The organism is Marinobacter sp. 2_MG-2023 (assembly GCF_030546935.1).
In the GTDB taxonomy this organism is placed as follows: Bacteria; Pseudomonadota; Gammaproteobacteria; order Pseudomonadales; family Oleiphilaceae; genus Marinobacter.
The window spans coordinates 171,100-285,856 of record NZ_JAUOPH010000002.1 but is presented as its reverse complement, the minus strand read 5'-3'; the positions used below and the strand labels follow the sequence as shown (position 1 = coordinate 285,856).

The following is a 114,757-nucleotide window of genomic DNA, read 5'->3' as shown; positions in this document are numbered from 1 at the left end:
CGCTCCAGGCTGTCCCTGATAGCGGTGATCATCTCCTCAGTGAGTGCATTCAATGTGGCGGGGGAAGCCAGAGTCAACAAGCCAATATGGCCTTCGTGACAGGGGAGTTCCTGAACCTCTACAGACATTAATGAAGTCTCCGGGCGGTAAAAATAAGCTCTTAAGCGTGCTTTGTTCGTACAGTCTCTGTAACCGGATAGAAATTAAAGAAGACCAACGTCGAAGCAGGCGCATTGATTTATGGCATTTGCGCAATTGTATGTCTGTGCTATAAGTTTCAGCCAGTTGCTGTCCGGTTCAGAATACCGGTTTGAAAACTTGAAACGATGACGAGAGGTTACCCATAATGAAACTTAAACACTATGCTGTTGCAGGGCTTTTTGCACTGAGCGCCGCTGTTCCTGCGGTCTCTTCTGCTGCCGGCGATGTTGCTGCGGGCAAGGCAAAATCAGCGGTTTGTGCCGCTTGTCACGGCCAGAACGGGATCGCGCAGATTCCGACCTACGCTAATCTGGCGGGCCAACACGAACAATATCTGGTTAACGCACTCAAGGCATACAGAAGCAAGGAGCGCAACGGTGGTATGGCCGCCATCATGCAAGGTCAGGCCGCGGCTCTGAGTGATGAAGATATCGCTAATCTGGCAGCCTACTACTCAAGCCTGCCAGCAGGCGGAAAGTAAGCGCCAGGTATCAGTACAGCAGCTCAGGTTGCTGTACTGACGATCCGGTAGCTCGGGCGATAAGCCGAAGAGCCGGGTAACTTCATCCGGTCCTGGGCGACGAATTGCTCCAGCATGGCCTCCAGAGGCCTGATCAGGGTAGGATCCCCCGAGATTTCAAAAGGTCCCTTCTCCTGCACCTTTCGAATACCCCCTTCCTTTACGTTTCCGGCCACAATACCACTGAAGGCTTTCCTCAGGTTCGCTGCAATCAGGTGCACTGGTTGGTCGCGATGCAACTCCAGAGCAAGCATGTTTTCATGATCAGGCTCGAAGGGTAGCTGGAATACCGGATCAATCTTCAGCATCCAGTTGAAATAATAGGCATCCTGCAAGGCACGACGGAAGGTCTCGACTTCCTTCATACCTTTTTTCATGGCCCGTGCCACCCGTACTGGATCATTGATAATGATTTCGTATTTGCTGGCAGCGTGGTCCCCTAGAGCATTGCGGATGAACTTGTCGATCATCTCGAAGTACTCGGCGTTTTCCGGCAGGCCGGTAAATACCACGGGGAAGGGCAGGTCTGCGTTATCCGGGTGCAGAAGTATGCCGAGCAGGTAGAGGATTTCCTCCGCAGTTCCCACGCCACCCGGGAAGACGATGACGCCATGGCCGCAACGCACAAAGGCTTCCAGGCGCTTTTCGATATCCGGCATGATAACCAGTTCGTTAACGATAGGGTTAGGTGCTTCTGCGCCGATGATTCCTGGCTCGGTAATGCCAATGTAGCGGCCGTTTTTAATCCGCTGCTTGGCGTGAGCAATGGTGGCACCTTTCATCGGGCCCTTCATGGCGCCCGGTCCGCAACCGGTGCAGATGCTCAGCTCCCTTAGCCCAAGCTGATGGCCAACTTCTTTACTGTACTGGTACTCTTCATGGCTGATGGAATGCCCACCCCAACATACAATCAGGTCGGGCTGGCGACCGGGCTGCAACACCCGGGCATTGCGCAGAATATGAAACACCATGTTGGTCAGATCATCTGGCCCGTTGCTCTCCATAATCCGGGCAAACTGCGGCGTGGAGTGGGTGTAAACAATATCCCGCAGAACGGAGAACAGGTGTTCACGAATGGCCCGGAGCATTTCATCATCTACAAACGCGTGCGCCGGCGCGTTGACCAGCTCCAGCTTCAGGCCTCTGGGCTGTGGTATCAGGCGTATATCGAAATCCGCATGGGCTTCCATCAAGTCTTGGCAATCATCGGTCACGACACCGGTATTCAGCACCGCCAGTGCGCATTGGCGGAATAGCCGGTACAAGCCGCCTTCGCTTCTGTCTTTGAGCAGATTGACTTCGTGATTGGACAGTATTTCCAGGCTGCCCTCAGGTGATACAAGAGCATTGATGGTGGGCTCGATCATGAACAGAAAAACTCCAGAGTGTTGCGGTAAAACCCGATTTTGAGGCACAGCGCCGAAACGCTACACTAAGCGCCTTTCAAATCATACACCATCCGACCAAACGCCGATTTATGAAACTGCTTATTCGTCCTGCACCGGAAGTTGTCATCAAGAGCAAACCTGTTCGCCGCCGTCAGATGCGGCATTTGCGCCAGAATATCCGTAAACTTCTGGCGCGCCTTGATCACGACATTATTGTGGAGGGCAGCTGGGACAGAGTAGACGTTGACGTGCCCGATGACAGGGGGCTGGCAGGCCCGGTGGTTGATGCGCTCCTGCGTATTCCCGGTATCTCGACCATCCAGGAGATTGCTGAGTTTCCGTTCGTCAGCCTTGATGATATTACCCAGAAAGCGGTTGCAGCCTTTGCTGGCCGTCTGGACAGTAGAAGCTTTGCGGTTCGGGTTCGGCGCCATGGTAAGCACGATTTCCGCTCCATTGATCTGGAACGGCTGACAGGCAGTGCGCTTATGCAAGCTGCTAACGATGCCCGCGTTGATCTCAGATCACCGGAGGTGGAAGTGCGCATTGAGGTGCGGGACGGTCAGTTTCATATTGCCCACCGCAGACATCGGGGGCTGGGCGGTTATCCGCTGGGCAGTGTCGAAAACGTAATGACGCTGATGTCTGGCGGGTATGACTCATCGGTAGCTGCTTATCTGATGCTGCGCCGGGGCCTGCGCAGCCATTTTCTGTTCTTCAACCTGGGTGGTGTGGCTCACGAAGTAGGTGTGCGGCAGGTTGTTCACTACCTGTGGGATCGCTATGGAGCATCTCACGGCGCCAAGTTTATTTCTGTGCCCTTCGATGGGGTGGTGGAAGAAATCATGCGGTCGGTCGGCCACCGCCACTGGGGTGTGGTGCTCAAGAGGCAGATGCTGAAGGCCGCCAGTGAGATTGCGCGTAATAACAACGCCGTTGCTCTGGTGACCGGCGATGCGGCGGGCCAGGTGTCGAGCCAGACCTTGACTAACCTGAACGTGGTGGACCGAGCCAGCGACGAAGTGGTTCTGCGACCTCTGATTGCCATGGACAAGGAAACCATTATTGGCCTTGCTCGGGACATTGGTACAGAGCCCTATGCCCGTAGTATGCCCGAGTATTGTGGTGTTATATCCCAGAAGCCGTCCACCCGAGCCCAGCTGGGCCGTGTGGAAGCCGACGAAGCCGCAATGGATCCGGAGGTCCTTGCGCGCGCCATAGAAGCTCGTGAAGATACACCGGTCAGCGAACTGCTGGACACCATCACCACGCCGGAAGAGGTCGATCTGGTAAAAACACCGGCCATCAGCGATGTTGTTATTGACGTGCGCCACCCGGCCGAAGGCGAGCAGTCTCCGCTGAAGCTAACCGGAAACCAGGTCCTGACGATCCCGTTCTACGAATTGAATCGCCATATTGCAGAGCTTCCTGCCAACCGCCAGTATCTGTTGTACTGTGATCGCGGGACCATGAGCCGAATGCACGCCGTTCACCTGAAAGCGGAAGGGCACGAAAATATCAAGGTTTACGCGCCCACTGTTTAGTTAGTACCTCAGCCGGCCAGGCCTCTGAAGAACTGCTGAACGTTCTCGCTCAGAGCGTCGAGATCGTAGCCGCCCTCCTGCACGACCAGTGTCGGCAGGCCAAGCTGGCGTATGTGTGTGCTGAGACGGCAGAAGCCTTCAGAGGTTACTGAAACTTTGGCTTGGGGGTCGTTTTTGTAAATATCGAAACCCAGAGTCAGGATCAGCGCATCTGGCTGGAAAAGCCGGATGGCGGCCAAAGCCTCATCAACCTTCCCGAAGAAATCTTCCTCAGAGGAACCGTGGGGCATAGGCATGTTGATGTTGTAGCCAAAACCCTCGCCTTCGCCGCGTTCATTTTCATAGCCCGTCACCACGGGATAGAAGTTGGTCGGGTCGCCGTGGATGGAGATATAAAGCACGTCGCTGCGATCATAGAAAATTTCCTGGATACCCTGACCGTGGTGCATGTCTGTATCCAGAATGACCAGCCTGGGGAATCGGGATTTCATATGCTCGGCTGCAATAGCTGCGTTGTTGAGGTAACAGAACCCCCCTGCAGCGTCCTTGCGAGCATGGTGCCCAGGTGGCCTGCAGACAGCATAGGCTGTGCGATCGCCGGCCATCACTGCATCTGCAGCACCGAGTGCGGTTTGTGCGGACCAGTAAGCTGCGTGCCACGTGTGTTCACCGATGGGGCTGCTGCCGTCGGCCTGATATCGGGCGGCTTCCGCAAGAATACCCGTCAGGTGATTGGGCGAGCGGACAAAAATATTGGAAATAACTTCCTCGCCCCAATCGTCCATTTTCATCCAGCGACGGTGGGCTGACTCAAGAAATCGTAGATATCCCAGGTCGTGCACTCTGGAAATCGGTCCCGCACCATGATCGGAAGGTTGTAGCACTGGTATGCCCATTTCTTTCAGGCCTTCCAGCATCTCGTTGGTGCGATCTGGTACCTCTTGGGGCTGACGCATCTGGCCCCTGGTGAAATAGGTTCGAGGCGCGTGCTTGTCTTGCGCGGGATGGAAAAACGCTTTCATTATCCGATCTCCTGAATTTCTGGTTCTCCGAGTATAGGCAAAGACGGAGGATGGACAAAAGCCGGACTATCGACTTTACAGCTAGAGGTTCAGCATCCACTATGGAAGACATATTCAATCGACGCAACCGTGCACTGCAACTGGTGCCGTTACTGACATAACAGGAGCCGAAATGATCGAGTCACCACTGCTGGAAAAGCTGACTGGCTACATCGGCGGTCGCTGGACTGACAATGAACAGGGCAGCACCTTTGACGTATATAACCCGGCTACGGGTGAGGTTATCGCCCAGGTTGCTTCCATGCCTGAAAGCGAAGTACAAGCGGCTGTTGAAGCGGGCAAATCTGCCCTTCGTCTGACAAGCCCTTTCTCTATCGAGACCCGCAGAAAATGGCTGGAAGATATCCGTGATGCCCTCAGGGCAAACAAGGAAGAAGTGGGTCGAATTCTGTGTATGGAGCATGGCAAGCCCCTGAACGAAGCCCAGGGCGAAGTGGATTACGCCGCCGGCTTTTTTGACTACTGCTCCAAACACATCCAGGCGCTGGATGCTCACACGCTTCCGGAAACGCCGAAAGATTGCAACTGGACCGTGCATTATCGGCCAGTTGGCGTCACAGCGCTGATCACACCCTGGAATTTTCCCATTGGCATGATTGCCAAAAAGCTTTCTGCCGCCCTTGCAGCGGGTTGCCCGTCCGTCATCAAACCGGCCAGCGAAACGCCGCTGACCATGATTGCTCTGTTCAAGCTGATGGACAAGCACGTGAATCTGCCTGGTGGCATGGTGAATCTGGTCATGGGCAAAGCCAGTGTTATTGGTAAGGTACTGTGCGAAAGCCCGGATGTACCCATGCTGAGCTTTACGGGCTCAACGGAAGTGGGCCGCAAGCTGATTGTGGATACAGCTGAGCAGGTCAAGAAACTGGCGTTGGAGCTGGGTGGCAATGCGCCGTTTATAGTGTTTGACGATGCGGATCTGGACGCGGCAGCCGACAATCTGATTGCCAATAAATTTCGTGGCGGCGGGCAGACTTGTGTCTGTGCAAACCGGATTTTTGTGCACGAGACGGTGATCGATGCGTTTGGTGAGAAGCTTGCGGAACGCGTGAACAAAATGACCGTGGGTGATGGAATTTCAGGTGATGTTGACCTTGGCCCGTTGATCAATAAAGCAGGTTTCGACAAGGTTAAGCGTCACCTGGAAGATGCCCTTGAGAAGGGCGCGTCACTGGTGGCGGGTAAAGCGCCGGGTGATCTGGGTGACGGCCACCTGTTCTTCCCACCGACGGTTGTCTCGGGTGTCACGCGGGACATGTGTTGCTTCCGGGAAGAAACCTTCGGGCCGCTGGTTCCGATGGCAAGCTTCCGCACAGAAGACGAAGTTATTGATGCCGGCAATGATACTGAATTCGGTCTGGCGTCCTATGTATTCACCGCGGATGCAGAGCGCGCCCAGCGAGTGGCTGCGGGCCTGAGGTTTGGCCATGTAGGCTGGAATACAGGCACAGGGCCTACACCTGAAGCGCCGTTTGGCGGTATGAAGGCTTCTGGCACTGGTCGTGAAGGCGGGCATGAGGGCTTGTTCGAGTTTGTTGAAGCGCAAACGGTACCAAGAGGTTTCTGACTTCAATCCTGTCCTTTTAAATAAAGAAGGCGAGCCATTGGCTCGCCTTCTTTATTTTTACCGACCGTTTTACGGCTTCAGAATAACCTTCACAGAACTGTCCACGTCAGCCTCATCGATATAGCCAATGCTGCCGGGCGTTGATGAGACCCGTGCTTTCATGGCAGCTGCGCTGCTTAATTCAGCGGGTGGCTGGCCACGGCCGGTAAACACCTGCTTGGACCAGAATGCCTTGAGCTGGGCGGCGTTGCGCCCCGTGACCTTGTCGTGGAACTGGGCACGAACTGGGTCGCCTCCGGACATTTCGAAGGGTATTGCTTTCTGCCCGTCGGGCAATTGCTTGCTGCGATTAAGGTACAGGTCGCGCACTTGATTGTCGGTGATGCTGTCTGGGCCAGCACTGTGGCCTATAACAACGACATCGGCCAGTGCAAGGGGGCTGACCAGCAAGCTGGCCGCAAAGATCAGGCTTAGCTTTTTCATGGAGGCCTCCGTTAAAACGCCGAGTCGATTTTCAGGGTGTAGACGTTGGTGCTTGTGGTGTTATCTGAAAGCATATAAACGGTATTCAGGTTGCCATAGCCTTTATCTAAACCGCGAGCATGGGTCACGTCCGCCTTGATAGCCACTCCCGGGGTAATATCCCAGCGAGTACCTACGCTGTATTCTTGGCGTTGATAGTTAAGGATTGATTCTGGGACCAAGCCTGAAATAAAAGCACCTTTGCGCTCGCCTTCATCTTTGCTTTCTATCCACCCGGCTACAACGTATGGCGTCCAGCTTCCAAAACGGTGGCCTATGGACAGGTAGGCAGAGTCAGTGTCCGGGAACTTGCCGCCCACCTCTACTCGGGTTACTTCACTGATTATCTGCCACTTGCCGTCATCGTAGCTTGCACCGATGCCGTAGAAATTACCCCGGCTACCATCTGCCAGGACACTATTCACAGGTACGGGAGCAAGTTCTCCAAGCTTGGTTGCGTCAATGCTGGCTTCGGCTGTGGCAGCAACACCACGCACTGTCCACACATAATCTGTCCAGGTCAGGTTCAGCCCGCCGATGTTGCGTAGTTCTACATCCCCAGAGTTTCCGTCTTCATCGGTAAAACCAGTGAAAGCGGTAGCCGTGAGTGAAGAACTGTCGAAGTTGAAGTTATAGCTCGCATCGGCACCCACATAACTGGTGATTGCAATTGGGCCATACACGCTTTGGGGCGGGCGAGCCCAGGGCTGAGCGTAACCGACTTCCAGTGAATCAGAGTACATGAAGATTGGAACGCGCATTTTACCGGCGCGCAGTTGCAGGTCGTTGGTGGGGCGGTGGCTCAGGTAGGCCCACTCGATTTCCGGGTCCCAATCATCGGCGCCACGACCGACCAGCTGCAGAACCGCCTGGGTTTTTTCAGTCACGTCAAACGTGCCCTGTAATGCCATCAGGCTCAGATCTGCCACATTGGTCTCTTCTGTGATGCCAGCGTACCCCGCGTCGTTGCTGGCGCGCGCTATACCAGTACTAAAAAAGCCGTTGAAGCGAACACGGTCATCCTTAGCGGCATTCAGCTGTTGTTGCATGGAGTTAAGCTGCTCCTGCATGCGGGCCAATGTGTCGTCAGTGCTTTGTGCGGATGCGGAGTTCGCAGCAATGGCCAAGGCGAGGGGAGCAAGGTGTAGCAGTTGTTTCATAGGTTTTCGATCCGTAAGGTTTTCAGGTTTTCGTAATTCGTTTAGACGCGGAATTGGCTGGCAACAGTCTGAAGGCCATTGCTGACGCCCTGAATATCCCGGCTGACGGTATCCAGTTCATCGGTACTTTCCATCACGGCTTCAGCATTTCTGTGCATATCCGTCATGTAATTGGTGACTTCGTTAAACGTTGTGCTTTGTTCATAGGTGGCGGCAGCGATTTGCTCATTGAGCTCACTGATCTGTTGCACGTTCTGCAGAATACGGGAAAGTATTTCCCCGGATTCGGTGGTTGCTTCCACGCCTTCATGGGCCTTGGCCACACTGGACTTCATGGAGGTGACGGCAGAGGATGAGAGTTTGGAAAGCTCTGAAATCACGCCCTGAATTTCTTCCGTAGCCTTGTGGGTGCGGACCGCCAGCCCTCTCACCTCATCAGCGACCACTGCGAAGCCACGGCCATGCTCGCCCGCTCGGGCGGCTTCAATCGCAGCGTTCAAAGCCAGCAGGTTTGTCTGTTCGGCTACGGTCTGGATGGTGTCGAGCAAGCCGCCTACCCGTGCGGAAAATTCGTCAAACTGGTTGACCAGGCCCGCGGTATTCTCGATCTCGTTGACCAGTTCCCGGATGGTTGCCACATTGTTCTGTACTTTCTCCTGACCCGACTGGGCAAAACGGGCCGCATCCTGAGTCTGGTCCGAGGCGCTGGAAGCAAAGCCCGCCACCTCCTCGACACTTTTTACCAGCTCGTCAACAGAGTTGCGGGTAGAGGATATAGCCTGAGCCTGGCTGCTGATGCGCTTCAGGTTTGCCTTGCTGGCTTCAGTCAGGTGGCCTGTAGCCGTGTTGAGTCCGTTCACATCGTCACTGATGGTGGCAAAAGAGTTATGTAGCTTCGCAACGAATAGATTGAACTGGTTAACCAGTTCCCGGAGCTCGTCCCGGCCTTCGTAGTTCAGACGGCGAGTCAGGTCGCCTTCACCAGAAGCCATGTTTTTCAGAGAGTCGATAATCTGGGTAAGGCTGGATGAGATCGAGCGCCCAATCACCAGGCTGATTGCGATCAATACGATGACGGTAACCGCCAGAATAATCAGAGCCAGAGCCTGAGCTTTGCTTGAAGCATCAACGGTTTCCGATATAGCACCCTGGAACTTGGCGCGGTTGCTTTCCAGCATTGCCTTCAGGCCTGCTTGCAGTTCCTCAAGGCGTTCGGCATTGCGCGCGGCATCGTCGCCGATACGACTGAAGTCGGCTGAGCCATCAATGATTGTAGTCGCGATACGGGTGGCGTTTTCGTAGTAGGTGTCCAAGTCACGGCTGAGTTTGTGGATGGTGCCGGCCTGGGAGGGATTCAGTTCCGCGATTTCTTCCAGGTTGGTTGTAATGGTGTCGCGATACGCCTGTGTTGCCTCCAGTTGCTGGTCGTCCCCCGTAGTAACCGAACCACTGATCTGCTGTTCCATCAATTTCAGCTGACCCTCATTGATGGTGGTGAGCTCCAGAGTTGGATAGAGGCGGTCTTTTACTTCGCTCAGGCGATCAGAATTGGAACGCTCGGTTATAAACGCGAAACCCTGACTGATCAGGAAGGCGAGAATGGCGATGCCCACAAGCAGGCCAAGCTTTTGTGATATTTTCAGTGATGACAACATAGTCTTTTCCTGACTGGCTAACCCGGATCCGCGGCGCGAGTCTATAGGGGGCTATTGGTAGACGAAATGGTTGTTGTGTTTCGTACTGTTATGTTCTGTTGTCGGCTGGTTTGTCAGCCACTTTATAGTGGGATTTACGCATCGTGAGCGGTGATCGTAAGGGATCAGGGCAGGCTCGCCCCCGAGTTGTTATAATCTCCATCCTGAATTCCCAATCCACCGGACTACAGTGAACTCCCCCATGGATGTCTCCCACATAATCGACTCCCTGAACGATGCCCAGCGTGAAGCGGTTACCGCACAGAACGACCATTTGTTGGTTCTGGCCGGTGCCGGGAGCGGTAAAACCCGGGTGTTGGTGCACCGGATTGCCTGGCTGATGCAGGTGGATCGCGTTCCGCCTACGGGAATTCTGGCGGTGACCTTCACCAATAAGGCTGCCAAAGAGATGCGTTACCGCATCGAGCAGATGATGAACATCCCGGCGCGAGGTTTGTGGTTTGGTACCTTTCACGGTATCGCCCATCGATTACTGAGAGCGCACTGGAAAGATGCGGGGCTGCCAGAGAACTTCCAGGTGCTGGATAGTGATGATCAGCTCAGAATGGTCAAACGGGTGATGCGAGAGGCGCAGATTGATGAGAGCCAGTTCCCGCCAAGGCAAGCCCAGTGGTTTATCAGTAGCCAGAAAGATGAAGGCTTGCGGGCAGACCACATTCAGGAAAACCCGGGAGACCATTTCACCTCTACCATGGTGAAGGTTTACCGCCGCTATGAGCAGCTCTGCCAGCAGAGCGGCCTGGTGGATTTTGGTGAGCTACTGCTGCGATCCCATGAGCTGTGGCTGCATCGGCCAGAAATACTGGCTCACTATCAGCAGCGTTTTCAGCACATTCTGGTGGACGAGTTTCAGGACACCAACACAATTCAGTATGCCTGGCTGCAAGTACTGGCCAGCAACCGGGTTCCGCTGACGATTGTGGGCGACGACGATCAGTCCATTTACGGCTGGCGGGGCGCCAAAATCGAGAACATTCAGCAGTATCAGCGGGACTTTCCCAATGCCCGGCTGGTGCGCCTCGAGCAGAACTATCGTTCCACGCAGCTGATACTGAAGGCCGCCAATTCGGTGATTGCCAACAACCAGGGCCGACTGGGGAAAGAGCTCTGGACCGATGGCGTGGAAGGCGAGCCCATCAGCCTGTATGCCGCATTCAATGAGCAGGATGAAGCCAACTACATCGCTGACAGCATCTCCAGCTGGGTTGATGAGGGCAACCTGCGCAGCGAATCTGCCATCCTGTATCGCTCCAACGCCCAGTCTCGGGTGCTGGAAGAGTCGCTCATGCGCCAGGGTATTCCTTATCGGGTATACGGCGGCCTGCGTTTTTACGATCGTCAGGAAATTCGTAATGCCTTGGCTTATCTGCGACTGGTGCACTACCGCCGTGATGATGCAGCTTTCGAGCGGGTGGTGAATGTGCCGACCCGGGGTATAGGAGCCAAAAGCCTGGCGGAGCTGCGTGAATATGCAAGCAGCCTGAGTATATCTCTGTGGGAGTCGGCAGAGCGATTGCTGGAAGCGGGTCAGGTGAAAGGCCGGGCGAAAACTGGTTTGCAAAAATTCATAGATATCATTGAAGAGCTGTCTGCCAAGGCGGAAGAGGCGTCGCTTCACGGCCTCATGAAGGAGACCATCGAAGCCAGCGGCCTGAAGGACTACCACGCCAGTGAAAAAGGCGAGAAGGCCCAGGCCAAGGTTGAGAACCTGGAAGAGCTGGTTAACGCTCTTGCAGATTTTCAGGTGGAGGAAGGCGTGGATCCGCTCTCCGAGTTTATTGCCCAGGCAGCACTGGACGCCGGCGAATCCCAGGCCGGAGACCACGAAGACAGTGTGCAGCTGATGACCCTGCACTCAGCCAAGGGCCTGGAGTTCCCATTGGTGTTTCTTGCCGGTGTTGAGGAGGGGCTTTTCCCTCACAGCATGTCTCTGGAAGAGCCGGGGCGCATGGAGGAAGAACGGCGGCTGGCCTATGTGGGCATCACCCGGGCTATGAAAAAGTTGGTGATTACTTACGCTGAATCCCGACGGCTTTACGGGCAGGAGAAGTTCCACGCTCTTTCCCGGTTCGTACGGGAGATTCCCAGCGATTGCCTGCAGGAAGTGCGGTTACGCAATACGGTAACCCGGCCTGCAATGCTAGAGCGTCCGAACGAAGGTCTGTTCAGCCAGGATTCGGCAAAGGAATCCGGCTTCAGCCTGGGCCAGCGGGTGCGGCACCCGAAGTTCGGAGAAGGTGTTGTTCTGAATGCAGAGGGCAGTGGGCACCATACGCGGGTGCAGGTAAATTTCGACGAAGGAGCTAAATGGCTGGTGCTGGCCTATGCACCTTTAGAGGCCTGCTAGAAATCTTCGGGAGCGCAGGCCGGGGTGGGGCTTTTCAAAACTGTGCGGAGCCATGGATGGCGGAGCCCAAGCGTCACATGGATGTGCCGTAAGGAGCGTGTTTTGAAAAGCCCCACCCCGGCCTGTGCTTCTGACGCGGAGCTTGATAGCGGTTACATCAGCACCGCGTAAATCACCCCAGCCAGAAGAATCCTGTAGATAACATAAGGCCACATGCCAACGGTGTTCAACCATTTCAGGAAGAAATGGATCGCGGTAATGGCCATCAGGAAAGACGTTACCCCGCCAATCAGAAAACCACTCCAGTCTACGATGACATCCGACGTCGCTACTTCCAGTAATTTCACGGCAGATGCCAGCACGATAATGGGAATGGCCAGCAGAAATGAAAATCGTGAAGCGGTTTCGCGGCTCATGCCCAGAAACAGGCCCGCGGTGATGGTGACGCCGGAACGGGAGGTGCCAGGTACCAGCGCAATGGCTTGAGCGATTCCCACCAGCAGGGCGTCTTTCCAGTTCAGAGAATCCATCTTGCGCTGGCGCTTCGGCAGCCAGTCGGCAAGGCCCAGAAGCAGGCCGAAAATCAGGGTGGTGAAGAAAATGACTTCCACTGCCCGCAGCTCATTATCGATCATGTCCAGCAATGCCAAACCAGCAAGACCTGCGGGGATGGTGCCGATCACCAGGTACCAGGCCAGGGCGCCCTGGCCAGTTATTTTACGCTGCGCGACCGAGAGCAGGCCGTCTCTGGCAATACCGAAAACGTCGCGGCGGAAGTACAGCACCACTGCCAGCAGGGTGCCAATGTGAACGGAAAGATCAAAACCTACCCCCTGATCGTCCCAACCAAAAAACGCCGGAGTCAGGATCAGGTGGGCAGAGCTGGAGATAGGCAGGAATTCGGTCAGTCCCTGGAGGAGGCCAAGGAAAAGAGCCTGATAAAAATCCATTCTTTTGATTCCGTTCGGGTCAGAGGTTCAGGGTGCAAGCTGATAAAAGGATGGGCGGGATATTAGCAGGGTGGTCGTTGGCTTTACAGTTCTCCGACCCGCGAAAGCAGCGCGCGCCGGAGAACAGTTGATTACGCGGGGAACTTATCCCGGGTGTTGTTTGCAATTTTTACCAGCATCAGCATCAGGGGTACTTCCACCAGTACGCCAACAACCGTTGCCAGAGCCGCCCCGGATTGCAGGCCAAACAGTGCAATGGCGGCGGCAACGGCCAGTTCGAAAAAGTTACTGGCGCCAATCATCGCGCCTGGCGCGGCGATGCAGTGACGAACCTTCCACAGTCTGGCCCAGGTATAAGCGATGAAGAAAATCAGTACGGTCTGGATAATCAGCGGTACGGCAATCAGCGCAATATGCAGCGGGTTGTCCAGGATGACTTCACCCTGAAAAGCGAACAGCAACACCAGGGTGACAATCAGCGCCGCAGGCGTAATCGGCCCCAGCCGCTTCATGAACACCTCGTCGTACCACTGTTCGCCACGGCGGGCGATCAGGGTGCGGCGGGTGAGGTAGCCGGCGGCCAGCGGGATGACGATGTACAGCACCACCGACAGAATCACCGTATCCCAGGGCACCTGAATGTCGGAGATGCCCAGCAGGAAAACTACGATGGGTGCGAAGGCAAACAGCATGATGATGTCGTTCAGGGAAACCTGCACCAGTGTGTAGGCGGCGTCGCCTTTGGTGAGATAGCTCCACACGAATACCATGGCGGTGCAGGGAGCAGCACCCAAAAGAATGGCGCCAGCCAGGTATTCGCTGGCCAGTTGCGGTGCAATAAAGGGTTCAAATACGACCATCAGGAAAAACCAGGCGATGGCAAACATGGTAAAGGGTTTGATCAGCCAGTTCACGATGGTGGTAATAGCCAGCCCTTTCGGTTCTTTGCGCACGTCCACGATGGCGCTGAAGTCAATCTGCGCCATCATCGGGAAAATCATTGCCCAGATCAGGATGGCGACCGGGATAGACACCTGGGCGTATTCGAATCGGGATAGAGTTTCGGGCACCGCAGGGGCAAACTGTCCCAGGGCCACGCCGGCGATAATAGCCAGGGCGACCCAGACCGACAGAAATCGCCCGAACAGGTCCATGCCACCTGAGTCGTGTTTCAGGTCTGAAGCTTCGATGTTATCGCTCATATCTTTTCCTTAGATCGACCGCTGGTTTACGCGCTTCGACAGTTCTTCCGCGCTTTCCTTGCGTTCGGAATAGCGGTCGGTCAGGTAGTCACTGCGATCTCGAATCAGCAGGGTGAACTTCATCAACTCTTCCATCACATCCATGATGCGGTCGTAGTAGGGTGAGGGTTTCATACGGTCATCGTCATCGAACTCCATGTAAGCCTTGGGTACTGACGACTGGTTGGGGATGGTCACCATGCGCATCCAGCGGCCCAGAACCCTTAGTTGATTAACCGCATTGAAGGATTGGGACCCTCCGCATACCTGCATAACCGCCAGGGTCTTGCCCTGGGTGGGGCGAACGGCCCCCATAGATAGCGGAATCCAGTCGATCTGGGTTTTCATGATGCCGGTCATGGCCCCGTGGCGCTCGGGGGAGCACCACACCATGCCTTCTGCCCACTGCGCCAGATCCCGTAGTTCCTGGACTTTGGGATGCGAGGCATCTTCGGCATCGGCCAGCGGCAGGCCGCGCGGATTGAAGGTGCGGGTTTCTGCTCCCATGGCATTCAGTAAACGGGCAGCCTCCTCAACCGCCAGGCGGCTGAATGAGCGCTCGCGGAGCGAGCCATACATCAGCAGAATGCGAGGCGCGTGGTCTGAGGGCGCCGTTGCTAAGACCTTTTCTGCTGTTGGTGTCTGGAATAGGTCGGGGTTGATGTTGGGTGTTTCTGTCAGCTTCATAATGCGATTCAGACTTCCTGAAAATGTGTTTAGCTCAGATATTTCTTGATGTCGGCCGGGCTCGCCACTTTCCCTTCCGCCACGATCTCGTCGTTCAGGGCCAGGGCCGGTGTGCGCATGATGCCGGCATCGATGATGGCATTTACGTCAGTGACTTTTTCCACTTCGTAGCTGAGGCCCAGTTCGTTGGCGGCTTCTTCGGCATTGACGGTAAGTTGTTTGCACTTGGAGCAGCCACTTCCGTAGATTGTAATTTTCATCGTGATCTCCTTCGGGATATCAGTAAGGGTATCAGGCGGACACCCACCAGTTACCATAAGCAAAGCCGGTGATGGTGGCCATGACCACAACCAGGGCACAGTAAACCAGTGTTTTCTGTGTGCCCAGGATGGTGCGGATGACCAGCATGTTGGGTAGTGAAAGAGCGGGGCCAGCCAACAATAGTGCCAGGGCTGGCCCTTTGCCCATACCGGAGCCCATCAGCGCTTCGACGATGGGAACCTCGGTCAGGGTGGAAAAATACATCAGGGCGCCCAGTACTGAGGCCAGTATGGTGGATAACAGTGAGTTGTCGCCAACTGCGAGCGCCACCCATTCAGACGGAATCATGCCCTCATGGCCAGGCCTGCCCAGCGCAAAGCCCGCAACGAATACGCCAGCCAGCAGTAATGGCAGGATCTGTTTGGCAAAATCCCAGGTCTGCACGGGCCACTCCTGGTCATCTTCCCGCAGGGTGGCAATCAGCATCAGCCCGCCCATACCAATCACGAACGGCAACTCTGGTATGCCGGGGGCCAATGCTGCGAAGGCAGCAACAACAACGGCCAGGATGAGTAGTTGGCTTGCGGGCCAGTTCCAGCGCCAGATCAGCAAACCACCCAGGGCTGCCGCCAGTGCGGCGGTGATTGGCCATTTCAGTGCGTGAATGGCCATCCAGGTGTCGCTGTCAGCCGCTGCCCAGTTGGCGAATACCAGAATGCCGACCATCAGGGCAAAGAACAGCGCAATGATGCCGGCGGGTTTTTCCGCGCTGTCACCACCAAAACCCCTTGCATTGCTAACGGACCTTTGGGCTTCTTCCTTGCGATAAATCAGATGCATGATGGCGCCGATCACCACCGCGAAGGCAATGGCGCCTGCGGCCCGCGCAATGCCGATTTCAGCACCCAGTACCTTGGCGGTTACCACGATGGCCATAATATTGATGGCGGGGCCGGAATAGAGAAAGGCCACTGCAGCTCCCAGACCCGCACCGCGTCGGTAGATGCCGCCAAACAGTGGCAGCACGGTGCAAGAGCAAACTGCCAATAATGTGCCTGATACGGATGCGACAGTGAAAGCGACGGGCTTGGGAGCGGTGGGGCCCAGGTACCGCATCACCGAACCCTGGCTGATGTACACCGCCATGGCTCCGGCTATCAGGAACGCAGGTAGCAGGCACAGGATAACGTGTTCGCGGGCGTACCAGTTGGTCAGCCGGACAGCCTCAAGGACGGCGTTGTCAAAACGTTCGGTGCCAGCGGGTATGAAATAAATAGCCAGGAACGCAATAATCATGAAGAACAGAAGGTTGCCTTCGCGCTGATTGCTCCGGTAAATCGTCAGAAGCCTGTCCGTCATAATAAGTTCCGGTTCTTGGGTTAGTGTCTTTACTTTGTAACTTTCAGAATCTATTATCGCAAAAAACGTATATATGGCAATCCGAATATGCGGAAAATTATATGAAAAGAAAAGTTCTGTTTATCTGCACCGCAAACAGCGCCCGTTCACTGATGGCCGAGGCGCTGTTGCGGCATATGGCGGGGGACCAGTTCGAGGTGGCCAGTGCCGGCACTCAGCCTAAGGAGCCAAACCCTTTGGCTCTGAGAGTGTTGGCGGAAGCCGGGATTTCTACCGAGGAGTTGCACAGCAAATCACTCGCGCACTTCCGGAACGAGCCTTGGGACTACGTGATCACCCTCTGTGATAAAGCAGCCACTGATTGTGTGGCTTTTAGAGAAGGGGCGCAGCAGATTGCCTGGGATTTTCCGGACCCTGCCGTCAGTAACCGCCGTGCAACATTTGCCCTGACCCTGAAGGAGCTTAAAGAGCGGATAGGGCTGTTCACTCTGGTGCATCAAAAAGGGACAGCACTGAGACCTGAAGATTATAACCCTGTGACCATATTCAAGGCTCTGGGCGACGAGTTGCGGCTGGCTGCCCTGTTACTGATCCGGGATCAGACCAGGCTGTGCGTGTGCGAATTGACCGAGGCCTTTGGGCTGTCGCAGCCAAAAGTCAGTCGCCATTTGGCGATTCTTCGCGATGCCGGCCTTGTCGAAACGGAGCGTCGTGGCCAGTGGGTCTACTATTACCTTAATCCCCGGCTACCCGCCTGGATATCACGGGTTGTGGATGAAACCGCCCGCAATAATGGTGCATTGATCGAAACACCCCTGGTGCAATTGCAGGCTATGTCTGAGCGCCCGGCGGTGCAGTGCCCCTGATCAAAAACCGGATACACGGATTACGAACCTATTTGAGGAGTCTGCCATGAACAAGATCAAAGTAGGCATTAACGGATTTGGCCGCATTGGCCGCCTGGCATTGAGGGCAGCCTGGGGCTGGCCGGAGCTGGAATTTGTAGCCATTAACGATCCAGGGGCAGATACTCACACCCTGGCACATCTGCTGAACTTCGACAGTGTTCACGGCGCCTGGAGTCGCGAGGCTTCAGCCAGTGGCGATGAGATGCTGATCGACGGCAAGCGCATCACGGTTACCCATAACAAGGCCATCGGCGACACTGACTGGTCTGGCTGCGACGTGGTGATTGAAGCCAGCGGGGTCAACAAGAAGGTAGCTGTGCTGCAGGCATACCTGGATCAGGGCGTGAAGCGCGTGGTAGCCACTGCGCCGGTCAAGGAAGTTGGGGCTAAAAACATTGTTCTGGGCGTGAATGAGCATATTTTCGACCCGGCTCAGGATCGCATCCTTACCGCAGCCTCGTGCACCACCAATTGCCTGGCCCCTGTGGTTAAAGTTATTCACGAGAAGCTAGGCATCAAACACGGTTCTATAACTACTATTCATAGTCTGACCAATACTCAGACAATTCTCGACGCGCCTCACAAGGACTTGCGCCGGGCCAGAGCCTGCGGCAGTTCGCTGATTCCCACCAGCACCGGTTCTGCTACCGCGATTATTGAGATTTTTCCGGAGCTGAAAGGGCGCTTGGATGGCCATGCCGTGCGGATACCGCTCACCAATGCCTCGTTGACCGACTGTGTGTTTGAAGTGGAAACGCCAACAGATCGTGACACCGTAAACCGGTTGCTGAAAGAAGCCGCCGAGGGCGAACTGAAGGATATTCTGGGTTATGAAGAGCGCCCTCTGGTTTCCATAGATTACAAGACAGATCCGCGATCATCCATTGTCGATGCCTTGTCTACGCTGGTTGTCAACGGAACTCAGGTAAAGATCTACGCCTGGTACGACAACGAATGGGGTTACGCCAACCGCACCGTAGAGTTGGTGCGCAAGGTAGGGGCTGCCTGATATGAGCGCTGCCATCCGTCAGTACCTGGTGATTACCGGCAACTATTGGGCTTTCACTCTGACCGATGGCGCCCTGCGTATGCTGGTGGTGCTGCATTTCCATCAGCTGGGCTATTCGCCTCTGGAAATCGCGCTGCTGTTCATCTTTTATGAGTTTTTCGGGGTCGTGACTAACCTGGTGGGAGGCTATCTGGGGGCCCGCATGGGGCTGAACCGCACCATGAATATCGGGCTGTTTTTGCAGATCGCGGCCTTGGCCATGCTGGCTGTGCCGGCGGCCATGCTGACCGTGCCCTGGGTGATGGCCGCACAGGCTTTATCGGGAATCGCCAAAGACCTGAACAAGATGTCTGCCAAAAGCGGAATTAAATTGCTGGTTCCTGATGAACAGCAAGGCACCCTGTACAAGTGGGTAGCTATTCTGACCGGCTCCAAGAATACCCTCAAAGGGGTGGGCTTTTTTCTGGGCGGCGTATTGCTGATGTCGGCCGGTTTCACCGGCGCGGTGATTATCATGGCGGCGGCGCTTGGGCTGGTGTGGCTGGCCAGTCTATTCTTGCTCAAGCAAGAGCTGGGTAAGAGCAAAGCCAAACCCAGGTTCAGTGAGATTCTGTCAAAAAGCAGGGCGATCAACGTGCTGTCTGCTGCCAGGATGTTTCTGTTCGGTGCTCGGGATGTCTGGTTTGTGGTGGCTCTGCCGGTCTATCTGCATACAGTCTTTGGCTGGGATTTCTGGAAGGTGGGGGGCTTTATGGCGACCTGGGTCATTGGTTATGGCTTTATCCAGACGGTCGCGCCCCGGATTACCGGTAATTTGGACAGTAAGCAGCCTGCCGTGCTCTGGGCCGCTGTCCTGGCGCTGATTCCCGCTGCTATTGCCACTGGTCTGATGCTGGGTTGGTCGCCGCAGGTCGTGGTTATTGGTGGCTTGCTATTGTTCGGGGTGCTGTTTGCCATCAATTCCTCTCTGCACAGTTATCTGATTGTCAGCTATGCCCGGGGCGATGGCGTGTCGTTGGATGTGGGCTTCTACTATATGTCCAATGCGGCGGGTCGGCTTCTGGGAACCATCTTGTCCGGTTGGGTTTATCAGAGTTACGGCCTGGAAGCCTGCCTTTGGATTTCAGCAGGGCTTGTGGCCATGGCTGCTTTGCTGTCATTGCTGCTGCCCCAAAGGCATGAAGCCCTGGCCTGATAGCAGGGAGTGGCTCAGAAGCGCAGCACCAGACCTGCACCTGCTTCAATCTGCAGATAGCCGCTGCTACGGTATTTGAGTTCACAGCCGCCGGAACAGAAAACCGAACCCCCGGAATCAAGGGCGGTATAGATGCCGCGAAGATCCAGCCGCAGACGTAGTTGTTCATTGATGAAAAACTGATAGCCCCCGCCCAGCGAGAGGGCGGCGCGGTGGTGGGTGTCGAACGCCGAATCGTCTGGTTCCATCCGGGTCACCCCCAGCACTCCCGAAGCAAAGCCGCCGTAGCTTTTCCCTCCCGGGAAGTAGAGGCCGCCGAACTGCAGTTGGTAGACCGTCATGTCGATGGCCTGTGTGCCTGGTGCGAAAAAGCCGTTATCAAGCTTTGCCGTGGTCGCCTGTCGACCGAAATATAACTCCCCCTGCGTGCCTGGGTCTGGCAGATCAAAGTTCAGGGTCAGTCCCTGGCTTTCACCGTCTTTAAACCTGACCTGGTCATCCGTGCTGGTGCTGGAAGATTCAATATCGATTGAGCTACCCATGCGGTAGCCAACGAAAGGCGCTATGCCAATGTCGGCGAGCGCGGGCGAGGTGGCCAGACTGAAACCTAGTGACAGAGCTATTAACGGTCTGCGTAACATGCTTTTTATCTCTGTTGTCGAGGCATAGCTCAATCGCTTGTCTGCTCAAGGTTGCTGGGGTACTTCCCGTATGCGGCCTTGTTCATCAATGGCAACGTAGACAAACCGGCCTTCGGTAACCTTACGGGGGCTTCGGGCGCTGCGGTCAAGGGTCCACACTTCTACATTGATTTTCATGGAGCTGCGGCCGATGTCTACCAGCTCGCAATAACAGCCGACCTGGGACCCGACCCGCAGAGGGGAGAGAAACTCCATACCGTCCATGGCCACAGTGGCGTTGCGGCCCAACGAAATGCGCCCGGCCACCGTAGCGGCAGCTATGTCCATTTGTTTGACCAACCAGCCGGCGAATACATCACCGTTGGCGTTTGTATCCTGTGGCAGCGGGATAATCTGGAGGGTCAGATCACCACGGGGTTTGGGTTTGTCGTCGTCATACGCAGTCATGGAACCGGCCTTTTATTGAACTCTGGAATTATTTTCCTAGCATGTTAGCGACCCAGCACGCCGCTGCAAGCTTATTTACGGCATCTGTACAATATTTCAGAAGGTGTAACAAAGTCGTCACAAAGGGCCCCTAGTATGCACCCATCGGTAAAGCACATCCGACACAACGTCCAAACCTGATAACGGAGACTCGACGTGATGAAACTGAACAAAGCATTCGCAACAGTTGCGCTGGCTGGCGCTGTCGCCGCCATGTCTGCACCGGCAATGGCTCGTGACACTATCAGCATCGTGGGATCCTCCACGGTTTACCCGTTCGCTACTGTTGTGGCTGAGCGTTTTGGCTCTAATACGGATTTCTCCACACCGAAAATGGAATCTACTGGTTCTGGTGGTGGTATGAAGATCTTTTGTCAGGGCATAGGTACTCAGAATCCTGATATTACCAACGCTTCCCGTCGGATGAAGGCGTCTGAGTTCGAGCTTTGCCAGAGCAACGGTGTGAAAGACATTGTTGAGTTCCGTATCGGTTCTGACGGCATCGTGATTGCAAGCTCCAAAGAAGCAGATCACATGGATCTGACCCTGGAGCAGCTGTTCCTGGCCCTGGGCGAGAAAGTTCCCCAGAATGGCAAGTGGGTAGCTAACCCGAATAAAACCTGGAGCGACGTTGATTCCAGTCTGCCGAACAAGCCAATCCGTGTAATGGGGCCGCCTCCGACTTCCGGCACCCGTGACTCATTCAACGAACTGGCGCTGGAAGGTGGTTGTGATGAACTTCCTGAAGCGGCTAGCCTGAGCAAGGATGAGCATAAAGCTATCTGCCAGAGCATTCGTGAAGATGGAGCCTTTATTGAAGCTGGTGAGAATGACAACCTGATCGTTCAGAAGCTCATCGGTGACAAGGATATGTATGGCGTTTTCGGTTACAGCTTCCTGGAAGAAAACGGTGACCGTCTGCAGGCTGCTTCCCTCAACGGTGTTGAGCCTACTCAGGACAACATCGCGGGAGACAAGTACCCGGTTGCACGCTCTTTGTTCTTCTATGTGAAGACGGCTCACGTGGGCGTGGTTCCTGGTATCGTTGAGTACGCTTCCGAGTTCGTCAGCCCCCGTGCCATGGGCCCGAACGGTTACCTGAAAGATGTGGGTCTTATTGTACCGACTCGCGAAGCTTTGATGGAGCTTCAGGACAAGGTAGAAAATATGCCTAACCTGACTCTGAATGAGCTGAAATAAACCGGAACATTTCGGTTAATGCAGGGTGCAGGCGTACAGGAGCCTGCACCCTTCTGTGTAGTTGAAGACAGGAATTCTCATGCAACCGTTAAACCTGCTTTTATTGACGATGCTACTGGCCGCAGTCGCCTATGTGCTGGGCTACGCGCGCTCCCGCACACTGGCTATGCCGCTCGGCGGTGTGCGTCACCTGAAATCACTGCCCGGGTATTATGGCGTTCGTGCAGCCATCTGGTGCGGAGTACCTGCGCTCGTTATCCTTGGCTTGTGGGCAGCGTTTGAAGGCAAGATGATCCAGTCAATCGTGGTCGGTACCCTGCCTGATACCATGATTCCGGATACGGCAGGTGAAGCCAGCCTTCTGATGAGTAAAATTGGCAATGTTGCCAATGGCTCCTTACCACCTGACTTTGTGGAGGAGCCGGTAGCCAAGGCGGCCGAGTTACTGCAGGCACTTCAGGTACAGAGCAAGATCTACATGACGGGCCTTGTTCTCGCTGTTGCGCTGCTGGCGGGATTTTTGGGTTGGGTGCGGATTCGCCCATTACTGAATGCGCGTGAGCAAGTCGAAGCCGTTTTGCGCTGGTTCTTTTTTGCCTGTGCCGGCGTTGCAGTTCTGACAACGGTAGGTATTGTTTTTTCGGTGGTGTTTGAAACCATTCGGTTTTTCGAGCAAGTGCCATTCTTTGAGTTCTTCTTTGGCACATCCTGGAGCCCCCAGCTGGCCCTGAGAACCGATCAGGTGGGCTCGGAGGGAGCCTTCGGTATGATCCCGCTGTTCACCGGGACTTTGTTGATTTCGTTTATTGCGATGTTGATCGCAGCGCCTGTTGGTTTGCTATCGGCAATTTACCTATCTGAATACGCGAACAAAAGTGTGCGCAGCATCGTCAAGCCCCTGCTGGAAATGCTGGCAGGTATTCCGACCGTCGTGTACGGCTTTTTTGCAGCTCTGACAGTCGCACCGTTTATCAGTGATCTGGCCAGTGCAATTGGTGTGGAAGCCTCTTCGCAGAGTGCACTCGCAGCAGGATTGGTCATGGGTATCATGATCATCCCGTTTGTATCCTCGCTTTCAGATGATGTTATTAACGCTGTGCCCCAGACCCTTCGTGATGGCTCGCTTGCTCTGGGCGCGACCCAGTCTGAGACCATGAAAAAGGTAATATTTCCTGCAGCATTGCCGGGCATTATGGGTGGCTTGTTGCTGGCAGTATCCAGGGCCATTGGCGAAACCATGATTGTAGTAATGGCTGCTGGCCTGGCGGCTAACCTCACTGCCAATCCTCTGGAAACGGTAACCACCGTGACGGTACAGATTGTCACTCTGCTGGTTGGTGATCAGGAGTTTGATAGTGCCAAGACTCTGGCTGCGTTTGCACTGGGTGCGATGTTGTTTATCTCTACCCTGTTGCTCAACGTTATTGCTTTGAAAATTGTTCGAAAATACCGGGAACAATATGACTGATCATACTTCACAAGCGGAACTGGTTCGCCGGTCCCTCAAAGGCAGATATCGCAAAGAACGCCGTTTCCGGGCTTATGGAATCGTGGCTATTGCAATAGCCCTCACGGCACTGGTTACCCTGTTTACCGACATTATAGGCAAGGGGTACACCGGATTCCTGAAGACGACGATCACCCTGGAAGTGACCATGGATCCGGATCTGATGTATCTGGATGACCCTACAGATCCGAAACAGGTTCGCATGGCGGACTTCGTTGCGCCACTGGTCGCTGCTGTGGACAGGGCCCTGCCAAGTGCGACCGAAGATGATCAGGATGCCCTGCGCCGGTTGATCAACCCGTACGCCTCCAGTGAGCTTCGGGACGCCCTGATTGAAAACCCGGAATGGATGGGGACAACACGAACCATGTCTTTCCTGGCGCACAGTAACGTTGATGTGTATGTGAAGCACAAAGGCGATGCAGCATACTCGATCAAGCTAACGGACCAGCAACAGGCGTGGGTGGATGACCTCAGAGCGCGCGAGCTTGTAGAGACCAGCTTCAACGATGTGTTTTTCACCAGCGGTGATTCAAGGGATCCTGCCAAGGCGGGTGTTCTGGGGGCGATCGTTGGCTCTTTGCTGACGATGATCATTACTCTGGTACTGGCGTTCCCCATTGGCGTCGCTGCCGCTATCTACCTGGAAGAATTCGCCCCGAGGAACAAGCTGACGGATTTCATTGAGGTGAACATTAATAACCTGGCTGCGGTACCGTCTATCATTTTCGGTTTGCTGGGCCTTGCGATCTTCATCAACCTGTTCGGCATGCCGCGTTCGGTGCCGATGGTAGGTGGTTTGGTACTGACCTTAATGACCCTGCCAACTATCATCATTTCCAGCCGTGCAGCTATCAAGAGTGTACCGCCTTCGGTGCGTGAAGCTGCCGAAGGCATCGGGGCCTCCAAGATGCAGGTGGTACTGCACCATGTGCTGCCGTTGGCGTTGCCGGGGATGTTGACTGGCTCGATCATTGGTATGGCCCAGGCCTTGGGCGAAACAGCGCCATTGTTGTTGATTGGCATGGTGGCGTTTATTGTTGAAATACCGGAAGGATTTTTTGATGCCGCAACTGTTTTGCCCGTACAGGTGTTTTTGTGGGCCGGCAGCCCGGAGCTCGCGTTCATTGAGCGTGCCTCAGCTGCGATTATGGTTTTGTTGGCTTTCCTGATGACTATGAACGCATTGGCCATTTGGCTCCGTAAACGTCTTGAGCGCCGGTGGTAAGGAGAATAGTTATGAATACTATGAGTTCCATGAGTTCGACGATAGCGTCTGAAGCCCAGGCGCCAGAGGAAAAGGTTATGCCGGTAGTCGATGAAAAGCCGGAAGATACGGTGCTGGAAGAAGGCGTGACGGTTGGGAAGCCCTTCGCGGATGACCCGAAGTTCAAGTTGCGTGATGTGGAAGTGCTCTACGGAGACAGTCCGGCTATCAAAAAGATCAGTCTGGATATCGCTCGTAATGAGGTGGTCGCGTTTATCGGGCCATCCGGGTGCGGGAAATCTACGTTCCTGCGCTGTCTGAACCGGATGAACGACAGTATTGATATTTGCCGGGTCAAAGGGCAGCTGATGTTGGATGGCCAGGATATATACGACGCCAAGCGGGATGTGGTTGAGCTGCGAGCTCGCGTGGGGATGGTGTTCCAGAAGCCCAACCCGTTTCCCAAGTCAATTTATGACAACGTTGCTTATGGCCCGCGCATACATGGCCTGGCTAATCGTAAGTCGGAGCTGGATGATATTGTGGAAAGCAGTCTGCGCAAAGCGGGGCTATGGAATGAAGTCAAGGATCGACTTGATGCCATGGCCACCGGTATGTCAGGCGGCCAGCAGCAGCGTCTGTGCATTGCAAGAACCATCGCTGTCAGCCCGGAAGTTGTGCTGATGGATGAGCCTTGTTCGGCGCTGGATCCCATTGCCACTGCGAAGGTCGAAGAACTGATTGCCGAGCTGTCTGAGAGCTATACCATTGTGATCGTTACCCACTCGATGCAACAGGCCGCCCGCGTTTCAAATCGCACAGCCTATTTTCACCTGGGTCATCTGGTTGAGGTAAACGAGACGAGCAAAGTATTTACAACACCGGAGCATGAGCTTACGGAATCCTACATTTCTGGTCGTTTTGGCTGATCCGCATAAATAGAACAAGGGAGACATCTATTATGGTTCCGAATACGGATGAGGTTTACGGAGATCACATCTCCAACAGATTCAATGATGAGCTTCTCGCCCTGAAAACCCGTTTCCTCAAGATGGGCGGTATGGTGGAGAGCCAGGTTGAAAGCGCCTTGCAGGCGTTGATGGAAGGTGATAGCCAGATTGCGGAAGAGGTTCGTGCCAAGGATAAGCTGGTGGACCGGATGGAGATGGATATCGATGAGGAGGCGATGCTTATTATCGCCCGTCGCCAGCCCACAGCAAGGGATCTGAGGCTGGTGATTTCGGTAATCCGGATGGTTGCGGATCTGGAGCGGGTAGGCGATGAGGCCAAGAAAATTGCCCGGTTTGCAATAAAGCTCTCCGAAGAAGGACGGACGCCGCAGGGCTATGCGGAAGTGCGCAACATCGGTACCCACGTGATGGGTATGATTCACGATTCGCTGGACGCATTTGCGAGGCTGGATTCTGAACAGGCTCTGCGAGTGATGAAAGAAGACAAGCGAGTGGATGAAGAGTATCAATCTGCAGCCAGGGCCCTGCTGACGTTCATGATGGAAGACACGCGCAATATCACACGATGTATGTCGGTGATGTGGGTGCTGCGGGCCTTGGAGCGGGTAGGCGACCACGCCTGCAACATTTCAGAGAACGTGATCTTCATGGTTAAAGGTGAAGATGTCCGCCACACACCGATGGATGAGGCGGAGAGGATTGTGGGGAGCTAAGTTGGTGTCCCCACATTACCTATGAGCAGGACTACCTCAGCCCTGCTTCATTTTGTCTGTATACGGCGGCCAGCCTAGTGGCTTGCCGGCCAGCAGGTGAAGGTGGATGTGGAACACGGTCTGGCCAGAGTTTTCACCGCAGTTCATCACGGTGCGATAGCCGTTGTCGGCAAAGCCCATCTCTTTAGCGAGTTTGGCGGCTACCCAGTAGAGGTGGCCGACAAGCTCGCGGTCCATTTCTTCGATGTCGTTAATGGTCGGGATCAGCTTTTTCGGAATGATCAGCAAGTGCACTGGTGCCTGCGGATTGATATCGCGAAAAGCCAGGCTGATGTCGTCTTCATAAACGATATCTGCCGGGATTTCGCGATTGATGATTTTGGTAAAAAGAGTTTCGGACATCCTGGTTTCCTTCTATTTAGCGTTGCTCTTTATTTTTGCTCTCAATCTATCGCTGTAAAGATACTTAGAGCTGGTTCAGGCCAGGCAGCCGGGCTATTAGCTGCCTGATGACTGCTGGTAGTTCATCGTCGATTCCCATGGCATAGCGTGCCACTTGATTGCGGGCAAATGGCAGGGCGCGTGCGGTGCCCAGGCCTATGTTCCTGAGCAGGTGAATCGGTGGAATTCGATTGCTGAACAGATGATAAAATGCGTCCATGGCAAACATCATGCGCCGGTTCGCCGGTCGTCGATGTTGTTCATAGCTGGCAAGGACCGAGGCTTCGGCCAGATCTTTGCCTGCCCTCCTTGCCTCTTTAAGTAGGCTTTGCAGGCACTGGGCATCCTGAAAGCCGAGATTTACACCCTGTCCTGCCAAGGGGTTGATGGTGTGTGCCGCGTCTCCCACAAGTACAATGCGAGCCGCCGAGTAGTGTTTCGCGTGCTGGCGTGCGATGGGGAAGCTGGCCCGGTTTTCAATGTGAGTGAGGGGCGGCAGTTCTGTCGGAAATCCCTGTTGTATTTCCGCCATCAAGGCTTCATTGCTCAGGCTTTTAAGGCGGGCAATTTCCTCCGGTGCATCGTACCAAACCAGCGAAGCTCTGCTTTCCCCGGGGTAATCCGGGTCTGCACTATAAAGCGGCAAAAAGGCTCTTGGACCAGAAGGGTAAAACCCTTGCCAGGTAATATCTTCTACCGGCCCCTGATAGCGCACGGAAATGACCATGGCCTGCTGGTTGTACTGATTTCTTGTAATGCCTATGCCCGCCATATCCCGAACCCGGGATTGTGCACCGTCTGCGCCAATAACCAGCGTCGTGGTTAACTGCTCATCGTTCTCAAGCCTGACCAGGGCCTGCTCGCCTGCCTGGTTAATGCTGGTGACGCCATTGCCGGCCAGTATGGTGACCGAGGGCTCGGCCTCTGCTGCCCTCCAAAGGCCTTGTTGGGTTACTGAGTTTTCAACGATATGGCCAAGATGAGAGGCGTTCAATCCGGCCGCATCGAACTCCAGCTGGTTGGCGGTTCGTGGTAGCAGGTTGCTCAAAGGGTGTCGGGTTTCATCCCACACCGCGAGCCGGCGATAGGGCGTTGCGCGCATGCTGAGAATATGATCCCAGGCCCCAAGGCTTTGCAGGTAGCGTTCGCTGCCTGCGCTGAGGGCCGAGACGCGGATATCGGGGGGCGAGTCAGGGTTGAAGTCGGGTGCAGGTGCGCGATCAACCATCGCAACACTGAAGCCCTCTCGCCCGAGGCCGGTGGCAAGTGCGGCGCCGACCATGCCGGCACCGACAATCACAATATCAAAAGCTTGAGTCATATCGGGTTCCTGTCTGATGCCAACAGTTTACGCGATGGCAAAGATCAGACAAGCGAGCGGGCGGATTCTCTGCCTCGATGAAACAATAGGCCCCAAGCAATCATCAACTGAGCAGAAATATAAATAGTGACAATCACCGTTGTCGAATACTCAAAGCTTATAATGAATCGGTTCACGCCAATTAGGGCATCTGCGATAAAAAAAGCCATGCCGCCAATGTTGATCCACAGGTTGTTCTTTACCAGCAGGGCACTGAAAGCCATAGCCAGTAAAACCAAACAATAAACCACCACTGGGACAAGCAGTGCCCCAGCGGTATGCGATATCAGGTAAAGCAAAAAAACGACTATTACCGCCAACGGTGGCATCAACCAGCGACGGCCAGTGGTTAGATCGCGCATAGGAAGAAATAAATAGAGGTAGGCAAGTTGGGTGATTAAAAAGGATCCAAGTGCCTGCTTCAAATATAAGTTGCGGTCAAGGTCCAAAAATACGTCACCACTAGCCGAAGCCAGCATGGCCAGGATAAAAACATACGTTTGTCTGTTGCTTAACTTACTGCCTTTTTGCAGGAATGCGATTAATGCCAACAGTAAAACCGGCGTCACCTTAAGCAGATAACTAAAGTCATACGGCTTGAAGGCGATACTTACCACATAAGCATAGCCACACACTAATGCGAGGGTAAATAAACCCGGATTTCTTAAACCTTTCATTTTACTCCGTGCCCAATCGCGGTTGGCCGCTCTTTCTCGAATTCAGCATTTGATTGCCAAAATAATGTACCCGATAAAAAGCGCCATCAACCCGCCATGCCAGACACCTGATGCTCTGACGCTTCCCCTGGCTGGTGACGGCCTTTCCGCAGCCAAGCCGGTTTTTGGGCGCCGGGCTTGATGAAGCCCCGGTTGAGCACCATGGGCTGAACCAGGTTGAGGAAATCCCGGGTTTTCATATGCAGGGTTTCAGTATGACTCCCGGCGGCGAAGGCAAGTTCAGGCTGTTCTGTCAGGGACTCGGCGCAGTATACGGTCATACCGAACAGGTTGCCGAACGGTGGCATGGCGCCGACTTCGCAGTCTGGAAAGCGATCCTGAAACGTCTGTTCATCGGCAAGATCGACGAAGTCCGTGTCTAGAATGCGGGAAAGACTTTTCCACCGAACACGGAAGGTTGCCGGCATGACCAGCATGGCCATCTTTCCATCGAGTTCGATAATGACGGTTTTAACGACCTTGTCACCCGCAATTTTCACGTGGCGAGCAAGTTCCTGAGCGGTGAACGCGGGAGGGTGAGTGAGGCACATGTATTCAACATTTGCCTCATCAAGAAACTCTTTCAACTGCTGTATCGGCATAGAGACAGCCTCCTACCAGCAATGACAGCGATCCGGAACGGTGATAAAGACCTCACTCTGTTCCGGCGATGGCCTGACGGGGCCATTTGGCCCCGTCATTAATGGTCAGCTTAGCTGAGGTTGTGCAGTTTGCGAGTAACGGGTTGTATCTAAGAGATACGGATTACTAATTCACTCGGTTTTGTACATGTGTACGTCGCGTTGGGGGAAGGGAATAGAGATACCTTCCGCGTCAAACGCCTTTTTCACGCGTTCCTGCATATCCCAATTGAACGGCCACAAGTCGCCGGCCTTGGTCCAGGCACGTACAGTCAGATTTACTGAGCTATCACCCAGGCTGCCAACAACCACGATGGGAGCCGGATCTTTCAAAGCGCGCTCGTCTTCAGAGATCAGTCGCATGACGATGGATTTGGCTTTGTCGATATCATCGCCGTAGCCGATGCCAAAAGACATATCGCAGCGACGAGTGTCATAGACGCTCATGTTGGTCAGGCTGGAGTTTGACAGCTGGCCGTTGGGGATAACGACGCGGCGGTTATCAAAGGTGTCGACAATCGTGTAAAGAATGCTGATTTCACGCACAGAGCCCAGGAAGCCCTGAGCTTCGATCACATCCCCTACTTTAAACGGCTTGAAGAGCAGGATCAGTACTCCGCCGGCAAAGTTGCCAAGGCTGCCTTGCAATGCCAGACCAACAGCCAGACCTGCGGCACCGATAATAGCAACGAAGGAGGTGGTCGCAATGCCGACCATGGATGCAACAGAGACAAGTAGCAAAATTTTCAGAATGGCGCTGAGAAGTCCACATAAAAACTTGTTCAGCGTAGGGTCTTTTTTACCAAGTCTTGAGTCCAGCATTTTTACAAAGCGATTGATCAGCCACATACCGATAATCAGCGTGACAATAGCCAGCAAAACTTTTGGAGCATAGGTCATGACCAGCGCGATAGCCTGGTCCATGTATTCAGCAGCGCGCCCGTCAGAGCTTAGTAGATCTTCCATATTAGGGGGTTCCTTGTCGATTCTGTTTTTTTAACATTCGTCATTAATATAACCCCGGATGGGGTCAGAGGTATTACAGGTTCTATATACCAAACATTACGGTCGGGGTACATCAGAGTTAGCCCACTCGATGATTGCATCTGCGCCGCCACGGACAAGTACCTGCCCCCGTTTCTGGCTGAGCTGATAGTCATACATCGGGTCGTAATAGTCTTGAAGGAGAGGCTGAATCCAGTCGTCGTGGCCGTGAACATAGCCACGGCTTTCCTGTTGCGCCAGGGCCTGTTCCATAACACTGCGCAGCCGGGCATGGCGCTCGCCACCGAGGCGCTTGCTTATGCGGTCGAGCGCACCCAGAAGGTAGTCGCGAAAATTGAGCCAACCGGCTTCTTCGCCATCGCGGCTCACGTAATCGGCCGACATGGCCTCCACGTAGTCTTCCCGGATAATGCGGGTACGGTCTTCCAGCGACCTTTCGAGAATAAGCAGGGGAGCACGATTTATACGCTCTTTCAGGGTCTCCGGCATAGCGCAGCGGCCAACCAGGCGGCTCTCATCTTCCAGATAAACCGATCCTTCTTTTAAGTGGCGCGCTTTCAGCACGGCCACCGCGAGGCGGTTTTCAAAATCAATCTGTGATGGCTGGGGTGTAACTTGCCGGCCGAAGCTGGAACCCCGGTGATTGGCCAACCCTTCGAGGTCCACCGGGTTTGGAAGCCGTTGCAAAACGCGGGTTTTTCCTGTGCCTGTGCGCCCACTGATCACTCTGAAATCGCTGGACTCAACAAGGTTCTCAAGGCTGTCTATCAGGAAACGGCGTAGTGCTTTGTAACCGCCTTTGATGAGGGGGAAGTCAATGCCCGCTTCCCGGATCCACTGCTGGGTGAGCCTGGAACGTAAGCCGCCGCGAAAGCAAAAAAGGTAGCCGTCGGGGTGGCGCGCGATAAACCGCTTCCAGGCTTCAATACGCTGGGCCTTGATATCACCTGAAACCAGTTGGTGTCCCAGTCGGATGGCTTCGGCCTGACCTTTTTCCTTGTAACAGATGCCTATCCGGTGCCGCTCTTCGTCACTCATCAGTGGCGCATTTGCAGCAGTCGGGAAGCTTCCCCTGGCGAACTCGACAGGCGCCCGTACATCCATCAGCGGTGTATTGTTCAGGAACAGGGACAAGAAGTTGTCGGTATCGGGTCTGCTTGCCATTTCAAGGCTCGATCGCTTGCCAGAGTGAGGCAGCAGTATAACGGATGTGACGATTTCCTGCTTTTCCGAACCGAGCTTTTAGGGATATTGAAGCATAAAAAAAGGGCAACCATGAGGATGCCCTTTACCGAAAGAGGTCGGCGCATCCATGCGCTGAGTGCAACAGCCGTGTTGCGAGTCCTTGTGCCACTCCGTGGTGCCGGCTTCCGAGCCAGCGGTCCGAATAGTTATCCCTTAAGCCTGGTGTCCCTGTTTCCCTGCTTCTCCCAACAATCCGTGCCGGGGTGCATCCAGTGCATCATCCTTTCCCTGTCATCCTTGACGAGATCACTATACCAACTGGTGGCAGGGAAACCTGTGAGTTTTGCGCGCTCATGTTGCCCGCCTTCCTGTCTCAGAAATCTCAGGCTTTACATATCATAGGGTTACCAAATTGTCAGGTAAGGGTAAGACTGGTTGCGTACGCAAACACATGGCATGCTCTTACACCAGTGTGCGAGATATCTCACACGGATTTGGGTGAATCTCTCAAGTCCCTTTTGTCAGCTTTGCGTAGGCCTGGCCAGGGAAGCAGCCCTATCACTATTCCCACACCGTCGGCAGCGACATCTGCCATTGAGAAGTCTCTGTAGGGCAGGTTGGCTTGTACGCCTTCAATGGCTAGCCCGAAAGCCAGTAACACCGGTGCGTACCAGATAGCACGAAGCTCCGGCCATGCCAGTCGCGTTACAATTGTGAGCTCAAAGAAAGCGATCAGGTGATTCACTTTGTCACTGGGCGCCGAGGGAATTGGATAGCTGTTGCTTGTGGTTGCCAGAAAGCCAATCGCGATGACTGATAGCAGCAGAGCAAATCGCCACAGCGGCCGGAAGTTCAGCAGGATTATCAGTTGGTGTCTCAGTGTTGCCATTGGTGAAATCCGTCAGAGTTCTCTGGCTGTGTGAAGGTTTTCAACATGATATGCTTTGCGCCCCGTCACTGTCATTGAAGTCGAGGGCTAATCAGCGATGCTCAGAGGTAATTTTTTTCGTGGACTGGGCTATCTGGGTGAGGGCTTCAGCCTCATACGCCAGCCCGGCCTGCGCCTGTTTGTTATGATTCCGCTTGTGATTAACGTCCTGCTTTTCGGGCTGCTGTTCTATTTTCTGGGTGAGCTCTTTAGTGCTTTGATTGTTGCAGCAATGGCTTGGCTGCCCGATTGGGCCTGGCTGCAGGCGCTGGACTGGCTGTTCTGGATTTTATATGGAGCAGTAATCCTGCTGATGCTCGCTTACGGTTTTGTGATCGTAGCCAACCTGATTGGTTCCCCGTTTTATGGTTACCTGGCGGAGTTGACTGAAAAGCACCTCACTGGGCAGGAGGTCAGCACTGATGGTGGCTGGGCCGAGATCATAAAAGATATTCCCCGGTCACTCTGGCGCGAAGTGCAGAAAATCGGCTATTACCTGCCGCGGGCCATAGGGTTGTTTATTATCGGTTTGATCCCGGTGGTCAACCTGGTTGCGGCTGTGCTGTGGTTTCTGTTTAACAGTTGGATGATGGCGCTGCAATATGTTGATTACCCCGCAGACAATCACAAAGTAAGTTTCAAATCGCTACGCCAGTTACTTGCCGAAACCCGTTTGTCTGCGATGGGTTTCGGATTGCCGGTGGCGTTGGGAGCCATGGTGCCGGTTCTGAATCTTATCGTGGTCCCCGCTGCCGTTTGCGGTGCGACTGCCTATTGGGTACGCGAAAACGGCGCAACACGAAATTAATGAGTCGGGAGGCTTTTTGGACGCATCGGAATTTGTTATTGGACAGCGTTGGGTAAGTCACAGTGATACGGCGCTGGGGCTGGGCATTGTCACAGAGATTTCTGGTCGTCGGGTGACCCTGGGGTTTCCTGCTGCTGACGAAGAGCGTACTTACGCCATCGATAATGCGCCGCTGTCTCGCATTGTCTATCAGATAGGCGAAGAAATTGAGACTTTCGATGGCTCAAGATTTCTGGTTCGCGCAGTGGAGGATGTCGGTGGCGTATTGCTGTACCACGCGGACAGATTTGCGGATGATGGCAGCGCAGCTGAAGACGAGCGGTCTGAAGCGGGCATGGAACAGGTTTCCGAGGTAAAGCTCGCTGGTTCTGTCAATTTTTCAGCCCCTCATCAACGTCTGTTCGCCGGCCAATTTGATCGAAATGGCGCTTTTCGTCTGCGGTTTGCGACGTTGCAACACATGGATCGGTTGCGGGCTTCGCCTGCCCGAGGCCTGATAGGTGCCCGCACACAGCACTTACAGCACCAAATCTATATTGCACACGAAGTAGCGAAGCGTCACGCGCCACGAGTACTTCTGGCGGATGAAGTTGGATTGGGTAAAACCATTGAAGCGGGCCTTATTCTGCATTATCAGTTGCAGACTGGCCGGGCCCGGCGAGCCTTGATTGTGGTGCCTGATTCGCTGATTCATCAATGGCTTGTGGAAATGCTGCGGCGCTTTAATCTGCGCTTTTCCATTGTCGATCAAAGTCGCTACGACGCTATCGAAGAAAGCGAAGATGATGTCGATGCGTTGGTTAACCATATCTTTGGAGGCGGGTCTTCCGTCAATCCCTTCGAAAGTGAGCAGCTGGTGCTGTGTAGTCTCGACTTCCTGGTAAACAGTCAAAAGGCGAGCAAAGACGCCCTGGCAGCAGGTTGGGACCTGATGATAGTGGATGAGGCGCATCACCTGGCCTGGAGCCCTGAAAGCGTTAGCCCTGAATACAAGATAGTGGAAGAGCTTTCGTCTGCCAGTGAAGGCCTGTTATTGCTGACAGCAACGCCAGAGCAGGTAGGTGTTGCCAGCCACTTTGCCCGGCTTCGCCTGCTGGATCCGGCACGTTTTCACGACTTGGGGGCATTTCAGCAGGAAGAGCAGCAGTACGAAGCGATTAACAGTGTCGTGCGGCGCTTGCAGGACGAAAAATCGGATATCGATGAGGCTGATCGCAAGGATCTGGAGGCCTGGTTGGGTGACGAGCTGGCGCACTTGCTGGAAGGCGATTCGCCACGAGAGGCTATCATCGATGCTCTACTTGACCGCCATGGTACAGGGCGGGTTTTGTTCCGAAACACCCGTGCCGCAATACAGGGCTTCCCTGAACGCCGTGTTAATGCGGTTCCACTGGAGTGCCCTGCCATGTATCAGGGCCAGGAATTTGGTTATCCGGGGTTGTCCCCGGAGCATCTTGTACCCGAAGAACAATGGCTGGCAGATGACCCCAGAGTCGTCTGGCTGGAGAAAAAGCTGGCGGGTCTGCGCCCCGCTAAAGTTGTGGTCATCTGTGCCATGGCTGAAACTGCGATGGCGCTGGAGCATTATCTGCAGCTGCGGGCCGGTATTCGCAGTGCGGCTTTCCATGAACATCTGAGCCTTGTGGAGCGTGATCGCGCCGCAGCGTATTTTGCCGACGATGAACAGGGCGCGCAGGCGCTGATCTGCTCTGAGATTGGCAGTGAAGGTCGGAACTTCCAGTTTGCTCATCATCTGGTACTGTTTGATTTGCCCGCAAACCCGGATTTGCTTGAGCAACGCATCGGGCGTCTTGACCGTATTGGCCAGACTGAAACAATCGATATTCATGTTCCCTATCTTCAGAACACGTCGCAGGAGGTTCAGTATCGCTGGTTCCATGAGGGCCTGAATGCATTTTCTGAAAGCTGTGCCGTCGGCGTAGCGGTGCAGGAAAAAGTCAGTGAGGCGTGGAAGCTTGCAGTTGAAGGTGAGTATTCGGTCCTCGATAGCCTTGTTGAAACCTCGGCAGCTGAAACCAGCCGTCTGAAAACGCTACTACAGAACGGCCGGGATGCGCTGATTGAGCTCAATTCCTGTCGTCGCGATATAGCCGATACGCTGATCGCCGGTATTGAACAGGAAGAAGGCTCCGTGCAGGTACGCGATTACATGATGGAAGCTTTCGATATTCTTGGGGTAGAGGTAGAAGATCACTCTGACTATGCCGACATCCTGCGTCCCGGAGAGCAATATGAAGCCGGTCATGTAGCTGAGCTGCCGGAAGACGGCATAACCGTTACCTGGGACCGACAGCACGCACTGGAGCGTGAAGACATTGCGTTCATGAGCTGGGAACACCCGATGGTAACCGGCGTGATGGACTCGGTAACCAGCTCAGGGTTAGGTAAGGCGGCACTGGCCAGCTTGTCGGTCAAGGCCCTGCCGCCGGGCACTCTGCTGATGGAGGCGCTGTTTACCGTGCATTGCCCGGCCCCGGAAGCCCTGCAATTGACTCGATATTTGCCGGTTTCGCCTTTGCGGTTGTTGGTCGATGTGAACGGTAAAGAGCTTTCCGCAGCACTGCCCCATGATCGCCTGAACGATCTCTGTTCAAACATCCGCCGGCGCACAGCCCAGGCGGTTGTCCCGCAGATCCGGCCGCAGGTCGAAACCATGGTGGATCATGTGGAGCGCTTGTCTGAGCCGCACCTCGAGCCTATGAAACAGAAGGCATTGGAGCAGTTGGAGGCAAACTTTGAGCCGGAAATTCGCAGGCTGGAAGCCCTGAAAAAAGTAAATCCGGCGATTCGTGAAGATGAAATTGACTACTTCCGGAAGCAGCTGGATGCCGGCCGTGAGGCAATCGGCCGCGCCAGCCTGGCACTGGAGGGTATCCGGGTTATTGTCACGGCCTGAGAATGCGCATTCTGTGAAACGGTTAACCATTGGACACTGCTGTGCCTGCTGGCCAGTAATCATCTGATGAGATACCGTAAACGTAAGTATTTGTAGTCTTAAACCATGGATGACATAGAGAGCTTATGATGACTTTTATCCTGTTTCTGGTGGCGCTGGCAGCTTTGCTGATTGTCATGCGGCGTGAATCCGGCGCCAAGCCGGCTATTGGTGTGATGGTCGTGGTCGGCTTGCTGTCGATGATCTTTGCATCCGGATGGCTGGCCCTGATTCTCTTTATTGGCGCTGCCGTTACGGCGGCGGCAGGATTGCCGGGGCTACGCCAGAACTGGCTCACGCCACGCGTTTTTGCCATGTTCAAGAAGGTTGCGCCCAAGGTGTCCGATACCGAGAAGGTCGCACTTGAAGCGGGGACTGTGGGTTGGGATGGTGAACTTTTTACCGGCAGGCCTGACTGGCACAACCTGCTCATTAACCGTCATACAGGTCTGAATGAAGAAGAGCAGGCTTTCGTGGATAACCAGTGCGTCCAGGCCATCTCTATGTGTGATGCCTGGGATATCGCTGTCGAACGCGCCGATCTGCCCAAAGAGCTTTGGGATTTTCTCAAGAAAGAGAAGTTCTTCGGGATGATTATCCCGAAAGAGTACGGTGGGCTGGGCTTCTCCGCCAAGGCTCAGACTGCGGTATTGCAGAAGATTGCAGCCAATGAAATGCTCATGGTTTCAGTAGGCGTGCCCAACTCCCTCGGTCCCGGTGAGTTGCTGCTCAAATATGGTACTGATGAGCAAAAGGATCACTACTTGCCGCGCCTGGCCGATGGTCGGGAAATACCCTGTTTCGGACTTACTGGCCCCCGTGCTGGCTCGGATGCCACCTCGCTCCCGGATACCGGCATTGTATGCAAGCGGGAAATAGACGGCAAAGAAGTTCTTGGCATCAAACTCGATTTTGAAAAACGCTGGATTACGCTTGCGCCTATCGCAACCGTGGTTGGCCTGGCATTCCGCATGTTCGACCCGGACGGCCTGCTGGGTGAGACCGAAGACTATGGTATTACCTGTGCGCTCATACCTCGTGACACCAAGGGCATGGAAATTGGCCGCCGTCATTGCCCGATAGGTAGCCCTTTCCTGAACGGCCCGATTATTGGTAAAGATGTGTTCATACCGCTGGATTATATTATCGGCGGTCTGGAAATGGCCGGTCAGGGTTGGCGCATGTTGGTTGAGTGCCTCTCGGTTGGCCGCTGCATCACGCTGCCTTCGGGTGCGGCGGGCTCGGCTGCCTACTCTGTGGGCACAGCGGGTGGTTTCACTCGCATCCGCCGCCAGTTCAATACGCCGGTAGCCGACATGGAAGGTGTGCAGGATCCACTGGCCCGTATTGCGGCGAAAACATATATTGCCCAGTCGGCCGTTAACCACACTGCAAATATGATCGACAAGGGTGAAAAACCTGCTGTGCCTTCGGCGATCCTCAAGTATCACCTGACCGAGATGCAGCGTGAGATTCTCACCGATGCCATGGACGTTCACGGCGGTAAAACGGTGACCCTTGGTCCTCGCAACTATCTGGGTATTGGTTATAGTGGCTCGGCTGTATCGATTACGGTGGAAGGTGCCAACATCATGACCCGCAGCCTGATGATATTCGGTCAGGGTGCCATTCGCTGTCATCCATACGTGCTCAAAGAGTTGGCTGCGAAAGATAACGACGACATTCACGCATTCGACGATGCCTTCTTTGGTCACGCTGGTCTGATTTTTGGCAATGCCGCCCGTGCTTTCACCCAGGCGCTTGGTCTTGGCCGTGCAGACGTACCCTTTGACAGCGCCAGCCGCAAATACGCCCAGGCGATTGCGCGTTTCAGTGCAGCTTTCGGCCTGTGCTCGGATGCGGCCATGACGACGCTTGGCAGCGAGTTGAAAATGCGTGAGCTGATATCTGCTCGCCTCGGCGATATGTTGTCGAACTTGTATCTGGCCTCCATGGTGCTTAAAAACTGGCATGAAACTCAGCCCGTAGAAGGTGAAAAAGAGGTGATGCAGTACAGCCTTGGCTTGTTGCTGCATCGCACGGAAGAGGCCCTGGACGCTTTGCTCCAGAATCTGCCTAATCGTGCTGTAGCGGTGGTTTTGCGAGCCGTCACCCTGCCAATTGGCCGGAGCTGGGGTAACCCTCATGACGATCAGGCGCGCAAACTTGCGCGACTGATTTCGACCGATACGCCCATTCGTCACAAGCTGCTTGCCAGCACCTGGACGACTAAAGGCGAGGGTTCTGTGCACAATCCGGTCGCCTCGTATAACGGATTGCTGAAGGACTATGACAAGGCAGAGCAGCTTTATCGGAAGGCGACAAAGGCCTATGCGAAAGGTGAGCTGCCTATGACAGCCCTGCACCCGGAAGAGCGTTTTGAGGCGGCTTTGGGAGCCGGTATCTATACCGCCGAAGAGGCTGAGTTCATGCGCAATTATGAGGCTGTGGTACTGGAAATGCTCAGTGTGGACGACTTCCCGTTCGATGAGTTTGCGCGAAACAAGGAAACCGTGATTGACCATAATCCCGCGTAACCGAAAAAGCCGCTGAACATGTGGTTATCGCTGCTTGCCGTCAGTACAGGTGCCGTCGTTGGCGCCAATCTGCGCTGGTTTCTGGGGTTGTGGCTCAACTCCAGTTACCACGTAATTCCTCTTGGAACCCTCGTGGCCAACCTCGGTGGGGGTTGGCTTGTTGGATTGCTGATTGGCTACTTCAGTCATGGTAGTGCACTGGCACCTGAGTGGCGGTTGTTTGCAATTACCGGGCTCTGTGGTGCCCTGACAACGTTTTCGACGTTTTCCCTGGAGATGTTTTCAGCCATTCAGGAGGGTAAATGGGCGATGGCAATAGCTGGCATCCTTGTTCATGTTATTGGTTCAATTCTTATGACAGCACTGGGTATTTACACCTTTAGTCTGATTAGAGGCTGATTCGTACCACTACCTACAGGATTTATTTCAAATCTACTTGGCAAGCCCGTTATTCAGGAGTAGAGTTAGTTGTGAAGGAAAGATTCAGCAAAGCATTTCATGAATAAGACGTACTCCGCAGTTAGTAGTGACCGTCCTGTTTTTGATTCCGCGAGTTCTGTATTTCCGTAAAACGCTGACCGGCCACATTCAGTGAATGGCAGCAGATAATATGATTGATTTCAGGAAGTTTAAGTATGTCTACTACTACCGGTACTGTTAAGTTCTTCAACGAAGCAAAAGGCTTTGGCTTTATCACTCGTGAAGGCGGCCCGGACGTTTTTGTTCATTACAGCGCTATTCAGGGCAGCGGTTTCAAAACTCTGGCAGAAGGCCAGCAAGTTGAGTTCACCGTTACCCAGGGCCAGAAAGGTCCTCAGGCGGAGAACGTTACTCCTCTCTAATCCCGTTCGGATAGAGTAGTAACCGCCAAAAAGGCAGCTTCGGCTGCCTTTTTTCGTTGTGAAAGTCCGGTTATTTTCTGCGCCGGGGCTTTGATGTGGTACATTTCAGCGGGACACCGAGTATTACTGGGTTACATAACCGGAGAGCTTATGAAGCTGATTGGATCAACTACCTCGCCCTACGTGCGGCGTATCCGCATTCTTCTGGACGAGGAGCGTTACGAATTCGTCAATTTGGATATCTACGGCGCAGACCGAGACGAAATCAGGCGTAGCAATCCGGCGCTGAAAATACCGGTGCTTGAAAGTGATGGTCAGGAAATTTATGACTCGCGGATTATCTCCCGTTATATCAGTGCCAAGCAGGGGCGGGATCCTCTCACCTGGGATCAGCAAAACCAGCTCACCCTGATTGACGGCGCTAACGATTCAGCTGTTATCCTGCTACTGGCAAAACGTTCCGGGTTGGATGTAGATGCCGCGGGCGTGATGCTTTTTGATTTGCAGCGTGAGCGCATTATGACCACCATGCGCACCCTGGCCGCCCAGGTGGAAGACGGGCAGTTCGAGCAGTGGAACTATCCGGCAATGTGTCTTTATTGTCTGGTGGACTGGCTCGATTTTCGCGATCTGGTGGATTTCACTGGTATTGAAAGCCTTCTGGCGTTCCGCGACAGCCGGAAAACAAATCCCTGGGTTGCTGAAACAGACCCTCGCCAGTCGTAAGCGTGATACATTGAAAGGTACCCGGCGTTCCGGGTACTTTTCTCTGCAGTGTGATTTCCAGTCACCCTTTCCTGCAAACTTATCTTCCTCTGAGTTCCCCCTTGCCTGACAGCTTATCTGTCGCAATTTGACATGGCATTGTCGCAATTTGGCAATGCGTTATTCATCTTGCCGGACTAGTTTCTATGCAGGCGCCGTATAGGCGAACGTCTTTATGTTTCGGGCAATTACCGCCCGGTATCGGGAATTCACAGGGAAAATAAGAATGAAAAGACTGACGAGGCGGGACTTTCTGAAAGCATCTGCGATGGGTATGGGGGCTGTGGTTGTCTCTACTGGATTGGCAGGCTGTATATTGGATAGTGATGACAAGCGCTCCACCGTGTTTACCCATGGTGTTGCCAGTGGTGATCCCTTGGCAGACGGAGTGGTTCTGTGGACGCGAGTCGTGCCAGATAAAGATCTCGAAAAAGCCGTGAATGTGGCCTGGGAAGTAGCGACTGACAGAGGTTTTGAAAACCTGGTGCATTCGGGGACTGCAGAGGCCCGGCAGGCCCACGATTTCACGGTAAAAATAGATGTTCGCCGCCTTTCCCCGGGCCAGACTTACTACTATCGCTTCCATACTTCCGACAGTGAGTCTTCCGTCGGCACGACCCTGACCTTGCCCGAAGGTGCCGTAGATTCGGTTCGGCTGGCTGTTGTCTCCTGTGCGAATTACCCGGCTGGTTACTTCAACGTCTATCGGGAAATCAGCAAGCGCGACGACCTGGATGCAGTTGTTCATCTGGGTGACTATATCTATGAATACAGCAGTGAGGCGGGCAGTTATGCCGCTGCAGATGCCGCTGCGCTGGGGCGCACATTCCCGACTGACAACAACCTTGAACTAATCAGACTTGACGACTATCGGCGCCGCTACGGTATCTACAGGGGCGATAGTGATCTTCAGACCCTGCACAGCAAGGTGCCGTTTATTGTGGTCTGGGATGACCATGAGGTGGCCAACGATGCCTGGGAAAATGGCGCCAACAACCACAATGCCGGTGAAGGGGATTACGGTACGCGTAAGCTTGAGGCATTGCAGGCGTACTTTGAATGGATGCCAATCCGTCCGGTGATTGAGGGCAACGACGAAGCCATTTTCCGCACTTTCCAGTTTGGCGATCTGGTCGCCCTGCATATGTTGGACACCCGCCATATGGGCCGGGATAAGCAGCTGGACTATCTGGACTATTTCACGGCCACAGGGTTGGATCAGGCCCGGTTTATAGCGGATGTCGGGAGCACGAACCGCACCTTGCTAGGTGCGGAGCAGCTGCTCTGGCTGCAAGCCTCATTGGGGTACTCCACCGCCACCTGGCAAGTCTTGGGGCAGCAGATACTGATGGGGCGAATGAACCTGCCTGCGGAGTTACTCGTCAAAATTGCAACTGAGGAGTTTGATGGTTTACCCCAGCAACTGGGGGAGCTTGCACAGCTCAAGGGTCGAAAACTAATGGGTGATCTCACACTCACAGATGAAGAGTTGGCGCGAATTGAGACTGTTGCGCCCTATAATCTCGATGCGTGGGACGGCTATCAGTATGAGCGCGAAGTGGTGCTGGGCACTGTAAAGCAGTTGAACAAAAACCTTGTGGTACTGGCGGGCGACACCCATAACGCCTGGGCTAATAACCTGAAAGATATTAATGGCGACCAGATTGGTGTCGAGTTCGCAGCAGCATCGGTTTCTTCGCCGGGTCTTGAAGAGTACCTTGAGCTGCCAGAGAGCCAGATTACTGGCGCCGAGCAGGGGATTGGCCTGCTGGTGGACGACCTGGATTATCTTAACATCAACCAGCGTGGTTATATGGTTGTGACATTCACAACCCAGGAAGCCCGTGCAGACTGGTACTTCGTCGACACCATCAAATCTCGCGACTACGCCTTAGACACAACACGCAGTGCAAGCCGACTGGTTCGGCCCGGTGCCGGCAACCGGCGGGTGGAGCCGGTTGCCGGCTGAGCCTCAGGACAAGCCGCGTGTGATCAGAGCCGGGTCGCCGCGGCCTTCCACTGCGGCCAGCTCTGCACTGGACAGCCACTCGCCGGGTGGCTTGTTCAGAACGCTGGCGCAGGCTGCCAGGGTGTGGCCCCAGGAGCAGCGGTTCGCAAATAACATCCCGGCTTCGTTCAATGTGCCGCCCCGGTTGATATAGCCCAGCACCCGGCTGTGCCCCGGATCCGGAAATAGCGGGTGAAGGTGCCCGCGGAATACTTCGGGTCGCATATGAGTCAGTGCTACCCTACGGTGCAATCGACTCGGTAGCAGGCGCTCCCGCTCAATCTCCGACATGCAGCTTTCTGCTTCCAGGGTGTCCCTTGGCTCGCGGAAGCGCCCCGGTTCCTGCACATACACCAGGCGGAAAGACGCGCCGGTTTCACGCAGGCGATCGCAGGCGCGAATGGCTTCGGATAGCTGATAGGCGCCATTGGCGATCAAGAGGATCGGTTCTCCGCCCGAGGTGTCTTCATCCACAACCAGTGCGCCGTGCCGGGCAAGTGCTTCTGCTTCCGGAGCATCAAAAACGCAAGGTCGCTCCCGCTTCGGAATCACCATGCAGCTGATTTTGCCTCGCCCCGAAAAGACTGACGGAAGAACCGCAAGAGCGCTGTTGTAATCGGCAGGAAAGATGACCCGCGACACATCGCCCATTTCTCCTAGCAGGCTCTCACAGAAGCTGGTGTCCTGATGGGATTGCTCGTTCTTGCCATTCTCCCAGGTATGGGATGTGGCTATAACCGGCAGGCCCAGCCACCGAGCGGGTCGGCCAACGGCTTTCTGGTGCCGGGAGAAAATCAGTTCCTGCCGGATGGCGCCGAGCATTTTTACGCAGAAGGCTTCGTAACTGGCAACCAGGTTAATACCGGCTTTATTTGCAAGGCAGGCAGAAACAACGGACTCCTCATTCAGCACAGTGATGATCTTGCCTGTCACAGACTCTGAAGAGTTCTCCGGGTCGTTTACCCGGTGCTTCAGATCTTCCAGAACGCCGGTCAGTCGGTTGCTCGCAAGTTCATCAGGGTTGCCTACCCGGGCGCGGAGATCCGGATTTTGCTTGACCAGAGCCCGGAAAAAATCATCCACCGCGAGCATGGGAGAAACCTGGTCACGCCTTGGCGCTATCGCGGGAATAACAGGATCTGGTGGGTCGCGTCTTGCAAGAGGGTGATCCCGTTCTGGAGGTCGCCCCTGTTGTTGGTGTTCTTTCAGGCGCTGCACACTGTCTGCAAGTTCGTCCGGGGCTACCCAGAGTCGTGCAGCATGTTCACAAAACAGCTCCCGGGCACGAACATCCATGCGCGGGTTGCCCGGCAGTGGCAGGTTGTGAGCAGAGTTGAGGCCAGCTCCGTAGAAGCCGAAGCCTTTGACGGTTTCCGCGATGCCGTAGGGAATACGAACCGGATAGTTCAGTTCACCCTCGAGCGCCTGGCCGGCACGATACTCAAGTGAATGTTCCATCTCCGCGAGAGCGCAAACGAACGCAGCCGGATCGCGTCCGTCAAACCGGAAGGGGTCAAAGCCCCGGGCTGCCAGGTGCGCCTCGAACCGCTCAAGCCCTTCGCGGGTACCCAGCTCGGTGCGCTGCTCAATACGGCGACCGTTGGCGATCATCACGGGCGTGATCAGTCCACAGTCTTCCGCTCGCCACCAGCGAGGAACCCAGTCGCTGCCGCGTTGCTCTTCGGCGGCGCCGTCGGAAAGAAAGGCTACCAGCGACTCGCCTGGCAATGGCATGTGCGCGTACTGAAGTTCTGCAAAACCAAGATAGCCGCCTTCGATAATGCCGCCGGCGGTATAGGGGTTGACGTGGCTACCCAGTGGCGCGGCCATACTGCCATCCGGTTTTTGCTGGTAGCTGTAGAAATCGGCTACCATCCGGGACAGGCCGCCTGTGCCCGTATAGCGTTCGTGTTGTTCCGGGAGCAGGTTGCCGGTTAGCAGGTTCAGTGCATCGATAGCCGCTACGCAATGCCCCTGGCCCATCAACCAGCTCCGGGTCTGTCCGGTCAGGTTGTTGAGTGCCAGGTAAGCCGCATAGGCAGGTACCATGTTCAATGAACCGCCGGTATGGCCTTCAGGGTTGCACTTGAAATCCTTTGCCTCCAGCGGACTGCCGGAGGTGTCGACACGGTTTGCATAGGTCATGTGAACAACCAGCCACATGCCAGCACTGGTCAGCCGATCCAGATCTGCAAGCTTGCGATAGACGGTTGCCGTATTGGGTTGATGGCCGGCAGCGACAAGACGCGATGCGAGAATCTGTACATGGTCGCATGTAGTTTCGGTATGCTGGATTACGCCATACCCCTGACGCCACAATTCATACTCAGGGCAAGCCGCTGCTGGCGAAATGGGTGATGACATAGTGTGCCTCCACGGCTTGGTTATTTTGAACGAGTGTAAGACACGCGAACCCCATGCCTTTTGATGCAGGTCAGTCAGGCTGACTTCTGACAACAGCTGTGGTTTTGAACGTTTATGACAAGGAGAGACTCATGCCCGATAACAACCGCCGCCGTTACTCCTCCCCTGTGGTGGATGGTATTGGCAAGTCCGCCAGCCGGGCCATGCTCCGGGCTGTTGGTTTCACCGACGAAGATTTCCGCAAGCCCCAGATTGGCATTGCTTCGACCTGGAGTAACCTGACGCCCTGTAATATGCACATTCATGAGCTGGCAGAAGCGTCCTCTGTCGGTGCCGATGAGGCCGGCGGCAAGTCATTGATTTTTAATACCATCACCGTTTCTGATGGCATTGCCAATGGCACTCTGGGCATGAAGTACTCTCTGGTTTCGCGGGAGGTTATCGCAGATTCCATAGAAACCGTGGCAGGCTGCGAGGGGTTTGACGGGCTGGTTGCCATCGGGGGCTGCGACAAGAATATGCCCGGCTGCCTGATGGGGCTCGCCAGACTGAATCGGCCATCAGTATTTGTGTATGGTGGTACGATCATGCCTGGTAAAAATCACACAGACATAGTTTCGGTGTTCGAGGCAGTGGGCGCCCACGCCCGCGGAGACCTTGAGCTGATTGACGTAAAACAGATTGAGGAAACAGCCATACCTGGCCCGGGTTCCTGTGGCGGCATGTACACGGCCAATACCATGGCGTCTGCGATTGAGGCCATGGGGATGAGCTTACCGGGGAGCTCGGCCCAAAATGCGGTATCTGATACCAAGACTGACGACTGCCGGGCCGCTGGTGCGGCGGTTCTGAACCTTCTTGATAAGGACATCAAGCCCTCGGATATCATGACCCGGAAAGCGTTTGAGAATGCCATTACGGTTGTGATCGCTCTGGGTGGCTCAACCAACGCGGTTCTGCACCTCCTGGCGATGGCCAGTACGGTTGGTGTTGAGCTGAGCCTGGAGGACTTTGTCGATATCGGGAAGCGCGTACCTGTGCTGGCAGACTTGCGCCCGAGCGGGCATTACATGATGTCGGAGTTGGTGGCGGTTGGTGGTATCCAGCCCCTGATGAAGATGCTTTTGCATAGGGGCCTGCTTCACGGGGATTGCCTGACGGTAACCGGGCAGACAATGGCGGAAAACCTTGAGCGCGTTGCGCCTTATTCTGAGGCGCAGGACATTATTCACGCGTTCGACAACCCCGTTAAGGCCGACAGTCATTTGCGCATACTCTACGGTAATCTCGCTCCAGAGGGGTCGGTTGCCAAGATTACAGGGAAGGAAGGCACCCACTTTTCCGGTCGCGCCAGAGTTTTTCATTCGGAAGAGGAAGCCCAGGCCCGAATTATGGACGGTACGGTCGTTGCCGGCGATGTGCTGGTAATTCGTTACGAGGGACCAAAAGGTGGTCCGGGTATGCGGGAGATGCTGACCCCGACGTCAGCGATTATGGGTAAAGGGCTTGGCAACGATGTGGCATTGATCACTGACGGCCGCTTTTCCGGCGGTAGCCACGGATTTGTGGTCGGCCACATTACGCCCGAAGCTGCCAGTGGTGGCCCCATTGCGCTGGTTGAGGATGGCGATACAATCACCATTGATGCGGTAGCCAACAGCATTGAGTTGGGTATATCAGCGCAGGAGTTTGAACGTCGGCGTGCCGCCTGGGTGGCACCCCAGCCACGCTATACCCGGGGCGTGCTGGCAAAATACGCCCGTACTGTAAGCTCTGCATCCACTGGCGCAGTTACCGATCTGCCCTGATGCCATTAAAATGGCTGGATAGAGTTCAATAAGAGTTCAATAAGAGCGTACTAGATGAAAAGAAATACTATGGCGAAGGTGTTGCTGTGGCTGGCCTTCAGTCTGCCGGTTCTGGTCCACGCCCAACAAAATGATGCCGGCAAAGCCGGTGTCCAGGGCCCGAATCTTGCGTCGGTTAACGTGGCAGTAGCAGTGGCCGGTTCCAATGACCTGGTTTTTGGCAAAAATGCCGATCGCTCCGTGCCTATCGCTTCCATTACCAAAGTGATGACAGCACTGGTGGTGCTCGAGTCCGGAGCGCCGTTGAATGAATGGCTGGTGTTTCAGAAACGTCATACGCCAGCTGCGGCTAATGCCTACAGTCGCATCCGGATTGGCTCGCAGATGCGTCGTGCCGACGTGCTGCGCATTGCGCTGATGTCCTCAGAGAATTTTGCCGCGTACACCCTGGCCCGAAGCCATCCGGGTGGTTTCGACAGTTTCGTTGAGGCGATGAATGCCAAGGCAAAAGCCCTTGGCATGACGGGCACCCGGTTTGTGGACCCGACCGGGCTTTCTGTGGAAAATCTCTCAACTGCGGGGGATCTGGTAAGGCTGGTTAATGCGGCCGCAGACTATCCGGAGATTAAGGAGTACAGCACTACCGATTATTTTCGTGGCCAGTTCCGCAAGCCCCGGTACAGTTTATCCTTCGGCAATACCAACGCGTTGGTACACCGTGAAAGCTGGGGGGTTGGTTTGAGCAAAACCGGCTATCTTTCGGAAGCAGGGCGATGTCTGGTGATGATTTCCCAAATGAACGGCAAGCCCGTGGTTACGGTTCTTCTGGATTCTCTGGGCACCCGGTCGCCCATGGGGGATGCCGGGCGTATCAAACGCTGGCTGGATACCGGTGCAAGTGGGCAGGTAGCCAAGGCTGCTCGACAATACGCAGAGGAAAAGAACGCGGCCTATGACGCCAAGGTTCGCAGCACTACCGCTGCTTTGAACTAAAATGCACGAAAGAGCGCACAGCAAGCTGAGTAGGAAAGAAGCCCTATGATCCGGATTTTCACCACGGGTGGCACCATCGATAAAGTGTATTTCGATGCCAACAGCGAGTTTGAAATCGGTGAGTCCCTGATACCGGAGCTCCTGGCAGAATCCAACATCCACAAGGGTTATCACCTGGAGGGATTGTTGCGCAAAGACAGCCTGGAGATGACCGATGAAGACCGTGATCAGGTTCTTGATGCCGTCGCGGGCTGCGGGGGCGATCGCATTCTGATTACCCACGGCACGGATACCATGGCTGAAACCGCTCAGGTTCTGTCATCACTGAGCGACAAAACCATTGTCTTTACGGGTGCCATGCAACCAGCCCGGATGCGCCGGAGCGATGCTGTCTTTAATATCGGTTTTGCATGGGCAGCCGTGCAGCTTTTGTCGCCGGGGGTCTATATCGCCATGAACGGGGAAGTGTTCGAAGCAGGGGCTGTGCGCAAGAACCTGAAAGCGCAGCGCTTCGAGCGCACCTGAGTTCAGCCGACCGAGGCAATTTCCTGCTCTGTCAGCTCCCGGTAATCGCCGGGCTCCAGCTTCGGGTCCAGTGTAATGCTGCCTATGCTTTGCCGGTGCAGAGCTTCCACATGGCTGCCTACCGCAGCCAGCATGCGTTTGACCTGATGATAACGCCCTTCTGAAATCGTCAACTCCACCAGCTTTTGCTCAAGTATCCTCACCTGTGCAGGCTTTGTAGGTTTCGGATCGTTATGGAGCATAAGGCCGGTTTCCAGCTCCTTTATAGCCGATTCTGCGAGGGGTGTGCTCAGGCTCACCCGATAGGTTTTCGGGCACTCCACCCGCGGTGAGGTGATTCTGTGGGACCATTGGCCGTCGGTTGTCAGTAGCAGTAAACCAGTGGTGTCGGCGTCCAGCCGGCCGGCGATGTGGAGGTTCCGGGTCAGCTCTGGTGGCAGAAGGTCCAGCGCTGTAGGGTGCTCGCTGTCACGGGTTGCGCTGACAACGCCCGTAGGCTTATTAAGCATCAGATAGCGCTCCCCCGGCAGCGATAGCGGCACGCCTTCCAGCACAACCTGGGCCCCGGCTGGCAAATGTTTACCTGTATCTTTCCAGACCTCACCGTCTACTTCGACGTTGCCGGCATGTATGGCGCGCCTGGCTTCTTTGCGCGAGAGTAGTGAGCTTGTGGCAATAAATTGATCAAGACGCATGGTTTTCAGCACTCCTGGCCGACGGCTGGCGTTGTAAGGCTGGCAAGGCAGAGCACGGGGATCGCTCCGGTGGCCCGGCCCCAGAGTAAAGGCAGTGCGCTGGTATTCAAGGCTGGCCTCTGCGTTCTTCCGCCATTGCCCGGGGTGATCGCGCCATTCTGTTCATTGGCCAGTATGAAGCTGAAAGGATGTGCCCCGGGAATGCCCAGACGAACGTCGGTCGCGGTGATTTCACCGTCTGAATTTTTTGTGTAATCGAGAAATCCTCGGGTGAACCATTCCAGGCGACGGGTTTCGGGTAAGTGCGAGACGGCGCTCGCCAGCTCTGGCTGTCGGGGGAAATACTCAAGCGTTAAGGGCGCGTCGCCATCCAGGAAGCCGGTAACGATTTCCACCCTGTGCTGATCAGTGATGGCCGTGGCGCGCCATAGCGCCGTGTTGAAAGGCATGGGCTGAACAAGGAGTTCAGCGCCCGCAAAGCCGGCTTCGGCGAGTGCAGGCTGCACACGCTCGGTAATGATTTGCTGAGCTACAAACGACCAGCCGAGATACACAGTGGAAAGAAACAGGCCAGTTGTTATGGCTCGTAGTGTAGAAGGACGCAGCAGGAAGGCGGCGCAGCCAGCTAGCAGAGGGAGCGTATACAGGGGGTCAATAATAAAGATGCTGCTGATAGCAAGCGGCCTGCCTACAGGCCAGAAAAGCTGAGTGCCGTAGGTGGTAAAAGTGTCCAGTAGCGGGTGCGTCAGGAGGATCAACGCGGTGAGCAATAACCAGCGGTGGAACCCCGGTTCTGGCTTCCAGCGCCAGAGTATACCGGCGAGCAGTAAGGAGAGCGGAGCAAGCACGAACAGTGAGTGGCTGAATCCGCGGTGCTGGGTAAAATTCGCGACCGCCGTTCCGTAATCGATCAACACATCAAGATCGGGCAAAGTGGCCAGCAATGCGCCGGTGAGCAGAACGGGTCGCCCGAGAGTTTTGCCCGCAAGCGCGCCCGCTATGGAGGCACCAAGAGCTGCCTGAGTGATTGAGTCCATGAATTCCGTGAAGGTAGAGAGTGATAGTGAGTATTATGCGCGGAATAGGATTTCAGATCACGGCTAGAGGGAATTGCCAATAAAAACGTGCGTTAAAAAAACCGACACCCCGGGCCTGGATAAAGCGCGGGGTGTCGGTTTTGTGCTGCATGCACGACAGGACCCTGGAGCTCCTGTCAGTGCGTCAAGCCAATCAGGCTTTGCGGCGACGTGCCATGCCGAGGCCGGCAAGGCCAAGGCCTAGCAGGGCAAGAGTGCCGGGCTCTGGGACTGATACAGAGCGAACATTCAGTTTTGCAAGAAGCTCAACAGAGGTTGCATTACCTTCAGCGGTAAGTATGGTGTCGCTACCGCCTTCAAAGCCCAACAGGCTTAGTGAGTAGATATTGGAACCGAACTGGAACTCTGAGCTTTCGATCATGTTATTCAAGCGAACAACATCATCCACGTCGCGCTTTGAGCAGCCAAAAATGAACGCAAGTGGTCCGCAGTGAACGTTTGGAGTTTCGGTGTGGCTGAAATCAAACGTGTAGGGGCCTGTTATGTTGCCGTTACTTGGGTCGGTAGAAAACGAAGCAAACACGTCAAGGGCAACACCTGAGATGCTGTCGCCGGTGATCTGGTTGTTGAAATGGGTAAAGGTACCCAAAACGAACGGGTTATCAGAGGTTAGTGTTTGCGGCAAATCACTTTGCCCCTCGAAGCTGAAGCCGCTTTGAGGTCCTTCTGAACACTCTCGCCACCATAGTCTCCCTGAGCAAGACACTTCACCCGTTCCCCAGCGGACACTGTCTGAGCCAACACCTTGAATATTTGAGCCGCCAACAGGTGACTGCCATTCGCCGCTTACGGAATCTAGATTGACCGGAAACGCCGCAACACTCATAGCCGCTGTCAGCAGCAATGCACCAAAGGACCCTTTCGCCAACATCTTCATGGCATAACTCCTAGCTTTAAATGATGGAGCAACACACTCAGTTTGTGTCGCATGTTGCTACCATTAAGCTATTTTTATGCCAATATTAAATACCGTTAAATAACAATAACTTGTCGCAGTCTGTTTTTTGACCCGTAAAGAATTCCGACAGTCACTGTGATGCGTTAACCTCAAGCTTATCCAGCAGTTCCTGCCCGGGAAAGCCGTCGGCGATCAGTCCGTTGTCATGTTGATACTTGCGAATCGCGGAGCGGGTTGCAGGCCCGGTAATGCCATCCGGCTTGCCGGCATCGTATCCACGCTCGTTGAGGGCGGTCTGAAGCTCAAGAACTGTGTCTCTCGACAGCGCCGGAGTGTCCTCCGGGGGTGGATTCTGAAGGATTCCGGCGCCAGCAATACGGTCTGCCAGGTGGCCAACTGCAATGGCGTAGAACTCTGAACGGTTCCAGCCCATGATTACCTTGAAGTTGTGGTAGGCCAGAAATGCGGGCCCTTGGTGGCCGGCCGGGACAATCAGTGCGGCGGTAATATCTTCCCGGGAAAGGGGTTTGCCAAACGCATCGGTAATACCTAGCTCCCGCCATTTACTAAGCTCAAGACGCCGGCCGTCGGCCAGCGAATAGTCAAAGTTCTCTGGCAGCAACACTTCCCGGCCCCAGCGGTAGTCTCCATCCCAATTCATGGACTCGAGAAACCGCCCGGCAGACATCATGGCGTCTGGCAGGCTGTTCCAGAGATCGCGGCGCCCATCGCCATCGGCGTCGACGGCATGTTTGAGAAATACGGTAGGCATAAACTGTACGTGGCCCATGGCGCCGGCCCAGGAACCCTCCATTTGTTCTACCGGTATGGCCCCTTCATCAATAATGCGCAGTGCGGCGATCAGCTGTTCGGTAAAAAAAGTGCTGCGACGGGCATCGCAGGCCAGAGTTGTCAGGGAATCGGGCACCGACATTTTGCCAAAATAGCTGCCGAAATTGGTTTCCAGCCCCCAGAAAGATACGAGGTAGGGTGCTGGTACGCCAGTCGCTTCGGTAACTTTTGCCAACAGGGCGCTGTGCTCTTTGATCAGTTCGCGGCCTTTGGTCACTCGGGCGTCGTTTACACGGCGGTTCAGGTAGTCTGCAAAGGTGGTGGTGAACTCGGGTTGTCTGCGATCCAGCTCTATCACACGATCTATATATTGGACCCTTGTCATTACTTCCTGAGCCGTTTGTGCGCTGACTCCCGCAGCGATGGCTTTTTCCTGAAGCTGCAGCTTGCACTCTTCAAAGCCATCGGGCGTCTTCACAGCGTCTTCACTGGCTGTCTCCTCAGCGGTTGCAGGCAGGGCAGAGACGCTAAGAAGCGCGAAAACAGAGAGACGGCACGCCATATGCCGGTTGGGCAGAATCCTTGCAAGCTTGGTCAGCACGCGAAACCTCGGTCAGGATAAAAGTGTGGACGATACTCAGCCCATGTTAGCGTGTTTTCAGGCCCGTGAAACACTTTACAGACCCACCGGGAGTGACAGTTCTTTAACTTACTGCTTTCAAGCCCGTTTGCACTGCTGCCCCAGCTGTTTTTTCGTTTGAAGTTTGTGGTTTTTTGTAGCTTGCGGGTTTTCCACGGGGGCGTTTGTTCTATAGTTGGGCGATATATCCACAAGAGTTCAATACATGGCAACGCTGAAAGCGCTGGTGGTTGATGATGCCAGTTTTGTAAGAGATCTGGTCAAGCGAACGGTACGTCAGCGCTTCCCGGTTATAGAAACTACCGATGCGCAGAATGGCCGCAGGGCGCAGTCGCTTATGTCCCGGGCCACGTTTGATCTGATTTTATGTGACTGGGAAATGCCGGAGATGTCTGGCCTCGAGTTGCTGCAATGGATGCGCCAGCAGCCCCAGTACGAGAAAGTACCCTTCATTATGATTACCAGCCGGGGCGATAAGGACCACGTGATCGAGGCTGTGAAAGAAGGTGTGTCCGAGTATCTTGGCAAGCCCTTCAGCCCGGAGGGGTTGAGCAATAAAATCATCAAGGTTATGGGGAACACTCTGGCCGCTGCCATGAGCCAGAGTGGTAAATCCATGGCGGGACCGGCGGATGCGTTCAAGGAGTCGGCGGCCTTGCTTACTCAAAAACGGGAACCGACACCTCCGGAGGCTCCTCCAGCAACAGGTGTCGTTGCACCGCCGGTTGCTGGGGGCGCAAAGCCAGTGGCGAGCAAACGTAGTATGAACCTTGCGTCGGTGCGCTTTGCAGACAGTACTCTGAAATCGGTGGTCAAGGATATCAACCTGACGGAAGTACGGGTTATTGCGAAACGGGATCAGGCATTTCCCGGCATTTTGGATCAGGCGGTGGTTGATATTGAAACTGGCGACGGACAGGTGGCGCGCTTGAACGGTTACGTACACCAGTTGCAGGCGGTGGATAAACGCAGAGATACCGACTTTGTGAGCGTCACTATCCGGTTTGTGGATGAGGATCCGATAAAGATGGAAAACCTGTCCCGGTTCGTTGCCCGCTTCCGGGCTGGCAAGCGCTAAGCGACATTCTCTGCCAGGGAAGAATAAGAATTACTCTGTCGGGACTTCAATCAGACGCTCCGGCGGAAAATGACACACGAATTCGCTGCCTTCACCAAGCCTGCTGTTTATATCCAGGCTGCCATCATGATTGATCAATACATGCTTGACGATCGCCAGGCCCAGCCCTGTGCCGCCGGTCTCCTTGTGTCGGCTGGGGTCGGCACGGTAAAAACGTTCGGTCAGCCGGGGAATATGAATTTCATCAATACCTGACCCCGTGTCTTTTACCGAAAGGTGTCCGCCGGAACTGTTGGTGTACCAGGATACGATGATCTGGCCATGGGCGGGTGTGTATTTGACGGCATTGAAAATCAGGTTGGAAAACGCGCTCCGTAGTTGATTTTCATCGCCTTTCAACTTCTGTGTATCCGCTGCCTGGAAGATGATTTCATGTTGTTTTTCGCCGCTGAGTGTCCGGGCGTCCTGGCAAATCTGCCGGGCCAGTGCGCCAACGTCTGTTGGTGCATCGGTCATGGTCTGTTCGCCGGTTTCGATTCTGGATAGCAGAATGAGGTCGGTAATCAGCGCCTCCATGCGGAAGGACTGAGTGGCCATTGTGTTGACTGCCCGCTGCCATTTCGGAGGGAGTTCATCGGCGCTGTCTGACAGAGTCTCCAGATAGCCGCTGATGACGGTCAGCGGAGTTCGCATTTCATGGGAAACATTGCTGACGAAATCTCTGCGCATCTGCTCCAGCTGGTGCAGGCGAGTGACATCCTTTGCGACGATGAGGCGGTCATCGTCCCCGAATAGGCTGATCTGTATTTGCAGATGAATGTGAGGCTTCGCGGGGGAGTGGAGCTCTAGAGGTTCGCGGTAATCTTTGGCATCAAAATATGAGGTAAACGCCGGTGTACGGATCAGGTTATAGACATACTGCCCCCGATCCGTATTGCGACGAAACCCCAGGAGGTGCTCTGCTGCCCCGTTCCACCACTCCATTGCGCCGCGTGCGTCGGTCATGATGACGCCGTCTCGCATGGCGTTGGTCGATTCCTGTATACGGTCTATTCGCGCTCTCAGTCGATCCCGCGTTTCCAGGTAGTTCTGGTTAAGCTTGTGCAATCTGTCGAAGAGGTCGCCCCAGAGCCCAAGGCTTTGCGGTGCCTCGCTATAGGCACCTGGATCTGCCAGCCATAGTGCCAGGCGACGGGACTGGCCAAGCGTCCAGAGCGTGTATATCCCCAGCCCGGCGGTCAGACCGTAAACCGGGTACCCTGTATACAGGCCGGCAATGGTGGTGCCTGCGAGGCCAGCAAGCGTATAGCGCAGATGTCGCGACCATTTTTGCTGCATTTAATGCTGCCTTGTATTGCTCTTGTGATTTGCGCTGTCCTGTCAGACCGGCTGGGTAGAGAAGCGGTAACCGGCGCCCCTCACCGTCTGGATCAGATAGTCGTGTCCCTCTCCCAGAGCCTTGCGGAGTCGCCGGATGTGCACGTCAACGGTTCTCTCTTCAACGTAGACGTTGCCGCCCCATACCTGATCCAGGAGCTGCGAGCGGGTATACACACGTTCCTGGTGGGTCATGAAAAATTGCAACAGGCGGTACTCTGTGGGCCCTATGTTAAGTGAAGTGTCGTTTGCGGTAACCCGATGGCTTGCTGGATCGAGTGTCAGCCCGTTCACCTCAATGGGGCTGTCGATGCCAGGCGGCGTTGCCCGGCGAAGCACCGCTTTCAGGCGGGCGACAAGTTCCCGGGGGCTGAAAGGTTTGGTGATGTAATCGTCAGCGCCTACCTCCAGGCCACGGATTTTATTGTCTTCCTCGACTTTGGCGGTAAGCATGATGATGGGGATATCTGCGGTGGTCTCTTCTTTTTTCAGACGCCTGGCAAGCTCGATGCCGCTGGTTCCGGGGAGCATCCAGTCCAGCAGTATGATATCCGGTTGTTTGTCGATAATCAGGGCATGGGCCTCAAGGGCGTCTGCAGCTTCCATGCAGTCATAATCAGCCATTTCCAGTGCGACGAGGATCATTTCCCGGATGGCGGGCTCGTCGTCGACAACCAGGACGGTTTTTCCAGACATATTCGATAACCTGTTTCAGACCATGATGTGTTGCTGATCTATTACACCGGTTGATTATTACAGCTGTGTGACAGCTCTGTCCTTTCCATTGTTGTGAGCCGCGTGTTTTCTGGCATTCTCACGCGATCATCAAGTCGATAACCAGGCCGGCAAAAACCGAAAACCCGGCCCAGTTATTATTCAGAAAGGCTTTGAAGCAGCCATCGCGCTCACGGTCTTTGGCCAGGTAGTGCTGGTAGATAAACAGGCAGGCCATGGCCACCAACCCAAGGTAATAGAAGCTTCCCAGCTCACAACGGTTGCCGACGATGATCAGAATAAGCACAACCATGGCCTGCAATGTGCCGATTATGACACGGTCTGCATCGCCGAAAAGGATGGCGGTGGATTTGATGCCGACCTTGAGGTCGTCGTCGCGGTCGACCATGGCATAGAAAGTATCGTAGGCAACGGTCCAGAGTACGTTGGCAGTGAACAGTAGCCAGGTGACCTGGCTCAGTTCCCCGGCTTCGGCCGCCCACGCCATGGGGATGGCCCAGGAGAAGGCGGCACCTAGAAACAGTTGCGGAAGATGGGTGTGGCGCTTGGTGAAGGGGTAGATGAATGCCAGTATCGCGCCGCCAAACGACAGGTAGAGCGTAAGGGTGTTGGTGAAGAGCACCACCATCAGAAACGAGATAACGCAAAGCCCGCCAAACAGAGCGACTGCCTCCCAGGCATTTACCCGGCCGGTCGTAAGCGGCCGGTCTTTGGTACGTTTTACGTGCTTGTCCCAGTCTCTGTCGGCAAAGTCGTTAATGGCGCAACCGGCGGCGCGCATGAAGAAGACACCCAGGGTGAAGACAACGATGTTGCCAACACCCGGGCTGCCGTCGGCTGCAAGCCAAAGTGCCCAGTAGGTTGGCCAGAGCAGGAGCAGTGTGCCGATAGGGCGGTTGATTCGCAGCAGCTGTGCGTAATCAGTAAGTCGGCTCCGTATGTGTTCTGGCACGGCATCAGGCAGCATGAGTCTATCCGTTTGGGGTGTCTGGAACAGAGTGTATGAATAATGAAAGTGCAGGGATTATAGCCAGTGCATGGGCAGGGGTGAAAGTCACGCCGTTTTCCCGTTGGTTTGTCAGCTCTGGCGGTACAGGATCGGTAGAAGGTATTCGCCGACGAGCAGCGCGCTGTTTTTATTGCTGAACAGAGAACGGCGCGCAATTTCAGGCAAACCGGTTTCCGAAGCGGTGAGGCCGGAATGATTGCAAAGCCCGGTTTCAAGCGAACCGCGTTGCCAGCCACGGCTGCTGAACAAGTAGGCGCCCAGCGGCTTGCTGCCAAGGTGAAGAAGACGCCTGCCTTCGCCGGTCAGGCAGGTAAGGGGGATCACGGTACGCGCTAGAACCCAGGGCTCTCCGTCACCGCAAAGACGTACTTCGCGGATCCATGCATGCTGGCGCTGTGGAATTTTGAGGCGCCTGGCTTCTTCAAGAGTGGGTGTGGCAAAGCCTTCGCGCTGCACTTCAACATGAAACGAGCTTGCGCACCGTTTCTGCAAAGCCCGGGTAAAGGAGCCTTCCACCTGTAACCAGTACCGCGCTGGACCATGAACATCAGGGTTGCGGAGACCCGCCGCTGCGAACGAGCGGTACCAGTCTGTTGGCGGAATGATCAGGTTGGCATTGTCTGCCCGGGTTTTGATATCAGAGACCTTTGACGGCATAAATTCCGGGAGCGTTTCGCCAGTAGCCTTTGTAATCCATGCCAAAGCCAAACAGGAATCGGTCTTCAACATCCAGGCCTGTGAAATCTGCTTTGAGGTCCGGGCGTGCCTTGCGGTCATGTTGTTTGTCGACCAGCACGGCGGTCAGAACCTCCTTCGCTCCATGAGCCAGACAGTAATCTGCAATGGCGCACAGGGTTGTGCCTTCATCCAGAATGTCGTCAACGATCAGCACAACTCGGTCTTTCATGTCGGCTTCGGGTTGAAGCTTCCATTCAAGGATTCCGCCTGTGGTTTCCTGCCGGTAACGGGTGGCATGAAGGTATTCTGCCTGCACCGGAAATTTGAGCCGGGGCAATAACTGGCCAGTAAGGATCAGTCCGCCGTTCATTACACAGAGCAGCAGAGGGTTGCTGTCTTTAAGGCGGCCGGTAATGTCGTCGGCCAGGTTGCTAATGGCGGTCTGTACCTGCTGTTCATCAACCAGGCAATCAGCTTCGGCCATAACCTGATTCATTTCGGCGACGGTATCGGGCATAACGGGCGGTCCTGTCGTAAAACGGGCGATTATACCGGAGAGGAACGGCTGAGGGGAGGGGGGAGAATACTGACGATTGGCATAAAAAGCTGGGCGGGTGCGTCTTTACCGGCATTGGTCAATTCGGATGCGCCGGGTATCATGGCGTAGTAAGGCTCGGAGATCAGCTGGTAAGGCAGACGGGTTTCGTTGTAAGCCGGCGTAAACGCCGTTTGTTTGAGGTTTTGTTCGAAAACTAATATGACGGCCACAAATCTGTGGCGGAGAAATTGTTTATGAAGAAATGGCAGTGCGTGGTATGCGGTCTGGTCTACGATGAAGCGGAAGGCTGGCCGGAGGATGGTATTGAGCCAGGTACCCTGTGGGAAGATGTGCCCGAAGACTGGGTCTGCCCTGATTGCGGTGTAGGCAAAGAAGATTTTGAAATGATTGAGATCAGCTGAACCCGGACGGAGCATGGTTATGACAGAACAGTCCCCCATCGTAATTGTTGGAACCGGTTTGGCAGGCTATTCCCTGGCCCGGGAAATCCGCAAGCAAGATAAGGGCGCCCGGATTGTTATGGTGACTGCTGACGACGGTGTTAGCTACTCCAAGCCCATGCTGTCCACTGGATTTACCAAAGGAAAGGATGCCGAAGGTCTGGCCCAGGCCGACACTGAGGCCATGGCAAAGCAGTTGAACCTTGAGCTGCGAACCTACACCACGGTGACCGGTATAGATACCGAAGGGCACAGGTTGCTGCTGGGAGACGAAAGCCTGTCTTACAGCAAATTGGTTCTAGCCTGGGGTGCCGATGTCATTCGCCTCACAATACCGGGTAGTGGACTGGAACGGGTATTCCCGATCAATGATCTGGAAGATTACCGTGTGTTCCGTAAAGCACTTAAGCCACGAAGCCGTGTGGCGATTATGGGTGCTGGCCTTATTGGTTGTGAGTTCGCTAATGACCTGCGTAATGGTGACTACGACGTGGAGGTGATTGCCCCCTCGGACGCCGTCATGCCGAGCCTGCTGCCGCCAGTCGCCGCCAGTGCTGTGCAAGCTGAGCTTGAATCACTGGGTGTGCGTTTCCATTTGCAAACTGTGGTAGAGAAGGTTGAACCGGCCGATAAGGGCGTAACGCTGTTTCTGGCGAACGGTAAAACATTGCAGGCGGATCTCGTAATTTCTGCTGTAGGTCTGCGGCCCCGCACGCAACTGGCTCGCACAGCCGGAATCGATACAGACCGTGGTATCACGGTGAACCGGGCGTTGGAAACGTCTGCTGACGATGTCTACGCGCTGGGTGACTGTGCAGAAGTTGACGGCCATGTTCTGCTTTATGTTCTGCCTCTCATGGCATGTGCCCGCGCTTTGGCAAAAACACTTACCGGTGACCGCACTGAAGTGAGTTACGGGACCATGCCGGTGATGATTAAAACACCCTGTTGCCCGGCTGCCGTCTGCCCACCCCCTGCTGATTCTGAGGGTGAGTGGGAAGCGGAGCAGGACGGTACCCATGTAAAGGCCCTTTTCAAAAATGCAGAAGGCGATGTGCTGGGCTTTGCGGTTACTGGCCGGTTTGCACTGGAAAAACAGGCGTTGTCAAAGGTTGTACCGCCTATTCATTCCTGAAGGCTCTGCTTCCTGCAGACACTTTACGTTGCGAAAACCGCCCGCTTGGAGTAGAAACTCCTTCGTGTGCTAACTAATCAACAGGAGCAGGCATGCTTGACGTTACAAAAAAATTGGTGGAACTGCTGTATCTGTCACCCACGGGCGATGATCATTACCGGGGCGACAGTCAGGACCTGGGATTTCCTCATGTTTTCGGGGGGCAGGTTCTCGGGCAGGCGCTGATGGCTGCCAGCCATACCGTTGAAAACCGTCTCTGCCATTCTATGCATGCCTATTTTCTGCGCCCGGGCAACCAGCATATGCCTATTGACTACGAGGTCCAGCGGGTCCGTGACGGTCGTAGCTTTGCGGTTCGCCGAGTCATTGCACGCCAGGATGGCAAGGAAATTCTGACCGGCTCCATGTCGTTTCATGCTGCCGAAGAGGGTTTTGAGCATCAGGCGGAAATGCCCAGCGCGCCAGATCCTGAGACACTGCGCTCTGAGCAGGAGTGGGGCAAGTTGATGGCGTCGCAGGTGCCAGAGAAAATGCGACAGATCATGACCCGTGACCGCCCCATCGAAATCCGCCCGGTAAATCCGATGAACCCGCTTCAGCCTGAAAAGCGCCCACCCTTCAAGCAAAGCTGGATCCGCGCTCTGGGCCCCCTGCCGGATGACCCTGTTTTGCACCGTTGCCTGCTTACCTATGCATCGGATTTCTCGTTCCTGGGAACGTCTCTTAACCCCCATGGTGTTTCCTTTATGAACAAGGGGCTGCAGATCGCAAGCCTTGATCATGCCATCTGGTTTCATCGGGATTTCCGCATGGAAGACTGGCTGCTCTACGATAAGGACAGCCCAAGCGCGTCTTCAGCTCGCGGGTTTAATCGGGGTAACTTCTTTAATCAAGAGGGAGTTCTGGTCGCGTCTACAACTCAGGAAGCGCTCATTCGCCAGCGTTGACAGGCTATTGTTAGCCAGGTGTCTGATGCCAGGTATTGGTTTCGTGCCTTTCGGCGAGCCAGCGAAGTATTTGCTCAAGAGGCAGGGGGCGGCTTACCAGGTAACCCTGAATCATATCGCACCCCATCTCTTTCAGCAGGCCTGCAGTTGCATCATCCTCGACGCCTTCCGCAACAACCAGGTAGCCGAGGGCGTGGCACATATCAATGGTTGTCTGGACAATAACCCGATCCTCTTCCAGGGTTGCCAGCTCTGTGATGAGGGAGCGGTCAATTTTGATCTCGCTGGCCGGCAGTTGTTTGATATAAGAAAGCGATGAATAGCCGGATCCGAAGTCATCAATGGAGACCGGAATACCCGCATCAGACAGTGTGTTAAGCGTTTTGAGTGCGTTGACCGGATCCTGCATCATCGATGTTTCAGTCACTTCAAAGGTAATGCTGCCTTTGTGCTGTGGGTGAGCGCGCATAAGCTGATCCACGAACAATGGGAAATCCGGCTCCCGCAGGTTGTAGGGTGAGATATTGACTGAGAAATCGAGATGGTGACCGGCCTCGAGAAGACGGGAGCGAAGTTGCAGGGACTGTGCCAGTACCCAGCGGGTCAGTGGTTTGATCAATCCGGTCTGTTCGGCCAGGACAATGATCTCGTCTGCACGAACTGCTTGCTCCTTATCGGGCCACCTGATCAGTGTTTCAAGGCTATTAATCTGGCCGTTCCGAAGGTTCAGTTTTGGCTGTAGATAGAGGGCCAGCTCGTTATTGGTGAGTGCTTGTTGTAACCCCGAAATCATCGTAAGCCGTCCGGCACTGTAGGAGTCCCGGGATGTCTTGTAATAAGCGATTCCACTTTCCTGGGCGCGCTCTGAGCTTTCTGCTATGCATGCCCTGCGGATCAGTGAGTTGGCGTCGGTGCCATGAGCCGGTGAGATAGCTATGCCGAGCTGCGCGTGAAGAGGGATTTGCATCCCAAGATAGTCAACAGGGCTGCGGATGGCTTCCACGGCGCGCATGACTGCCTGATAGGCGTCTTCCGAAACACCGGCGTCAACGATACAGGCGAAGGTTTCCGGATCGAGAGAGGCTACGAAGAAATTACTCCCGTTATGTTGTCCTAGAGACACTATGCCTGGAAGCTCGCGTGTGATTAGGTTCAGTCTCCGCGAGGCCAGTTCCAGTATGCGGTCGCTGTTCTGGTGCCCCAGGGTTTTGGTCACAGACTGCAGATTGTTCAGGTGGATCACGACAATGCCGTGCCTCTTGGCCGGGGCCTGGCGAATGAGGTCACTTACCTGCATCTCGAAGCTTGCACGGTTGGGCAGGCCCGTAAGAGGGTTATGGAGGGCGTTTTCAATCAGCTTGAGTTCAGCTGCTCGTCTCGCTGCCATGGCTGAAAGTTCGGCCTCGCGGGCGCCTGCTTTCTCTTCACGCTCCTGGTAAAGCCGTGCTGCGAGGGCCAGTGCAAGCAGAGTTGCTTCGATAACAGACCCGATTTGCATCCCGTAAGTCGTAAGAACATTGCTTGGAAGGAGACCGTATCTATTGGCAGCTGTAATCGCGCAACCAAAGAACAGCGCTCCCCATGCGATGATGTAATAACCGGCCTGAGGTTTTCTCCGCACCCACTGCAGAGGGCCGGCTATGGCAAGCAGCAGGATGCTTGGAAAGGTTGCGGCGACCGTTAGACGGATTGCGCTACTGTATTCCATCACACTTGTTACCGCTAACACAGTGGCGCTCAGTGCAACAAAGCCGAGCATAATTCGGTCGAGGGTTGGCCCGTTTCGTTTGAGGTTGAGAAATGATCGCGAGAACAGCAGTGTGAATATGATTGCGAGAGGCACCGTGAACAATGTGGCGCGGTTCTGGATCCATGGGCTATGTGGCCAAAGCACTTGGAACGCGGTGCCGTTAAGGCTGCCAATAACCAACAGGTAACCGAGCGTCGATAGCACGTAAAGGAGGTAGACACGCTCCCGCAGCGCGAAAAAAACCAGAAGGTTAAACAGAATAACGGTGATCAAGATGCCGTAATAAAGGGCATTGAGTTGCTCTTCAACAGAGGCATGTTCGAAGAAGGCCTGAGTGTTCCAGAATTTCAGAGGAACCTGCAAGGTGCCCGCGGAGCGAGCTTCAAGAAGAATCTGGCGATTATCGCTGTTCTCCGGGTTGAAGGGAAATGCAAAATGGCGGTTGCGAATAGGGCGCTGAGCATAGGGATTGAGATCCCCGGTAATGAGTGTGTCAGTTATCTCCCCGTTTTTGATGACGTAAAACGCAATGTAATCAAGGTGGGAGTAGCCTACCTCCAACAAATCCAGCAGGAGATTGTCAGGAGCGTCGAAACGGAGCCAGACGGTGTCAGGTGTGTAGCCGAAGTTGGGGCTGCTCGTTGCTAACGGTTGCCAGTCGCCGGAAGCGGCAGCTTCAAGCGGGGAAAGTTGAACACCGGGTGACAGGCGCAAAAGCTCTACTTCGGGAAAACGAAACGTCTCAGCACTCTGGCAGCTGAAGGCCAGGGACATAAGCAGCAGCAAGGTTGCCAGCATGCGAGACGAGAGTCGTTCTATCACAGGTCACCGTTTATCATAAATATTGTCAGAGCCGGCTTTAATGTGGTTTTGGTTACCTGGCGGGCGTAAAGCCTTGTTCAAGCGAGTACCGTGGATGCCCACTCACGTACCCAGGGCAGGGCTTCGGTTTCAGGATCCTGGGTTTCCAGTGCGTCTATGCAGAGTGTTTCGCCAACTTTTCTGGCGGCTGTTTCGTAAAGTGCCTCTTCCATAAGCTTGCCGGCTCCACAAAAGGTATCACCATAGGAGCTGTCGCCCAGCACGATAACACCGAAAGGCCGCCCTGGCTGTTGGGGCAGCTGATCCCGCAAGTCGGAATAAAAAGTCAGCAGGTTACCCGGGATTTCACCCTGGCCGGTGGTAGATGTACAGACCAACAGAGGGGCGGTATCAAACGTTATGTCGTCAAGCACTGGGTTCTCCAGAACGGATACGGAGTAGCCTTCGGCGTCCAGCGCCTGCTTGATGGCTCTCGCGGTCATCAATGCGCCACCGTAGACGCTGCCTACCAGAATTCGAATATCTGTCATGAAAATCCCTGTTGTTACAAGAGCGGATGGCCAGTTTCGTTCAGCGCCGGATGATAACGGCCCCTGTGGGCTGTCTCAAGAGCTTGGTTGGCCCTCAGCCACTGTATTCTGGTTTCGCACCCGGGGCGCGATCCTGTTGCGACCCGCTTCCTTGGCATTGTATAGCTGTAAGTCGGCCTGTCTAAGCATGCTGTCGATAGAATCGGCCTGAGCTATGGTGCAGACACCGGCGCTCATGGTGACCGGTAGCTCTTGCCCCTGAAAGCTGAAGTTGTTTCGTGCTATTTCACTACGCAGACGCTCTGCCAGCGTAAGCGCCGGAATCAAAGAGGTATCTGGTAGCAATAGCAGAAACTCCTCACCGCCCCAGCGGGCTGCAACATCTGTTTGTCGGATCACCGTCTGCACAAGGTCTGCGAACTGTTTTAGTGCTGCGTCGCCCGCATCGTGGCCATACTGATCATTGATGTTTTTGAAAAGATCCAGGTCAATCAGGGCAATGGAGAAGTGATGCCCCGAGCGCTGGTATCGAGAGTACTCTTCTGATAACCGGTTCAGTATATCCCGTCGGTTGGAAAGGTTGGTGAGTTCATCGGTTTTTGCAGCGCGTTCGTGGGTCTGGGCCAGGTCCAGCAGTTCGTTACGTGCCTTCAGTCTGCTTGTTTCCAGTACAAAACAAAAAATCGACTCAAAGGTGAGTGTGGCAAAAAAGCGGATCTTGAAGTCACTTTCGTACTCTGCAAATACAAAAGGCAAGTTGGGGAACTGAAATATAATAATGGCCACCAAGTAAACCAGTAGCAGAATCATAGTGCCCGTTTTCAGGTTGGTCAGAAAAAACAGCAAAGGTGGGAAAACATAGAACCATAGAGGGCCAGTGTTGCTCTCGCCGCCGGAGGCGATCAGATAGGTAAACAGTACGCTGGCAATAATCAGCAAGCCAACTTTCTGCCAATCACGGTTGCCCGTGCACGCAAACCAGGCCATGTTCGCCAACACTGGAACGATAAAGGCCAAAAGAATCAATGCATGGTTGCTGTGACCAGAATGCCAGGCTTGGGAGGCGATGCCGGTAAGAGACAGAATCGCTGCCAACGACAGCCATGTCAGTATGCGTGAAACCTGTGCATCTTCCCGCTCGTGTGTCGTTTGGCGGCCCGAAGAGGGATGTGTGGTCATAGTGGCCCTGTGTGAATACGCAGTGATCTGATAAGGCGTTTTCTGCTTATGGCTATTATGGGACAGGGATTGGTATGTATGCATCCTTTACAGGTGTGTTGTGTGACCAGGTCCCGTTGTCGCACATTTGTTTCAATTTAATGTCAAAAAATTTATAGTTGCGCGCAACACAGCGGTTCGTTCTCCATTCAGACCAACTGAGACTCTTTCTCTTATGGCCCGTTCAAACGGATTCCTGGAAACCCTTCTTACCAGCAACTCTACGGAGCGATACCGGGTCGGTTTCAGCCTGTTGTTTCTGTTGGGCGTCTGGCTGGTTGTCGGCTCCTTCAGTCAGGGGTTGCCCAATAGCACTCTGCTGATGGCTGCAGCCGTTATCGGCGGTTACATGGCCATTAATATAGGTGCAAACGACGTTGCGAACAACGTTGGCCCAGCCGTTGGCTCCGGAGCATTGTCCCTGGGTGCCGCCGTTATTGTTGCAGGTGTTTTTGAGTCAGGCGGTGCGCTGATTGCGGGGGGGGATGTGGTATCCACCATCAAGGGTGGCATCATTGACCCCTCAAGCCTGGAAGACAGCCGCTCCTTTGTCTGGTTGATGACCGCAGCGCTTCTTGCAGGCGCTCTCTGGTTGAACCTGGCAACCTGGATGGGTGCTCCGGTATCCACTACACATTCTATTGTAGGTGGTGTGCTTGGCGCAGGTATTGCGGCGGGCGGTTGGGGCATTGCAGACTGGGCTGTTATGGGCAAGATTGCTGCAAGCTGGGTTATTTCTCCGGTGCTTGGTGGCGCCCTGGCTGCGCTGCTGCTGTTTATTATTAAAAAGACCGTGCTGTATCAGAAGAATGTCGTACCCGCCGCCCGTACGTTTGTTCCCTGGCTTGTTGCCATAATGGCATGGGCGTTCGGCACTTACCTGATGATCAAAGGCGTCAAGCAGATCATCAAGGTAGACTTTCTCCAGGCCTCTCTGGTTGGTCTGGTTGCCGCGGTCATTGCATTCTTTATCGTGCGCTCTCTGGCTTCACGTCGGGCAGCAACAATGGAAAACAGTGCTGGCGGGGTAAATACCCTGTTCACCTGGCCGTTGGTATTTGCCGCTGCTCTGCTGAGCTTCGCCCACGGTGCTAACGATGTCGCCAATGCCATTGGCCCGCTTGCGGCGATCAATGATGCATTAGCCAATGATGCAGTCGTCACTGCCTCCAGTATTCCTCTGTGGGTCATGATGATTGGTGCCCTGGGTTTGACGGTTGGCCTTATGCTGTTTGGCCCGCGCCTGATTAGAACTGTGGGCAGTGAGATTACCGAGCTGGATAAAACCCGTGCGTTCTGTATTGCCTTGTCGGCCGCACTAACGGTTATTCTGGCATCGCAACTGGGCTTGCCTGTGAGCTCCACACACATTGCCATTGGCGGGGTTTTTGGTGTCGGGTTCCTGCGCGAATACCTGAAGTCCAATTATGCGACGCAGTTGCACAGAATCATGGAAGAGCGCGACGCTGGCGATCAGGAACGTCTCAAGCCCTTTCTGGACGACTTCCGCAATGCGTCTGTTGAGGAAATGGAACGGCTCCTCAAGCAGGCCAAGAAAAGGAAACAGGTGCCTCTGGCTAAATCCGATCGCAAGCGACTCAAGAAGATCTACAAAGAAGAAATGGTTAAACGGTCGCATCTGGTGCGCATAGCTGCAGCCTGGATTATCACGGTGCCTGCGTCAGCCATTATGGCTGCTATTTTGTTTTTCACTTTGCGTGGGCTTTTCATTTAACGCAGTGGCTGGTTGTAGTGCGCGGGTTTGGTCATACTGTGCGTATGCTGCGGGAGCGAGAATGCTCCCCCGAGAATTCAATTGCCCGGAGGGTGAGGTATGAGTACACCGGTTGAAAGCCGTCAGGCCAAGGTCATTGATGAGCTGCGAGTGTTTATCAAGAAGGTACTGAGCGATCCGACGATTGCAGTAAAGTCCATAGACATTGCCCGCAAGCTGCGCACTGAGGCGGATGCCGATGAGCTGATTGCCCGGGAAATCAGCGCCAACACGACCATTCGCATTCCGGAAAAGTGGAGTGAAGCGGATCGTATGTTTTTGGATATCATCCACGAAGTGCTGGATGATGAAGAGGCGCTTTACTGAGTATGCCCCCTTCGAATATCAGAGTTAGAGATTGGATCTGAGCGAGGGCGGGTGACAGGCTTCCAAAACCGTGCGGAGCCATGGATGGCGGAGCCGAGCGTACACGGATGTATTTACAGCGTGTTTTGGCAGCCTGTCACCCGCCCTCGCGGTGTCGAAAGGTAATCAGAGAAATCAGGCCCGTTTTTGATCCTGTGGGTGCTGCTTAAGCACAGCCTCTGCCATCTGATGCAGTATTCTGATCTCGTCCTGAATCCCTTCTTCTCCTGAAAGCTCCCGCTGTTCCTCCAGAATATCCGCCAGAATTTGTGGCGTAGTCAGAGGGTTCGCCAGAACAACCCGGAAAACAATGCACGGGAAGTTGTAATAACGGGCAGGCTCCAGGCGGGTTCTTGAAACAAATGCCTTGCCGCGTTCCCGTTGGGTTTTCTGGACAAACTTGGTGATGGTGTTCAGGCAGGCATTCAGCTTCTCTGCCTGAAGCGGGTTCGCCACAGCCAGGGCCTGCTGGACCTCACCCGGACAATAACGGTAGGTGAGAATGTTCAGCTCGGGCCGGGTAACCAGTTCAAAATCTGGTTGAGCGTCGATCATGTCGGCGAAGGTGGCCGCTTTCTCAATGCCCTGATCAATCAGGATTTCATAGCCCTCGCGAGCCAGAATTTTCAGACCTGAGTGAATCAGCATTGACATGCCGGGGCGAGAGCCCTCAAGCGTCGTTGTGCCCAGATCCCGGGAGCCTTTGCGAATGATGTATTGAGCATGGTGTTCAACGGCACTGGCCAGGCTCGGGTCTTTAAATACGACCAGGCCTACGCCCATGGGAACATACAACTGTTTGTGGGCGTCGAACGTCACAGAGTCTGCTTTTTCTATGCCCCGCAGTAGGTGGCGATAGGTTCTGGAGAACAGTGTTGGTCCGCCCCAGGCGGCGTCCACGTGAAAATGGGCGCCGAACTCCCGCGCTGTATCTGCCATCGCATCCAGCGGGTCTATGTTGCCGGTCTCGGTTGTTCCGGCAACACCGCATATGGCCAGGATCTTGATTTTCTGCTTTTGCAGTTCGAGGCATTTATCGCGAAGGGCGTCCGTCTGTATCCGGTTGTTGTCGTCGGTATCCACAGCCACCAGCGAATCGCGGCCAAGGCCCAAAACGTCGGCGGCTTTACCCAGGGAATAGTGGCCCCGTTTGGAGACCACGATGGCAGCACCCTCGTAGCCGTAATATTTCAGAGCGCGGAATAAACCCTCCTGATGCAGGCCGCGGAAGCTGCCTTCGGCCGGGAATGCACGGTTGCGGGCAACCCAGAGCGCTGTCAGGTTGGCAACGGTGCCGCCAGAGCACATGGCGCCCAGAGCGTAGCGGGGGTCGTGCATCCACTTTCGGTAAAAGGCCCCGTCTTCCTGGTAAACAAGCCGGTGGATCATCCCGAGTACCTGGCGCTCCATGGGCGTAAACGCTTTGGATGTTTCGGTTTTCACCAGGTTCTGATTCAGGGCGATCATGATTTTGGACAGCGGCAGCATGAAGTAGGGCAGCGCTGAAGTCATGTGCCCGATAAAGGCAGGTGAAGCAGTATGAACGGAGTTGGCAACCAGTTTGTCGAGCAGGAACTGGGCTTGCTCGGACACGAATACGGGCTTTTCGGGGATATTGTAGTCCGAGAAGTTTCTCTCGACGTCTGTAAGGTCCCGCTCAACCGCAACAATGTGCTCCTGCAGGAAACCTGCAAGATTACGGGAGATATTCTGGTCAATACGGCTGAGCGTGGACTCCGGTGCCTCGGGCACGGTGAACACGCGATACATGGCCTCAACCGAGGCCTGGGCCGTCTTTTTCTTGCCGGTCATAGATACCACACACGATAAGTGGTTGTCCGCAGGGCCGGTTCCGGATGCCCAACGGATGCAGCCGGGGGTCGGTTCCGGCATTGGTTACTTGTTACCTGTAGCTTGCAGGCACACTGGCATCCCTGAGGTGGCGTAGTATACGGGCTGCTTCGGTGTTGTGCCACAGGGCTTTATCAGAGAAGTTCCCGGTGAATGTCGAGTATCGCAGCATCAACCTTTTCCTGGATGGCTTTCTCTACCTGGTCGAGGCGCTGGGTGATCAGCTGCGAGGACGTGCCTAGGGCTGCGATTGTCCAGGTGGCGCATTCGAGGGCTTCGAGGTCGGCGGTTTCAGCTACGGCCAGGTCTGGTTCTTTGCCCCATATGGCCCGCAGCGGGGTGAAGACTTTGCGCTTGGCTTTGAGGTCTTCGCAGCCGTAGAGCTGAAAGTGCAGGGTTAATACGCCTACGTGCGGTGTAATCGTGGCGTTATGTTGAGGCGCGTTGCCTTCTTTGAGTAGTTTTCTTAGTGCTTCAGACATTGATGTTCCGGCTTTGGTGCTGACGCCGGCGGAGCAAGGCTGTTCAAAACACGCTCCTTGCGGCACATCCATGTGGCGCTTGAGCTCCGCCATCCATGGCTTCGCACAGTTTTGAACAGCCTTGCCCCGTCGGCTCTTGAACAGTTCAAGGGGAGTCCACCAAGTGGATCGCTATGCCTTGGTGGGCATGAACGCTAGCCTACTACAGGTGTCACCCGCTTGATAATAGCCGCGGCGTCGGTGCCTGAAGGCAGGTTGCCGTAGTTCATGCCGCCACTGGATTCCAGTCGGGAAGCGCAGAAGGCATCAGCCACGGCTTTGTTGCCGTTGCGCAGCAGCAGGGAGGCTTGCATGACCAGTGCCATACGATCTACCAGGTTGCGGGCACGGTACTGGAAGTCGCTGATGTCAGCGAAGTCATTTTGAAGTTGTGCCAGGAACTGGTCAAAGCGGCGATCAGCACCTTTAGCTTCGCCGGCTTCGCGGAAGAAGGCGTCGAGAGTTTCCGGTTCTTTCTGTATGGCGCGCAGAGTGTCCAGGCATTGGACGTTGCCGCTGCCTTCCCAGATCGCGTTCACCGGGGATTCCCGAAATAGTCGGGGCATGATGCAATCTTCCATTACGCCGCTTCCGCCGATGCACTCCATGGCTTCGTAGGCATGGTTGGGCGTGCGTTTGCAGATCCAGTATTTGCCCACGGGTGTGGCGAGGCGGGCCAGCAGGCGCTCGTGTTCGTCACTCTGGTTGTCGAGTGCGCGGGCGAGTCGCATGGTGTAGGCAAGGGCGGCTTCGTTTTCCAGGGCCAGATCGGCGAGCACGTTCTGCATCAGGGGCTGATCGCTGAGCCGGCTGCCGAATGCGCTACGGTGGCGGCAGTGGTGTGTAGCCTGGGCTACGGCCTGGCGCATGCCGGCAGAGCTGCCAATCATGCAGTCGAAGCGGGTCATGGCGACCATTTCGATAATGGTAGGGACGCCACGGCCTTCTTCGCCGATCATCCAGGCCAATGCTCCACGCAGTTCCACTTCGCTGGAGGCGTTGGCTACGTTGCCCATTTTGTTTTTCAGGCGTTGTATTTGCCAGGGGTTTTTTGTGCCATCCGGGCGCCAGCGTGGCATCAGGAAGCAGGATAACCCGGCGGGTGCCTGAGCCAGTACCAGGAAGGCGTCGCACATGGGCGCGGACACAAACCATTTGTGGCCGACCAGCTCATAAGCCTGGCCCGGACCTTTGTCTCCAACCGGATACGCGAGTGTGCTGTTGGCGCGTACGTCGCTGCCGCCCTGTTTTTCGGTCATCGCCATGCCGATGGTTACCGAGCTTTTCTTGTCATCCGGAAGGTTGCGGGCGTCGTAGCTGTTGGCCAGCACCCGGGACTCCCAGAGTGCTGCCAGATCCGGTTGTCTGCGGATCGAAGGAATGGCAGCAAAGGTCATAGTGACCGGGCAGCAGTGCGCAGCCTCGACCTGCGAGTGCATGTAGTATTTCGCCGCGCGGGTTACGTGAGCACCTTTGCCAGGGTTCGCCCAGGGGCTGCTGTGTAGGCCGTTTTCGAAGGCGATGCCCATCAGTTCGTGGTATGAAGGGTGAAAATCTACTTCGTCGATGCGGTGCCCAAAGCGGTCATGGGTATTGAATACAGGCTTGTTGTTATTTGCCCGAAAACCCAGGTCGATGGTTGCTGAATCGCCGGCCAGAGCGCCAAAGGCTTTCAGGTCGTTCTTTGCCTTCTCGGCGCCCTCGCGCTGCACGGCTTCCTGAAGCGCAACATCCTGTTCATACAGGTTGTAATTTTCCAGCGCAGGCGGCTGATTGACCACTTCGTGGGTGACCGCGAGATAGCGATTACTATCGCTATCTGTGAGTGTTCCGTGCGTGGATTGCGGCGCGCTCATCGTTATCTCCTGGTGCCGGTCAACCCCTGTATGCAAAAGCGGATGAGAGTGTTGACCAGTGGGTCTGTGTTGTCAGTTTTGTCTGCGGTTGCCTGCCCGACTTGGGTCGGTGATAGCGGGCCGACCAAACTTTCCGCGATAGCCCCTACCAGGCAAGTGCTGCTCTGTCGGGCGTCCTGATCCGGAAGGCACCCTTCTTCAATGCCTTCACGAATCGCTTTTTCAAACAGGTCAGCGTACGCCTTCCGGTAAGCCAACCGTTCCTCTTCAACTTTTGGATCTACCGGTTCGGCAATGAGTGACCACGCCATTACCGGGCCTTTCAGTGCGCGCTGGGCAAACTGCCGCAATGCTTTTTCCAGCCTTGTGGTCGTGGTTCCGGCTGTTGCCAGTGCTTCCGCTACCTTGTCCACTTCACGCTGTGTGGCGAGTCGGAATATTTCAGCAAACAAGTCTTCTTTTGACTCGAAGTGGCGATAAATCGTGCCCGTGGCCACACCCGCTAGTTGTGCAATGCGAGTAATTTTCGCATTGCGAAAACCCCCTTCTGCAACACACTGGTAGGTGCAGTCCGCGATCCTCTGCCGTGCCTCAGCCTTACGCTGGCGCATTTTTTCTGTTTCACGATAAGCCATCCCGGCTCCCTGGAATTAGTGAATCATTATTCATTCTTTGTGTCAACGCAAGCTCCGTTGACGTCTTCATTTTGCCATTTAGGCTTATGCTTCCACGACTGATTACAAAAAGTTACAAAATAAGTGTTGATCCTTAATAGCTCTGCAATGAAAAGCAGATTATAAAGACGCCAAGACAGTGTCGCAGTAGCGGCGGGTCGAGGCAGAGTGCGGCTCCTAGAGGGGTGGTCGCACTTGTAACACTGTTTTCGTTGAAGGAGATAATCATGAGTGAGCTCGACGAAAGCAACCTGGAGCAATCCGGGCGCTGGGGTAACGAGAGTGACGATACCCATTCGATCGCAGGCCGGGCGCGGGTGCGGGCGCAGTTGCAGCAAGATATCGAAGCATTTCTGAGCCAAGGTGGCAGAATTCAGGAAGTTGAGACATCTTTCCGCGCTGGCTCCCCACGCAAGGTGGGTACAGACTTTAATAACCGCTCTCTTTGAGCATTGTCTTGCCGGGCCGGGCCTTTATAACCCGGCCTGTTTTTGTGGTCTGTCTCGGTAAAACGCTTCGGCTCTGCCTATTATTTCCCCTGTAACAAAGGTTTCGTTTCCGGTTCCCGGACCTGAAGTACATTCAATCGATACGCCGGTTCTGACCATGATCATGAAATCTGTTTTCAGGCTCTCCTATATCGTACCGGTGATTATAGCTGTTGTGATTGTATTTGCGCTGTTTGCTGATGGTTCTGAGGAGCAACCGGCTTCCGCCCGTTCTTCTGATCACTCTGCAGGTAACACGAGTGCAGACGCCGGCTATACAGCAGCGCCTCATACGTCGCCCTCGGTGATGGTCGCAGGTGCCGCGGAGCTCAGTGTGCCGGATCAGCGCCCATCGTCTCTGGAGGGCACCTCAGAACCTGGCGGTTGGGCGATGACAGATCGTTTGGGCAACCTTGTTCCCACGGGCGAACTGCGGCAGCTGTTTGAGTATTATCTGTCTGCACTCGGTGAAGAAACACTGGTGCAGTTGGTAGCCAGAATCCGGCTTGCGCTCTCGCTTCTGGAAGAACCTGCACGAGCCCAGGCATTTGAGACTCTGGGGCGATATCTGGATTACAAGCTCGCGCTCGCGGATCTGGAGGCAGCTTATGGAGAAACAGGAGCGGGCGGTCCTGAAGAAACTAAACGTCGGATGGCAGAAATTCAGGCGCTTCGGAGAACGTGGCTGGACGCGGATACCGCAGAGGCTTTTTTTTCTGATGAAGAAGCGATAGATCGCTATCAGCTTGCCAGACTGGGTATTGGCATGGATGGAGGCTTGTCTGAACAGCAGCGGAATGAAGCTCTTGCCAAGGCTGAAATGGCTTTGCCTGAAAGCGTGCGCCAGGCCCGGCAGGACACTCGGAAATTTGCCCGTTACGAGCAGGTTCGGGAGTCGCTGGGCAGCGATCCAGAGGCGTTGAGAGCCTGGCGTCAACAGGAGTTCGGAGAGGAAGCGGCACAAAGGCTGGAGGAACTGAGTGCGGAGCAGGAGGACTGGAATCGACGTTGGCAGTCCTATGCAAAAGAACGGGACACTTTGAATGTGTCCGGTCTGGCGGAGCCTGAACGTGAGCAGGGACTGGCCCTGTTACGCGAAAAGTACTTTAGTGCAACTGAACGCATCCGGGCGCAAGCATTGGACTCGGTTCAGTGATGCAGCCTGCACCTGTATCCGGCGATAGCCTGCAACCAGAGGCTTCGGAGGTGTATGATGACGTAAAGGTGCCGTCAGTGCCCCAGGCTTTTCGATCCAACTCTTTAGCAGTGCCACTCAGGAGGTTTTCTGTGTCGTTATCTACACCCCGTGCTTTTCCCGCTACCCGTCTGCGTCGGAATCGGGCCAGTGACTTTTCCCGTCGACTCGTGAGGGAAAACCAGCTGACGCCGGACAACCTGATCTATCCGGTTTTCGTGCTTGAAGGTGAAGGGCAGCGTGAAAGTGTGCCGTCGATGCCGGACGTGGATCGCTTGAGCATTGATTTGCTGGTTGAACAGGCTGCGGAACTGGTGGAGCTTGGAATTCCCGCAGTGGCGCTTTTCCCCGTGGTTGCGGCAGAGAAGAAAAATCTCTCAGGCTCTGGTGCCTGGGACTCTGAAGGGTTGGCGCAGCGAGCTGTTCGTGCGCTGAAAAAGGCCTATCCGGAGCTGGGAGTCATCACCGATGTGGCTTTGGATCCCTTCACCACGCACGGCCAGGACGGCATCATCGATAATGATGGCTATGTGTTGAATGATATTACCGTGGAAGCGCTGGTGAATCAGGCGTTGTCCCATGCGGAAGCCGGCGCCGACGTTGTTGCACCCTCCGATATGATGGATGGCCGTGTTGCTGCCATGCGCGAAGCGCTGGAGTCTGCAGGGCATGTAAATACCCGCATTCTGGCTTATTCCGCCAAGTACGCGTCTGCCTATTACGGGCCCTTCCGGGATGCCGTCGGCTCCTCAGCAAATCTGGGTAAAAGCAACAAGGCCACCTACCAGATGGATCCGGCCAACAGCAACGAGGCGATTCATGAGGTGATGATGGATCTTGCCGAAGGCGCGGACATGGTGATGATCAAGCCCGGTATGCCATATCTGGATATCGTTCACAGGGTAAAAACAGAGTTGCAGGTGCCCACGTTCGTGTATCAGGTCAGCGGCGAGTACGCCATGCACCTGGCAGCGGAGCAGAATGGCTGGCTTGATGGCGACAAGGTCATGATGGAAAGCCTGATGGCCATGCGGCGAGCCGGGGCCGATGGCATTCTTACCTATTTTGCGGTGCGGGCTGCACGCCTGATGCGGGATCAGAAACCCTGATTCCTTTTTCACATATGTTGTACATCATTCGCCGCCGGGACTTGCTCGGGGTGTAAACCACACAGGAACGGAAAGGTCATGACGACGGAAATTACCAGCAAGCAGACAGCGAGCGAAGAGCGGAGTGTTCCGGCTCCAGTGGATGCCCCGCCAGCGGGAGAAGTTATCAACCTGGATGCCAGTGAGAACTACTTCAACCGTGAACTGAGCCTGCTTCAGTTCAATTACCGGGTGCTCAAACAGGCGCTTGATACCACTCATCCGCTTTTTAATCGACTGATGTTCTGCTGTATTTTCAGTAGCAACATGGATGAGTTCTTTGAAATCCGCGTAGCTGGCCTGCGTCAGCAGATGAAGTACGGCAGGGAAACCGTCGGTGCTGATGGCATGATCCCTGAGCAGGCGCTGAGCGAAATCAGCCGTGTTGCCCATGAGTACATCAATGAGCAGTACGACATCCTGAACAACGTTCTGATTCCGGAGATGGAAAAAGAGAATATCCACTTCGTGCGACGCCGGGAGTGGACGCCTGAGCAGGCGGAGTGGGTGCGCAATTATTTTGAAGATGAAATTCTGCCTGTTGTCAGTCCCATTGGCCTGGATCCCTCGCACCCGTTTCCGCGATTGGTGAACAAAAGCCTGAACTTTATTGTTGAACTCGATGGCAAGGATGCCTTTGGTCGCGAGACCGGTATGGCCATCGTGCCTGCGCCGCGCTCATTGCCGAGGCTCGTGCGCCTGCCAGATGAAATCTGTAGTGGCGGAGAGAATCTGGTATTCCTCTCCTCCATGATTCATGCTCACGCGGATGAGCTTTTCCCGGGAATGGAAGTTAAAGGCTGCTACCAGTTCCGGCTTACGCGCAACGCCGACCTGGAGCTGGAAGATGATCTTGAAGATCTGGCATCGGCTTTACGCGGCGAGCTTCTCAGTCGCAGGTTTGGCGACGGTGTGCGGCTGGAGGTCGCGGACAATTGTCCGCAGGAGCTGGTGCAGTTCCTGTTGACGGAGTTTGGCCTGGCGGCGCGGGACCTCTACCAGGTGAACGGGCCCGTGAACCTCACCCGGCTGATGGCTGTCACCAGCCTGGTGGACCGTCCTGATCTTTCTTATGCTGGTTTTTCGCCCTCCATCCCCAAGGCGATTCGAAGCAAGGAGACCATCTTCGATGCAATCCGAAAGCAGCCGATTCTGTTGCATCACCCGTTTCAGAATTTCAGCCCGGTCGTTGATTTACTGCGTCAGGCGGCGAAGGACCCACAAGTTTTAGCGATTCGGCAAACCCTCTACCGTACCGGGGCTGGTTCGGAGATTGTTGAGGCTCTGGCTGATGCAGCCCGCCGGGGTAAAGAGGTTACTGCGGTTGTTGAGCTGCGGGCACGATTCAGCGAAGCTGAAAACCTTGAGCTGGCAAGCCGCCTGCAGGAAGCCGGTGTCATCGTGGTTTACGGTGTTGTGGGATACAAGACCCACGCAAAAATGATTTTGATCGTTCGTCGCGAAGAAGGGCGCCTGCGCCGCTATGTGCACTTGGGAACTGGTAACTACCATGCAGGCAACGCGCGCCTGTACACTGACTACAGTTTTCTGACCTGTGATGAGTCGATCGGCGACGATGTGAACAAGCTGTTCCAGCAATTGACGGGTATGGGCAAAGCTCTGAAAATCAAGAAATTGTTCCATGCACCGTTTACGCTCCTTTCCAGACTGCTGGGCCTGATTGAGCGTGAAACCGCTCTGGGCAGCAAGGGGCGTATTGTTATCAAGATCAATGGACTGACTGAAATTCAGTTGATCAAGGCGCTTTACCGGGCCTCCCAGGCGGGCGTGAAAATTGATTTGATCGTGCGTGGTATTTGCAGCTTGAAGCCAGGTATTCCGGGACTTTCGGAAAACATTCAGGTGCGCTCTATTGTTGGGCGTTTTTTGGAGCACACCCGAATTTACTGCTTCGGAAACAACGGAAAGCCCGATGTCTATTGCTCCAGTGCCGATGGCATGGAGCGTAACCTGCTTAATCGGGTTGAGACGGCGTTTCCGATCGAAGATCCCGAGCTGGTCGCGCGGGTCCGAGAAGACCTCGATGCGTACCTTGCAGACAACTGCCAGTCCTGGGTATTGCAAACGGATGGCAGTTATATCCAGAATCAGCCGGCCGAGGGTGAAGAGCGTGTGGCATCGCAACTGGTATTACTAGAACGCCTGACCGGCAAATCCTGATATTTTCAGATGGAGAGAGTTCTTGAAAGCAAAGTGGATAATTGCCGGCGCCGGCGTATTGATTGTTGCGGGCGCAATGCCATGGGCAGTGGGTTACGTAACCGAAAAGCAGTGGCAAGAGGTTACCCGTGAACTGAACCAGGCGCAGCCGTTTTTGCAGATGCAAACAGACGACTATCGCCGTGGTTATTTCGGGTCTGAGCTGGATGGGGTTGTAACGGTTTTAAATCCTGATAGCGGAGAGACCCGTCCGATTGCCTACCGAGCCAAGGTGACTCATGGTGTGACCGGGAGCTTTATTGATTTCAAGCCGGTGGAAGGCTGGGCGCCTGAGGGTGCCAACTGGTTTGAAGAGCACCCAAGGCTGACCCTGGAAACGCGCCTTTGGGGCACTGCTGTGCTTGAGCTGGAAGCCCCGGCCATTGCGATCAATAATCCCGAAAGTGGAGAATCACTCCGTACCAGCGGCGGCATTGCCCGAATTGAAGTCAGTGACACTGGCTCGCAGGCAGAAGCGCTGGTCGTCTGGCCGCAACTGAGCTTCTCCGGACCAGACATGAGCATTCGCGTGAATGACTTCCGTGTTGAGCAGGACATGGCTCACCTCAGCGGCGATGTCTGGACTGGAACCATGGACGCATCGATTGCCTCGGTTGCTCTGACATCTCCTGGGACTCCCCGGTTAACGATAGAGGATTTGCAGGCGCGCAGCAGCACCCAGGCCAATGCTAGCGGGGAGCGTCTGGATTCAAGGCTGTCGATTGAGGCAGGCAAGGTTGGTTATGAAGACCAGGCCTATGGCCCGCATACCATTGTATTCGCTCTGGAAAACCTGGATGTTGCAAGCTGGGGTGCATTGACAACCAGCATGGCAGAGCTTCAGGGAATGGCGCTGGCTCCCGATGCTGGTGGCCCGGAAGCGTTTGAGCGACAGATGGCTGCCATGGGTGAGGTGAGTACAGCCCTGCGCGATCTGTCGGCGGCCGGTTTTACCGTCGGACTCCCTGAGCTCACATTGGATACGCCAGAAGGCGAGTTAACGGGCAGCCTGTTGATCAGTCATCCTGAGCTGGCCACCGACCAGAAAGCAGAAATGCTTATGGTGATGCAGCAGTTAACTGGCGAAATGAATCTGAGCGTGCCTTCGGCGCTGGAGAAAGATTATCCGGCTGTGCGTATGCAGCTTGCGCCCCTGGTCAAGCAGGGGTTGCTTGTGCAAGAAGGAGATCGGCTGGTAATGGCGGCGAAGCTGAACGACATGGTTATAAATGTTAACGGTCAGGAAATTCCGCTGCCGCCTCTGTTTTAGCGTTCTTTCAAGCATGAAAAAAAGCCCCGGTCGGGGCTTTTTTGTTATCAGCAGGTGCTTCAGGCCTCGCTGAACTTCTTTTTCAGGGCGACTTCCACGGCCGGATCAACAAATTCGGATACATCGCCCCCCAGGGACGCAATTTCCCGAATCAGACTGGAGGAAATGTAGGAAAGGTGGTTGGAAGGCGTCAGGAACACGCTTTCCAGTTCCGGTGCCAGCCGGCGATTCATATCTGCCAGCTGAAACTCATACTCGAAATCGGATACTGCCCGTAGGCCACGGATAATAACCGTAGCACCCTGGTCACGGACGAAATCGGCAAGCAGATAGCTGAACCCGGTCACAGTGACGTTGGGAATGTGAGGCGTTGCCTTTCGAACCAGTTCGCAGCGCTCGTCAACGTCAAACAGTGGCTTTTTCTTGGAGTTATAGGCTACTGCAACAACAACCTCATCAAACATGCGGCTGGCACGTTCGATAAGATCGGTGTGACCGTTGGTGATGGGGTCAAAGGTGCCCGGGTAAATGACTTTAGACATGCACAGCTCCTTTTTGTCAGGCCGCCAGATTACCAGTATTTCTGCTATTTCTGTAGCCGCTGCGCCAGACGGGAGCTGTTTCTTGCGGCTAAAGCATAAACCGACAGCTGCGGATTGGCGCCGATGCTGGTCGGAAAAATAGAAGCATCGTGCACACTGAGGTTGCTGACGTGGTGATGCTCGCCAAATCCGTTGACCACAGATTCCTCCGGCTTGCTTCCCATGCCGCAACCACCCATTTGGTGGGCTGTAAACAGGCCGACCCGGTGGGGTGCCATGACAAGGCCGTCGATAGCTGCTTTGGCGTCAGCCCAGCTGGAGTACCAGTCTGAATCCAGATGCATCAGCCGCACCCGGTCGGCGCCAGCCGCAAACTGGATTTCGGCCATGGTGTAGAAGGCATTGCGGATGCCCTTCCAGAGATAGTCGGTGACCGGGTAGTCCAGTACCGGGCTGCCGTCATCGCGGAGCGATACAGTGCCGCCCGGGCTGTTCTCGTGAAAACCATCTCGCAGAAGTGCGATAACAGACTGCATCCAGGGTAGTCGCGCCAGATTTTCAGCCTGTTTATCTCCGTGGCCCGGGACAACACCGGCAGACATGGCCGGGTGCAATGGTGGCACCTCCAGTTTATAACCTGCCTCTCCCTCTACACCCTTGCTGAAGTTGAACTCGTCAGAATAGACAGACTGTGGCGCACCGTAGAACGGGTCTACCAGCTTTGGCATTTGCGCAACACTGGCGTTAACCGGGTGAATAAACGAGCGTTTGCCAACGCGATTATAAGGGTCGGGCAATCCGGAACGCAGCAGCAGGCCGGGCGAACCTATAGCGCTCGCGGCGACCACAAAATGCCTGGCTTTCAGTGTGACTGTAACGCCGGAGGGTGTAAGGCCATCACTGGTCATGGCGCTGGCCTGCAATGATTCGATGCGATCCTGGTTCATTATCAGTCGCTCGGCGCGCAAACCGTGGAATAACCGGGCGTTATGATCAAGCGCTCCGGAAACCGTGGTCATCAAGGCACCCTGTTTGGCGTTGGTCGGGCAACCTACGCCGCAGTACCCGAGGTTCCAGCAACCTTTCACATTCCGCGGGATAATCTGCCAGCTATAACCGAGTTTTTCACAGCCCTGACGCAAGATGTCGTTATTGAGATTCGGAGCCATCTCCCAGGGCGACATGGAATGTCGTGCTTCCCGGCCAGCGAACCAGGGTGCCATGGCCTCGGGGTTCAGTGCATCAAGCCCAAAGCGTTCGCCCCAGTAATCAAGCGTTGCATCTGGCGTACGAAAGCTGCTGGTCCAGTTGACGGTGGTTGATCCACCCACGCATCTGCCCTGCAGAATGGCAATGGAGCCGTCTCTGGTGGCGCGGCTCATACCTTCCTGATACAGGTTAGCGTAGGACGTAAGCTCGTCCATTTTGAAGTCTTTCTGGTAATACAGCCGACCTTCTTCCACCAGGATGACCGAGAGGCCGCTTTTGGCGAGAATTTCAGCCGTAGTACCGCCGCCGGCCCCGGTGCCGACGATTACAACATCCGCTTCTACGGTCTGGCTTTCGGTAAGGGTAGCGCCGTCGGTGACTTTCCATCCGGATTCCAGGCCCTGGGCAATGCGATCAGTGAACGACATGGTTGGTGAATCCCTAATTTAGACTAATACAGCAAACTAAAGCGGCAGGCTGAAATTTACACGTTGCGGAATTGTGGCAGGGCTTTTACGGCCCATTCGGGTGGGCCCGGATAACCCGAAATGTGCCAGTTCTCCTGGTAGCCGTAAAACGCCACATTGCTTATTTTGGTGAGCGCCATATAGCCGTTATTGAATAACCCGATGTTGCTTGAGCGCCAGCGTTCCAGGAACGCGTCAGCCTGCTCTGTGGTGACATTGCGCCAGGATGGCCAGACTCGGGCAACAGTTACCCGCGTCAGGCCAAAGTTGAGCAGGTCAAACAGTTGCCGGAGTTCCTTCTGATTGGTTGGCCCGAATTTGTGAATGCCTGCATCAATGCGCTCAACGGTGCTGGCGATAATCATGCGCCGGGCATTGGCTTGCTCGGGGAGTGCCGAGCCAAGGATGGCGGGAAGCAGGGCTTCAAGCAGTTCAATGTCTGCAGTTGTCAAAAACTGGAACTGGTAGCGGGCGTCCATGCGCGTCTCAACGGCGCCGAGCCGGCCGGCAGGTGCTGTTGCACAGCCACTCAAGCCGGCGGTGACACTGACAGTACCGAGAAACAGGGCGCCACCGAGACCGGTACGCAGAAAGCTGCGTCGGTTCAGGGACACAGAATCGAGTCCATCGGATGGGCTAAAGTGGTTGGGCATGGGTGGCTCGCTTTTATTTTGTTTATGGCGATCGCCGGGGCGTATGAGCACCCCGGATATAGCTTGGAAGACTCAGCGGATAAAGAACTTGTAAACCATTTTGTGGAAAGATGTTCCGTAAGGGGGATAGACAAACTTTCCACTGTTAAATTTCTGCTTGGAAAAAATGGCCCTCTGGTGTGAGAACGTAAGGAACCCTTCCTTGCCGTGATAATGCCCCATGCCTGAATCGCCTACACCGCCGAAAGGCAGGTCATCCTGGGCGACATGCATAAGTGAATCGTTGATGCACATCCCGCCCGAGAGAGTGTTGTCGATAACCTGATGCTGCTGGTCGCGATCGTAGCCGAAAAAATACAGGGCCAGCGGGCGCGGTCGGTCGTTGATGTACTGAATCGCCTCATCAAGGTTGCCATAGCTCACTATCGGGAGGATCGGGCCGAAGATCTCATCCTGCATGAGCTTCATGTCCGGCGTGGTTTTCAGCACTAGTGTCACCGGAATTTTGTAGGTGCCATCGCCCATGTTTTCCTGCGCCGGATTCATCTCGACCAACTCGGCACCCTTGGATCTGGCATCCTCCAGGTAGCCTTGCAAGCGCTTGTACTGGCGCTCATTGATAATGGCGGTGTAGTCATCGTTGTCGCGCAATGAAGGGTACATTTCCGCAAGGCGGGCGCGGAACTCGTCTACGAAGGCTTGAGTCCGGTCGGCAGGGCAGAGCACGTAATCTGGTGCCACACAGGTCTGGCCGGCGTTGAATGCCTTGCCGAAAGCAATGCGCTGAGCCGCGTCTTCCATGGGCACATCCGGGGAAACGATGGCTGGTGATTTACCTCCCAGTTCCAGAGTAACCGGGGTCAGATTTTCAGAAGCGGCGCGCATCACCAGTTTGCCCACGGAAGTGGAGCCGGTGAACAGCATATGATCAAACGGCCGGGCCGAAAAGTCGGCGGCAACGTCAGCCTCACCATTGATGACCGACACCAGATCTTCCGGAAAAGTGGCTTCAATAAGCTCTTTGAACAGGGCTGATGTATGGGGTGTGAATTCCGACATTTTGATCATGGTGCGGTTGCCCGCAGCAAGCGAGGCAACGAGAGGCCCGACAGCCAGGTAGAGAGGGTAGTTCCAGGGCACAATAACGCCCACAACGCCTTTGGGCTGAAAGCAGACCTTGTTGCTGGCGGGCTGGAACAGTATGGAGACGTGCCTGCGCGAAGGCTTCATCCAGCCACCAAGGTTTTTCAGAGTGTAGTTGATCCCCTGGATTGAAGGCATTACTTCGGCAATCAGGGACTCATCTTTTGAGCGGCATGAAAAATCGAGGTCAATGGCGTCAAGAAGGCGGTCCTGATAGTCCAGCAGAGCCTGCTTGAGGCGCTTCAGGTTTTCCTGGCGCTCCGCTAGCGGCGGCGTCGGGTCGTTGTGAAATGCTTTTTTTTGATCTTCAAACACCCGATGAGTGTGCTGAATATGTTTTTTGCTCTCAGTGAGCTGAACAACGCTGGCACTCATGGTGTCCTCCCTTGGCTGCCGTCGTTTTGCGGCGACAACCTGTTGTTATATGTTGGCGAAAAAACGCTCAATTTGCACTGGAGAGTATTATTAGAGTATATACTCTAGGTAGTCAAGCGTGCCCAATGGCCAATCGGGCCATATGCGCGCTGTAAAACAACAAGCGCCGATGAGCTTATGAAGACCAGAGACAAAATATTGTTGTCCAGCCTTGAGTTGTTTAATGAACAGGGTGAGCGAAACGTTACAACCAACCATATAGCTGCCTACCTGGCCATTTCGCCGGGCAACCTTTATTACCACTTCCGCAACAAGTCCGACATCATCTACGAGATATTCCAGGAATATGAAAAACTGGTGGATTTCTATCTGGATATTCCGGAAGACCGGCTTTTGACCCTTGACGACATGACGTTTTACCTCGAGTCGGTGTTTGATGGGCTTTGGAGTTACCGGTTTTTCCACCGGGATCTCGAATATCTGCTGGACAGAGATCCGCGCCTGCGCAGTGACTACCGGGAATTTACCAACCGATGCCTCGCGGCGATCAGCCGAATATTTGAGAAGCTGGCAGATGCAGGCATCGTAGAGCCGCAGCCAGAGGGTCTCCGGGCGGCGATGTCGCTGAATGTCTGGCTTGTGATTACCAACTGGATGGCTTTCCTGAAGACGGCGCATGCAGCCAAAGCTTCGGCCTGTCTGACTATTCATGAGCTTAAGCAGGGTATTTATCAGGTGCTCACGCTTGAACTTCCCTACCTGACGCCGGCATACCGGGAACAGGTTATGGCGCTGCGGGAGAAGTACCGGCCAACAATGCCGGAGCAGAAAGGTATGTTGGAAAGCCCGGCATATTGAAAACGCCACTGGTCGGGGTGAAAACAGATAAAAGCCTGACTGGCCAGGAACCTTTGGTGATCGAGTTGGTCATAATCAGTGGTGCTGGAGATTCGGACATTTCCGGCGCCTCCTGAGTGAGTTCTCAGGTTTTAGCACGTCGCAAACCCTGACGCTTTACCGGCCTGTTTTTTCACAGGCCGGTCTTTTACAAGTTAATCCCGTAGCTCCCCGGGACCTTCCAGCCAATCAATCAGCGCCGCCCGGCACTCATCAACGCCACGTTTTGAAGTGGCTGAAAACATGACCAGGTGTTGAACACAGGTGAACGCCTCCAAGCGGCGCGCTATATCCAGCATGCTGTTTTTCGCCTGCCCAAACTTGAGTTTGTCCGCTTTGGTTGCAAGAATCATGAGTGGCAGCTTGTTATGCTCGCACCATTCCACCATCATTTGGTCGAAATCGGTGAGTGGGTGGCGGATATCCATGACCAGGACCAGGCCGCGCAGGCACCTACGGTCGTTCAGGTAGTGGCCGAGGTGTTTCTGCCAATCGTCTTTCATGTCCCGAGATACTTTCGCGTAGCCATATCCTGGCAGGTCTACTAGCCTGGCATGCTCGCGGTTCAGGGAGAAAAAGTTGATCAAGCGCGTGCGCCCGGGCGTCTTACTGGTTCGTGCCAGCTTGCCAATGGCAGTGATTGCATTCAAAGCGCTGGATTTTCCTGCGTTCGAACGCCCGGCAAAGGCGACTTCGGCACCCGTGTCTGGCGGGCAGTCTTCCAATCGGGGGGCGCTGACCAGGAAGCGGGCGCTGTTAAAAGAGAGGCTTTTTTGAGTCAGATCAGAGTCCACAGCGGTTGGCTTTCCTTTGGATTTCAGTTATCAGGGATTAATGTATAATGCTACACCAAATCCGGGCGGTACGCTTGGCGTAACCGCTGTCAGTCCCGGTTTTGAGCCTGACTGGTCAGCGCCTGCCGGCTGCAAACAAAGAATATTTTCGAGATGAGAGAAGCGGAGCGAGCATGAAGAAACTGATCGCAGGGTTTGTTTTCGGCGTTGGCCTTACAGCTATGGCGCACGGAGCAGGTGATCCTGAAGCGGGCAAGCAGAGTGCTGTAGCCTGCCAGGCGTGTCATGGCCAGGGTGGAGCGAAGCCGATTATGGGCTCCTATCCAAAAATATCCGGGCTGGGTGAAAGGTACATGTATGACCAGTTGGTGGCTATCCAGGAAAATTCCCGGTCTATTCCGGAAATGACCGGCCAGCTTGACGGTAAATCCGAGCAGGATCTTCAGGATCTGGCAGCGTATTTTGCGCAACAGGAAATGCCGGTCAGCCAGGCAGATCCGGATTTGGTGGAGAAAGGCGCCGCTCTTTATCGCGGTGGCAACATGGCTTCCGGGGTTCCAGCCTGTGCAGCCTGTCATAACCCGCAGGGTAAGGGTAACGAGCCGGCAGGATATCCGCACCTCGGAGGGCAGAACGCCGAATATCTGGTCAATCAGCTGAAAGCCTATCGTGACGGTACTCGGGCTAGCAACGCCAATGCTCTGATCATGGGTGATGTTTCAGCCAGGCTGACAGATGCAGAAATCGAAGCTGTTGCCAGTTACATTTCTGGCCTCAACTGATTCAGCAATCCTGTTTCCGAAAACCCCGCCTTGCGCGGGGTTTTTTGTCTGTCGATCCTGTAATCCACAAACTGTGGAACTTTTCTGGTTCGGCGGGTCATAATCCCTCGATAACGACATTCATATAATCTGGAGATATTTCATGTTCCGAGCGTTCAGATCAGCCGCGGTGCTGTTAACAGCCCTGGCAGTATTCGGCCAGGCTCATGCAGACGACTGGAAGGAAGGTACGCACTACAAAAAACTGGATACCCCCGTGCGCACGAGCAGTGATTCCGGCGTTGAGGTGGCTGAAGTCTTTTGGTATGGCTGCCCGCATTGCTATAACTTCAAGCCGCTGTCTGAGAGCTGGGAGGCGAAAGCCCCCGATTATGTGAATTATGTGCGCATTCCGGCGGCTCTGGGCAGTTCCTGGGAGCCGCATGCCCGAGCCTTCTATGCGCTTGAGGCCATCAATGCTCTGGATGAATTGCACGACCCCCTGTTTGAAGCTCTGGCAGGTCAGCGCAGGCCTCTTAATGACGGAGAGTCTTTGGCCGATTTTGTCGCCGACTATGGTGTAGATCGTGCTGAATTCCTTGATAGCTACAATAGCTTCGGCGTGAATGCCCGCATGCAACAGGCGCAGTCAAAAATCCGGGGCGCGCGCATTACCGGCACACCGACTATGCTGGTAAATGGAAAGTACACAGTTAGTGCTTCAATGGCGGGCAGCCTTGAGGCGACGCTTGAGGTCGTTGATTATCTGGTGGAGAAAGAGCACGCTGCCGACTGATAAAAAAGTACTCTGCTGGGTGGCTTATTTGCTTTCAGGCTTATCGAGCGGAGCGGCGCAGCAGGTTTATTATGTATAAACGCTTCAGGAAACAGTTGGACGGGGCGGTCAACGCCCGGACCGAATCGAAAGGTTCAAACTCGGGCCTGGACCATGTGCCTGCGTTCAACCCTGATCGTCATCTCCGGCTACTCACATTCAATATTCAAGTGGGCATCAGCACTTCTTCCTATCGCCATTACCTGACCCGAAGCTGGCAACACTTCCTCCCCCATCGCAACCGTATTCAGAATCTGGATCGAATTGCCTCCCTGCTTAGCAACTACGACGTGGTGGCTTTGCAGGAGTGTGATGGTGGGAGTCTGCGCAGTGGATACATCAATCAGGTGCAGTATCTTGCTGAAGCAGCAGGGATACCCTATTGGCACCAGCAGCTGAATCGCAACCTGGGGCAGATTGCCCAGCATAGCAATGGTTTGCTTAGCCGGTTTCGGCCGCTGGACGTGAAAGAGTACAAGCTGCCGGGGTTGATTCCGGGGCGGGGTGCTATCGTAGCCCGGTACGGTACTGAAGAAGACCCGTTGGTTCTGGTGCTGATGCACCTTTCGCTGAGCAAAGCGGCCCAGCAACGCCAGCTCGGTTTTATCAGCGACCTGATATCAAAGTATCGGCATGTAATCCTGATGGGTGATATGAATAATCACGCTGAAGAGCTTCTTACCCGGACACCGCTTCGGAACACGGATCTGGTGCCCTTGCCGGATACTGCGCACAGCTTTCCGAGCTGGAGGCCTGAAAAAGCGCTTGATCATATTCTGGTGAGCCCGAGTCTGCAGATCCGGGGTGCTGAGGTTGTGAGCTACCCTATGTCTGACCATTTGCCGATCGCTATGGACATTGCGCTTCCGGATGGATATCTGGAAAAGTTTTGAAGCATCCACAAAAAAACCCGGCCATGGCCGGGTTTTTTTGTGGATGCCGGATCAATAATTACTTGATCTTGGCTTCCTTGTACGCAACGTGCTTGCGGACAACCGGATCATACTTTTTGATCTCGATTTTTTCCGGGGTGTTGCGCTTGTTCTTCATGGTCGTGTAGAAATGACCTGTGCCTGCTGAAGATACCAGCTTGATTTTTTCGCGCATGATGCAGCTCCTTAAAATTTCTCGCCGCGGGCACGAAGATCGGCCAAAACAGCGTCAATACCTTTTTTGTCGATGATGCGCATGCCCTTGGTGGATACGCGCAGCTTCACGAAACGCTTCTCGGTTTCAACCCAAAAGCGGTGGCTCTGCAGATTCGGCAGAAAACGACGACGAGTGTGATTCATCGCGTGGGATACATTATTACCGGCTACCGGACGCTTACCGGTTACCTGACAAACTCTGGACATACTTGCCTCCGACCTGAGCAATGGTCTTAATAAATGCGAATTCGATTTTTAATGCGTCTCTGGTTGCCGAGGAACGGTTACGCCCCTGTTTGCGCCTCTAAACTGAACGCTGCTCGCCAGACGCCGCCAGAAAGGGACGCTTTTATACCAGAACCAGCTCCCCAACGCAAAAAATTGTTGGGAATTTGGCCAGTTTTCCGACATCTGATTCATGGTGGTCTACATCAATCCACGTTCCGCGAGGGATATTACCTCACCGTGGCCAATCACCATATGGTCAAGAACCCTGATATCTACAAGGCCGAGCGCTTCTTTCAGGCGCTTGGTCAGAGAGATATCAGCCTGGCTGGGTCCGGCATTCCTAAACGCATTAAATTGGATAAACACGTTAGTTTATACGTTACTGCAGAGTTGCGCAAAAAGGAGCGGATACATCGTTTGTTGTGGCAATATTGCGACATGTGGGTTGCCTGTTTATCGGGATATTGTACGTTCACAGTTCCGTTTTCTGCGACATAGCATTTGTTTTAGGGTTTCCGATTTACATGGGTTACAGGGTAAACCCCAGCAATTTCACAAATTGCCCGGGCCCTGGATGCAAAGCTTCTGTGGCCCGGTTAGCGAGATTGCTGAGGGTGCATGCTGTTTCGATTAAAGACCGTATGTCTTAGGGTCGAGCTTATCGTAAATTTCGCGCTGCACAATGGCTTGCTTGGCGTCATAATCCCCTTCTGCGTCTGCAAATAGCTTCTGATACTTTGCCACCTTGCTCTCGAAGTTCTCCAAAAAAGCTTCAGGGTTTTTGATGCCGCGCTCCTTCGCATTTTTTATGATAACTTTGCGATCGTTGCTGCGGTGTGTATCGAGGGCATCCATTAGTCCTTTGGCTGGTTCTACTACTCTTATCCCTTTGTTGGCCAGCCTAGTGCTGATCTTCTCGTTCATGCTCACATATCCGGAACTAACGCCGATCGATGTTTGAGCTGCATGGCTCAGCATTGTTGCGCGTTGGTCTGTGCTAAGGCTGCGCCAAAAATCATTTCCCGCCGTCACCGTTGAAGAAGAGAAAAAGACGCCGGTTGGAAGGTTGGTTACGTGGGTAGCAACATCCCACAAATTGTAAGCGTCGAAGTCCGCCGTCGGGATTAGAACTAGGTCTAGTGCGCCACGATTTAGGCCTTCAAATATTTCGCTTGTGGGCACATTGACAGGTGTCGCGCCGATCGCTCGAGCCCAGCGATCCCAAGCTCCTCCAGGGGTTCGAACACGCTTTCCTTGTAGTGACTTTACGGTTTGATATGGCTGTTTTCCTATCAGATTGTAACTCGTGGTTGCATAGCTGCCGAGGTACACAACGCCGTTGCGACGAAATTCCTGCTGACAAGGCTCACAGTCCAACATTAGTATTTCTGTGACTGCGGCGGAGGTCTCAAGGGTGGAGTTTGCCATTAGCGCCATATCAGCGAGCAAGGAACCATAGGGAAGTTCAGCTGGATGGTAGGCTGAAACTATGAATCCGATGTCGGCTACTCCGTCGCGCAGGCCAGAAAGGGTTTCTCGAGCCCCTAATAGGGCTCCGCCAGGATAAAGATTAAAGTCTAACTCGCCACCCGAGGCCTGTTTGATTTGTTCTAGGTACGGCTTGTACCCGTTGTTGACGACAGCATGGTAGGGGCCGACAAAAACAGCCGCTGTATATTTTGCTGCGATCGCTGTTCCCGGGGACGCAATGGTTAACGCTAATAAGCAAGAAAATAGAAATTTTTTTAATGCGCCTGACAAAGTCTTGTTTTTGGTATGCATGGACTTCTTTCCTTTTTTCAAATGAAACTCTTCCAACTGTTTGTAGCTAAAAGAATGTCGCCGTACTTATGTTTCTTTGCATCAATTTTTTAATTTGATGGCTGAGATATAGGGTTATATGAGCAGAAATTTATTGTCAACTGAAGTTTTTCGGAAGTTGAGTATCCGACTTGCAGCTATCTTCGATTTGGATGCTCGTCAGTTCTTCTATTTAGGTCAATAGAGCCCTCTATTGCTGAGCTAAATCCGTTTTTAGGTATCGTTTTTCCTCACCTTGATCAAAATAATTGGTTCTCCCATAAGTCCAGAATAATAGTTGAAGTGTCGCGCACTTGGCTGCATCGTCATATCGCCCATAGTTAATATCTAGGAAGTAGCTCATGCCTATTGTTAATGTGCTAATGATCGAGGGGCGAAGTCGAGCCCAAAAAGACGCAATGTTTAAAAAGGTTACCCAAGCTTTATGTGAGACTCTCGATGCGAAGCCGGAGCAAGTTCGAATTAAAATCGAAGAAGTTCCACCTAACGATTTCGCAGTTGGTGGAGTTCCAGTTTTGTCTTCAGGCAAGAAATAGTTGGATCGAAAGAAAGTAGCAGGGAGCTCCCTGCTCCATAACAAAAAATAATTAACGGGTCTATTTATATGACTGATATCAGTGCAAAACAGATACGAATACACGCCTATGGCGACCCAGCCTGTATGAAATATGAGCAAGTCGATGCTCCAGTAGTAGGAGAGGACGAAGTCCTAATTCAGCAGAAAGCAATAGGTGTGAACTACCTTGACACTTATCATCGTCGCGGTGTTTTTCCAATACAGGAACTGCCTGGAGTATTGGGCGTGGAGGGTGCCGGCATTGTTGGTGCTGTCGGAGCCAATGTAAAAGATTTTCAGCCTGGTGACCGAGTGAGCTACGCCGCACCTATAGTCGGAAGCTATACGGATGTCCGGGTATTGCCTAGCCGATTTTTAGTTAAGCTGCCTTCAAAAATCACTTTTGAGCAAGCTGCTGCCGTGACTCTGCAAGGGCTTACAGCACATATGTTGGTCAATCGAGTTCGCATTCTTAGTCCTGGCCAAACCGCTTTGGTTCATGCTGCTGCAGGTGGGCTCGGGCTGATTTTGTGTCAGTGGTTAGCTCATATAGGTGTGAGGGTAATCGGAACGGTTGGCTCAGAAGAAAAAGCGAAGCTCGCGCTAAGTCATGGGTGTAGTGATGTGATCCTATATCGAGATCAGAACTTTGTTGATGAGACTGCGCGCCTGACTAATGGGGAAGGGGTCGATGTAGTTTATGAGGGCTTGGGTGGAGATGTGTTGGACCGATCTCTTGATTGTCTCAAGCCATTCGGGACAGCGGTGAATCTTGGGCAGGTCGCTGACAACCTTCCCAGTATCGATATTTCTCGGTTAGGCCCACAGCGCGCGCTGACTCTCGCGGTTCCGGGAATCTTCGCGCACATACGTACCTGTCCCAGCCTACAAAACGCAGCAGATGAATTATTTGGGTTAGTCCGCAGCGGTGTAATAAAAGTGCACATCGGCGGCCGCTATCCATTGCCTGAGGCCGCTCAAGCACATCGAGACCTCGCAAGTCGCACTACTACTGGATCACTGGTACTTATTCCCGAATAAAGGATAGATATATGACTGACTTCCATTCAGTGGCATTGGTGACAGGTGGCGCTAGTGGCCTCGGCTACGCCAGTGCTGCGCATTTGGCCTCTACAGGTTTTCGTGTTGTGGTTCTTGACCGGAGTGAGCGTGCCGCGAGTAAGGCGGCGGAGCAACTTGGGGTAGGGCATTTAAGTTTTTGCGTAGATGTTACTTCAGAAGAGGCAGTAGAAAGAACAATTGCAGAAATTGTGGGAAAATGTGGGCGCCTTGACGTAGCAATTAGTGCTGCAGGAATACCGGATTCTTTTAACGCTACTGTAGATCAGGATGTTGATGATTGGCGACGCTTGATAGACGTCCATTTGACGGGATCCTATCTCATAGCGCGAGCCGCAGGGCGGCAGATGTTGAGGCAAGGTAGCGGAGCAATTGTTCAGTTTTCGTCGGTGGCTGGTGTCTCTGGCTTGCCGCGGCGCAATGCTTACACGGCGGCTAAGACGGGTATCATTGGGCTGACTCGCTCATTGGCTTGCGAATGGGCGCAGTCTGGGGTCCGGGTCAATGCTGTTTTACCCGGTTACATCGAGACTCCCTTCGTAGAACAGTTAGCTTCGGAAGGAAAGTTAGATCGAGACGTATTGCGGCGCCGAACGCCAATGGGGCGACTTGGGCGGCCTGAAGACATAGCGCAGGCGGTGGGCTTCCTTTGCTCATCGGCAGCAGCATACATTACAGGAATTGTGCTTCCCGTCGATGGTGGCTGGTGCGCTTATGGGGCTGCCGGTGATGCTTCTGTGCTTGATGATTAACTCAGTCACAATTCAGCTATAGTTGGGTTTCGGTTGGCGCGCCTGGAGACGCGCTCAGAGCATGCTGGCGGTAGGCGTCCTGGAAGATGCGGGAGTGCTCTCGCATCCACTTGGAAGCTTCATCGCCATCGCCACGGCAAATTGCCTCCTGAATTGCGGTGTGGTGCTCTAATGCAAGGCAGTCCAGAGCGTTATTGATTTCGATGTGGTTGCGAAAGTACTCAAAGTAGTCACTTAGAACATCTTGGAGCGTTGACATTAGATGGAAGTAGACCGCGCTGCCAGAGGCCTTGGCAATAAGGAGATGGAAACGATGGTCATAATGTGCCGTTAAACGACTTGAAGCTTGGTGATAGTGCATTTCTCTAATGATCTGGCGCAGCTCGTCGCGGTCTTTCTCTGATGCGTGATAGGCGGCTCTACGAGCAGCCCAAGCTTCGAGATAGCCTCGTATCTCGCAAAGATCAAAAAGGTGGCTGGGGCTAGCTTTTATTGAGGCTTCTGCTGAATGTAAGGGATTAGGGTGTGCCACTACCCTGGTGCCACTACGCTGTGTAGATTCTAAGAATCCAAGCTCCTTGAGTTGTGCTAAAGCCGCGCGAATAGAGATGCGGCTTACTCCCATGCGGTCTGCGAGTTCACGCTCTCCTGGTAAGCATTCCCCAGGCGCTAGCCGACCGGCCCCAAGTAGCGCAATAAGTGAGTTTGTGACGTGGTCTGAGAGCTGCTCATGTTTGGTTTCTGCCAGCAGTTTGAGAGTCTCTTCTTTGGACAAATGTAAGGTACCATTTTGCCAGCAACTTATTGGTCCCGCCGCGCCACGATCCTTTGAGTAAGCATTACGAATAACGCTAGTGTGGGCTGCCATCGATTTAGCTGCTTCTTCTGCATCTCGGCGTTCGATAGCTTTGCATATTAGTGCATGCTGATCTACTAACTTGTTACTTGTTGATTCGTCGATGGAAAATACGTGGCGAAGCTGGCGAAAATAAGATCTTAATGTACCATCCAGTAACTGAAGCAAGTACTCATAGACCATGCACCCCGATGCTCTGGCTATCATGATGTGAAATTCTAGGTCATTCTCGACTCTCTCTTTTTCGCCTAGATGAGTGGCCTCATTCACCAGAGTACGCAAGCTCCGTAACTGCGTGTCGTTAGCATTGCAGGCGGCTCGCGCTGCAGCCCAAACTTCTAAGTGCCCGCGGATTTCTGCCAAGTCTTGAAGGTTTTCACTATTTGCTGAAAGCAGGTCTCTGATAAGCGAAGAGTTGCCTTGAGACGTAGTGACTCGGGTTCCACTGCCTTGGATGGATTTAAGGTAGCCTTTGTCCTTTAGCTTACCTAGAGCATTGCGCACACATACACGGCTCACGCCCATGGTCTCAGCGATCTGTCGCTCTGCAGGCAGGCGCGAGCCAGGAGATAGCTGACCGTTCGCAATTAAGTAGAGAAGTTTCCCTGCAAGTCTCTCAGCTAGTGATATTCTTGTGTGGTTGCGTAGCTGTATGCGTGGATCGCGGCTTGGTCTCTCTGGCAGCTCAGTAGGGCTGAACTGCGATGAGCCCTGAAGTAGTGTAAGGCGTAAGTCAATATTGTTAATTATTAAAACCCTCAAGACGTTGTGTCAAAGCGACGCGCGGACTCTTACAGTTTTTTGTGCTGCAGCGAGTCTGTAGAGTTTGGCCTTGGTAAGCGTAATGGATGGTAAACGAAAGAGGCTCTCAAACTAGGTATTCTAGCTTGGGTTCTATCGCGTTTCCACGGACGGTTTTAAAACGGCTGACAACTTTCGACCCTGAGCTGCAACTCTACGATGCATACTGAGATTATGAAACCTCTCAATTTAGTCGATGGCGTCAGCTTGTGCCTCTCTCTCGCAGTTGGCGTTATTGAGACATTGACTAACTGTGCTCATGCTGCACGTTAGGCAGCGGCTGACTAGATTGCTTCGGTTGTATCCGCTGGTATACTGGCTGTCCCCCATCAGGGGGGGGGGCAATCTTCGAACTTTCCCCTATCGCTGCCAAATAGCTATTCCAGTACCTCTGATCGGCATGTTCCGGATGTATAAACCAATTAGTGACTCGTTTGCTAAACGGATCGAGACATACGCACAAAAAGAGCTTCCTTTCGTGTGTGAATGTCTCCGTATTAGCCCTTCGCCACTTGCTGCCTGACCCAAAGCGAAGAAACTCCGTTCGGGTTATTCTGGGTGCCCGCTGCCCAACAATAACGAGGTCCCGAGCGTCCGCCCCGCTTGTGTCACCTGCCTTGATTACTATGTATGGCCAACAATCGTGCAGCGGCATTCAGGCGTGTTGAAGCGCATTTGGGAACTAGGCCGTTCTGCAGCCCTGGCGAGTCAATTATGCCCCCGGTGGCATCGTGAGCTTCGCTGGGTCGCGATAGCCGGAGTTGATCCGCCTGGCGCTTTAGAGAGACTCCCTTGCAAAGAATGCTGAGCCTTAGCGAAAAAAATCTCGCTATTCTTTACTCGGGCTAGTTCTCGCTTGAGACGGGCAAATTCCTCGTCTCTTGGGGAGCCAAGAGCTTTTAAGGCACTCTGGCTCCATCGGAGCAAAAGGCTAGAGTTGATGCCGGGCGCACAGGGCTGCTTAGCTCTCGTGTTAGTCAGATTGCGGGGGTAAAGCACTGGCTTAACCATAGAAACTACGAGGCAATATCTGTTGTTTTTGGATATGGGTATCCCTGTGGCGCGGAGTGCATGTCTTATTGAGCTACCGCAATAACGGGGTGCAGCCCACCTTCACCTCCATTGTGAAAAACTTGTTGGCACCAGTAGTCGATTTTCCATGCGCTCAATTAGTGGCAGGACCTTTGTTGTGTAATCCTTCCAGCGTTGGTCTGACCATAGCTGTATTCTACGTTGCTCTCGGTCACCGGCATCTTTGAAGGTCCATAAGTGAACGACCTGATTAATTATGCCGGTTTCTGCTTTGAAGAAGCCGGCAAAACCGCCTAGGTGTTCGCGTAGAAGTGGTAGCCCTTGTGTTTCGTATAACTCTAAAAAGTCTTGCATTCCGTCAGGGCGGATTGTGTAAGTGCGCTCGTCAAGAATCATGTTCCCTCGCTAGCTCGCATTGTACAAAAATGTACGCTCGCATGGAGGCGGGCTAATGTACAAGTAAGTCAATTTCTATTTATTTATCACGGATTATGGCAATCAATTTATGAATTCGCAAATTGCATTTTTTCAATCTCAAAATCTGATGGAAAAGCGCTCCTTTAGTTGGGATCGGTTAAATATGGCCGGCTCTTAGAGGGGCGTCAATTCGGCGATAATTGGTATTACAAAGAAACCAAAGATCAGGTTGCGTGCGCAGAACTCTTTATGATTTAAATGTGTGGCGTCAAAAAAATAATTTCTAACAATATAGGGCGATAAAAAATGGTCAGATTTAATAGCATTATAAAAAAAACGGTACTCTTTCCTGGCTTCGCTGCATTAATCACTATTGCCGGCATCGGAAGTGCTAGTGCAGAAGAAAATGCAACGGCATTTCTCGTTCCTAGTCATCCAATTGTCGCTGATGGCATGCAGCCATTTATTGATAATCTCAGTAAGGACGATAACGGCGTTGATTTTAAACTTTACACAGGTGGGTCTCTGCTTAGTGCTCGAGAAACACTGGGTGGGGTCAGAGATGGAATTGCCAATTTGGGTTTTATCGTCTTAAGCTACCACCCTGCTGAGTTGCCCTATGGGACGTTAATGTCAGATATGGCTTTTTACGGGCAAAATGATTCTCTGGCCAACGCTGCAGCAATAACTGAAGTTGTGATGCTCCACTGCGATGCCTGCCAAGAAGAGTATAAGCGCAATGGTCTGGTATATTTGGGTTCGTTCGACACGCCCAGTTACAACCTTCTAGCAACGCGCTCATATACTAAGGTCGAAGACTTCCGCGGCCAGCGTATTCGTACAACGGGTGGCGCGTGGGACCGATGGGCACGTCATGTTGGTGCCGTGCCGGTAAATGTGCCCTCAAGTGAAATATTTGAAGGCCTCAATCGCGGAGCGTTAGATTCTGGGCTACTACCTATTACAGATGTTGATGGTTACAATCTTTATGATGTGGTTACGCACGTAACTACTCTTCCGCTCGGCTCCCTTTTTCAGACAAGTATGGCAACTCTCAACCAAAACTTTTGGAAGAGCCTTTCTTCCGAAGAGCGGGACGCATTTTTTCGGCATGCAAGCAAATTAGTCATTGGGCCTACAATGAGCCAGTTGCGCCTGGCTAGTGAAAGTGAGGACATGCTTGCTTCCAAAGGAATCGAAGTTGTACCCCCAAGCCATGAATTGATTAATAATCTCAATGAGTTTGTAGAGAAGGATCATTCTATAATTATTAAGAATGCGAAATCTCGTGGTATTTCGAACCCGCAAGATTTTATTGATCTTCAGGCGGAAAAAATAGCTAAGTACCAAAAGCTTTTCGAGGGAATTAGGGACGATGAGGAAGCTGTACTCGAAGTAGTTAAGCGAGAAATATTCGATAATCTTGACTCCCACTCTTACGGTCTCTGATATGGCCCCGGCTACTCTGTAGTGTGGCCGGGTAATTATAAATAATTTTAATATTTAATTTAAGCCATATCATGCATGAGTTTAAAGCAATATGATAAAAATATTTGATTTTTTTGACTCATTTATTAAGTATATTACTTTCATTTCGGCATCTCTTTTATTCATTATGATGCTTAATGTTGGCTTGGATGTCTTTCTAAGATATGTGTCGGGGCGGCCTCTGCCGCTCACTTTGGAACTTGTTTCGTACTACTATATGGTGGGGATAACATTTATTCCACTGGCACTCGTGGAACGTCACGATGGACATATTGCCGTCGATTTGGTTGTTCAGTTTTTTCCGGATTTAATTCAAAGATTGATTAAAGCTGTGATGTCAATTCTAGGGGCTGGATTGTTTGCGCTTATGGCTTGGATGACACTTAAAGATGCACTGTCCAAGTGGGATATTGGGGAGTACGTGATGGGAGACTACTCTCTACCTATTTGGCCTGCGAGTTTTGCTCTGCCTTTAGGGTTTATTCTGTTTGCACTGGTGCTCTTTCTAAAAGGTGTTCTCCAGTTATCCGGTCATAAAATCCCTGTAGTTAAAGAAAGTTCCGAAAAATTTATGATGCAGGAGAATGCCTAGTGAGTAATTTAGAAATTGGCCTCTGGGGTATAGGTATTCTAATAGTTTTAGTGCTGTTACGTGCCCCCCTTGGTTTAGCGCTGCTGGGTACTTCTTTTATCGGTATATCTGTAATGATTAGTGAGAGATCTGCGTTGGGTCTGCTCGCTTCCACACCTTATGATTTTGTTGCTAGTTGGTCTCTAAGTTCTATACCGATGTTTCTTTTAATGGGATACCTAGCTTATTGCTGTAGTCTGACTGATGGCTTGTTTAAGCTTGCTCGCAAACTGCTATCTTGGCTTCCAGGGGGGCTTGGGATCGCCACTATAGCGGGATCTGGTCTATTTGCTGCTGTAAGTGGGTCTAGTGTGGCGTGTTCCGCAACGATGGGGCGTGTTGCCGTCCCAGAAATGAATAAGGCGGGCTATCAGCCTGGCTTCAGTGGCAGCATAGTGGCAATTGGTGGAACAGTCGGATCCATGATTCCACCGAGTATTGTTATGATTATTTATGGGGTTTTTACCCAAGTATCGATAGCAAAATTATTTATTGCTGGGATTTTACCTGGTTTGTTATCGATGGCTATATTCTCATTGGTAATTATTGCACGCGTTAAGCTAAATCCAAGCCTCGCACCTCGCGAATCTCAAGGTAGTACTCCTGACACTTGGAGTAGCGCAATTCTCGAAACATGGCCGATGGTAATGTTGATCTGTGTCGTGCTCGGTGGGATCTTTAGCGGAGCCTTTACTGCTACAGAGGCGGGTGGTGTGGGGGCCGCTATAACTGCTTTAATCGCTGTTTTTCGTCGTGCTCTTTCATGGCGCAGGCTAGGGCAGGCTTTAGTTGAGACTTTAAAAACTACCTCTACTGTCTTCTTGATCGCCATCGGGGCTACTCTATTTACGCGTTTTTTGGCGCTTTCAGGTGTGCCGGATTACATGACGAACGTGGCCTTATCGCTTAGCGATTCACCTCTTACTTTTATTATCGGGGTTTCTGTAGTCTTTTTAGTTCTGGGAATGTTTTTGGAGCCAATTGGAATAATGCTTCTAACTTTGCCCCTGCTTCTTCCTATATTTAATCACTATGAGATCGACCTAATTTGGATGGGTATTTTAGTAGTGAAGTATTTAGAGATTTCACTAGTGACTCCTCCAATCGGAATGAATCTTTTTGTAGTTAAAACAGTTATGGGGAGTGGCTTGAATATGGGGAGCCTACTTGTAAACACCTTTTGGTTCGTAGTTGCTGAAATGTTCATCCTTGGGCTGTTAATCGGCTTTCCGAGCATTTCCTTATGGCTTCCCAGCTTTCTTGACTGAGTAGTGTTTAATTAGGATGAAAACGATGAGTGAGTTTTCAGAAAAGATTGTGGTGGTAACTGGTGGTGCGAGCGGGATAGGTGCAGCTGCGGCCAGAAGCTTTTCCGACTGTGGTGCCCGCGTGGCTCTTATTGACCAAAATGCTGCAGCTGTTGCAGAGCTCGCTGAAGAAATCGGAGGCTATGCATATGCGCTAGACATAGTCGACGAGCAGGCAGTTAAACAGGCTATTAACGCGATTGAGAGGGATCTGGGGAGCGTGGAGGTACTCGTTGCCAGTGCCGGTATTGTGCAAGACCCCTTGCCACCTGATCAACTCCCTTTGGAAGTATTCGACCGCTTGATTGAAGTCGATTTTCGCGGGCTTTATCTGTGCTGCACTGAAGTTGGAACCCGGATGGCGGCACGGGGCAAGGGAGCCATCGTCGCGATCTCATCGGTGGCGGGAATGCGCTCCATGCCGCTGCACGCGTATTCGCCGGCGAAAGCGGCGGTGATTAGCCTGGTTGAGTGTTTGGCTGCCGAATGGGGGCGTTCCGGAGTTAGGGTGAATACAGTGTCTCCTGGTTACACACTTACACCTGCACTAAAGGAACAAATCGCTCGAGGTTATCGCGAACCAGCGCAACTTAGGGAGATGTCGGCCACAGGAGAACTCATTTACCCCGAAGATATCGCCGAAGCAATACAGTTTCTGGCGAGCGAACGCGCTTCGTGTATCACCGGAGTAAATGTTCCGGTCGATGGTGGCTGGTTAGTTAGCGGGAGTTGGCAGACTTTTGGTGGGGTGCGGGCGAGCAGAAAGGAGGTTGCAAGTGACTGAGAACCACATGAAAACAATGTTGGCTGGTTGCCGGGTATTTGGCTCGCCGAGACGATATATACAGGGTGCTGGGGCATTGGGCCTGCTAGGCGTTGAAACATTGTCTTTGGGTAATCGTGCGACGGTAATCTGTGATAGTCAGGTTCGTTCTTTCCTCGAAGAGCTGGTTCTCAGTAGTCTGAATTCGGCGTCGGTCGATAGCGATATTGTGGAATTTGATGGAGAGGTTGTACGGGAAGCCATTCATGATTTATGTGAGCAAATTTCCCCAACTCTGCCCGAGGTGATTATTGCGCTTGGTGGTGGAAAGACTGTTGATGTAGGTAAAGCTGTAGCGGATAAGTTGGGTGCGCGTTTAATAGTAGTGCCTACCTTAGCTTCCAACGATGCTCCTACTAGCCGGGCTGTGGTTTTTTACGATCGTGATCATAACTTGAGCGGAGTGGAACGGTGTCAGTGGAACCCCGATGTCATACTCGTTGATACTGCGGTCATTGCCCAGGCCCCTGAACGCTTTCTTGTCGCGGGTATCGGTGATGCAATCGCAAAGCGCTTTGAAGCTGATGCCAGTGTTCGTTATGAGCGTAATAATCTTCATGGGGGACGAGTAACTCAGGCGGGCTTGTGTTTGGCCAGTGCCAGCTACGAAGTGATACGGCGTGATGGTTTGGAAGCTTGTCGGGCAGTGCGTGACGGGAGCCCAAATCAGTCGCTAGAGGCTGTTGTGGAATCTTGCGTGCTGCTAGCCGGTTTGGGCTTCGAGAATAGTGGTCTTTTTCTTGCTCATTCCCTAACACGAGGACTTGCGTTGTTCTCACAGACTCAAAATTTTCTGCATGGAGAACTAGTTGCCTACGGCCTCTTGGTTCAGTTAACGCAAGAAGGTCGACCACTTGAGTGCCTCCTTGACCTAATCAATTTCTACCAAAGTGTAGGGTTGCCAGAGTCGTTGCAAGCTTTGGGATTGGATCGGCTGTCCCCTTCGTGTTTGCTGAGAATGGCCGAAGCCACTCTGGCGGCCCCTTATATGGAGGAGCTACGTGCTCAGCTTCAGCCAGCAGAGCTAGTGAGCTATATGGTTCGATTAGAACAGGTTTCGACGCAGAAAATCACCCCGTCGGCGACAACTCAATAGAATGGAGCATTTTATGCGGTATCGGTACTCCCCGGAATTGGAAGAATTTCGACATGAGGTGCGTTGCTTTATTCGCGAAAAGCTGCCGTCCTCTTTGGCCAGAAAGACAAGGCGTTACGAGCATTTGGCTAAAGAGGACGTCCAACTCTGGCATTCTATTTTGGCTGCACATGGCTGGTCTGCCTCCCACTGGCCCAAAGAGTACGGGGGGCCTGGGTGGAGCCCTGTAGAGCGTTATCTTTTTGATGAGGAGTGTGCGTTAGCAGATGCGCCGCCGCTGAGTCCTTTCGGATTAGCCTTGGTTGGTCCTGTCATCTACACATTTGGTTCTGATTCACAGCGTCAACACTATTTGCCTAAGATTCGAAACGGCCAACATTGGTGGTGTCAGGGCTACTCAGAGCCTGATGCTGGTTCTGATCTTGTAGCACTGAAAACTAAAGCTGTACTTGAAGGCAGTGAATACATAATTACGGGGCAAAAAACTTGGTCTACAGATGCACACCTGGCGGACTACATGATCTGCTTGGCCCGCACCCGTGGTGAGGGGAAGCCTCAGGCGTCATTATCTTTATTTATTATCGATATGCAAGCGGAGGGTGTCACTGTGCGCCCTATAGAAACTATCGACCACGGTCACAGTGTAAATGAAGTTTTTCTAGATGGCGTGCGTGTGCCAGCTAGCGCGCTAGTTGGAGAAGAAAACCAGGGCTGGACTTACGCTAAGTTTCTATTGGGAAATGAGCGTACCCATAACGCTCAGGTACAGCGCTCTCGTCGAGACTGGCAGTTGCTCTGTGACATGTTGAAGCAATTGAGGTGTGGCGCTGGGTGTCTCATCGACGAGCCGAGTTTTGGCCGGGCTATAGCTGAGCTGGACGTATTGTTGATAGCGCTAGAGGCGTCGGTTAAACGCGTACTAGAGGATCAGGTTCGAGGTCGAGAGCCGGGGACTGAGGCTTCTATCCTTAAGTTAGAAGGTTCTGAGTTGCAGCAAGCGATAACTAACCTTGCGGTTCGAGCGCTGGAGGAGGTGTCGGGCCCCTTATCATTTGATCTTATAACAGAACATATTGGACTTGAGGGGCCCTGTGCTGACTACGCCGCCGGCGTGGCTGAACGTCACCTATTTCGCCGGTCAGTGTCTATCTATGCTGGAGCCAATGAAATCCAAAAGAACATTATCGCTAAAAGCGTGCTTGGAATGTGAGGATATTATGTTAGATCAAGACAGTCTCGACTTGTTGTTTGACTCGATCAAACGGTTTCTTCAAGAACGCTACGGTTTCGCTGACTATCAGCGCATAAGCGATAGTGAACTTGGTTGGAGCCAAGAAATGTGGCAGGAGTTCGTAAGTATGGGTTGGCTGGGGCTTACCGTGCCGGAGGAAGATGGCGGTCTGGGAGCAACGGCTGCTCAATGCTTAGACCTATTCGAGCACGCAGGCGGCGCCCTGGTTTTAGAGCCACTACTGCCGACCCTTTTAATTGCTGGCGAGGTCGTTCGCACCGTACGGCACGCTACTACTCGAAAAATGCTTGCAAACGGCGTTATAGGAGGTGACGTGCGCATGTCCTTGGTGCCCAGGCAAGTTGAAGCTGTATGTACCTGCAGCGTTATAGCTAACGGCGATGGCTTTCATTTGAAAGGGCGCTTCCCGGCAGTTCTAGGAGGCGCTAATGCCACACACTTTGTTGTGTCTGCGCAGCTTGGTGATGAGTTTGCGATGTTTTTAGTTCCGAAGGCTAATACTGGTGTTGAAGTTGAGCCTGTCCGCCTAATAGATGGTCGCTGGGGTGCGACTCTAAATATTGATTCGATTATGGAAGCGGAAGCATTGCTGCCTATTGATGCCAGGGGGGGGCAACGCTTGGAAGACTTGGTTGCGGCGGGTTGCGTTGCTGAAGCCGCCGGGGTACTGAAGCGCGCTCTCAACACAAGCATTGAATACTTGAAACTGCGGAAGCAGTTCGGTCAGCCATTATCGTCATTACAAGTGGTACAGCATGCTATGGCTGAGGTTTATGTGGTGTCAGAGCAAATGCGCTCACTGGTAAAGGCGGTCAGTGAAGGGCTGGAGGGGCCTGACAGTACATACCTGGTTTCGGCCGCTAAAGCGTATCTTGGGATCGCTGGCTACAGAGCGGTGGAGAAATGTATCCAATTTCACGGAGGAATGGGTATTACTGAGGAATACCCGATTGGTCATTATTACAAGCGCCTTCTTGTCTTAGGTGCCGCTTGTGGTAGCGCGTCGGGGCACCTTCAAAGAATGGCCTTTCGGATCAGATCTGAAACCCGATAGTTAATTTAACCCCTGAAGTAAACAGAAATATCAAACCAAAAATAAGGATAAAGTCCTATGCGTAATTTTAAGCTTGAAGAGAAATACGAGTCGTTGACGCTTTGCCGTAGTGGCCGTTTGCTCACTATTACTTTGAATCAGCCAGAGACATTAAATGCTGTTGGAGAAGTAATGCATGAAGAGCTTGCTAATGTTTTTTATGACGCTGCTGTGGATCCTCACAGTGATGTCATTGTTCTAACTGGAGCTGGTAGAGCTTTCTCTGCAGGTGGAGATGTAGATCTGTTTGAGGAGATGATTCAAAGTCCCGAAGTCTTTGAGAAAATTGGCTATGAAGCCAAGCGCATCGTCTACTCCATACTTGATTGTGAAAAGCCAATCATCGCGAAAGTAAATGGGCACGCTACTGGGTTAGGTGCAACTATTGCTTTACTGAGTGACGTTATTTTTGCCTCCGAACGAGCCAAAATTGGTGACCCACATGTGCGGATGGGTTTCGTTGCGGGCGACGGTGGTGCAGGACTGTGGCCGCAGCTCATTGGTTTTGCTCGTGCAAAGGAGTACCTGCTTACTGGTGATCTAATGACTGCTCAGCAAGCCGCACAAATTGGTCTAATCAATTATGCGGTTCCGGAGGGCGAACTTGATGAGGCCGTAGAGAAATTTGCTGACCGGATGCTCTCGGGCGCGACCAAGGCGATACGTTGGACTAAGACTGCAGTTAACATTGAGCTCAAGCGGGTGCTCCACAGCACCATGGATGCGAGTGTTGCCATGGAGGCGTTATCCAATATTACACTTGATCACAAGGAAGCTGTTCAGGCATTCAAGGAGAAGCGTGAGCCTCTGTTCGGTGGTCAATAAGTAAGGGGACTGCCTGTGAACGCGAAAATTCCTCAACTGCGTGCTGGAATGCCCCGGCTGCCGTCTGAAATTAAGACTCGAACAGTTATTGATTTGTTGCACTGGAACGCATCTCAATACCCTAACCGTTTGGCATTAGTGGCTGAGTCCTATAACGGACCTCAGGCGCGCCTTACATACGAGCAGCTGCGCTGGGAAATTGATCGCCTGGCCGACGGGTTGCGCCAACAGGGGCTTCAGCGCGGCGATAATTTGGCTTTATTAGTGCCAAACTCCGGTGGTGCGGAGTTAATATTGACGGTGCTCGCAGCTATGCGGATTGGCGTCGTGCCGGTCCCATTAAACACGCGATACGCCGCTGTTGAACAAATTTATTCGATAAACCTGCTGGATTGCCAAGGTTTCGTATACGCCAGCGAGTTTGCGAGTATGGTTGAAGGCATGCGGCAGCAGTTGCCGCATGTGAATTATTACATTGAAGTTGGTCGGGAGCTGCAGGGAAGTGCCATGAGCTGGACTGAGATTCAACGAAATGGTAACCCCGCAAGTGGAGAGTGGCCTCTGCTCAGTGAGGATGACATCGCTGATATCATCCTCACCTCGGGTACTACCGGCCATCCAAAAGGTGTTGTGCTAAGCCATTCCAATGCCATTGCTGCAGGTGTTGCAGTAGCTGGTGCCCTAGGCCTTGTGGGCACCGATGTTTACCAGAGTGGTTTTCCGTTGTTTACCAGTTCTGGGCTGCATTTTAATCCGATGTCGATCTGGTATGTGGGCGGTACTCTGGTTATTGAGCCTCGTATAGACCCTAGGGAGACTTTAGAGCGTCTGGGTCGAGAGCGGGCAACAGTGTTTGCGTGTGTGCCTTCTGGCTACATATTCATGCTCGACTGCTATGATCCAGATCTTCATGACCTTAGTCAGGTCAGGGTGTTCGATTATGGAGGTGCCGCTATGGGGCGTGACGTGATTCGGCAGCTAAAGGCAAACTTTCCCCACATTGATCTACGCCATACTTATGGGATGACAGAGGCCTCTCCTAGCGGTACTTACCTGCCAGGGCACTTAGCGCTCGATAAGCTTGGCTCCATTGGTAAGGCTATGCCGCTAAATGAGGTCAAGGTGTTGCGCCATGATGGTTCTGAGGTAGAGCCTGAAGAAATGGGAGAAATCTGTTTGCGAGGCCCCACAATTATGCGCGGATACTATGGAGACCCTGAAGCTACCGAAAGCGTGATCCGTGGTAATTGGCTTTTTAGTGGTGATCTGGGCACCGTAGATAAGGATGGTTTTCTTTATTTCCATGACCGAAGTAAAGACATCATCGTTCGTGGGGGAATGAACATAGGCTCAATGGATGTGGAGAACGCCCTCCATGACCATTCAGATGTCAAAGAAGTTGCTGTCGTGGCGATTCCTCATCCTAAATTAGGAGAAGACTTGTTTGCATTCATTGTTCCTCATGCGGGGCGGGTTCCAAAGATAGATGCTCTAGCTGAATTTTTGAAAGATCGCCTTGCCGATTACAAGATTCCACGTCGTGTTGCAATCGTTGGTAGTTTACCGCGCAGCCCATCTGGAAAAATCTTAAAAAAAGACCTGCGAACAATTGCGGTCGAAAGGGGAGAGGCAGAAGGGTGGCTTTAGTTGGTTTTATGTGAAACAGGTTGCCTTCTTGCGGGAGTTAAATTTGCGCATGAATACAGGTAGACGGACTTTTTAATTGGTTATTAAACCATTCGCAATAAGAACTACGCGCGTTGGTTTATGGTGTTCACGTACTTGCATGCGAGATTTCGGACCATGATTAACGAGCTTAATTGCTTTAATGAGTTGCACGGCATAACTGTGCCAGAATTGCTGCATAAGCGAGCACAAGATTATCCATTCAAACTGGCCTTATCGGCACCTAGTTTTCGTGGATATCGTGATCGGGTTAGCTTTTCACAGTTGGTAATTCGTATGGATTCAGTTGCCCGCGGGCTTGCTGTTCGGGGGTTAAAAAAAGGCGAGCGGGTTGCACTTTTTCTGTCTAATAATGAAGTAAGAGAATGTGTATTAACCGCTCTAGGCTGTTATCGCCTAGGAGCTGTCGTCGTGCCGCTAAATATACATGCGTCCGATGAAGAGTTGCAGCATGCTTTAGACTTAACGGACCCAACCTTTATCGTGACACTTCAGCCATATACTGAACGGCTTAAGGCTTTGAGTTCTGCACAGTTTCTGTGTCTTGATGGAGAGCCTAGGGAACAGAATACTTGGCCTGAACCAGAATTAGAGTTTCATGAGTTTGAGTTAGACCGAATTGAGGAAAACGACCCTGAGAGTCCCAGTATATTGCTACTCACCTCCGGCACTACCGCGAGTTCGAAAGCGGTTACACACTGCCATCGCAGCCAACTATTCACAGGTTTGGCCATTGGTAGTGCGCTAGGCTTAACAGATCAAGATACTTATCAAGGCGCTTGGCCAATTTATACCAGCTCGGTATTAAATATCGCCTGTATGGGTGCTTGGGTTAGCGCAGCAGGAGTAGTGCTCGAGGAGGAGCTTAGCAATGCTGATCGGCTACGCCTAATCGAAACGGAAGGTACTACAGTTTATCACGGAGTCTCGGCCCCTCTGCATTTTCTGATGGATGAGTATTTAAATGGTCGCTATGATCTTTCAAAGTTGCGCCGGCTTGGCTATGGCGGCGCTGCGACACCGACAGAGCTGATCGATAAGTTCACCACTTTGCTACCATGGGTAGATCAGGTTCATATTTGGGCTATGACCGAGACCGGCCCAGCTGGCACTTATCTGCCGCCTTGGTTTCTTCCCCGAAAAGCTGGTTGTATTGGCGTGGCGATGGCAGGTTGCACTGTACAGGTGGTTGATGAACACGGTGCCTCAGTGCCAATTGGGGAGCCAGGAGAAATTGCCTTCTCTGGTCCATCTATGGCTCTTGGCTATTGGCGAAGGCCCGATGCGACCAAGCAGAGTTTCATTGACGGTTGGGTGCGCTCTGGTGATATTGGTCTCATGGACGATGAGGGGCATTTACATTTTGTCGATCGTAAAAAGGACATTGTTAATCGTGGGGGGATGAAAATTTCCTCAGTGGCAGTGGAGGATGTCATTTATCGATACCCGGGGGTTGCCGAGGCTGCTGTAGTTTCAATTCCACATCCGAAGCTGGGTGAAGATATCGCTGCCTGTGTCGTGCCCGTTAAAGGGCGCGAGTTGGACTTCGAGGCTTTGCGGTCACACTGTGCTCTCTATCTTGCAAATTATGAAACGCCACGGAAATGGATTCTCTTAGAGTGGCTACCCAAAAACGCTTTGGGAAAGGTACTCAAGCGCGACCTGCGCGGTAGTATTCTGGGAGAGCTGTCTTAGCGGAGGGTGTAAAAAACAATGGCGGTTCGGTGGGTTCACCATTTCAAAATCTGGGAGACTACCCGGTTGGTGTTGTAAAGGATATGCTCCCAAATCTCTAAGTTGCTGCTTGGAGTCGCCTACATCAATCCACGTTCCGCGAGGGATATTACCTCACCGTGGCCAATCACCATATGGTCAAGAACCCTGATATCTACAAGGCCGAGCGCTTCTTTCAGGCGCTTGGTCAGAGAGATATCAGCCTGGCTGGGTTCCGCCACCCCGGAAGGGTGATTATGAGCAAAAATAATAGCGGCTGCATTATCTTCAAGGGCTTGGCGGACCACCTCGCGCGGATACACGGCTGCGCCATCAACTGTGCCCCGAAACAGCTCTCTGTACTGGATTACGCGGTGTCGGTTGTCAAGAAAAAGGCCCGCGAAAACTTCGTGAGGATAGGTGCCCAGCCGGCTTGCTAGGAAGCGCCGGGTGTCCTCCGGTGAGCGCAGCGGATCGCCTTGGCGCAACGGCTCGTCCATAACCCGCCGCGCCATTTCCATAGCAGCCTGCACCTGGGCATATTTTGCGGTGCCTAGCCCCTTTACGCCACAAAACTGTCTGCGCGACGCAGTCAGCAGCCCACGCAGTCCGGAAAATTCCTGTAGTAAATATCTTGAAAGTTCCATTACCGGCATACCGGTGGTGCCGGTGCGCAAGAAAATGGCCAGGAGTTCGGCGTCCGAGAGGCTTTCGGGCCCGTGGGAAAGCAGTCGTTCCCGGGGGCGTTCATCCACGGGCCAGAGGGAGTCAGTCATTTGAGCTTCCTTGCGTTTGGTTTGATGGCGTTGGTGCTTCCTGCACCCTTCAATTACAAAGGTTACTTCAAAACGCAACAAACGGTAAACGTACTGAGGCTCTGGCAGGCTGTCGGTATCGTCAGGGCATGCTATCTTATAAGTCTTTCTTTTTAAGTGGATACGGAGCCTTTATGGCAGTCAGGAAAATTCTGCTGGGTATAACAGGCGGCATCGCAGCCTATAAAAGCGCCGAGCTTGTACGCCTGCTGAAAAAGGCTGGTTACGAAGTGAGAGTAATCATGACTCGGGGCGCAGAAGCCTTTGTGACGCCTCTGACTTTTCAGGCACTTAGCGGCGAGCCAGTTCGCACCTCATTGCTCGATCCCGAAGCCGAAGCTGGTATGGGTCATATCGAGCTGGCGAAGTGGGCCGATCAGGTGGTTATTGCTCCGGCTTCTGCTGATTTTATTGCGCGACTTGCTCAGGGTATGGCCGACGACCTTCTGGCGACAGTGTGCTGTGCGACAGAGGCCCCTATTGCTGTGGTGCCGGCGATGAATCAGGCGATGTGGAGTAATGCACGCACGCAGCGCAATATCCGCTTGTTGGGCGAAGATTCGCAGATAACCCTCTGGGGGCCTGATCAGGGCGAGCAGGCCTGTGGTGATAATGGCCCCGGGCGAATGCTCGAGGCTGCAGTGATCGCAGGGCTGATCATGAGAGAAAAGGCCAGCTCTGAAGGGCTGGCAGGTAAGCGAGTGGTTATTACGGCAGGTCCTACTCGAGAGCCCATAGACCCGGTGCGCTATATCAGTAACCACAGTTCAGGCAAAATGGGCTATGCATTGGCTGTGGCGGCCCGGGAGGCAGGTGCCAGCGTTGTTCTGATCAGTGGGCCGGTTGCTTTGCCAGCTCCGACAGGGATCGAAGTCCGCAACGTGGTTACCGCGGACGACATGCTGCAGGCGTCCACGCAAGCAGTGGATGAAGGCTGTGACCTGTTTATTGCGACCGCTGCGGTGGCCGATTATCGACCAGAGACCTGTGCCGGAGACAAGATCAAGAAATCCAGTGAAGCCATGGCTCTGCCACTGATACGCAATCCGGATACCTTGGCCACTATTGCCAGACGTCGGGATGCACCGTTTACGGTAGGCTTTGCGGCTGAAACCTCAGATGTTGCCCGCTATGCCAAAGACAAAATGCAGCGCAAAAACTTGCGTATGATTGTTGCCAATGATGTGTCTGCTCCCGGTTTGGGGTTCAACAGTGACAATAACGCTGTCACTGTATTCTGGCGCGGAGGGCAGAAAACCATAGGTCCAGACAGCAAATCGGTGATTGGTTCACGCCTTGTCGCACTGATTGGCGAACACCTGAAGCAGGGATAACATGAGTAGAAAAAAATTACAGGTACGTATTCTTGATGACCGGATCGGCAGCGAGATCGCTTTTCCGGCATATGCCACTGAGGGCTCTGCAGGCCTGGATCTGCGGGCGTGCCTTGATGGTTCGCTGACACTGGCCCCTGGTGATACAACGTTGATCCGGACCGGGTTATCCATACACATTGCTGATCCATCGTTGGCTGCCATGATACTGCCACGAAGCGGTCTCGGGCATAAGCATGGAATTGTGCTTGGCAATCTGGTCGGGCTTATCGATTCTGACTACCAGGGCGAGTTGATGGTGTCCTGTTGGAATCGGGGCAGCACCGCTTTTACGATCGAGGCAGGTGAGCGGATAGCGCAACTGGTTCTGGTGCCAGTAATCCAGGCCGATTTCGAAGTGGTTTCCGAGTTTGACGCCAGTAGCCGTGGCGAAGGCGGCTTTGGCTCGACAGGGACAACGTAACAGCAGCGCATAAACCTGTTGCGGTGTCTATACTTAGCCGTTAAGCGCCTGTCCAGGACAAAACTTTTGCAGGATGAACTATGAAGCTGGGTAAGAAAAAAGCTCCCGAAGCACCTGTCGATGGGCCGTCGGCAGCTGAAGTAAAACAAAAATCGAAAGCCCGGGCACCTGCTGGCTCAAAAGGGAAACACTTGGGCTCCACCGCTTTTAGCCAGGCTCTCGTTGTTCTTCTGGCTGGAATAGCGGCGGTGGCGCTGGTGTATTTTTTGGTGCTGCAGCCTGCTTCGGACAAGCGCTTTGATGCCTGGAAAACCGCAGAGGCGGATGCGGCCGCGCAGCGTATCAACCAGTATCTTGCGCTGATGCAGCAGAGCGTAAATGGTCTTGCAACCCAGCCCCACGTAGTAGATACCTTGATGGAACGTGCGGATACCGGAGCTGTTGAGCAAAAGCTGATCACTGCCATGCCTGGCGTCAAAGCTGCTTTTCTTTTCCCTTATCGCCGGATTCCAAGGACTGGTAACGGAAGCGAACTGCTGGGTTTCGCTGGGCTTGAGCTCGCACGTCGTGCTGAAAATGGCCAACCTCTGTATCCGGACGCTTTCCCCCGGGAAAACCAGTGGTATATCCAGATGGCATCTCCTGTGCGTAATCCGGTGAGCAAAGCCGTTGTTGGCAGTATTTTGATGGTCTTCGACGCCTCGATGATGCAGCCGCTTCTTGCCGTGGTTAATACACGCCTTGGAGGTGAGCTTGCCTTGATACAAACAGTCGCCGGAGCGTCCCGCCCCTTCGTAGGCAGGGCGAACGGTGCTACTGGTGCAAATGCCGCTGAAACCAGGGCACTGGCGAATCCTGACTGGACTGTCAGCTATAGACCGGGCTCTGCGCCGGAGCCGGCTGTCAGCATCCTGATGGTAGGGATTCTGGTTGGTGTTCCGGCACTGGTGGCGTCGTTGCTCGTGTGGTGGTTGCTGATAAGCGCGCAAAAAGGCCTGCGCCGGGAAGTAACCAATCTGATCCAATGGGCACACAAGGTATTTGGCGGTGAGCGCCAGAAGTTGCCAAGTTTCCAGTGGGATATGGTTGCCTCCGCAGGCGAGGTGCTTTATCGGCTGTCCCAGGTGACTGACAAGCGTTTGGCAAAGGCCGCAGAAAATGTCCGGCCGAAGCCCATGAAGGGTTCAAAGGTGGCTGAATCGGTAGACGCTGAACCCCTGTTTCAGGATAAGGAGCTCCCGGACATCGACATGCTCGACGGAGACGAAGATGTACTGGGCTTCGGCAGCGGCAACAGTGACAGCTCATTTTTTGCCGGCGGAGACATGCCGGGGGTTGAAGAGACGGGCGAGCCGTCAGTAGAAATATCCCCGGGAATTTTCCGGGCCTACGATATCCGGGGCATTGTAGGTGAGACTTTGTCTGCGCCTATTGTTGAGAGGATCGGTGCTGCTATAGGCTCCGAGGCCATCAGCCGCGGGTTGCCATCGCTGTGCATCGGTTATGACGGCCGTCACTCAAGCCCGGATCTGGCAGATGCGTTGGCCCGGGGCGTCATGGCTTCGGGTTGTGATGTTATTCAGATTGGCGCGGTGCCAACGCCCGTGCTCTATTTTGCAACCCACCATCTTGAGACAGGTTCGGGTGTCATGGTCACCGGTAGCCATAATCCGGCCAACTACAACGGTCTTAAAATAATGCTGGGGGGTGAAACCCTGTCTGGAGATGCAATCAAGGCCCTTTATCGACGAGTGCAGTCGGGTGATCTGGCTGCTGGCCGCGGCACCCAGTCCTCTGAGGATGTGCGCCGAGCGTATCTTGATCGTATTGTTGGAGATATTGCCGTTGCCGCGCCGCTTAAGGTAGTGGTGGATGCCGGGAACGGTATCGCGGGGGAGTTGGGGCCCATACTGATTGAGGAACTTGGTTGCGAGGTGGTGCCGTTATACTGCGACGTTGACGGCGATTTCCCGAATCACCATCCGGATCCGGGTAAGCCTGCCAACCTTGCTGACCTGATCGAGAAAGTTAAAACCGAAGGTGCAGATCTTGGCATTGCATTTGACGGCGATGGTGACCGGCTTGGTCTGGTGACTAATTCCGGGAAGATTATCTGGCCCGACCGTCTGTTGATGCTCTTCGCCCGGGACGTGGTATCACGTAACCCCGGTGCCGATGTGCTCTACGATGTGAAATGCAGCCGCAGGCTTGCCGGCGTAATTTCCGAAGCTGGCGGGCGACCGATTATGTGGAAAACCGGTCATTCGCTGATGAAGGCCAAGATGAAGGAAACCGGAGCCTTGCTGGCGGGTGAAATGAGTGGTCATATTTTCTTTGCGGAACGCTGGTATGGATTTGATGACGGACTCTATTCGGCAGCAAGGCTCCTGGAAATACTGGGTATTGAAGACCGTCACAGTGATGAAGTGTTTGAAGACTTCCCCGAGGATATCAGTACACCGGAGCTTAACGTTGAAGTAACTGAAAGCAGTAAGTTCAGCATAATGGATACGCTGGCCAACGAAGGGGAATTTGGCGACGGTAATGTCAGCAACATAGACGGTATCCGTGTGGATTACGCTGATGGCTGGGGTTTGTGTCGTGCTTCCAACACTACCCCGATGCTGGTATTGCGCTTTGAGGCCGAAACGCAAGAGGCGCTTGATCGAATAAAAGGCGTCTTCAGGGACGCGCTGAAGAAGGCGGCACCGGACCTCGTGGCTGAGTTTTGACACTGGCCGTGCGGGCTTCCAACTTTTTATTTCTGATTTATTAAGGCAACAAGATGACGCTGGATCGTGAAACTGCAATGCAGGTGGCTACCGTTCTTAGCCGTGGTTTACCGTATATCCAACGGTTTACCGGCAAAACGGTCGTCATAAAGTATGGCGGCAATGCCATGGAAAACGAGGAACTTAAAAGCAGTTTCGCCCGTGACGTGGTGCTGATGAAGCTGGTGGGTATCAACCCTATCGTTGTTCATGGTGGCGGTCCCCAGATTGGCGAGTTGCTACAGCGTCTCAACATTCAGTCCCGCTTTGTGAATGGCATGCGTGTCACCGATGCCGCAACCATGGATGTGGTGGAAATGGTGCTGGGTGGCCAGGTTAACAAGGAAATTGTGTCTCTGATCAATGCCCAGGGCGGCACGGCTATAGGTCTGACCGGGAAGGACGCCAATCTTATTCGCGCCCGCAAACTCGAAGTAATGGACCGTTCTCCAGAGCTGGAGCGCCCGGAGATTATTGATATCGGGCGTGTTGGCGAAGTGGCCAGTATCAATGTGGATGTTATTGACATGCTTACCCGCAGCAATGTGATCCCCGTAATTGCGCCGATTGGTGTCGGGCCCGATGGTGCCTCTTACAACATCAATGCAGATCTGGTGGCCGGCAAGGTAGCAGAGGCCATGAAGGCCGAGAAGCTGATGCTGCTGACCAACGTATCGGGGCTCAAGAGCAAGGAAGACAAAGTGCTCACCGGGCTGACTGCGCAGCAGGTGAATGACCTGATTGAAGACGGCACCATCCACGGCGGCATGCTGCCGAAGATTCGCTGCGCGCTGAGCGCTGTAGAAAATGGTGTGCGAACCTCGCATATCATTGATGGCCGGGTGGCTCACGCGTGCCTACTGGAAATCTTTACGGATGAGGGTGTCGGTACCCTGATTTCCCGAAACTAATGATTTCCTGCAACTGACGGCGCTGCCTGAGGATTTTCCGGATGAAACGTCTGTTCACAACTCTGGTTCTGGCTGCCTTGCTAGGTTTTGCCGCATACAAGGCTGGCGTCTGGTGGCTGGCGGACCAACGCATGTCAGAGGCGCGCCAGGCGCTTGGCGAGAGTGGGGTTTTGGAGCGCGGCAAGATAGGGTCCGGTGTTGAGGGTCGCCTGGTGCTGTCAGGCGCGCACTGGCAGGACTTTGAACTGACCCAGCCATTGGTTATAGGCCGGGCAGAGCTGGATGCTGGATCTCCCGTTGCCTTGCTTGCCGCGCTTGCAGACCCTTCCGATCTGCCGGCTAACTGGTCGCTGCAGGCAGAGGGCCTGGCCCTCGCGCTTGAGGCAACCATGTTTCGGAACTGGGTAACTGCTGATGGGACCGGCTGGGGTGAGCAGGCGGCGTTATTTGCACTTCCCTGCGCACCAGATCCGCGTCAGCAACTGGGTAGCGGTGACCTGCTGCGCATGGGGGTCACCCGTTTGGCGGGCGAGCTTATCGTGCGCCAGACGCCTGAGCATGTTCATCTCGAGTTGAACACCGCCAATACCGGTAGCCTGGAAATTAATTGGCCGGGTGCCCGTATTAACCTGGTAACACCGGAAGCGACGCTGGAGAGTTCATCTCAACCCCTTGAGGTAACGCTGAGAGACGGGGGGCTTATGCGCCGGGTTGCAGCCTACTGCGCTCGCGAAGCCGGCATAGATCCTGGCCAATGGGCTGGGCGCGCATTGGGATCCTTTGAAGCGGGACTGAAGGCGTATGGTTGGCGGGCCAGCGAACAGTTGCGTGCGTTGTATCGGCAGTGGCTGCTCGAGGGTGGGGAAATAACTGCGACGGTTCGTCCTGGCTCTGAAACACTGGGCATACCGGTGCGTTCAGAAGATGGGAGTGCGGATGGGAACCAGAGTTGGACGGTGGAGTACAATGGTGCCAAGGTACCAGATGTATTTCTTCGCAAGGCGGAACCCGTTGTTGTTGAGCCGCCCAGAGAAGCGTTGGAGCCGGTAGTTCCCCGCGAGAATCCGGCGCTTACCAGTTGGCATGCTGAAGATCCTGAAACGTCGACAGCATGGATCGGGCGCAAGGTGCGGGTGCTACTCTCAAACGGAAATCTGGTGGAGGGCCGTCTGGCGAGTGTTACCGAACGACAACTGGAAATTGCTCGTGAGGTCGCTGGAGGCGAGGTGGCCTACCCGATAGCTGTTCGCGCAATTACGGAGTTCGAGGTTTGGCGGCGCGGCCAGGCACGATAGTGCGCGAGCCAGAGCGAGGCGGAACAATGCAGCAATTCCACAACGAAAGTGACAGCCGTAAGGTTACCAACAGGGCCGATACCGTCCCGGACGTTCGCGAGATGCTGGCAACACTCGTTTCGCTACCGTCTATAAGCAGTGCATCGGCAGAGTGGGATCACAGTAATGAGCCGGTGGTTCGAACGCTTGGTGAGTGGCTGGAAGCGCTGGGCTTCTCAGTAGAAATTCTGGCGGTCCCCGGCATGCCTGGCAAATATAACCTTATTGCTACTCTGGGCAGCGGTCCCGGTGGCCTTGTACTGTCCGGCCATACGGATACTGTGCCTTTTGATGACAAACGCTGGCAAAGCGATCCTTTCACCCTGACCGAACGTGACAATCGCTGGTATGGTCTAGGCACCTGCGATATGAAAGGCTTTTTTCCTCTCGCGATTGAAGCCGCCAAGGCGTTTACAGCCGCGGACATGAAACAACCGCTGATCATACTTGCGACAGCGGATGAGGAAACCTCCATGAATGGCGCCAGGGCTCTCGCTGAAGCTGGCAAGCCGAAAGCCCGTTATGCCGTCATTGGCGAGCCCACCAGCCTCAGGCCCGTGCGTATGCATAAAGGCATCATGATGGAGCGCTTAACGTTTGAGGGGCAGTCTGGACACTCGTCCGACCCCGGGTTGGGTCGCAATGCTCTTGAGGGCATGCACGAGGCGCTTGGGGAGCTCCTGGCCCTGCGCGCAGATTGGCAGGCCCACTACAGTAATCCGAATTTTGACGTGCAGGTGCCAACGCTGAACCTTGGCTGCATTCACGGTGGCGATAACCCCAACCGCATATGCGCCCGCTGCGAGCTGCACTTTGATCTTC

Annotated in this window: 104 protein-coding genes and 1 pseudogene (2 of these 105 running past the window's edge); 56 read left to right on the top strand and 49 right to left on the bottom strand. The window is 53.9% G+C overall.

Annotated elements, in window-relative coordinates:
* On the bottom strand, positions 1-128 hold the start of the coding sequence (locus tag Q4501_RS05140) for an enoyl-CoA hydratase/isomerase family protein (protein ID WP_303594785.1). Its footprint begins 976 nt before the window's first position; the window shows 128 of its 1,104 coding nt (coding positions 1-128); the start codon lies at positions 126-128; its stop codon lies off the left edge, out of view.
* 218 nt (positions 129-346) lie between these two features.
* Here Q4501_RS05140 and Q4501_RS05135 point away from each other — a divergent pair, with 218 nt between their 5' ends.
* Complete coding sequence (locus Q4501_RS05135) at positions 347-682, top strand: cytochrome c (protein WP_303594783.1); 336 nt, start codon at positions 347-349, stop codon at positions 680-682.
* A gap of 23 nt (positions 683-705) precedes the next feature.
* Here Q4501_RS05135 and ppnN read toward each other — a convergent pair whose 3' ends face one another.
* A complete protein-coding gene (ppnN, locus tag Q4501_RS05130) occupies positions 706-2,088 on the bottom strand; it encodes a nucleotide 5'-monophosphate nucleosidase PpnN (RefSeq protein ID WP_303594781.1) in 1,383 nt (460 codons plus the stop codon).
* Between the two features lie 110 nt (positions 2,089-2,198).
* Between ppnN and thiI the strand changes: the two genes are divergently transcribed.
* The gene (gene thiI, locus Q4501_RS05125; RefSeq protein WP_303594779.1) at positions 2,199-3,653 is read left to right on the top strand and encodes a tRNA uracil 4-sulfurtransferase ThiI; all 1,455 of its coding nucleotides are present in this window, start codon (positions 2,199-2,201) and stop codon (positions 3,651-3,653) included.
* An 8-nt stretch (positions 3,654-3,661) separates the two neighbouring features.
* On the opposite strand, the gene Q4501_RS05120 is transcribed toward thiI, so the two are convergent.
* Positions 3,662-4,675, bottom strand: coding sequence for a histone deacetylase family protein (locus tag Q4501_RS05120; protein ID WP_303594777.1), 1,014 nt, complete (start codon positions 4,673-4,675; stop codon positions 3,662-3,664).
* A gap of 172 nt (positions 4,676-4,847) precedes the next feature.
* Here Q4501_RS05120 and Q4501_RS05115 point away from each other — a divergent pair, with 172 nt between their 5' ends.
* Positions 4,848-6,302 (top strand): NAD-dependent succinate-semialdehyde dehydrogenase, encoded by a 1,455-nt coding sequence (locus Q4501_RS05115; protein WP_303594775.1) that lies wholly within the window; start codon positions 4,848-4,850, stop codon positions 6,300-6,302.
* A gap of 69 nt (positions 6,303-6,371) precedes the next feature.
* On the opposite strand, the gene Q4501_RS05110 is transcribed toward Q4501_RS05115, so the two are convergent.
* Genes Q4501_RS05110 through Q4501_RS05100 form a run of 3 tightly spaced genes read right to left on the bottom strand, consistent with a single transcriptional unit; the run spans position 6,372 to position 9,639 of the window.
* The gene (locus Q4501_RS05110; RefSeq protein ID WP_303594774.1) at positions 6,372-6,785 is read right to left on the bottom strand and encodes a phosphate ABC transporter substrate-binding protein; all 414 of its coding nucleotides are present in this window, start codon (positions 6,783-6,785) and stop codon (positions 6,372-6,374) included.
* Between the two features lie 11 nt (positions 6,786-6,796).
* Entirely contained in the window at positions 6,797-7,984 is a 1,188-nt protein-coding gene (locus tag Q4501_RS05105) for a hypothetical protein (protein ID WP_303594773.1), read from the bottom strand.
* Between the two features lie 41 nt (positions 7,985-8,025).
* On the bottom strand, positions 8,026-9,639 hold the full coding sequence (locus Q4501_RS05100) for a methyl-accepting chemotaxis protein (RefSeq protein WP_303594771.1): 1,614 nt from the start codon (positions 9,637-9,639) through the stop codon (positions 8,026-8,028).
* Positions 9,640-9,880: 241 nt separating this feature from the next.
* On the opposite strand from Q4501_RS05100, the gene uvrD reads away from it, so the two are divergent.
* Positions 9,881-12,046 carry a DNA helicase II gene (gene uvrD, locus Q4501_RS05095; RefSeq protein ID WP_303595467.1) on the top strand — a complete coding sequence of 722 codons (2,166 nt, stop codon included), beginning with the start codon at positions 9,881-9,883 and terminating at the stop codon, positions 12,044-12,046.
* A 152-nt stretch (positions 12,047-12,198) separates the two neighbouring features.
* On the opposite strand, the gene Q4501_RS05090 is transcribed toward uvrD, so the two are convergent.
* The 5 genes from Q4501_RS05090 to Q4501_RS05070 form a co-directional block, all read right to left on the bottom strand.
* Positions 12,199-12,996, bottom strand: coding sequence for an undecaprenyl-diphosphate phosphatase (locus Q4501_RS05090; RefSeq protein ID WP_303594770.1), 798 nt, complete (start codon positions 12,994-12,996; stop codon positions 12,199-12,201).
* Positions 12,997-13,127: 131 nt separating this feature from the next.
* Positions 13,128-14,198 carry an ACR3 family arsenite efflux transporter gene (arsB, locus tag Q4501_RS05085; RefSeq protein ID WP_303594768.1) on the bottom strand — a complete coding sequence of 357 codons (1,071 nt, stop codon included), beginning with the start codon at positions 14,196-14,198 and terminating at the stop codon, positions 13,128-13,130.
* 9 nt (positions 14,199-14,207) lie between these two features.
* Entirely contained in the window at positions 14,208-14,924 is a 717-nt protein-coding gene (gene arsH, locus Q4501_RS05080; protein ID WP_303594766.1) for an arsenical resistance protein ArsH, read from the bottom strand.
* 29 nt (positions 14,925-14,953) lie between these two features.
* Positions 14,954-15,184, bottom strand: coding sequence for a thioredoxin family protein (locus Q4501_RS05075; RefSeq protein WP_303594764.1), 231 nt, complete (start codon positions 15,182-15,184; stop codon positions 14,954-14,956).
* 31 nt (positions 15,185-15,215) lie between these two features.
* On the bottom strand, positions 15,216-16,544 hold the full coding sequence (locus Q4501_RS05070) for a permease (RefSeq protein WP_303594762.1): 1,329 nt from the start codon (positions 16,542-16,544) through the stop codon (positions 15,216-15,218).
* 101 nt (positions 16,545-16,645) lie between these two features.
* Between Q4501_RS05070 and Q4501_RS05065 the strand changes: the two genes are divergently transcribed.
* The 3 genes from Q4501_RS05065 to arsJ are packed head-to-tail and all read left to right on the top strand — an operon-like array spanning position 16,646 to position 19,656.
* Positions 16,646-17,410: a metalloregulator ArsR/SmtB family transcription factor gene (locus Q4501_RS05065; RefSeq protein ID WP_303594760.1), complete on the top strand. Its 765-nt coding sequence runs from the start codon at positions 16,646-16,648 to the stop codon at positions 17,408-17,410.
* Between the two features lie 46 nt (positions 17,411-17,456).
* On the top strand, positions 17,457-18,461 hold the full coding sequence (locus Q4501_RS05060; RefSeq protein ID WP_303594758.1) for an ArsJ-associated glyceraldehyde-3-phosphate dehydrogenase: 1,005 nt from the start codon (positions 17,457-17,459) through the stop codon (positions 18,459-18,461).
* 1 nt (position 18,462) lies between these two features.
* Positions 18,463-19,656: an organoarsenical effux MFS transporter ArsJ gene (gene arsJ, locus Q4501_RS05055; protein ID WP_303594757.1), complete on the top strand. Its 1,194-nt coding sequence runs from the start codon at positions 18,463-18,465 to the stop codon at positions 19,654-19,656.
* A 14-nt stretch (positions 19,657-19,670) separates the two neighbouring features.
* Here arsJ and Q4501_RS05050 read toward each other — a convergent pair whose 3' ends face one another.
* Together Q4501_RS05050 and Q4501_RS05045 are read right to left on the bottom strand one after the other, a co-directional pair.
* Complete coding sequence (locus tag Q4501_RS05050; RefSeq protein ID WP_303594755.1) at positions 19,671-20,297, bottom strand: hypothetical protein; 627 nt, start codon at positions 20,295-20,297, stop codon at positions 19,671-19,673.
* 45 nt (positions 20,298-20,342) lie between these two features.
* Positions 20,343-20,744, bottom strand: coding sequence for an acyl-CoA thioesterase (locus Q4501_RS05045; RefSeq protein ID WP_303594753.1), 402 nt, complete (start codon positions 20,742-20,744; stop codon positions 20,343-20,345).
* 195 nt (positions 20,745-20,939) lie between these two features.
* On the opposite strand from Q4501_RS05045, the gene Q4501_RS05040 reads away from it, so the two are divergent.
* The 5 genes from Q4501_RS05040 (at position 20,940) to phoU (ending at position 26,381) form a co-directional block, all read left to right on the top strand.
* Positions 20,940-21,983, top strand: a complete 1,044-nt coding sequence (locus tag Q4501_RS05040) for a substrate-binding domain-containing protein (protein ID WP_303594751.1) — start codon at positions 20,940-20,942, stop codon at positions 21,981-21,983.
* Between the two features lie 79 nt (positions 21,984-22,062).
* Positions 22,063-23,451, top strand: coding sequence for a phosphate ABC transporter permease subunit PstC (gene pstC / locus Q4501_RS05035; RefSeq protein WP_303594750.1), 1,389 nt, complete (start codon positions 22,063-22,065; stop codon positions 23,449-23,451).
* Positions 23,444-24,718 (top strand): phosphate ABC transporter permease PstA, encoded by a 1,275-nt coding sequence (pstA, locus tag Q4501_RS05030; protein WP_303594748.1) that lies wholly within the window; start codon positions 23,444-23,446, stop codon positions 24,716-24,718. The genes pstC and pstA overlap by 8 nt, the downstream gene beginning before the upstream one ends.
* Positions 24,719-24,738: 20 nt before the next feature.
* Positions 24,739-25,626: a phosphate ABC transporter ATP-binding protein PstB gene (gene pstB / locus Q4501_RS05025; protein WP_303595464.1), complete on the top strand. Its 888-nt coding sequence runs from the start codon at positions 24,739-24,741 to the stop codon at positions 25,624-25,626.
* A 32-nt stretch (positions 25,627-25,658) separates the two neighbouring features.
* Entirely contained in the window at positions 25,659-26,381 is a 723-nt protein-coding gene (gene phoU / locus Q4501_RS05020; protein WP_303594746.1) for a phosphate signaling complex protein PhoU, read from the top strand.
* Between the two features lie 36 nt (positions 26,382-26,417).
* Here phoU and Q4501_RS05015 read toward each other — a convergent pair whose 3' ends face one another.
* The 7 genes from Q4501_RS05015 to Q4501_RS04985 form a co-directional block, all read right to left on the bottom strand.
* Positions 26,418-26,783 carry a histidine triad nucleotide-binding protein gene (locus Q4501_RS05015; protein ID WP_303594744.1) on the bottom strand — a complete coding sequence of 122 codons (366 nt, stop codon included), beginning with the start codon at positions 26,781-26,783 and terminating at the stop codon, positions 26,418-26,420.
* A gap of 64 nt (positions 26,784-26,847) precedes the next feature.
* Positions 26,848-28,143 carry an FAD-dependent monooxygenase gene (locus tag Q4501_RS05010; protein ID WP_303594742.1) on the bottom strand — a complete coding sequence of 432 codons (1,296 nt, stop codon included), beginning with the start codon at positions 28,141-28,143 and terminating at the stop codon, positions 26,848-26,850.
* Positions 28,144-28,187: 44 nt separating this feature from the next.
* Positions 28,188-28,859 (bottom strand): lysoplasmalogenase, encoded by a 672-nt coding sequence (locus tag Q4501_RS05005; RefSeq protein WP_303594741.1) that lies wholly within the window; start codon positions 28,857-28,859, stop codon positions 28,188-28,190.
* An 86-nt stretch (positions 28,860-28,945) separates the two neighbouring features.
* A complete protein-coding gene (locus Q4501_RS05000; RefSeq protein WP_303594739.1) occupies positions 28,946-29,500 on the bottom strand; it encodes an aminoacyl-tRNA deacylase in 555 nt (184 codons plus the stop codon).
* A 171-nt stretch (positions 29,501-29,671) separates the two neighbouring features.
* Positions 29,672-30,505 (bottom strand): mechanosensitive ion channel family protein, encoded by an 834-nt coding sequence (locus Q4501_RS04995; protein WP_303594737.1) that lies wholly within the window; start codon positions 30,503-30,505, stop codon positions 29,672-29,674.
* A gap of 96 nt (positions 30,506-30,601) precedes the next feature.
* A complete protein-coding gene (gene mnmH, locus Q4501_RS04990) occupies positions 30,602-31,708 on the bottom strand; it encodes a tRNA 2-selenouridine(34) synthase MnmH (RefSeq protein ID WP_303594735.1) in 1,107 nt (368 codons plus the stop codon).
* A 505-nt stretch (positions 31,709-32,213) separates the two neighbouring features.
* Positions 32,214-32,618: a VanZ family protein gene (locus Q4501_RS04985; protein WP_303594733.1), complete on the bottom strand. Its 405-nt coding sequence runs from the start codon at positions 32,616-32,618 to the stop codon at positions 32,214-32,216.
* A gap of 97 nt (positions 32,619-32,715) precedes the next feature.
* Between Q4501_RS04985 and cysZ the strand changes: the two genes are divergently transcribed.
* The 7 genes from cysZ to Q4501_RS04950 all read left to right on the top strand — a co-directional run bounded on the left by cysZ (position 32,716) and on the right by Q4501_RS04950 (position 42,534).
* On the top strand, positions 32,716-33,465 hold the full coding sequence (gene cysZ, locus Q4501_RS04980) for a sulfate transporter CysZ (protein WP_303594731.1): 750 nt from the start codon (positions 32,716-32,718) through the stop codon (positions 33,463-33,465).
* 16 nt (positions 33,466-33,481) lie between these two features.
* Positions 33,482-36,382: an RNA polymerase-associated protein RapA gene (gene rapA / locus Q4501_RS04975; protein WP_303594729.1), complete on the top strand. Its 2,901-nt coding sequence runs from the start codon at positions 33,482-33,484 to the stop codon at positions 36,380-36,382.
* Positions 36,383-36,507: 125 nt separating this feature from the next.
* Positions 36,508-38,958 carry an acyl-CoA dehydrogenase gene (locus Q4501_RS04970; RefSeq protein WP_303594728.1) on the top strand — a complete coding sequence of 817 codons (2,451 nt, stop codon included), beginning with the start codon at positions 36,508-36,510 and terminating at the stop codon, positions 38,956-38,958.
* Positions 38,959-38,976: 18 nt separating this feature from the next.
* The gene (crcB, locus tag Q4501_RS04965) at positions 38,977-39,357 is read left to right on the top strand and encodes a fluoride efflux transporter CrcB (protein ID WP_303594726.1); all 381 of its coding nucleotides are present in this window, start codon (positions 38,977-38,979) and stop codon (positions 39,355-39,357) included.
* A 236-nt stretch (positions 39,358-39,593) separates the two neighbouring features.
* Positions 39,594-39,800, top strand: a complete 207-nt coding sequence (locus tag Q4501_RS04960) for a cold-shock protein (RefSeq protein WP_071265711.1) — start codon at positions 39,594-39,596, stop codon at positions 39,798-39,800.
* Between the two features lie 150 nt (positions 39,801-39,950).
* Entirely contained in the window at positions 39,951-40,526 is a 576-nt protein-coding gene (locus tag Q4501_RS04955) for a glutathione S-transferase N-terminal domain-containing protein (RefSeq protein WP_303594722.1), read from the top strand.
* A 265-nt stretch (positions 40,527-40,791) separates the two neighbouring features.
* The gene (locus Q4501_RS04950; RefSeq protein WP_303594720.1) at positions 40,792-42,534 is read left to right on the top strand and encodes an alkaline phosphatase; all 1,743 of its coding nucleotides are present in this window, start codon (positions 40,792-40,794) and stop codon (positions 42,532-42,534) included.
* A gap of 3 nt (positions 42,535-42,537) precedes the next feature.
* On the opposite strand, the gene Q4501_RS04945 is transcribed toward Q4501_RS04950, so the two are convergent.
* Positions 42,538-44,937 (bottom strand): xylulose 5-phosphate 3-epimerase, encoded by a 2,400-nt coding sequence (locus Q4501_RS04945; RefSeq protein WP_303594718.1) that lies wholly within the window; start codon positions 44,935-44,937, stop codon positions 42,538-42,540.
* Positions 44,938-45,068: 131 nt separating this feature from the next.
* On the opposite strand from Q4501_RS04945, the gene ilvD reads away from it, so the two are divergent.
* Genes ilvD through Q4501_RS04930 form a run of 3 tightly spaced genes read left to right on the top strand, consistent with a single transcriptional unit; the run spans position 45,069 to position 48,263 of the window.
* Entirely contained in the window at positions 45,069-46,745 is a 1,677-nt protein-coding gene (gene ilvD / locus Q4501_RS04940) for a dihydroxy-acid dehydratase (RefSeq protein WP_303594717.1), read from the top strand.
* 54 nt (positions 46,746-46,799) lie between these two features.
* On the top strand, positions 46,800-47,738 hold the full coding sequence (gene pbpG, locus Q4501_RS04935) for a D-alanyl-D-alanine endopeptidase (RefSeq protein ID WP_303594715.1): 939 nt from the start codon (positions 46,800-46,802) through the stop codon (positions 47,736-47,738).
* A gap of 45 nt (positions 47,739-47,783) precedes the next feature.
* Positions 47,784-48,263, top strand: coding sequence for an asparaginase domain-containing protein (locus Q4501_RS04930; RefSeq protein ID WP_303594713.1), 480 nt, complete (start codon positions 47,784-47,786; stop codon positions 48,261-48,263).
* A 2-nt stretch (positions 48,264-48,265) separates the two neighbouring features.
* On the opposite strand, the gene rsuA is transcribed toward Q4501_RS04930, so the two are convergent.
* From rsuA to Q4501_RS04910, 4 genes are all read right to left on the bottom strand, one after another.
* Complete coding sequence (rsuA, locus tag Q4501_RS04925) at positions 48,266-48,958, bottom strand: 16S rRNA pseudouridine(516) synthase RsuA (protein WP_303594712.1); 693 nt, start codon at positions 48,956-48,958, stop codon at positions 48,266-48,268.
* Positions 48,959-48,963: 5 nt separating this feature from the next.
* A complete protein-coding gene (locus Q4501_RS04920; RefSeq protein WP_303594711.1) occupies positions 48,964-49,995 on the bottom strand; it encodes a metal-dependent hydrolase in 1,032 nt (343 codons plus the stop codon).
* Positions 49,996-50,188: 193 nt separating this feature from the next.
* The gene (locus Q4501_RS04915) at positions 50,189-50,926 is read right to left on the bottom strand and encodes a THxN family PEP-CTERM protein (RefSeq protein WP_303595463.1); all 738 of its coding nucleotides are present in this window, start codon (positions 50,924-50,926) and stop codon (positions 50,189-50,191) included.
* Between the two features lie 157 nt (positions 50,927-51,083).
* Complete coding sequence (locus tag Q4501_RS04910; RefSeq protein WP_303595462.1) at positions 51,084-52,307, bottom strand: lytic murein transglycosylase; 1,224 nt, start codon at positions 52,305-52,307, stop codon at positions 51,084-51,086.
* Positions 52,308-52,590: 283 nt separating this feature from the next.
* Here Q4501_RS04910 and Q4501_RS04905 point away from each other — a divergent pair, with 283 nt between their 5' ends.
* Positions 52,591-53,463: a response regulator gene (locus Q4501_RS04905; RefSeq protein ID WP_303594710.1), complete on the top strand. Its 873-nt coding sequence runs from the start codon at positions 52,591-52,593 to the stop codon at positions 53,461-53,463.
* Between the two features lie 30 nt (positions 53,464-53,493).
* Here Q4501_RS04905 and phoR read toward each other — a convergent pair whose 3' ends face one another.
* The 5 genes from phoR to Q4501_RS04880 all read right to left on the bottom strand — a co-directional run bounded on the left by phoR (position 53,494) and on the right by Q4501_RS04880 (position 57,779).
* Positions 53,494-54,801, bottom strand: coding sequence for a phosphate regulon sensor histidine kinase PhoR (phoR, locus tag Q4501_RS04900; protein WP_303594709.1), 1,308 nt, complete (start codon positions 54,799-54,801; stop codon positions 53,494-53,496).
* Positions 54,802-54,843: 42 nt separating this feature from the next.
* Positions 54,844-55,536: a phosphate regulon transcriptional regulator PhoB gene (gene phoB, locus Q4501_RS04895; RefSeq protein WP_303594708.1), complete on the bottom strand. Its 693-nt coding sequence runs from the start codon at positions 55,534-55,536 to the stop codon at positions 54,844-54,846.
* Between the two features lie 118 nt (positions 55,537-55,654).
* Positions 55,655-56,542 (bottom strand): 4-hydroxybenzoate octaprenyltransferase, encoded by an 888-nt coding sequence (gene ubiA, locus Q4501_RS04890; protein WP_303594706.1) that lies wholly within the window; start codon positions 56,540-56,542, stop codon positions 55,655-55,657.
* Positions 56,543-56,653: 111 nt separating this feature from the next.
* Positions 56,654-57,241 carry a chorismate lyase gene (locus Q4501_RS04885; RefSeq protein WP_303594705.1) on the bottom strand — a complete coding sequence of 196 codons (588 nt, stop codon included), beginning with the start codon at positions 57,239-57,241 and terminating at the stop codon, positions 56,654-56,656.
* Positions 57,222-57,779 (bottom strand): hypoxanthine-guanine phosphoribosyltransferase, encoded by a 558-nt coding sequence (locus Q4501_RS04880; protein WP_303594703.1) that lies wholly within the window; start codon positions 57,777-57,779, stop codon positions 57,222-57,224. Before Q4501_RS04880 ends, Q4501_RS04885 begins: the two co-directional genes overlap by 20 nt.
* 275 nt (positions 57,780-58,054) lie before the next feature.
* On the opposite strand from Q4501_RS04880, the gene Q4501_RS04875 reads away from it, so the two are divergent.
* From Q4501_RS04875 to tesB, 3 genes are all read left to right on the top strand, one after another.
* Positions 58,055-58,222, top strand: a complete 168-nt coding sequence (locus Q4501_RS04875) for a rubredoxin (RefSeq protein WP_303594701.1) — start codon at positions 58,055-58,057, stop codon at positions 58,220-58,222.
* A 19-nt stretch (positions 58,223-58,241) separates the two neighbouring features.
* Positions 58,242-59,396 (top strand): NAD(P)/FAD-dependent oxidoreductase, encoded by a 1,155-nt coding sequence (locus tag Q4501_RS04870; RefSeq protein ID WP_303594700.1) that lies wholly within the window; start codon positions 58,242-58,244, stop codon positions 59,394-59,396.
* A gap of 92 nt (positions 59,397-59,488) precedes the next feature.
* Positions 59,489-60,343, top strand: coding sequence for an acyl-CoA thioesterase II (tesB, locus tag Q4501_RS04865; RefSeq protein ID WP_303594698.1), 855 nt, complete (start codon positions 59,489-59,491; stop codon positions 60,341-60,343).
* Between the two features lie 10 nt (positions 60,344-60,353).
* Here the strand turns inward: tesB and Q4501_RS04860 are convergent, their stop codons facing one another.
* The 3 genes from Q4501_RS04860 to Q4501_RS04850 form a co-directional block, all read right to left on the bottom strand.
* Positions 60,354-62,915: an EAL domain-containing protein gene (locus Q4501_RS04860; RefSeq protein WP_303594696.1), complete on the bottom strand. Its 2,562-nt coding sequence runs from the start codon at positions 62,913-62,915 to the stop codon at positions 60,354-60,356.
* A gap of 77 nt (positions 62,916-62,992) precedes the next feature.
* Positions 62,993-63,445 carry a flavodoxin domain-containing protein gene (locus Q4501_RS04855; RefSeq protein WP_303594695.1) on the bottom strand — a complete coding sequence of 151 codons (453 nt, stop codon included), beginning with the start codon at positions 63,443-63,445 and terminating at the stop codon, positions 62,993-62,995.
* Positions 63,446-63,520: 75 nt separating this feature from the next.
* A complete protein-coding gene (locus Q4501_RS04850) occupies positions 63,521-64,624 on the bottom strand; it encodes a GGDEF domain-containing protein (RefSeq protein ID WP_303594693.1) in 1,104 nt (367 codons plus the stop codon).
* Positions 64,625-64,838: 214 nt separating this feature from the next.
* Here Q4501_RS04850 and Q4501_RS04845 point away from each other — a divergent pair, with 214 nt between their 5' ends.
* Complete coding sequence (locus tag Q4501_RS04845; protein ID WP_303594691.1) at positions 64,839-66,398, top strand: inorganic phosphate transporter; 1,560 nt, start codon at positions 64,839-64,841, stop codon at positions 66,396-66,398.
* Positions 66,399-66,497: 99 nt separating this feature from the next.
* Positions 66,498-66,764 (top strand): hypothetical protein, encoded by a 267-nt coding sequence (locus tag Q4501_RS04840; RefSeq protein ID WP_303594690.1) that lies wholly within the window; start codon positions 66,498-66,500, stop codon positions 66,762-66,764.
* A gap of 174 nt (positions 66,765-66,938) precedes the next feature.
* Here the strand turns inward: Q4501_RS04840 and panP are convergent, their stop codons facing one another.
* The 4 genes from panP to Q4501_RS04820 form a co-directional block, all read right to left on the bottom strand.
* Positions 66,939-68,615, bottom strand: a complete 1,677-nt coding sequence (panP, locus tag Q4501_RS04835) for a pyridoxal-dependent aspartate 1-decarboxylase PanP (protein ID WP_303595460.1) — start codon at positions 68,613-68,615, stop codon at positions 66,939-66,941.
* 173 nt (positions 68,616-68,788) lie between these two features.
* A complete protein-coding gene (locus Q4501_RS04830) occupies positions 68,789-69,136 on the bottom strand; it encodes a DUF503 domain-containing protein (RefSeq protein ID WP_303594688.1) in 348 nt (115 codons plus the stop codon).
* 194 nt (positions 69,137-69,330) lie between these two features.
* Complete coding sequence (locus tag Q4501_RS04825; RefSeq protein ID WP_303594687.1) at positions 69,331-71,031, bottom strand: acyl-CoA dehydrogenase family protein; 1,701 nt, start codon at positions 71,029-71,031, stop codon at positions 69,331-69,333.
* A gap of 2 nt (positions 71,032-71,033) precedes the next feature.
* Positions 71,034-71,666 carry a TetR/AcrR family transcriptional regulator gene (locus tag Q4501_RS04820; RefSeq protein ID WP_303594685.1) on the bottom strand — a complete coding sequence of 211 codons (633 nt, stop codon included), beginning with the start codon at positions 71,664-71,666 and terminating at the stop codon, positions 71,034-71,036.
* Between the two features lie 266 nt (positions 71,667-71,932).
* On the opposite strand from Q4501_RS04820, the gene Q4501_RS04815 reads away from it, so the two are divergent.
* From Q4501_RS04815 to Q4501_RS04795, 5 genes are all read left to right on the top strand, one after another.
* The gene (locus Q4501_RS04815) at positions 71,933-72,154 is read left to right on the top strand and encodes a hypothetical protein (protein WP_303594683.1); all 222 of its coding nucleotides are present in this window, start codon (positions 71,933-71,935) and stop codon (positions 72,152-72,154) included.
* Between the two features lie 157 nt (positions 72,155-72,311).
* Entirely contained in the window at positions 72,312-73,349 is a 1,038-nt protein-coding gene (locus tag Q4501_RS04810) for a lipase secretion chaperone (protein WP_303594681.1), read from the top strand.
* Positions 73,350-73,480: 131 nt separating this feature from the next.
* Entirely contained in the window at positions 73,481-74,497 is a 1,017-nt protein-coding gene (gene hemB, locus Q4501_RS04805; RefSeq protein ID WP_303594679.1) for a porphobilinogen synthase, read from the top strand.
* Between the two features lie 78 nt (positions 74,498-74,575).
* Positions 74,576-76,717: a polyphosphate kinase 1 gene (ppk1, locus tag Q4501_RS04800; RefSeq protein WP_303594678.1), complete on the top strand. Its 2,142-nt coding sequence runs from the start codon at positions 74,576-74,578 to the stop codon at positions 76,715-76,717.
* Positions 76,718-76,739: 22 nt separating this feature from the next.
* Entirely contained in the window at positions 76,740-78,026 is a 1,287-nt protein-coding gene (locus Q4501_RS04795; RefSeq protein WP_303594676.1) for a DUF945 family protein, read from the top strand.
* Positions 78,027-78,085: 59 nt separating this feature from the next.
* Here Q4501_RS04795 and coaD read toward each other — a convergent pair whose 3' ends face one another.
* The 4 genes from coaD to Q4501_RS04775 all read right to left on the bottom strand — a co-directional run bounded on the left by coaD (position 78,086) and on the right by Q4501_RS04775 (position 82,415).
* Complete coding sequence (gene coaD, locus Q4501_RS04790) at positions 78,086-78,568, bottom strand: pantetheine-phosphate adenylyltransferase (protein ID WP_303594674.1); 483 nt, start codon at positions 78,566-78,568, stop codon at positions 78,086-78,088.
* A 44-nt stretch (positions 78,569-78,612) separates the two neighbouring features.
* Positions 78,613-80,205: a GMC family oxidoreductase gene (locus Q4501_RS04785; protein ID WP_303594673.1), complete on the bottom strand. Its 1,593-nt coding sequence runs from the start codon at positions 80,203-80,205 to the stop codon at positions 78,613-78,615.
* A gap of 56 nt (positions 80,206-80,261) precedes the next feature.
* Positions 80,262-80,897, bottom strand: a complete 636-nt coding sequence (locus Q4501_RS04780; protein WP_303594671.1) for a hypothetical protein — start codon at positions 80,895-80,897, stop codon at positions 80,262-80,264.
* Between the two features lie 72 nt (positions 80,898-80,969).
* Positions 80,970-82,415: a coniferyl aldehyde dehydrogenase gene (locus Q4501_RS04775; protein ID WP_303594669.1), complete on the bottom strand. Its 1,446-nt coding sequence runs from the start codon at positions 82,413-82,415 to the stop codon at positions 80,970-80,972.
* A 177-nt stretch (positions 82,416-82,592) separates the two neighbouring features.
* On the opposite strand from Q4501_RS04775, the gene Q4501_RS04770 reads away from it, so the two are divergent.
* On the top strand, positions 82,593-83,273 hold the full coding sequence (locus Q4501_RS04770; RefSeq protein ID WP_303594667.1) for a TetR/AcrR family transcriptional regulator: 681 nt from the start codon (positions 82,593-82,595) through the stop codon (positions 83,271-83,273).
* Between the two features lie 194 nt (positions 83,274-83,467).
* Here Q4501_RS04770 and yihA read toward each other — a convergent pair whose 3' ends face one another.
* Entirely contained in the window at positions 83,468-84,106 is a 639-nt protein-coding gene (yihA, locus tag Q4501_RS04765) for a ribosome biogenesis GTP-binding protein YihA/YsxC (protein WP_303594665.1), read from the bottom strand.
* 173 nt (positions 84,107-84,279) lie between these two features.
* Here yihA and Q4501_RS04760 point away from each other — a divergent pair, with 173 nt between their 5' ends.
* The 3 genes from Q4501_RS04760 to Q4501_RS04750 all read left to right on the top strand — a co-directional run bounded on the left by Q4501_RS04760 (position 84,280) and on the right by Q4501_RS04750 (position 86,595).
* Positions 84,280-84,888, top strand: a complete 609-nt coding sequence (locus tag Q4501_RS04760) for a cytochrome c (protein WP_303594664.1) — start codon at positions 84,280-84,282, stop codon at positions 84,886-84,888.
* Between the two features lie 142 nt (positions 84,889-85,030).
* Positions 85,031-85,663 carry a thiol:disulfide interchange protein DsbA/DsbL gene (locus tag Q4501_RS04755; RefSeq protein WP_303594663.1) on the top strand — a complete coding sequence of 211 codons (633 nt, stop codon included), beginning with the start codon at positions 85,031-85,033 and terminating at the stop codon, positions 85,661-85,663.
* Between the two features lie 71 nt (positions 85,664-85,734).
* Positions 85,735-86,595 carry an endonuclease/exonuclease/phosphatase family protein gene (locus Q4501_RS04750; protein ID WP_303594661.1) on the top strand — a complete coding sequence of 287 codons (861 nt, stop codon included), beginning with the start codon at positions 85,735-85,737 and terminating at the stop codon, positions 86,593-86,595.
* Positions 86,596-86,653: 58 nt separating this feature from the next.
* Here the strand turns inward: Q4501_RS04750 and rpmG are convergent, their stop codons facing one another.
* From rpmG to Q4501_RS04730, 4 genes and pseudogenes are all read right to left on the bottom strand, one after another.
* Positions 86,654-86,809 (bottom strand): 50S ribosomal protein L33, encoded by a 156-nt coding sequence (gene rpmG, locus Q4501_RS04745; RefSeq protein ID WP_071263342.1) that lies wholly within the window; start codon positions 86,807-86,809, stop codon positions 86,654-86,656.
* A gap of 11 nt (positions 86,810-86,820) precedes the next feature.
* On the bottom strand, positions 86,821-87,057 hold the full coding sequence (gene rpmB, locus Q4501_RS04740) for a 50S ribosomal protein L28 (protein WP_096783936.1): 237 nt from the start codon (positions 87,055-87,057) through the stop codon (positions 86,821-86,823).
* 219 nt (positions 87,058-87,276) lie between these two features.
* A pseudogene (locus Q4501_RS04735) lies at positions 87,277-87,414 on the bottom strand (JAB domain-containing protein); the annotation flags it as partial.
* 294 nt (positions 87,415-87,708) lie between these two features.
* Positions 87,709-88,881, bottom strand: a complete 1,173-nt coding sequence (locus tag Q4501_RS04730) for a C4-dicarboxylate TRAP transporter substrate-binding protein (protein WP_303594656.1) — start codon at positions 88,879-88,881, stop codon at positions 87,709-87,711.
* A 359-nt stretch (positions 88,882-89,240) separates the two neighbouring features.
* Between Q4501_RS04730 and Q4501_RS04725 the strand changes: the two genes are divergently transcribed.
* The 3 genes from Q4501_RS04725 to Q4501_RS04715 all read left to right on the top strand — a co-directional run bounded on the left by Q4501_RS04725 (position 89,241) and on the right by Q4501_RS04715 (position 91,287).
* Positions 89,241-89,435, top strand: a complete 195-nt coding sequence (locus Q4501_RS04725) for a 2-hydroxymuconate tautomerase (protein ID WP_303594654.1) — start codon at positions 89,241-89,243, stop codon at positions 89,433-89,435.
* A gap of 68 nt (positions 89,436-89,503) precedes the next feature.
* Positions 89,504-90,496, top strand: coding sequence for a quinone oxidoreductase (locus tag Q4501_RS04720; RefSeq protein ID WP_303594652.1), 993 nt, complete (start codon positions 89,504-89,506; stop codon positions 90,494-90,496).
* Between the two features lie 11 nt (positions 90,497-90,507).
* On the top strand, positions 90,508-91,287 hold the full coding sequence (locus Q4501_RS04715) for an SDR family NAD(P)-dependent oxidoreductase (protein ID WP_303594650.1): 780 nt from the start codon (positions 90,508-90,510) through the stop codon (positions 91,285-91,287).
* Positions 91,288-91,303: 16 nt separating this feature from the next.
* On the opposite strand, the gene Q4501_RS04710 is transcribed toward Q4501_RS04715, so the two are convergent.
* Entirely contained in the window at positions 91,304-92,905 is a 1,602-nt protein-coding gene (locus tag Q4501_RS04710; RefSeq protein WP_303594648.1) for a FadR/GntR family transcriptional regulator, read from the bottom strand.
* A 1,152-nt stretch (positions 92,906-94,057) separates the two neighbouring features.
* Positions 94,058-94,372, bottom strand: a complete 315-nt coding sequence (locus Q4501_RS04705) for an NIPSNAP family protein (RefSeq protein ID WP_303594646.1) — start codon at positions 94,370-94,372, stop codon at positions 94,058-94,060.
* A gap of 327 nt (positions 94,373-94,699) precedes the next feature.
* Between Q4501_RS04705 and Q4501_RS04700 the strand changes: the two genes are divergently transcribed.
* The 10 genes from Q4501_RS04700 to Q4501_RS04655 all read left to right on the top strand — a co-directional run bounded on the left by Q4501_RS04700 (position 94,700) and on the right by Q4501_RS04655 (position 106,289).
* Positions 94,700-95,842 carry a C4-dicarboxylate TRAP transporter substrate-binding protein gene (locus Q4501_RS04700; RefSeq protein WP_303594644.1) on the top strand — a complete coding sequence of 381 codons (1,143 nt, stop codon included), beginning with the start codon at positions 94,700-94,702 and terminating at the stop codon, positions 95,840-95,842.
* Positions 95,843-95,933: 91 nt separating this feature from the next.
* Positions 95,934-96,473, top strand: a complete 540-nt coding sequence (locus Q4501_RS04695) for a TRAP transporter small permease (RefSeq protein ID WP_303594642.1) — start codon at positions 95,934-95,936, stop codon at positions 96,471-96,473.
* On the top strand, positions 96,473-97,780 hold the full coding sequence (locus Q4501_RS04690; protein WP_303594640.1) for a TRAP transporter large permease: 1,308 nt from the start codon (positions 96,473-96,475) through the stop codon (positions 97,778-97,780). The genes Q4501_RS04695 and Q4501_RS04690 overlap by 1 nt, the downstream gene beginning before the upstream one ends.
* A 25-nt stretch (positions 97,781-97,805) precedes the next feature.
* Entirely contained in the window at positions 97,806-98,603 is a 798-nt protein-coding gene (locus Q4501_RS04685; protein ID WP_303594637.1) for an SDR family NAD(P)-dependent oxidoreductase, read from the top strand.
* Complete coding sequence (locus Q4501_RS04680; RefSeq protein ID WP_303594635.1) at positions 98,596-99,738, top strand: glycerol dehydrogenase; 1,143 nt, start codon at positions 98,596-98,598, stop codon at positions 99,736-99,738. The genes Q4501_RS04685 and Q4501_RS04680 overlap by 8 nt, the downstream gene beginning before the upstream one ends.
* Before the next feature lies 1 nt (position 99,739).
* A complete protein-coding gene (locus Q4501_RS04675; protein ID WP_303594633.1) occupies positions 99,740-100,948 on the top strand; it encodes an acyl-CoA dehydrogenase family protein in 1,209 nt (402 codons plus the stop codon).
* Positions 100,890-102,044 carry an acyl-CoA dehydrogenase family protein gene (locus Q4501_RS04670; protein WP_303594631.1) on the top strand — a complete coding sequence of 385 codons (1,155 nt, stop codon included), beginning with the start codon at positions 100,890-100,892 and terminating at the stop codon, positions 102,042-102,044. Before Q4501_RS04675 ends, Q4501_RS04670 begins: the two co-directional genes overlap by 59 nt.
* Before the next feature lie 57 nt (positions 102,045-102,101).
* On the top strand, positions 102,102-102,908 hold the full coding sequence (locus Q4501_RS04665; protein WP_303594629.1) for an enoyl-CoA hydratase/isomerase family protein: 807 nt from the start codon (positions 102,102-102,104) through the stop codon (positions 102,906-102,908).
* 15 nt (positions 102,909-102,923) lie between these two features.
* Positions 102,924-104,555 carry a class I adenylate-forming enzyme family protein gene (locus tag Q4501_RS04660; RefSeq protein ID WP_303594626.1) on the top strand — a complete coding sequence of 544 codons (1,632 nt, stop codon included), beginning with the start codon at positions 102,924-102,926 and terminating at the stop codon, positions 104,553-104,555.
* 156 nt (positions 104,556-104,711) lie between these two features.
* A complete protein-coding gene (locus Q4501_RS04655; protein WP_303594624.1) occupies positions 104,712-106,289 on the top strand; it encodes a class I adenylate-forming enzyme family protein in 1,578 nt (525 codons plus the stop codon).
* Positions 106,290-106,408: 119 nt separating this feature from the next.
* Here the strand turns inward: Q4501_RS04655 and radC are convergent, their stop codons facing one another.
* Entirely contained in the window at positions 106,409-107,083 is a 675-nt protein-coding gene (radC, locus tag Q4501_RS04650) for a DNA repair protein RadC (RefSeq protein WP_303594622.1), read from the bottom strand.
* 173 nt (positions 107,084-107,256) lie between these two features.
* Here radC and coaBC point away from each other — a divergent pair, with 173 nt between their 5' ends.
* The 6 genes from coaBC to argE all read left to right on the top strand — a co-directional run.
* Positions 107,257-108,456, top strand: coding sequence for a bifunctional phosphopantothenoylcysteine decarboxylase/phosphopantothenate--cysteine ligase CoaBC (coaBC, locus tag Q4501_RS04645; RefSeq protein WP_303594620.1), 1,200 nt, complete (start codon positions 107,257-107,259; stop codon positions 108,454-108,456).
* A gap of 1 nt (position 108,457) precedes the next feature.
* Positions 108,458-108,919, top strand: a complete 462-nt coding sequence (dut, locus tag Q4501_RS04640; protein ID WP_303594618.1) for a dUTP diphosphatase — start codon at positions 108,458-108,460, stop codon at positions 108,917-108,919.
* An 80-nt stretch (positions 108,920-108,999) separates the two neighbouring features.
* Positions 109,000-111,651, top strand: coding sequence for a phosphomannomutase/phosphoglucomutase (locus Q4501_RS04635; RefSeq protein ID WP_303594616.1), 2,652 nt, complete (start codon positions 109,000-109,002; stop codon positions 111,649-111,651).
* A gap of 53 nt (positions 111,652-111,704) precedes the next feature.
* The gene (gene argB, locus Q4501_RS04630) at positions 111,705-112,601 is read left to right on the top strand and encodes an acetylglutamate kinase (RefSeq protein WP_303594614.1); all 897 of its coding nucleotides are present in this window, start codon (positions 111,705-111,707) and stop codon (positions 112,599-112,601) included.
* A gap of 41 nt (positions 112,602-112,642) precedes the next feature.
* A complete protein-coding gene (locus Q4501_RS04625; RefSeq protein ID WP_303594613.1) occupies positions 112,643-113,896 on the top strand; it encodes an acetylornithine deacetylase in 1,254 nt (417 codons plus the stop codon).
* Between the two features lie 26 nt (positions 113,897-113,922).
* On the top strand, positions 113,923-114,757 hold the 5' portion of the coding sequence (gene argE / locus Q4501_RS04620) for an acetylornithine deacetylase (RefSeq protein ID WP_303594612.1). The gene runs 362 nt beyond the window's last position; the window shows 835 of its 1,197 coding nt (coding positions 1-835); the start codon lies at positions 113,923-113,925; the stop codon falls past the right edge of the window.

Excerpts from the sequence above, each read along its gene's own strand:
- Q4501_RS05135 (WP_303594783.1), top strand. The coding sequence starts at position 347 with ATGAAACTTAAACACTATGCTGTTGCAGGGCTTTTTGCACTGAGCGCC.
- ppnN (WP_303594781.1), bottom strand. The coding sequence starts at position 2,088 with ATGATCGAGCCCACCATCAATGCTCTTGTATCACCTGAGGGCAGCCTG.
- thiI (WP_303594779.1), top strand. The coding sequence starts at position 2,199 with ATGAAACTGCTTATTCGTCCTGCACCGGAAGTTGTCATCAAGAGCAAA.
- Q4501_RS05120 (WP_303594777.1), bottom strand. The coding sequence starts at position 4,675 with ATGAAAGCGTTTTTCCATCCCGCGCAAGACAAGCACGCGCCTCGAACC.
- Q4501_RS05115 (WP_303594775.1), top strand. The coding sequence starts at position 4,848 with ATGATCGAGTCACCACTGCTGGAAAAGCTGACTGGCTACATCGGCGGT.
- Q4501_RS05110 (WP_303594774.1), bottom strand. The coding sequence starts at position 6,785 with ATGAAAAAGCTAAGCCTGATCTTTGCGGCCAGCTTGCTGGTCAGCCCC.
- Q4501_RS05105 (WP_303594773.1), bottom strand. The coding sequence starts at position 7,984 with ATGAAACAACTGCTACACCTTGCTCCCCTCGCCTTGGCCATTGCTGCG.
- Q4501_RS05100 (WP_303594771.1), bottom strand. The coding sequence starts at position 9,639 with ATGTTGTCATCACTGAAAATATCACAAAAGCTTGGCCTGCTTGTGGGC.
- uvrD (WP_303595467.1), top strand. The coding sequence starts at position 9,881 with ATGGATGTCTCCCACATAATCGACTCCCTGAACGATGCCCAGCGTGAA.
- Q4501_RS05090 (WP_303594770.1), bottom strand. The coding sequence starts at position 12,996 with ATGGATTTTTATCAGGCTCTTTTCCTTGGCCTCCTCCAGGGACTGACC.
- arsB (WP_303594768.1), bottom strand. The coding sequence starts at position 14,198 with ATGAGCGATAACATCGAAGCTTCAGACCTGAAACACGACTCAGGTGGC.
- arsH (WP_303594766.1), bottom strand. The coding sequence starts at position 14,924 with ATGAAGCTGACAGAAACACCCAACATCAACCCCGACCTATTCCAGACA.
- Q4501_RS05075 (WP_303594764.1), bottom strand. The coding sequence starts at position 15,184 with ATGAAAATTACAATCTACGGAAGTGGCTGCTCCAAGTGCAAACAACTT.
- Q4501_RS05070 (WP_303594762.1), bottom strand. The coding sequence starts at position 16,544 with ATGACGGACAGGCTTCTGACGATTTACCGGAGCAATCAGCGCGAAGGC.
- Q4501_RS05065 (WP_303594760.1), top strand. The coding sequence starts at position 16,646 with ATGAAAAGAAAAGTTCTGTTTATCTGCACCGCAAACAGCGCCCGTTCA.
- Q4501_RS05060 (WP_303594758.1), top strand. The coding sequence starts at position 17,457 with ATGAACAAGATCAAAGTAGGCATTAACGGATTTGGCCGCATTGGCCGC.
- arsJ (WP_303594757.1), top strand. The coding sequence starts at position 18,463 with ATGAGCGCTGCCATCCGTCAGTACCTGGTGATTACCGGCAACTATTGG.
- Q4501_RS05050 (WP_303594755.1), bottom strand. The coding sequence starts at position 20,297 with ATGTTACGCAGACCGTTAATAGCTCTGTCACTAGGTTTCAGTCTGGCC.
- Q4501_RS05045 (WP_303594753.1), bottom strand. The coding sequence starts at position 20,744 with ATGACTGCGTATGACGACGACAAACCCAAACCCCGTGGTGATCTGACC.
- pstC (WP_303594750.1), top strand. The coding sequence starts at position 22,063 with ATGCAACCGTTAAACCTGCTTTTATTGACGATGCTACTGGCCGCAGTC.
- pstA (WP_303594748.1), top strand. The coding sequence starts at position 23,444 with ATGACTGATCATACTTCACAAGCGGAACTGGTTCGCCGGTCCCTCAAA.
- pstB (WP_303595464.1), top strand. The coding sequence starts at position 24,739 with ATGAGTTCCATGAGTTCGACGATAGCGTCTGAAGCCCAGGCGCCAGAG.
- phoU (WP_303594746.1), top strand. The coding sequence starts at position 25,659 with ATGGTTCCGAATACGGATGAGGTTTACGGAGATCACATCTCCAACAGA.
- Q4501_RS05015 (WP_303594744.1), bottom strand. The coding sequence starts at position 26,783 with ATGTCCGAAACTCTTTTTACCAAAATCATCAATCGCGAAATCCCGGCA.
- Q4501_RS05010 (WP_303594742.1), bottom strand. The coding sequence starts at position 28,143 with ATGACTCAAGCTTTTGATATTGTGATTGTCGGTGCCGGCATGGTCGGC.
- Q4501_RS05005 (WP_303594741.1), bottom strand. The coding sequence starts at position 28,859 with ATGAAAGGTTTAAGAAATCCGGGTTTATTTACCCTCGCATTAGTGTGT.
- Q4501_RS05000 (WP_303594739.1), bottom strand. The coding sequence starts at position 29,500 with ATGCCGATACAGCAGTTGAAAGAGTTTCTTGATGAGGCAAATGTTGAA.
- Q4501_RS04995 (WP_303594737.1), bottom strand. The coding sequence starts at position 30,505 with ATGGAAGATCTACTAAGCTCTGACGGGCGCGCTGCTGAATACATGGAC.
- mnmH (WP_303594735.1), bottom strand. The coding sequence starts at position 31,708 with ATGGCAAGCAGACCCGATACCGACAACTTCTTGTCCCTGTTCCTGAAC.
- Q4501_RS04985 (WP_303594733.1), bottom strand. The coding sequence starts at position 32,618 with ATGGCAACACTGAGACACCAACTGATAATCCTGCTGAACTTCCGGCCG.
- cysZ (WP_303594731.1), top strand. The coding sequence starts at position 32,716 with ATGCTCAGAGGTAATTTTTTTCGTGGACTGGGCTATCTGGGTGAGGGC.
- Q4501_RS04970 (WP_303594728.1), top strand. The coding sequence starts at position 36,508 with ATGATGACTTTTATCCTGTTTCTGGTGGCGCTGGCAGCTTTGCTGATT.
- crcB (WP_303594726.1), top strand. The coding sequence starts at position 38,977 with ATGTGGTTATCGCTGCTTGCCGTCAGTACAGGTGCCGTCGTTGGCGCC.
- Q4501_RS04960 (WP_071265711.1), top strand. The coding sequence starts at position 39,594 with ATGTCTACTACTACCGGTACTGTTAAGTTCTTCAACGAAGCAAAAGGC.
- Q4501_RS04955 (WP_303594722.1), top strand. The coding sequence starts at position 39,951 with ATGAAGCTGATTGGATCAACTACCTCGCCCTACGTGCGGCGTATCCGC.
- Q4501_RS04950 (WP_303594720.1), top strand. The coding sequence starts at position 40,792 with ATGAAAAGACTGACGAGGCGGGACTTTCTGAAAGCATCTGCGATGGGT.
- Q4501_RS04945 (WP_303594718.1), bottom strand. The coding sequence starts at position 44,937 with ATGTCATCACCCATTTCGCCAGCAGCGGCTTGCCCTGAGTATGAATTG.
- ilvD (WP_303594717.1), top strand. The coding sequence starts at position 45,069 with ATGCCCGATAACAACCGCCGCCGTTACTCCTCCCCTGTGGTGGATGGT.
- pbpG (WP_303594715.1), top strand. The coding sequence starts at position 46,800 with ATGAAAAGAAATACTATGGCGAAGGTGTTGCTGTGGCTGGCCTTCAGT.
- Q4501_RS04930 (WP_303594713.1), top strand. The coding sequence starts at position 47,784 with ATGATCCGGATTTTCACCACGGGTGGCACCATCGATAAAGTGTATTTC.
- rsuA (WP_303594712.1), bottom strand. The coding sequence starts at position 48,958 with ATGCGTCTTGATCAATTTATTGCCACAAGCTCACTACTCTCGCGCAAA.
- Q4501_RS04920 (WP_303594711.1), bottom strand. The coding sequence starts at position 49,995 with ATGGACTCAATCACTCAGGCAGCTCTTGGTGCCTCCATAGCGGGCGCG.
- Q4501_RS04915 (WP_303595463.1), bottom strand. The coding sequence starts at position 50,926 with ATGTTGGCGAAAGGGTCCTTTGGTGCATTGCTGCTGACAGCGGCTATG.
- Q4501_RS04910 (WP_303595462.1), bottom strand. The coding sequence starts at position 52,307 with ATGGCGTGCCGTCTCTCTGTTTTCGCGCTTCTTAGCGTCTCTGCCCTG.
- Q4501_RS04905 (WP_303594710.1), top strand. The coding sequence starts at position 52,591 with ATGGCAACGCTGAAAGCGCTGGTGGTTGATGATGCCAGTTTTGTAAGA.
- phoR (WP_303594709.1), bottom strand. The coding sequence starts at position 54,801 with ATGCAGCAAAAATGGTCGCGACATCTGCGCTATACGCTTGCTGGCCTC.
- phoB (WP_303594708.1), bottom strand. The coding sequence starts at position 55,536 with ATGTCTGGAAAAACCGTCCTGGTTGTCGACGACGAGCCCGCCATCCGG.
- ubiA (WP_303594706.1), bottom strand. The coding sequence starts at position 56,542 with ATGCTGCCTGATGCCGTGCCAGAACACATACGGAGCCGACTTACTGAT.
- Q4501_RS04885 (WP_303594705.1), bottom strand. The coding sequence starts at position 57,241 with ATGCCGTCAAAGGTCTCTGATATCAAAACCCGGGCAGACAATGCCAAC.
- Q4501_RS04880 (WP_303594703.1), bottom strand. The coding sequence starts at position 57,779 with ATGCCCGATACCGTCGCCGAAATGAATCAGGTTATGGCCGAAGCTGAT.
- Q4501_RS04875 (WP_303594701.1), top strand. The coding sequence starts at position 58,055 with ATGAAGAAATGGCAGTGCGTGGTATGCGGTCTGGTCTACGATGAAGCG.
- Q4501_RS04870 (WP_303594700.1), top strand. The coding sequence starts at position 58,242 with ATGACAGAACAGTCCCCCATCGTAATTGTTGGAACCGGTTTGGCAGGC.
- tesB (WP_303594698.1), top strand. The coding sequence starts at position 59,489 with ATGCTTGACGTTACAAAAAAATTGGTGGAACTGCTGTATCTGTCACCC.
- Q4501_RS04855 (WP_303594695.1), bottom strand. The coding sequence starts at position 63,445 with ATGACAGATATTCGAATTCTGGTAGGCAGCGTCTACGGTGGCGCATTG.
- Q4501_RS04850 (WP_303594693.1), bottom strand. The coding sequence starts at position 64,624 with ATGACCACACATCCCTCTTCGGGCCGCCAAACGACACACGAGCGGGAA.
- Q4501_RS04845 (WP_303594691.1), top strand. The coding sequence starts at position 64,839 with ATGGCCCGTTCAAACGGATTCCTGGAAACCCTTCTTACCAGCAACTCT.
- Q4501_RS04840 (WP_303594690.1), top strand. The coding sequence starts at position 66,498 with ATGAGTACACCGGTTGAAAGCCGTCAGGCCAAGGTCATTGATGAGCTG.
- panP (WP_303595460.1), bottom strand. The coding sequence starts at position 68,615 with ATGACCGGCAAGAAAAAGACGGCCCAGGCCTCGGTTGAGGCCATGTAT.
- Q4501_RS04830 (WP_303594688.1), bottom strand. The coding sequence starts at position 69,136 with ATGTCTGAAGCACTAAGAAAACTACTCAAAGAAGGCAACGCGCCTCAA.
- Q4501_RS04825 (WP_303594687.1), bottom strand. The coding sequence starts at position 71,031 with ATGAGCGCGCCGCAATCCACGCACGGAACACTCACAGATAGCGATAGT.
- Q4501_RS04820 (WP_303594685.1), bottom strand. The coding sequence starts at position 71,666 with ATGGCTTATCGTGAAACAGAAAAAATGCGCCAGCGTAAGGCTGAGGCA.
- Q4501_RS04815 (WP_303594683.1), top strand. The coding sequence starts at position 71,933 with ATGAGTGAGCTCGACGAAAGCAACCTGGAGCAATCCGGGCGCTGGGGT.
- Q4501_RS04810 (WP_303594681.1), top strand. The coding sequence starts at position 72,312 with ATGATCATGAAATCTGTTTTCAGGCTCTCCTATATCGTACCGGTGATT.
- ppk1 (WP_303594678.1), top strand. The coding sequence starts at position 74,576 with ATGACGACGGAAATTACCAGCAAGCAGACAGCGAGCGAAGAGCGGAGT.
- coaD (WP_303594674.1), bottom strand. The coding sequence starts at position 78,568 with ATGTCTAAAGTCATTTACCCGGGCACCTTTGACCCCATCACCAACGGT.
- Q4501_RS04785 (WP_303594673.1), bottom strand. The coding sequence starts at position 80,205 with ATGTCGTTCACTGATCGCATTGCCCAGGGCCTGGAATCCGGATGGAAA.
- Q4501_RS04780 (WP_303594671.1), bottom strand. The coding sequence starts at position 80,897 with ATGCCCAACCACTTTAGCCCATCCGATGGACTCGATTCTGTGTCCCTG.
- Q4501_RS04775 (WP_303594669.1), bottom strand. The coding sequence starts at position 82,415 with ATGAGTGCCAGCGTTGTTCAGCTCACTGAGAGCAAAAAACATATTCAG.
- Q4501_RS04770 (WP_303594667.1), top strand. The coding sequence starts at position 82,593 with ATGAAGACCAGAGACAAAATATTGTTGTCCAGCCTTGAGTTGTTTAAT.
- Q4501_RS04760 (WP_303594664.1), top strand. The coding sequence starts at position 84,280 with ATGAAGAAACTGATCGCAGGGTTTGTTTTCGGCGTTGGCCTTACAGCT.
- Q4501_RS04755 (WP_303594663.1), top strand. The coding sequence starts at position 85,031 with ATGTTCCGAGCGTTCAGATCAGCCGCGGTGCTGTTAACAGCCCTGGCA.
- Q4501_RS04750 (WP_303594661.1), top strand. The coding sequence starts at position 85,735 with ATGTATAAACGCTTCAGGAAACAGTTGGACGGGGCGGTCAACGCCCGG.
- rpmG (WP_071263342.1), bottom strand. The coding sequence starts at position 86,809 with ATGCGCGAAAAAATCAAGCTGGTATCTTCAGCAGGCACAGGTCATTTC.
- rpmB (WP_096783936.1), bottom strand. The coding sequence starts at position 87,057 with ATGTCCAGAGTTTGTCAGGTAACCGGTAAGCGTCCGGTAGCCGGTAAT.
- Q4501_RS04725 (WP_303594654.1), top strand. The coding sequence starts at position 89,241 with ATGCCTATTGTTAATGTGCTAATGATCGAGGGGCGAAGTCGAGCCCAA.
- Q4501_RS04720 (WP_303594652.1), top strand. The coding sequence starts at position 89,504 with ATGACTGATATCAGTGCAAAACAGATACGAATACACGCCTATGGCGAC.
- Q4501_RS04715 (WP_303594650.1), top strand. The coding sequence starts at position 90,508 with ATGACTGACTTCCATTCAGTGGCATTGGTGACAGGTGGCGCTAGTGGC.
- Q4501_RS04705 (WP_303594646.1), bottom strand. The coding sequence starts at position 94,372 with ATGATTCTTGACGAGCGCACTTACACAATCCGCCCTGACGGAATGCAA.
- Q4501_RS04700 (WP_303594644.1), top strand. The coding sequence starts at position 94,700 with ATGGTCAGATTTAATAGCATTATAAAAAAAACGGTACTCTTTCCTGGC.
- Q4501_RS04695 (WP_303594642.1), top strand. The coding sequence starts at position 95,934 with ATGATAAAAATATTTGATTTTTTTGACTCATTTATTAAGTATATTACT.
- Q4501_RS04685 (WP_303594637.1), top strand. The coding sequence starts at position 97,806 with ATGAGTGAGTTTTCAGAAAAGATTGTGGTGGTAACTGGTGGTGCGAGC.
- Q4501_RS04675 (WP_303594633.1), top strand. The coding sequence starts at position 99,740 with ATGGAGCATTTTATGCGGTATCGGTACTCCCCGGAATTGGAAGAATTT.
- Q4501_RS04670 (WP_303594631.1), top strand. The coding sequence starts at position 100,890 with ATGCTGGAGCCAATGAAATCCAAAAGAACATTATCGCTAAAAGCGTGC.
- Q4501_RS04665 (WP_303594629.1), top strand. The coding sequence starts at position 102,102 with ATGCGTAATTTTAAGCTTGAAGAGAAATACGAGTCGTTGACGCTTTGC.
- Q4501_RS04655 (WP_303594624.1), top strand. The coding sequence starts at position 104,712 with ATGATTAACGAGCTTAATTGCTTTAATGAGTTGCACGGCATAACTGTG.
- radC (WP_303594622.1), bottom strand. The coding sequence starts at position 107,083 with ATGACTGACTCCCTCTGGCCCGTGGATGAACGCCCCCGGGAACGACTG.
- coaBC (WP_303594620.1), top strand. The coding sequence starts at position 107,257 with ATGGCAGTCAGGAAAATTCTGCTGGGTATAACAGGCGGCATCGCAGCC.
- dut (WP_303594618.1), top strand. The coding sequence starts at position 108,458 with ATGAGTAGAAAAAAATTACAGGTACGTATTCTTGATGACCGGATCGGC.
- Q4501_RS04635 (WP_303594616.1), top strand. The coding sequence starts at position 109,000 with ATGAAGCTGGGTAAGAAAAAAGCTCCCGAAGCACCTGTCGATGGGCCG.
- argB (WP_303594614.1), top strand. The coding sequence starts at position 111,705 with ATGACGCTGGATCGTGAAACTGCAATGCAGGTGGCTACCGTTCTTAGC.
- Q4501_RS04625 (WP_303594613.1), top strand. The coding sequence starts at position 112,643 with ATGAAACGTCTGTTCACAACTCTGGTTCTGGCTGCCTTGCTAGGTTTT.